Source organism: Streptomyces sp. NPDC031121, from assembly GCF_055570615.1.
The window spans coordinates 1-115,343 of record NZ_JBVIGV010000002.1 but is presented as its reverse complement, the minus strand read 5'-3'; the positions used below and the strand labels follow the sequence as shown (position 1 = coordinate 115,343).

The window sequence follows — 115,343 nt, the reverse complement described above, 5'->3', positions numbered from 1 at the left end:
CCCGCCCGGGTAGCCGGTGCAGTCGATCCGCAGGAACGATCCGGGGATCGCCGGATCGGGGCTGGTGAACCGCGTCGTGCGGTTGACGCACAGCCGCGGGCGCGCGGCGGACGCCGGATAGCCGATCAGCGTCACCTGCGGGTGGGCGAACGGGCCGCCGGTGACCAGGCGGTTGCCGCCGACGACGTCCTCCACCGAGAAGCCGTCCGCGTCCGGCCCGACCTGCGCGAACGCCACGTCCAGGGTGGCCGCCAGGTCGGCGCCCCTGCTCCGGTAGCGCGGGTCGATCCACACCTTCGACCGGCCCTGCGTGTCACGGAGCACCGGGAACATGCCGTACGGCTGCGGGTTCGCGGCCGTGTACCGGGGGACGAAGGCCACCTGGCGGGCGTCGGTGCCGAGCAGGCAGTGGGCGGCGCTGAGCACCAGGTTCCGGCCGGGGGAGGAGACGACGCTCGCCGTGCAGAAGTAGGCGCCGCCGCCCTTCATGACGAACATCCGGCCGACGGAGGGGATCCCGTCGAAGTCCTTGCCCGTGCCCGGTTCGGCCGCCGCGGCGGCCGCGGCCGGCCCGGCGGGGTTGACGGGGGCCGCCGACGCCATCCGGTCGGCCGTCCAGAACCGTTCCGCCTCCTCGGCGGACCAGCGGCCGGTCGCGGCCGGCCGGCCGCCGCCGGCCTCCGCCACGGTCGTCGGGCCGCCGGGCAGCAGCAGGGCGGCCACCAGTGCCACCACCGTCAGGGTTCGTCGCATGCAGGACTCCTCGGTGCTCCTCGTTCAGACGGCCTGGGGGAAGCGGAACAGCCGGCCGGGGTCGCGGGCGCGCCGCACCGCCTCCAGCCGGGCGAGGTTCGGCCCGTAGTAGGCCGCGCGCCAGTCGCGCAGCCCCGGGTCGGGGTAGTTCTGGTACGCGCGCCCGCTCGCCCACGGGCGCAGGTCCTGCCAGAGGCGGTCGAGCCACGCCAGGTGGCGGGCCGTCTCGGCCGGGGCGGCGGTGGCGGGCCAGTAGGCGAGGTACTGGGTGAGGAAGGCGCTGCCGCGGTGCACGAACGCGGTGTCGGCGGGCGCCGGCCGGTTCAGGGCGCCGCCGCACTCGCCGGTGAACTGCACGACGCCGGTGCCGCCGGCCGGGACCCGGTCCCCGTACGACCGCACGGCGGCGAGCACGGTGTCGACGCCGGCGGCGGGCAGCCCCGCCGCGGTCCAGAAGTCGGAGCGGGCCCCGTACGACTCGCGGGCGACCCGGCCCGCGGGCGAGCGCCCCGGCAGCCTGCCCGGCAGCCGGCACTGCTCGGCGGTGTCCTGCCCGCAGCCGGACATCTCCCGCAGGGTGTCCCCGTAGCCGCGTACGGACGTCCGGACGTCCTGCGGGGGGCGGCCGACCAGGGCGGCGAGCCGGTCCAGTTGGCGGTCCAGCTCGGCGGGCCCGTCGAGGCACAGGACGCGGACGGCCGGGGGCGCGGGCGGGCCGCCGTCGAGGAGGAACTCGATGCGGCTCCAGAACGGTTCGGGCAGGGCCGGCAGCCAGCGCTGCCAGCCGTGCAGCAGTGCCGCGCTGTCGCCGCCCGCCCAGCGGAGGTCGGCGAGGGCGCAGTCGGGGGCCGGGTGGGGTGCGAAGCGGAATTCGGTGACGACGGCGAAGTTGCCGCCCCCGCCGCCGCGCAGGGCCCAGAACAGGTCGGGGTCGGCGGTGTCGTCGACGTCGCGGACGCGGCCGTCCGCGGTGACGGCGGTGGCGCCGGTGAGGCGGTCGCAGGTGGCCCCGTACGCGCGGGAGGAGGGCCCGAGGCCGCCGCCGAGGGTGAGCCCGGCGATGCCGACGGTCGGGCACAGCCCGGTGGGGATGCCGAGGCCGCGCGCGGCCAGGGTGCGGTGGACGTCGCCGATGCGGGCGCCGGCCCCGACGCGGACGGCCGTCCCCTCGACGGCGGTCCGGTCGAGGGCGCCGAGGTCGACGACGAGCCCGCCGGCCGCGGTCGACCAGCCGGCGTAGCTGTGGCCGCCGCCGCGGGGGACGACGGGGACGCGGGAGCGGCGGGCGAAGTCCAGGCAGGCGGCGACGTCGCCCGCGTGCGCCGGGTACGCGACCGCGGCCGGGGCGATGCCGTCGTAGCGCGGCTGGAAGAGCTGCCGGGCCTCGGTGTAGGCCGGGTCGTCCGGGAGGACCACGCGCCCGTCGAGCCCGCGGGCGAGGGCCGCGCAGTCCGGGCCGCGGGAGGAGGCGGGCGCCGCCGGCCGGCCCGCGCCGACGGCCGCGAGGACCGCGGCGGGCGCGCTGCCGAGGAGCCGGCGTCGGCGGAGGGTCATTCCTCCTTCCTGCCATCGCCCGCGCCGATCCCGGCGCAGGCGGCCCCGGGCCCGCCGCACAGCCCCCCGAACGGCCCACGCGCCGCCGGGCGGGGCCCAGGCGTCCGTCGGGCGGATCAGGGCCGGACGCCGCGGGCCCGGCTTTGATCCGCCGGCCGGGCGCTACGCCGCGGGGGAGGCCTTGCGGGCCAGGAGGAAGCCCTGCGGGCAGTCCTCGCCGGCCCCGGGCTGCCGGACGAGCCGGGCCGACTCCGCGAGCCCGGCACCGGTCAGCAGCTCGGCGACCCGGTCCGGCTGCATCCGGTGGACGGTCAGGTCGACGGGGTGCCCGTAGGCGCGGTCGAGGCGCACCCGGCCCTCGCCGGCATCGAAGGCGATCAGCAGGTGCCCGCCGGGCGCCAAGACGCGGGCGAACTCCGCGAAGAGCGGGGGGAGTTCCTCCGGCGGGGTGTGCACGGTGGAGTTCCAGGCCACGGCCCCGCCGAGGGAGCCGTCCGCCGTGTCCAGGGCGCCCATGGCGCCCACCTCGAAGCGCAGCCCCGGATGGCTGCGCCGGGCCACCGCCACCATGGCGGGCGAGAGGTCCACGCCGAACGCCCGTACGCCGAGCCGGTTCAGGTGCGCCGTGATGCGGCCCGGCCCGCAGCCGAGGTCCGCGACCGCCGGGCCCGCCGCGCCCCGCGGAGCGCCGGCCCGTACCGACTCGGCGAACGCCGCGAGCAGGGCCCGGTCGAGCGGTCTGCCGTCCAGGGCCGTCCCGAGCAGCCGGGCGCAGTCGACGGCGACGGCGTCGTAGGACGCCCGTACGGAGCTCAGGTACGCGGTCTCGCTCATGCCCCCGGAGACTAGCCCGCCCGGCCTGCCCGCTCACCCCTCCCGAGGGGGTTGTCCAGGGTGGTCCACCGGTCGCCGGGGACTTCCGGGCTCAGCCGCATCAGGGTGAGGGCCTTCGCGGGCAGGGGTTCGGCCAGCAGCGCCGCCGTGTCGTCCGTGGCGGGCAGGTCCGGTGCCGCCGCTGCCAGGGCCCGGCCGAGGGCCTCGGCCGAGCCTGCGGTCGCGGCCAGGGCGCCCGCGACGAGGGAGCCGAACAGCTTCCGGCGCAGCACCGCCGTGTCGTCGGTGACCAGCCGGCCCGCGACCGGCGGCGCCGCGAGCCCGTGCCGGGCGAGCCGGGCCGGGCTGATCCGCACGTCGGCGAGGTCCCGGTAGACCAGCCGCAGCGGCTCCCCGCCCGGGGAGAGGACGACGAGCAGGTTCTGGCCGTGGGCCTCCAGGGCCACGCCCAGCTCCAGCACCCGCAGGCAGACCGGCAGCGCGAGGCGGGCGAAGCGGGCCTGCCAGTCCGCCGATCGGGCGAACGGGGCGAGCGCCAGCGCCGCGACCGGCACGACCTGCTCGCCGGCCCCGGCGTCCGCGTACGCCTCCGGGGGCTCGCGCAGCACCGCGGCCAGGTCCGGGCCGTGGGCGGTGGCCGCGGCGAGCGTACGGGTGAAGTGCAGCCGGCCGTCCAGCCGGGCGGCGAGTTCCTGGGCGAACGCGGACACCGCGGCGGCCGTCTCCACCGAGTAGCGCGAGATGTCCCGGACGGACGAGGTGAGCCGGGTGCTCAGCGCGGTCTTGACGTGCGGCCCGCCGCCGACGGGACTCAGGGTGCGCAGGGACATCAGCGGGTGCGCCGCCCCGCCGGGGAGCGGGCCGTGGTCCGCCTGCTTCAGGACGTGTTCGGCCTGCCACGGGTGCACGGGCAGCAGGATCCGGCCGCCCTGGCGCAACTCCGCCGGCCAGTCGCCCGTGACCAGGCATTCCGCGGCAGGCACGGACACCGCGGCGAGTTCGACCACCGGCCGGTGCTCGGGCGCGTACGCCAGCTGCTCGGCCACCGTGAAACCGGGACGCGAGCGGCAGTTGGGGTGGTAGGGGTGGCCGTCGACGATCCGCTGCTCCCATTCCCAGGCGGCCGCCGGAGCCTCCTCGGCCCCTGCGGGCTGCCCGGCCAGGGACAGCGCCAGCGAGGCGGTGCTGTCGTCCAGCTCCGCGGCGAACGCCTCGCCGTGCGGCACGCCCAGCGCCCTCACGAGCCGTCCCGCCTGCCAGAACACCGACCCGTCGAGGCGGAGCCCGGTGACGTGCGGCGCGGTGGCGTACGGGTCGGCCGGCGGCCCCTCCAGGCGCCGGCCGTCGGCCAGCAGCAGGGCCGTGCCCCCGGGGCCCCGCTCGCGGCGCACCACCCACGGCAGCGGCTCGAACGCCAGTGCCCGCCAGAGCCGGGTCAGCACGGCGGCGCGGGCGCCGCGGAGCGCCGCCCCGTACGCGCCGAGCAGCGCAGGGCGCACCTCGGCCAGTTCGGCGGAGACGGCCTCCTCGGCCGGGGAGGCGGGGGGGTTCATGCTGGGGTACGGCACCCTGTTCCTCTCACGGGGACGTTGTGGTGATCACGTCATCATCGCGGATACTGAAGATCACGGCCGGGGACCCGCGCAGCGGACCCCCGGCACACAGGATGGACCCGAATGGAATCCGTGGACCTCAACGCCGCAGCCGACGAACTCTCCGCCGCACCCCTGCTGAACTGCCTGCTCAGGGAGGCGGCCGACCCCGAGGGCGGAGGCGTCCACCGGCTGCGCGCCACCGGGCGGCGGCTGCGGGTCTCCGGCGGCCGCCGCCCCGCGCGGCCCGAGCTGCGCACCCGGGACGGATGGCGGGCCCTCACCCACAGCGAGCTGGTGAAGCTCACCGCCGACGAGCTGTACCGGTACACGGGCGTCCCCAACGACGAGCTGCCCGTCGAGATCGCCGACAGCCGCGCCGCCGTGGCCGCGCTGCTCGCCGCCCGCCGGGCCGCCGATCCGCCGCAGGACGCGTACGTCCGCTCGGAGCAGGCCCTCGTCATGGGCCACCCCCACCACCCGGCCCCGAAGGCCCGCGGCGGGGCGCCCGCGGCGCGCTGGCTCCCGTACGCGCCGGAGGCGCACGGCCGCTTCCCGCTGGTCTTCCTCGGGCTGCGAGAGGACCAGGCCGCCGAGGAGGGCGGGGCGGCCGCGGCCGGCGCGGTCGACGCGCTGGCCGGCCTGCTGGACGGGCCGCGCCCGCCCGCCGGCTACCGGCTGCTGCCCGCGCATCCGTGGCAGCTGGAGCTGGTGTCGGGGTCGCCGGCGGTGCGCGCCGCATTCGCCGACGGGCGGCTGCTGCGGCTGGGCGAGAGCCGCCTGCCGGCCTGGCCGACCGCATCGATCCGCACCCTGTACGTGCCCGGCGGCGGGCCCGGCGGCGACCTGTTCGTGAAGTTCAGCCTCGACGTGCGGATCACCAACGACGTCCGCCGGCTGTGGCGGCACGACCTGCTGAAACTGCGCCGTACGGACACGGCCGCCCGGGCCGGCTTCGAGGCGCTGCGCCGGGCGGGCTCCCCGGCGGCCTGGCTGTCCGACCGCGGCTACCGCACGGCCTCGTTCGCCTTCGAGGAGCTGGCGGTACTGGTCCGCGACGGGCTGCGGGAGCACCTGGTGCCGGGCGGCGCGCCGGTGCTGGCGGCGGCACTCGCCGAGGGCTTCGAGGGCAGCCCGCTGGCCTCCGCGGCGGATCCCGAGGCCTGGTGGCGGGCGTATCTGCGCCATGTCGTGCCGCCGGCGCTGGAGCTGTTCGACCGGCACGGCGTCGTCCTGGAGGCGCACGCGCAGAACACGGTGGTCGCTTTCGACGCGCGGGGCATGCCCGTCCAGGCGCTGTTCCGCGACGCGGAGGGCGTGAAGCTGCCGGGGGAGGGGGAGCGCGCGGCCGCCTGGCAGCGGCTGGTGTACTGCCTGGTCGTCAACCACCTGGGCGGGGTGGGCGCCGCGCTCGCCGAGGCGCACCCCCGGGCCGCCGGGGCGGTCTGGCCGGCGGTGCGCGAGGAGTTCCGGCGGTATGCGGCCGAGCGGGGCCTGCCGGAGGCGGCGGAGCTGCCCGAGGCGCCGTCCCTGCCGGCGAAGACGAACCTGCTGCTGCGGTGGACGCGCGCCGACGGCGCGGACGCCCGCTACATCCCGCTGTCGAACCCGCTGCTGGCGGATGAGTCGGAGTAGGGCGGCGGGATCCGGCCAAGGTGGTGGGCGGGCCCCCTCCTGTCTCACGGAGAGGTATAGACCAATGCTACGTTGGTGGGGACCGCGCAATCCTTGACCCACCGTCAGAGGAGAAGCCATGTCCTCGTCCCCGCGGGACGGCGGCCCGGCCGCCGTGCCCAAGTACCAGCGCATCGCCGCAGCGCTGCGGCAGGAACTCCAGGACGCCGTCCACGGCCCCGGAGGCAGACTCCCCTCCGAGCGCACCCTCGCCGCCCGGTACCGCGTCAACCGGCAGACCGTCCGCGCCGCGCTCCAGCAGCTGCGCGAGGACGGCCTGATCGTCACCGAGCGCCGCGGCACCCGCCCGGCCGCCCCGGCCGCAGCCCCCGCCCCGCCCGCCGAGGCCCCGGCCCCCGCCGGGACAGGGGCCGCCCCCGGCGCGGCGCCGGGCGCCGCACCCGGCGCCGTACTGGTGCAGAGCTGGCTCGCCCGCGTCACCGTCCCGCCCTCCCCCGCCGCGCTGCTCGGCATGCGCGGCGGCGACCGCACCCTGGTCCACCACCGCCGCGAGCGCGGCCCCGCCGGGCAGACCCTCCAGCACGCCGTCACCTACGTCTGCCCCCGCGCTGTCGCCGAGGCGCCCGAGCTGGCCGCCTACCGCCGTGCCGAGGCCGTACGGGACGAGGACCCCGGCCCCCTCGACCGCTGGCTCGACCGCGCCGCCCGGGAGGGGCGCGTCGCCGAGACCATCACCATGACCCTCGGCAGCCGGCCCGCAGCCGCGGCCGCCGGAGGCCTGTCCGTGCGCCGCACCCTCCACGACGACACCGGCCGGCTCCTCGCCGTGACCGACCTGTCGTTTCCCACCTGGGACCGGCTGACCTTCCACCGCGACCGCGCGGTCGGCGGATTCCGGGTCAGCTGACCCACCGGCCCGCCGGCCGCCGCCACCAAAGGGCCGCCGCAGCGCACGGGAGTGCCCCGCCATCCGCCGGATCCCCCGCTCCCGCCCCCCCCACGCCCGCCCCGCAACCCCGCATGCCGGCGCGCCCCGTCCGCCGGCACGCCGCATCCGCTCCCGGCCCCGCGCCCGAACGCGCGCGTGTACAACCCGGCCACGCAAACCGGCAAATCTTGACGTACCCCAGGTGAAGCGACAAGCATCGGGTCGAAAGTCAAGGTCACGCGCCGCAAGCCGACAAGCCCAAGGAGCGAAACCCCCATGCGAGCCCCTGCCCACACGCCCGCCGCCGAAACCGCCGCAGTGCCCCGCCCCCGCCCCGCCTCCGCGGCGCCGGGAATCGCGGACCTGCCGCGGATCGAGGAGCCCAGGGAGGTGGCACCGGCCGACGCACGCGAGCTGTCCCGGGTCTTCTTCAGGCGGCTCCAAGAGCTCGAAGAGGGCACGCCGGAGCGCCGGTACGTCCGCAACACGCTCATCGAGATGAACGCCTCCCTCGTCCAGTACGCCGTACGCCGCTTCCGCGGCCGGGCCGACGGGGACGACATCGAGGACCTCGTCCAGGTCGGCACCATCGGACTCATCAAGGCGATCGACCGCTACGACCCCTCCCGCGAGACCGAGTTCGCCACCCTCGCGATGCCGTACATCACCGGCGAGATCAAGCGGCACTTCCGCGACACCACCTGGGCCGTCCGCGTCCCGCGCCGCCTCCAGGAGCTGCGCATCGACATCGCCAGGGCGAAGGAGGAGCTGACCGGCTCCCTCGACCGCTCGCCCACCGTCGCCGACATCGCCGCGCACCTCGACCTCGCGGAGGAGGAGGTCGTCGAGGGCCTCTTCGCCGCCAACGGCCACACCAGCGGCTCCCTCGACGCCCCGCAGCCCGCCTTCGGCGAATCCGGCGGCGACCCCGCCGAGGGCCAGACCCTCGCGGACGTCATCGGCGCCGAGGAGCCCGCCCTGGAGCGCGTCGAGGACCTCCAATCCCTCGCGCCCCTGCTGGAACGGCTCACCGCGCGCGAGCGCCGCATGCTCCAGCTCCGCTTCGGCGACGAGCTGACCCAGGCGCAGATCGGCGCCGCCCTCGGCATCTCCCAGATGCAGGTGTCCCGGCTGCTGACGCGCGTCCTCGCACACCTGCGGGCCTCCATGCTGGCCGACCCCGCCGAGGACGGCGCCGCCCGCGGGTGACACCGCCCCGGGGCGCCGTCCGGGATGTGGCCGGGATCACAGGCCGCCGAGAGTGTTGGTGATCTTCACCACTTCTCGGGCCGCGCGTCCGCGTGAGGTGGGTCACCAGGCCGTTTGCCCCGGTTCGAACCGGGAAGCGGGGATCCCGGAGCGCACCCCTCCGCCGGCCGCGGCACGGCCGGCGGCAGGGGGCGGGCGGATCCCGCACCGCTCCACGGCCCGCCCCCGCACCACCCCCGCGCCGGCACGGGCCGTACCCGTACGACCCGCGAGGTGCATGTGTCCACGCTCCAGGCCGAACACGTCTACAAGGTGTTCGGAAGACGACCCGGCGCGGCGGTCCGCGCGCTCCGAGGCGGCGCGAGCCGCGAGGAGCTGCGCGCCGACGGAGTGACGGCCGCCGTGATCGACGCCTCGTTCCGCGTCGAACCCGGCGAGATCTTCGTCATCATGGGTCTGTCGGGATCGGGCAAGTCCACCCTGCTGCGCATGCTCAACGGGCTGCTCGAACCCACCGAGGGGCGCATCCTCTTCGACGGCCGCGACCTCACCGCGCTCTCCCGCCGGGAGCTGCGCCACGTCCGCTCCGCGAAGATCAGCATGGTCTTCCAGCACTTCGCGCTGTTCCCGCACCGCAGCGTCCTGGAGAACGCCGCCTACGGCCTGGAGGTCCAGGGCGCCGACCGCGCCGACCGCGAGCGCCGTGCCGCCGAAGCCCTGGAACTGTGCGGGCTCTCCGGCTGGCAGGACTCCTGGCCCGACGAGCTGTCCGGCGGCATGCAGCAGCGCGTCGGCCTCGCCCGCGCCCTCGCCACCGACGCGGACCTGCTCCTGATGGACGAGTCCTTCAGCGCCCTCGACCCGCTGATCCGCCGCGACATGCAGGACCAGCTGCTCGAACTCCAGAAGACCCTCGGCAAGACCATCGTGTTCATCACCCACGACCTCAACGAGGCCATGCGCCTCGGCGACGGCATCGCCGTCATGCGCGACGGCCGCATCGTCCAGCAGGGCACCGCGGAGGACATCCTCACCCGCCCCGCCGACGACTACGTCGCCTCGTTCGTCCAGGACGTCGACCGCTCCCGCGTGCTGACCGCCGACGCCGTCATGACCGGCCCCGACGCCGGCACCGGCTGCTCCTGCGGCTGCCCGACCGTCACCGCCGACACCCCGCTCGCCGACCTGTGCGCCGTCAGCGCCCGCGTACCGCACCCGGTCGCCGTGACCGGTTCCGACGGCGCCGTCATCGGCACCGTCGCCCAGGACCGGCTCGTCGCCTTCATCGGCGACGAGCACAGGGACCCCGTCCGCTGCGCAGAGGCGGCCGCCTGATGCCCCGACTGAACCCCGGCGCCTGGGCCGACTCCGCCGTCGACTTCCTCCAGCAGCACCTGTCCTGGCTCTTCGACGCCGTCAGCGCACTCGTCACGGGCCTCTACGACGGCCTCCACACCGTGCTGTCCGCCCCGGCCCCCCTGCTGCTCGCCGGCCTCCTCGCCGTCGCCGCCTGGTGGCTGCGCGGCCTGCTCGCCGCCGTGCTCTCCTTCGCCGGCCTCGCCCTCGTCGACTCCGTCGGCCTGTGGGGCGACGCCATGGCCACCCTGTCCCTGGTCCTCGTCGCCACGCTGGCCACCCTCGTGATCGCCGTCCCGATCGGCATCCAGGCGGCCCGCTCGCCGCGGCTCGGCGCCGCCCTGCGGCCCGTCCTGGACTTCATGCAGACCATGCCCGCGATGGTGTACCTGATCCCCGGCGTCGTCTTCTTCGGCGTCGGCGTGGTCCCCGGCATCATCGCCACCATCGTGTTCGCGCTGCCGCCCGGCGTCCGCATGACCGAGCTCGGCATCCGCCAGGTCGACCCCGAACTCGTCGAAGCCGCCGACGCCTTCGGCACGACCCCCCGCAACACGCTCCTGCGGGTCCAGCTGCCGCTCGCCCTGCCCACCGTCATGGCGGGCGTCAACCAGGTCATCATGCTCGGCCTGTCCATGGTGGTCATCGCCGGCATGGTCGGCGGCGGCGGCCTCGGCGGCGCCGTCTACAAGGCCATCGGCAACGTCGACATCGGCCTCGGCTTCGAAGCCGGGCTGGCCATCGTCATCCTCGCCATGTACCTGGACCGGATGACCGCCGCCCTCGGCCGCCAGGTCTCCCCGACCGGCCGCCGCAGCCTCGCCCGCGCCCGCTCCGCGGCGACCGGTGCCGCCCGCCTGTGGCAGCACCGACCCCAGCCCGCGTACGCGGTCACCGCCGCGGCCGTACTGGCCCTCCTCGCCGGCACACTGCACACCTTCGGCGGAGCCTCGACCGGCCCCGCGGCCGCCGACGGCCCCGGCAAGGGCCGCACCCTCACCATCGGCTACATCCCGTGGGACGAGGGAATCGCCTCCACCTACCTGTGGAAGGAGCTGCTGGAGCGCCGCGGCTACCGCGTCGAGGCCCGACAGCTGGAGCTCGGCGCGCTGTTCACCGGCCTCGCCGGCGGCCGCGTCGACTTCCAGACGGACGCCTGGCTGCCCGTGACGCAGGCCTCGTACTGGGAGAAGTACGGGAACCGGATCGACGACCTCGGCGCCTGGTACGGGCCGACCTCCATCGAGCTGACCGTCCCCTCCTACGTGAAGGACGTCCGCTCCCTCGCCGACCTCAAGGGCAAGGGCGACCGGTTCAAGGGCCGCATCATCGGCATCGAGCCCAGCGCCGGCGCGATGGGCCTCCTCAAGGACCGGGTCCTGAAGGAGTACGGCCTGGAGGGCGAGTACGAGGTCGTCGACGGCTCCACGCCCGGCATGCTCGCCGAACTCCAGCGCGCCCAGGCCAAACGGGAGCCCGTCGTCGTCACCCTGTGGTCCCCGCACTGGGCGTACGCCTCCTACGACCTGCACAAGCTGGACGACCCCCGCAACGCCTGGGGGCAGGGCGACGGCATCCACACCCTCGCCCGGAAGGGCCTCGCGGATGACGAGCCCGAAGTGGCGGCCTGGCTGCGCTCGTTCAAGCTGGACGAGGAGCAGCTGACCGGCCTGGAGGCGAAGATCCAGGCGGGCGGCAAGGGCAAGGAGCAGGAGGCGGTCCGCGCCTGGCTCGCCGAGCACCCGGAGGTCGCCGAGGCGGCGACCGGGACCGCCTGACGCCGCCCCGCCCGCCGACCCCGCGCCGACCCCGCGCCGCCCCGCGACGCCCCGCGCCGCCCGCGCCCCCGCCGCCCGCCGACGGGGGCGCGGGCGCGTCCCGGGGCGCCGCCGACGCGGCCCGCACGAAAGCCCCGGGTGCGGCGACCGCCACGCGGGCCGCGGCGTCGCGGGCCGCGGTCGCGGCGCATGCGTCGGGGCTGGCGGGCGCGGGCGCGGCGCGGGGACCCGCCCGTGCACGGCGGGCCGGTCCGTGGCACAGTGCCAGCACGACGTCCGCCGGGACCAGGAGCCGCCATGCCCGATCCGCACCCCGTGCCGCCGCTCGCGGCGGTCCCGGAGCGCGCCCCGGAGCGCGCCCCGGAGGGCGGGACCGAGCCGGGCCCGCTGCCGGGCTGCCCCGTGTGCGCACACCTGCCGGAACGCATCTCCTGGCGGCAGCAGCCCGGCCGCCCCGTGGTGCTCGCCTTCGAACCGTGCGGCCACCGGCACACTTCACCGGCCGCGCCCGTCCTGGCCGTCACGCCGCCCCGGCCGCCGGCACCGCGCCGCCCCTGACGCCGCCCGGCGGCGGCCGGCGTGCCGCAGACCGGTGCGGTGATCACCGCCAGCCCGTCCTGGAACTCCACCGCCTCGACGCCTTCTCCCTCTGGCCCGCCGCCTTCCCCGAGGAGCCGTACGTCCTCCTGCCGCTCGGCGCGGACCTGGCGCCCGCGGAGGTCGGCGCCGTGGTGGCCTGCCTGGCCGAGGCCCGTGCGGAGGCCTCCGAAGCCGGTGAGGAACCCCCCGCCGGAACGGGAGCGGCCCCGGCCCCGGACCGGGACCCGGCCGGAGCGTTCCTCCGGCGCCTGCTCGCCTCCGGCGAGGACCTCCACCTCGCCGGAGGGGTCCGGATCACCGACACCGCGACCGGCGCAGTGGTCGACCCGAGCTGCTGCCACGGCCTCCAGGAATGGGGAGCCTGGCGGGAGTTCGCCGCCGGTTCCGACTCCTGCTCCGGCTGGTTCGGCCACTCCCCGACCCCGGAAGCCCGCCTCGTCGGCCACACCGTCCGCCTCACCGCCGACACCGATTCCGCGGCGAGCGCCGTCATCGAGCTGCTCCTGCCCGATCTGCACCGCCTGCTCGACGGCGTCGAGCACCGGCTGCGCGCCTTCCTCGCAGTCGTGCGGGACTGGGCGGCCCGCGAAGTCCCCGCCCACGCGGCCCCGCTGTACGCCGCCCCGGCCGCGGCCCTCGCGCCGCCGCGTCCGGAAAACGCTTGGTCAGCGGGGGTGCGGCGGCGGTAGCGTCCGGGATCCCGGCAGGCCGCCACGGGGCGGCCGCCCCGTACGGAAAGAGCGGCTCCATGACCGAGCGGCAGGCCACCACGACCCTCTGGCGCCCCACCGGCCCCGAGGAGCTGGAGCTGGTCCGCGCGCTCGACTGGCGCGGCTGGCCGCCCCGGCTGCCGGACCAGCCGATCTTCTACCCCGTGCTCAACGAGGAGTACGCGGTGCGGATCGCCCGCGACTGGAACGTGCCGCACTCCGGCGCCGGCTTCGTGACCCGCTTCGAGGTCGACTCCGCCTTCCTGAGCCGGTACCCCGTCCGCCAGGCCGGCGGCCGCACCATTCTGGAGCTGTGGGTCCCGGCCGAGGAGCTGGAGGAGTTCAACGCGCACATCGTGGGGCGCATCGAGGTGGTTCACGCGTTCGCGTGACCGGCGGGATTCGGCAGCGTGCATGCACAAAGCTGCGTGGATGCTGGCAACTTCGAGCATCTTCCTTCAAGTGATCTCACTCGGCCGCTATGTTGCCAGGTGCATGCCACATCGGTGTGTCCGTCGTACGGACCGCACGAGGAGCTGCCCGATGACAGTGATCAGCGTCCGCACCACTCCGCGCAGGCGACGGCGCAGCCCCCGGGCCGCGCTGCTCGCCGGACTCCTCGCCGCGGCGGGCCTCGCCGGCGCCGGACCGGTCGCCGGCCAGGCCGCCGCCGCAGCCGCCGCCCCGGCCCCCGCCCCGGCCCCCGCCACGGCCGGCCACGCCACCGGCATCACCCGCTCCGGCAACACCTTCACCGTGACCTCCTCCAGCGGCGCGAAGGCCCGGGTGGTCGTGGCCCGCGCCGACATCTTCCGCCTCTGGCTCTCGCCCGACGGCCGCTTCACCGACGACCCGGCCGGCTCGGACCTGGCCCGGACCACCGACTTCGGCCCCGTCCAGGCCGCCGTCACCGACGCGGGCGGCCACTACCGCATCACCACGCCCGCCCTGAACATCCGCGTCAACAAGTCGCCGCTGAAGTTCTCCGTCTACCGGGCCGACAACCGCACCCTCGTCTGGGAGGAGAGCCGCCCCACCTCCTGGACGGGGACCCGCACCACCCAGTACCTCTCCCGCGGCGCCGACGAGCAGTTCTACGGCACGGGGCTGCGCCTCGGCGAGTGGGCGCTGCGCGGCAAGACCGTCCCGGTGGCCGTCGACAACCGGTGGCGGGAGAACGACAACGCGAGCCCGGCCCCGTTCTACATGTCGACCAACGGCTACGGCGCCATGCGCAACACCTGGGCCCCCGGCTCGTACGGCTTCCACGCGCCCTCGGCCCTCGCGCACGACGAGAAGCGCTTCGACGCCTGGTACTTCACCGGGGACTCGCTCAAGGCGGTCCTCGACGGCTACACGGACGTCAGCGGGAAACCGTTCCTCGCCCCGATCTGGGGCCTGGAGCTCGGCAACGCCGACTGCTTCAACGCCTCCAACCCCGACTACCAGGGCGACCACGGCCGCCCGCGCCACCAGACGACTCCCGACGTGGCCGGCTACGCGGCCGACGCCCGCGCCGCCGACATGCCCTCCGGCTGGTTCCTCCCCAACGACGGCTACGGATGCGCCTACACCGAGCCCCTGAAGGCGACGGTCGACGCGCTGGCCGCGAAGGGCTTCCGCACCGGCCTGTGGACGTCGACGGGGCTGTCCCGGATCGCGGAGGAGGTCGCCGCCGGCTCCCGCGCGGTCAAGACGGACGTGGCGTGGATCGGCGGCGGCTACAAGAACGCGTTCGCGGGCGTCCAGCAGGCCGTCGACGGCATCGAGAACAACTCCGACGCCCGCCGCTTCGTGTGGACGGTCGACGGCTGGGCCGGCACCCAGCGCAACGCCGTCGTCTGGACCGGCGACACCCACGGCACCTGGGACGACATGCGCTGGCACGTCCCCGCGATCGCCGGAGCCGGCCTGTCCGCCCTCAACTACGCCGCGGGCGATATCGACGGCATCTTCGGCGGGAGCCCGCAGACATACGTGCGCGACCTCCAGTGGAAGTCCTTCACCCCCGCCTTCATGACCATGTCGGGCTGGGGCGCCACCCACCCGGAGCCCGGCTACCGGGACAAGCAGCCCTGGCGGTTCGAGGAGCCGTACCGGTCGATCAACCGCCGCTACCTGCAACTGAAGATGCGGCTGATGCCGTACCACTACACGATGAGCCGCACCGCCCACGAGACCGGCGTCCCCGCCACCCGCGCGATGGTCCTCGAATACCCCGGCGACCCCGTCGCCCGCGGCAACCTCACCAGCGGCCAGTTCATGGCCGGCGACTCCTTCCTCGTCGCGCCCGTCGTCTCCGACACCGCCGTCCGCGACGGGATCTATCTGCCCGCCGGGACCTGGACGGACTACTGGACGGGGAAGACGTATGCCGGCCCCGGCTGGCTGAACGGCCGGCCGGCACCGCTCGACACCCTCCCGCTGTTCGTCAAGGGCGGCGCGATCGTGCCGATGTGGCCGCAGATGAACCACACGGGCGAGAAGCCCGTCTCCGTGCTCACCTACGACATCCACCCCCGCGGAGCGTCGTCGTTCAGCCTGTACGAGGACGACGGCCTGACCCGCGCCCATCAGTCCGGCGCCTACGCCCGCCAGCGCGTCGACGTCTCCGCCCCCGCCTCCGGCGCGGGCAACGTCACCGTCTCCGTCGGCGCCCCGACCGGCAGCTACACGGGCAAACCGGCCGCCCGGGGCTACGAGTTCGCCCTCCACGTGCCGTCCGCGCCCGCCCGGGTTGACCTCGACGGCACCCCGCTGGCCCGCCACACCTCCAAGGCCGCCTACGACGCCGCCGCGACGGGCTGGTTCCACGACCCCGCCGACCGCGGCGGCATCCTTTGGATGAAGGCCGGCCGGAAGGCGGGCGCGTTCACCGTCACCGCGACCGGCACGTCCGTCCCGGACGCCGAACCGGTCCCCGCGGCCTCCGCGCCGCTCCCGCAGGCCGACTGGCGCCTGCTGTCCGCGGACAGCCAGGAGACCGCCGCCGAGAACGGCGCCGCCGCCAACGCGTTCGACGGCGACCCGGCCACCATGTGGCACACCGCCTGGTCCGGCTCCGCCCCCGCCGCGCTCCCGCACGAGATCGCCGTCGACCTCGGCGCCCGCCACACCGTGGACGGCCTGGGCTGCCTGCCCCGCCAGGACGGCGGCGCCAACGGCCGCATCGGCCGCTACGAGCTGTACGTCTCCGACGACCCCGCGAACTGGGGCCCGCCGGTCGCTACCGGCACCTTCCCCGACACCCCCGCAGCCCACACCGCGCCCCTCCCGGCCCCGACGGGACGCTACGTACGGCTGAAGGCCCTGACCGAAGCCGGCGGCCGCGGCCCGTGGACGAGCGCCGCGGAGATCACCCTCACCGGCCGCCCCGCCCCGCCCGCCGCCCGCTGACGCGGCTCAACCGCCGAGCACGGCCCGGCACTCCCGCCGGGCCGGCTCGCTCAACAGCCCCTCCCACCGCCGGAACAGCACCGCCGGCTCCCCGCCCCACGCCTCCCGGAACACCGGGTCGGTCCGCGCCGGGTCCAGCTCGCTCGCGGCGGTCAGCTCGGCGAAATCCCGCACCTCCCGCCCTCCCGGCCGGCGAATCTCCCCGGTGAACCGGTCCCGGAAGACGCCCTCCGTCCCGAGCCCCGGATACGACACCGCCCGGTCGCAGCTCGCGTACACGTATGCAAGGTGCTCCGCCTCCGCGCCCACGGCTTCGGCCACCTCGGCCCGCCGCCCGAGCGGCAGCAGCGCCGCCGGGAAGCCGTCCGTCCCGTACACCGCATGGCACAGGCCCGCGAGCCGCAGCTCCGGCCGCGCCCCCCACGCACCGAGCAGATCGCGGACCCGCCCCAGGTGCGCCGGCAGCGTCCCGCCGGGATGCGCGACCCGCTCCGCGCCGAGCCCGCGCAACAGGGCCGGCGCCCGCTCCTCCCGCAGATCACCCATCCCCGACTCCCGTCCCCCCGCTCCCGTCCCCCACGGGTCGGCACCCGCCCCTGCATCGCGGACGCAGAGGCAGGGTTGCCGCCCTTGAACCCCCCACGAGGATCTTGCTCGCCCGCCCAGACCCAAGTCAATCCTCCGCATTCCTTCCCACCCCCAAGCCCGAACTAAGAGGAGCCGCTACTCTCCCCGCATGACCCTCGACGACCTCCGCGTCTTCGTCGCCGTGTGCCGCGCCGGAAGCCTCAGCGCCGTCGCCCGCGACCTCGACCGCACCCAGTCCGCCGTCAGCCAGCACGTGCGCCGCCTGGAGCGGGAGACCGGCACCAGCCTCCTGGAGCGCCACGCCCGCGGCGTCGCCCCCACCGACGCCGGCCGCATCCTCCTGGCGGCCGCCGCCGACGGCATCGCCGGCCTCGACGGCGCCCTGCGCCGCCTGGACGACCTCGTCCGCGGGGACGCCGGCTCGGTCCGCATCACCACCGGCGCCACGACCGTCCGCCACTTCATGTCGGAAGCGGTCGTCGGGTTCCGGAGCCGCCACCCGCACATCAGCCTGGAGTTCCAGACCGCGAACTCCAGCCGCAGCTGCTTCGACGCCCTCGCCGCCGACGACCTCGACCTCGCCTGGATCACGATCGGCGAGCCGGTCCGCGGCGCCGAGCAGCGCCCGGTGATGGAGCTGCCGTGGGTGCTCGCCGTATGCGCCGACGACCCCCTCGCCGCCCGCCCCGCCCTCACCCCCGCCGACCTCGCGGGCATCCGCCACATCCGGCTGCCGGAGAACTCCACCTCCCGCGCCCACCTCGACACCGCCCTGGCCCGGGCCGGCATCACGATCCGCTCGGACACCAGCGTCGCCGACTGGGACACGGCCCTGCTCCTCGCCGAGCTGGGCCTGGGCCACGCCGTCGTACCCGCCCTGCCCGGCTGGCGGGTCCCCGGCACGGACGGACCGCTGCGCCTCGTACCCGTCCCCGGCCTGCCGCCCCTGCCGGTCGGCTGGGCGGTCCGCCGCTGGTCCGCCCTCTCCCCGCCGGCCCGCCTCTTCGCCGACGAGGTCGCCCGCACCTGCCGGGCGAGAGCCGCACGCGGGCAGTAGCGCTCCCATCCAGCCGGATGCGGCACCACGGGCGATGATGGAAGAACCGGCCGATTCAGGAGGTGGTACGGCCATGGCGGCACACGACGGCGGCCCGTCGGCGCGAGACCTGGAGGAGGGCAGGCTCCTGAAGGAACTGGAGGCGATCCACCGCACCCGCCACGAAACCCTGCTGCACGGGTCGGACGACGCCCTGGTCACCCACACGCAGCGCATGAACGAACTGGAACACGAATACGTGCGCCGCCACCCGCAACGCGCCCAAACGGCGTCCCGCACACGGTCGGGCGCCCGCGCCCGCAAGGCCAGCGACGAGGAAACGCCGGGGGATGCGTAGGGGTGTTTCGGCGGGGCCGGCGGCTCGGCGTCGAAGAGGCGACGGAGGAGCGGGGCGCGGCACGCCCGCTCGCCCGCGCCTGCCGCCGTCACGACGGTGGTCCGCCCACCTCCGACCGCGGGCTTCCGCCGCCCGCCACCCCCGGCACCCCCGCCGGAGCCGGCCCCAGCGTGGTCGTGCCCGGGGCCGCCCGGTGGCCGAGGCCCGTGCGGTAGGCGTCCAGGGCGGCTTCCGTGCGGCCCGTGCGGCGGAAGAGGTCGCCCAGGAGGCGGCACAGGTCGGCGAGGTCGCCGCCGGCGCCGCTGCGCTCCAGCAGGGCGAGGGCCTGCACATAGTGCCGCTCGGCGGCTTCGGTGTCGCCGCGCTCCTCGGCCATCAGGCCGAGCAGCCGGTGTGCCCCTGCCGCGTGCACCGCCCCGTGGCTGTCGCCCAGATCGAGCAGCCCCGACAGCAGTTCGGCCGCCTCCCGGCCGCGGCCGAGCCGGCGCAGGACGTCCGCCAACTCCACCTCCACCTGCGCCGTGTACAGCGCGGCCCGCCGGGCCGCCAGCATGTCCCGCGCGGTGCGCAGCTCCGCTTCCGCGGAGGCCAGGTCCCCGTTCTGGGAGTGCACGTACCCGCGCATCCAGTGGCAGTGCGCGAGGTCCGTCCGCAGCTGCAACTGGCGGTAGACGGACTGGGCCTTGGCCAGTGAGGCGTCCGCTTCGCCGACCCGGCCGGACGCCAGGAAGGTGCGCGCCACCTGCCGGTGCATCCCCGCGACCAGCGCCGGGTCGTGGACCTGCGGGGCGAGCGCCAGGGCTGTCTCGGCGGCGTGCACGGCGCGCGCGTGCGCGCCCATGTCGACGTACGGGCTGATGACCGCGGTGTAGAGCAGCACCAGCGCCTCCGGGTCGGCGAGCCCGCCCGCGTTGAGTTCGTCGATCGCCGTCTCCAGCAGGTAGCACGCGTAGCGCAGCTCCCCGGCGAGCAGGTGGGCGACGGCCCGCCCGCGCACCGCGCGCGCCTTCCGCGGCGGCGGCTCGTCGGCGAGGAGCTGCTCCGCCGCCTCGAAGCGGGCCGTCGCCGCCGCGAGGTCCCCCGCCTGCAGGGCGCATTCGCCGAGGCCGAGGAGCGCCTCCGCACGCTCCGGGTCCAGGCCCAGCCGTTCGGCGTCGTCGAGCACCTGCCGGTAGAGGCCGGCCGCCTCGGAGGCGTCGCCGGTGGCGAGCGTCCGCTGCGCGTCGGTGAGGCGGAGCCGCAGCTCGGTCGCCAGGTGCGGGGGGCGCCCCGTGGACAGCTCCTCGTACGTGGTGCCGAGCCGCCCGGCGAGGAAGCGCAGCGCCGCCTCGGAGGGCCGCACCTTCCCCGCCTCCAGCGTCGAGATGTACGCCGGCGTGTACGAGGGTTCGGCCAGCGCCCGCTGGGTGAAGCCGCGTTCGGCGCGCAGCCGGGCAACCCGTCGGCCGATCGCGGCCGGTTCGTCCATGCCAACTCCCTCGTAGTTCCAACTCCCCAAGTATTCAAGGGAGACGAGCCATTGCGCACGCCCTGCGCACCCCCTAATTTAAGCAGCCGGTTCAACTCGTTTACGCCTTCACTTAACAGCCTCGCCTTCCGACCCGGGGGATGACGTCATGAACAGAGCCGCCCGCAGGGCGCTGCGCGCCGCGGCCGCCGCAGCCGGTGCCACCGCACTGCTGCTGGCCGCCGGCCCCGTAGGCGCGACAGCCGCGCCGCATCCCGCCGACGGCGCCCCCCACGTGGAGGTCCCCGGCCCGGAGGACGGGACGGTCGCCGGCTCTGGCCACATCCGGGTGGTCTCGCCGGGCCGGGCCGCGAGCGGGGCCCGCCTCTCGGACGCCGCCCGGGCCGCCGACGGCAAGGTCACGAAGGCCGTCGACAACGGCTCCACCGCCGACCGCCTCGACGTCGTCGTCATCGGCGACGGCTACACCGCCGCCGAACTCGACCGCTTCCACAGCGACACACAGGCCAAGTGGGCGGAGATCACGGCGGTCGAGCCGTACGCCACCTACCGCAACCTCTTCAACGTGTGGACCGTCGACGCCGTCTCCCACGACTCCGGCGTCACCGGCGACCCGGACCGGGACACCGTCCGCGACACCGCGCTCGGCTCCTACTTCTGGTGCGAGGGCATCGAGCGCCTGCTCTGCATCGACGAGGAGAAGGTGGACTCGTACGTCGAGAAGGCCCCCGACGCCGACCTCGTCATCGTCCTCGCCAACAGCGCCAAGTACGGCGGCGCCGGCTACAACGAGCGCAGCGCCACCCTCGGCTACGAGGGCATCTCCACGGCCTCGGCGGGCAACGCCAAGTCCGGCCAGGTCGCCATCCACGAGACCGGCCACTCCCTCGGCAAGCTCGCCGACGAGTACTTCTACCCGGACACGCCCGGCTACGAGAAGTACGAGGGCCCCGAGCCCGCCGACTCCAACACCTCCACCCTCACCGCCGACCGGATGGCCGAAGCCGGCGCCAAGTGGCACCGCTGGCTGGGCGAGCCCTCCCCGGACGGCGGCACCGTCGGCGCGTACGAGGGCGGCGGCTACTACGCGACCGGCCTGTTCCGGCCCACCGACAACTCGCTGATGCGGGTCCTCGGCAAGCCGTTCAACCTGCCCGGCACGGAGGCGATGATCGGCGGCTTCTACCAGCATGCGAGGCCCGTCAGCGCCCTCACCCCGACCGACCGGCTGCTGCGCCTTCCGCAGCGGGCCAAGGTGTCCGTCCCCCGCCTGACCGGAGCGGACGGGCGGCAGCTCGACGTCCGCTGGTACCTCGACGGCCGCGAGCTGAAGCGGTTCGCCGGGCGCACCGACGTGGCGGTCGCCGAGCTGTGGCTTCTCGACCTGCGCACGCACCGGCTGTCGGTCACCGTCGAGGACCGCACCCCGGCGGTCCGGGACCCGAAGACGGCGGCGTCGCTGCGCGCGACGCTCACGTGGAAGGTCCGCCTGTAGCCGACAGCGGCCGGCCCCCTGCCGCCCTCAGGCCCGATCCGCCCCCGCCGCGTACCCCCAGAACGCCCGCAGCACCTCCGGCGCGGCGGGGCCGGTGAGGCGGACCTGGGTGAGGAGGATCGCCGCGGAGCCCCGGGACGGCGTCACATGGGCCGTCGTCCCGGTGCCGCCGACCCAGCCGTAGCGGCCGGGGACGTTCCACGGGTTGCGGGGCCGGACGTCCACCGAGCCCCCGAACCCCCACCCCTGCCCCTCCAGGAAGGGCTCGGCGTCCGCCCTCTGGCTCGGCGTCAGCCAGTCCGTCGTCATCCGCTGCACCGACTCCGGTTGCAGCAGCCGGCCCCGACCGCCGTCGAGGGCGCCGCCGGCGAGCAGCATGCGGGCGAACGCGTGCCAGTCGTCCGCGGTCGACACGAGCCCCCCTGCCCCCGACGGGAACGCGGGGTCGCTGCTCCACTGCCCGTGCGGGGCGTCGACGAGTTCGAGCCCGTCGGCGCCCTGCCGGTACAGCGACGTGAAGCGGCCCAGGTCGGAGGCGGGCACCGAGAACCCGGTGTCGGCCATGCCGAGGGGCTCGAAGACGCGTTCCTCCAGGAACCGGGGCAGCGGAGTGCCCGAGACCCGCGCGACGAGGACGCCCAGGATGTCGTACGAGGTGTTGTACAGCCAGGCCTCGCCCGGCTGGTGCAGCAGCGGGATCCGGGACAGCGCCGCCATCCAGGCGTCGGGGGCGGGCACCTGCTGCGGCTGCGGCGGGCCCTGCCCCAGCTCGGTGACGAGCGGCCGCACCGCGGGCAGGTCGGTCCCGGCGGGGGAGAAGCCGATGCCGGCGCGGGAGGTCATCAGGTCGAAGACGGTGATCTGCCGGTCGGCGGGGGCGACCTCCCGGACCGGGCCCGACGGTGTGCGCACCACGACCGGCGAGGCCAGCTCCGGCAGCCACGGCGCGACGAGGTCGTCCAGGGCCAGCCGGCCGTCCTCGACGAGCATCAGCACGGCCGCCGCGGTGACGGGCTTGGTCAGCGACGCGATCCGGAAGAGGGAGTCGCGGACCACCGGCGCGCTGCCTTCCGCGTCGGAGGAGCCGACCGCCTCCACCTCCAGCCGCCCGTCCCGCGACACCAGGCCCACCGCCCCCGGCAGCTCCCCCCGGTCGACGTACGGCTCCAGCAGCTCACGCAGACCGCCCATCACTACCGCCTCTCGCAGGTACGCCCCCGGGGTGACCCGCATCCTAGGGTTCCGGCCGCGGCGATCGCGGCTCCGGCGGCGGTTGCGGACCACCGGTCCGCCGTGTGGGGGAAGGCTCAGCCGCCACCCGGCCCCGGCAGCGCCCACCCCGATTTCCGCGCCCAGCCCCGCTTCGGCAGGATGGGGGCATGACCGAGATCCGCACCCCCCGCCTCCTCCTGCGCCGCTGGAGCGACGACGACGTCGTCCCCCTGTCGGAGATCAACGCCGATCCGGCGGTGATGCGCTGGACCGGCGACGGCTCGCCCCTCGACCCGGACACCACCGCCGGGGAGATCGAGCACTGGGAGGAGGAGTGGGACGACGAGGGCTTCGGGCAGTTCGCGGTGGAGCTGCTCGGCTCCGGGGAGCTGATCGGCGCGGTCGGGCTGTCCGTGGTGTCCGACGACCTGCCGGGCCTGCCGTCCGACGTGGAGATCCGCTGGCGGCTGGGCCGCCAGTTCTGGGGCCAGGGCTACGCCTCCGAGGCGGCGCAGGCCGCCCTCGAGTTCGCCCTCCAGGACCGGGGCGTCGACCGGGTCGTCGCCGTCGTACGGGTCGGCGACCACGCCTCGGCGAACGTGGCCGAGAAGCTGGGCATGGCCGCGGAGCGGGAGATCACGCACCCGGAGCAGGGCCACGCCCTCCAGGTGTACGCCATCGACCTGACCGAGTACGCGGCCTGACGGCTCAGGAGCAGGTGTCCAGCATCGTCCCCAGCATCCGCTTCTCGTCCTCGGTGGCCGTCAGCCCGTAGGCGGCCTTCACCGTCGTCCAGGCCCGCCCGTACTGGCACCAGCTCGACCGGTCCGGCGGCTGCCAGCGGTCCGGCGCCTGGTCGCCCTTCGACCGGTTGGAGGCCGCCGACACGGCGAGCAGCTGGGGGTGCCGCAGGTCGTTGGCGAACGCCTTCCGCTTGGCGGCGTCCCAGGTGGAGGCGCCCGACCGCCATCCCTCGGCCAGCGGCACGACGTGGTCGATGTCCATCCCCGACGCCTTCGTGACGACGGCCCCGTCGTACAGGCTGCGCCATCTGCCGGTGACGGCCCGGCATTCGGCGTCGCGCACCACGTCCTCCCCGTCGCGCTGGAGGACGGTCTCGCGGGTGTCGCACCTGTCGCCCTGCTCGGCCCAGTGCGTGAACTTGGACCGGCTGTATCCGGCCATCGTCCCCGGGGCGGCCACGGCCAGCGCGGCGAGCTGCGCCCGGGCCGTCGCGGCGTCCACCAGCCCCGGGAGGACGTCCCCGCGGGCCGGCTCGGCGCCGCCGGCGGGCGGTGCGGGCGGCGCCGCGGACGACGGCGGCGGGGAGGGCAGCGCACCGCCCCCGCCCGGAACCGGCACTCCGCTTCCGTCGCCGACCCCGCCGCCGACCGGGCTCCCGGCGCATCCCGCCGACACCGCCATCACCAGCGCCGAGACCGCCACCCGCGCACGGCGCAGCCGTATCTGACGTCCCATGAATCCCTCCACGGACCCCCCTCGAAACGGTTCCGCACCGCATGCCGTCCGGTCAAGGCTACCCAGAACCGGACAATCAACCGACGCCGCCTGCCGTCGAGACGGACCGCGGCCGTCCCTTTGGCCGACCCTGGCCCGGGCGTTGTCAGTGGGCCTCGCTAATGTCCCCGGCATACCGCAGTTCAGGGGTGATTTCCCGCCTCTGGTCAATGCTGCGCGAAACCGGATCGGGCAGGCGGAGAGGCACACACTGATGGCATGGCTGGCGGCGGGCGAGGGGTATGAAATCGCCCTGGTTGACGGAAAGGTGGCGGCTCGGTCCACCACCGGGCGGGCTGCGGGACGGCAGTTGAAGTCCCTGCCCAAGGCCCTGCGCGAGCACCCCGAGGTGGACCGGCTGCGCCGGCTCGCCGAATGGCTCGACCGGCACGAGGCGGCCTGCACCGCGCAGGTCGACGCGTGGATGGTGTCCTCGCTCCCCGTCCCGACGGCGCTGCTCGCGAGCGTCTGGCAGGACGAGGCCTGGCAGGGCGCGCTGCGCGACATGGCCGTCGTCGGAGACGACCCGGACGAGGTGGGCTTCCTCCGCGACGCCACCGCCTCCGGCGAGCTGAAGGTCGTCAACCTGGACGGCGAGACCATACGGCTCTCGCCGCGCACGGTGACCCTGCCGCACCCGGTGCTGCTGCCCGACCTGGACGACGTACGCGACTTCGCGGCCGAACTCGGAATCGTGCAGCGCGTCGAGCAGATCCACCGGGCCACCTGGCACAAGCCGGAGGGGCTCGAGGAGAAGGCCACCGAGGTCCGCGACTACGCGGGCGGCGTCTTCCCCCACCGCTTCGGCCTCGCGGCCCGCGCCACCTCGCTGGGCTACCGGGTCTCCGGCGGCTACGCCACCTGTGCGGTCCGCGACTCGGGGCGCGGCGTGGAGGCGGCCGTCTGGATCGGCGAGCCCTACTACGACGCCGAGACCACGACAGGCGCACTGACCTGGCACGACGCGGACGGGCGAACGGTCCGCCTGGCCGAGGTCGGCCCGGTCGCCTGGTCCGAGGGGATGCGCATGGCCGCGGCGCTGTACGCCGGCCGCAAGATCGAAGAGGGCAAGGACGCGTGATGACGACCACGACCACCACCGCGACGGCCGCCGCCCGGGCAGAGCAGCTCCTCAAGGCGGGCGCCGTCCTCCCGATCGGCACGCCCGGCGCCGGCCCGTCGGCCGTCGACCTGACCGCCCGCGCCTACCGCCACCCGGCCCTGCCCGAGGGCCGCGTCGTCGTCCGCCTCGCCGCCGCCGAACTGGGCCCGGCGGAGGACCTGGCCGCCGGCTTCCTCGGGCTCGTCCCCGACGCGGCCGAGCCGCCCGTCGTCGGCCTCGGCCAGCGCCAGGCCCTCGGCTTCCCCGAATGGGTCCTCGTCCACCACCCCGAGGACGGCCACCACGCCCTCGCCGTCGTCCCCGAACTCGACCGGGTCGCCCGCCAGGCCAAGAACAAGCCCAAGGCCGCCCTCGACGCCTGCCACGAACTGGCCGGCCGGCTCGCCGCCGCCGTCCCGCACTTCCTGCCCGTCTTCTACGAGCAGGCCGCACGCCTCTTCCTCGCCGTCGAGAACACCACCTACGCCGCCCAGCTGTTCGGCCGCGCCCGCGACGCCGAGGCGCAGCACGGCCTCACCGTCGACGAGGACCGCCTGGACGCGGTCTTCCTGGAGTTCGCCCTCGTCGGCGCCCTCCCCGTGAAGGTCCTCACCGGCTACGCCAAGGCGCTCTCCGCCCGCGTCGGCCCCGAGGAGGCGCACGCCCGCTTCGTGCGCCTGTGCGTGCGCCGCACCGCCGGCGGGCTGCCGCCGTCCGCGCAGGCCGCGACCGAACTCCGCCGCCTCGCCCGCGCCGCCGGCCTCACCGGGAACCGCGCCGAGCAGGACTACCTGGCCGAGCTGCTCCCGCTGCCCGCCACCCTGCGCGCCGCGTACGGCTGGTGGAAGGCCCACCGCACCGCGCTCATCGCACTCGCCCGGCGCGAGCCCGCCGTCCGCGGCACCCTGCTCGAACTGATGCCGCCCGGCGGCGACGGCGACCTGACCGACCTGTGGCTCGAGATCCTGGAGGAGTCCGGGGCGACCGCCGGCCTCATCGACGCGGGCCTGCCCGCCGAACAGCGCTGCGCCGACGGCGCGTCCGGCTGGCTGGAGCGCTTCCACGCCGCCCGCCACAGCGGCTGGGGCCGCCGCCCCGCCCTGCCCGCCCTCCTCGACCTGGTGGAGCGGGCCGCCGACCGGCTGCGCGCCGAGACCTCCGCGCCGGACCGCGAGACCGGCCTGAGGATCGGCGTCCAGGACATCGACCTCCTCGACCTCCTGCTGTCGCTCGGCATCCCCGTCGCCGACCCCGAGGAGGACGGCAAGAAGCAGCGCCCCCACCGCGACGGGAACATGAACCTCGCGGACTGGGCCGCCGGCGACACCCGCCGCGACCTGGCCGCGCTCGCCGCCGACCCGCGCTTCCGGCCCGCCTTCCAGCGCGCCGCGAACGCCTTCGGCGACGCGCGCACCGGCGCCGACGCCATGCGCCGGCTCGCCGCCGCACCCGGCGGCCGCACCATGCTGACCGAGTGGATGCAGGAGGTCGCCGCCCGCTCCACCGCCCCCGGCCTGCCCCGCCTGCCCGACGCCATCCAGCGCCTGTCCTGGCTGCCCGCCGAGGCCCTCGAACTGGCCCGCGACGGCGTGGCCGCCGCGGCCGCCGCCGACATCGGCGAGATCACCGCCCGCACCCTGCGCAGCGGCCTCTTCGAGGAGTTCTGCTGGCCGGCGTGGGAGACCGCCCTCGCCGAGCTGCAGCCCGCCCGTGCCTCCCGGCACGGCGACTCGCTGACCGTCGTCGAGGCCTGGCCGTACCTGATCGTCGCCAACGAGCGGCAGGTCCGCGTCCTCGACGCCGACTCCACCGTCCTCACGCACGACCTGCGCGTCCCCACCGGCAACGCCTACCGCCACGGCTTCCACTACGTCGAAGGCGCCCTGCTCGTCTTCTGGTCCTCCTGGAACACCAGCGAGGTCAAGGGGTACTGGCACACCGACCCCGCCCACGTCTTCACCGTCGGCGGCGACCGCAACCACTGGTCGCTGCGCTCCACCGAGGTGAGCCTGCCCCTGCCCGGCGGCGGCCGCACCACCGGCGGCGGCGTCCTGCACGCCGGCGACACCGCCCTCCCGCCCGAGCGGGCCGTGCTGTGCGACGGCACCTCGTACTGGGTGTGGCAGCGCCGCGAGCAGGACAACGGGGGCGGCTGGTGCGAGTACGACCCCGCCGACGGGGCCCGCGGCCGCTTCTCGCAGCCCGCGTTCCTCGCCGACGCCCTGCGCGGCCACCCCGCCGACAGCACCCTGAACGCCGGCGCCTCCTGGCTGCGCCCGGCGCCCGCCGTCGAAGGCTCCGCCCTCGGCCCCGCCGCGGACGGGCTCCTCGGCTGGCACGCCGTGCGCGTCCCCGGGCAGGGCTGGTACGGCCGCGACACCGCCGGCCGCACCGTCCACCTTGCCAAGGGCCAGGGCATGCCCGTCGCCGCGCTCGCCGTCCCCGGCGACGACCGGCCGCGCGGGCTCACGCAGAACTGGCGCGCACTGACCGTCACCGACCCCGAAGGCGTCGTCACCACCGTCACCGGCGGCGACCACCGCAGCGACGGCTTCTCCACCGGAGTCGTCCAGCTGCCGCCGCTGCCCTTCTGGTACGCGCTGCGACCCCGCGACCCCGAGGGCTCGGCCGCCCTGCGCACCGCCGGCGCCGACACCGCCGCCGCGCTGTTGAAGGCCGTCGCCGCCGCCGAGAGGACCGAGGACCTGCCCGACCTGGTGCGGGCGGTGCTCCCGCAGGTCACCGACGCCAAGCTGATCGCCGGCATCATCGAGGTGGCGCGGTTCGCCCTCAAGCAGCAGCGGGCGCTCGACGCGATCGCGGCCCGCCTGAACCCCGGCGAGACCGCAGCCGCCCGGCCCGCGGAGACGGCGGGCCCCACGGACCAGCTCCTCGCGGGCGCCCTCCGCGGCGTCATCGGCAGCGGCTACTACCACTGGAGCGCCGACCAGGACGTCTCCTACCGCTTCCTGCACCGCCTCGCCGCCGCGGCCGCCGACACCGAGGCCGCCCCCGTACCGGGCCGGCTGCACTTCGACGCACCCGCCCTGGACCACTCGGGCCTGCCGTTCACGGCGATGCTCGACCACCCCGCGGCGATCGCCTACCGGGCCGTCGGGCCCGCCGCGAACGACGCGCAGCGGGCGGCCCTGTGCACCGTCCTCGCGCAGATCGACGCCCTCGGGCTGGCCTCCGCCCAGGAGTCCGCCGACCGCTGGCGCCGCGTCCGCGTCCACCTCGACGACCGCCACCTCACCACCCCCGACGGCCGGGACCGCAACGTCACGCGACGCAGCGTGCTCCCGCTCGGCGGCGGAGCCGCCCTCGGCATCACCGAGGACACCGAACCCGTCCCCGGCGGGCGCGAGTTCGGTGCCCTGCTGTACGACCCGTCCGGCCGGTTCGCCGTTCCCGGCCCGTACACGCTCCGCGGGGAAACCCCGCTCGGCGACCGCCACCGCGGCCCCGGCTGGCTGGCCGCCTTCCTCACCGAGTCCGCCGCCCGCGGACCGGCCCCGCTGCGCCCCGAAGCCGCCGACGAGTTCGCCCGCCTCACCGGCGTCACCGCGACCGCCGCACGGCTGCTGATCGCCGGCCTGCCCAACATCGACAGCTACGAGCACCACTTCCTGCCCGCCGACCTCCGCACCGCCCTCGGTGTCAAGGCCGCCGACGCCAAGATCGCCCGCAACCAGCTCAAGGCGGTCCCCCTCGAGGTGCGGCGCGAGGTCGTCGCGGCGCTGCTGCCCGCCGACCCGGCCCGGCTGTGGACCGACGGCCCGGACGCGGCCGCCGCCGCGGAGGTGTGGAACCGCCGGGTCGGCCGCCGCACCCCCGTCCCGGAGCGGCTGCTCGCCGAGGCGAACCGCGCCGTGCGGACCGCCGGCGCCGTGCACGACACGCTGGGCGACATCCTCAACCCCGGCGAGTCCGCCGTACTCGGCACCGACACCGCGTGGAAGGTCAGCCGCGACCGCGTCGAGCCCTGCGACCCGAACGGCCCCGCCTTCACCGCGGCCGTGCTGACCACCACCCTCGGACTGACCGCGTGGCTGGCCCACCGGCTGCCCGCCGGCGACCCCATGCGGGCCGCACTGCCGCCCGCCCTGACCGCCGTCCGCAACCGCCTCGCCGCCCCCGGACTCCTGCTCGACCTGGGCTACTACGCCAGCCTGCCCGACTTCCGTAAGGCGGCCGGCACCCCCACCGAGACGGGCGAGGACCACGAGCGGTACGGCGCCGTCGTCATGGCCACCCACGACGACCGCCCGCGCCCCGCACTCCGCACCAGCCTCCTCGACTCCACCGGCTCCGACCCGTACCTGCCCGCCCTGCGCGGCGACGACCAGGCCGAGACCTCGATCGAGGTGGCGCTGCGGTGCGCCCACGATCCGCGGTTCGCGGCGCTGCTGGCCGATCCGGGGGCGCCGGCGGCCGGTGGTGCGGGGGCCGAGGGGGCGTGGTGGCCGCAGGATCCGGGGCGTTCGGTCCCGGAGCTGGTCACCGCTGTGCAGGAGGCGTACGGGCTGGGCGCGGATGCGGCGGTGCTGTACCTGATGCTGCTGGCGATGCCGGACCCGACGGACCGGAACACGGCGCGCTGGACGGGCTGGAAGCCGGCCCGGCTGAAGGCCGCCCGTGCGGAACTGGGTGCGACGGAGCTGGTGGTGACGGCGAGCCGGACCCGGGCCGGGCGGACGCTGTTCCTGCCCGGCGGCTGGGCCGACATGCACACCCCGGTCCTGCCGCTGGAGCAGTGGAAGCTCCCGCTGTACGGCCTGGCCGCCGGCGGCCGCCCCGCACTGGGCGTCCTCGTCCCGACCGAGCCGGTCGCCGACCTGTACCGGCGGGCCTGGCAGCGGGTCGCCGACGGCGACGCCCCGCGCTTCGAGCAGCTCAAGGTCAAGCGCACCCGCGGACGCCGCCGCTGACCGAAGGCCCCGCGGGCCGCAACCGCCGCCGGCCGGCTGCCGTCCCCCTCGCAGGGACGGCAGCCGGCCCGGCTCCCTATTTCCGCTTCCCTTCCCGACGTTCCTTCATCCGACGCTTCCCACGCACCGAGGACCCGCCATGACCACCACCGCCACCCAGGAACCGCCCGCCCCGGCACGGCAGATGCTGCCCGCCGAGGAGCGGTACGCCGACGAACTCGCCTTCCTCGCCGCGCAGGACACCGGCCCGCGCCCGCCCGGCTGGGCGCTCACCCCGCGCGCCGTCGTCACCTTCGTATGCGGCAGCGACGGCGAGGAACTCGCCCTGCGCGGGCGCCGGGCGGGCCTGCCCGCCAAGATGAGGATCGCCCCGAAGTTCGTCGGCGAGCGCGCCCTCGTCGAACGCTGCGTCGTCACCCTCGCCGGCGAGCGCGGCCTGCTCCTGACCGGCGAGCCCGGTACCGCCAAGTCGATGCTGTCGGAACTCCTCGCCGCCGCCGTCAGCGGCACCAGCTCCCTCACCGTGCAGGGCACCGCCGGCACCACCGAGGACGCCTTCCGCTACGGCTGGAACTACGCCCTCCTCCTCGCCCAGGGCCCCACCCCCCAGGCCCTCGTCGACTCCCCGGTGCTGTCCGCGATGCGCACCGGGCGCGTCGTCCGCGTCGAGGAGATCACCCGCTGCCTGCCCGAGGTCCAGGACGCCCTCGTGTCGATCCTGTCCGACCGGCGCGTCACCGTCCCCGAACTGACCGCCACCGAGGACGCCGTGGTCAGCGCCGCCCCCGGCTTCACGGTCATCGCCACCGCCAACCTCCGCGACCGCGGCGTCTCCGAGATGTCCGCCGCGCTCAAGCGCCGCTTCAACTTCGAGACCGTAGACCCCATCGCCGACGCCGACGCCGAGGCCACCCTGATCCGCCGCCAGGCCGTCGCGGCCGTGCAGCGCGCCGGCGCCTCCTTCGGCGTCGACGACGCCGTCCTCGACGCCCTCGTCACCGTCTTCCGCGACCTGCGCTCCGGCCGCTCCGCCGAGGGCTGGGACGTGGAGCGCCCCGGCACCGTCATGTCCACCGCCGAGGCCGTCCAGGTGGCCGCCTCCCTGGGCGTCGCGGCCGCGTACCTGCCGGGCGGCGACATCCTCGACCTGCTGCCCGGCCACCTCCTCGGCGTCGTCCGCAAGGACGACCCCGCCGACCACGGCCGCCTGCTCGGCTACTGGGACGGCCCGGTCCGGCGCCGCGCCGAGGACGGCTCGGCCATGTGGCGCCGCCTGTGGGACCTGCGCGGGAGCCTTCGATGACCGTCCTGACCGAGGGCGCGCCGACGCCCCCGGCCGGCCCCGCCCCGGGCGCCGCCGACCCGCGGGCCGCCGTGGACGCCCTCGCCGCGTCCCGGCAGCCCTACCTGCTGGGCGTACGCCACCACAGCCCGGCCCTCGCCGCGGTGGTCCCGGCGCTGCTGGACGCCGCCGGGGCCGAAGTGGTCTGCGTGGAGCTGCCCGCCGACTTCCGGCCCTGGCTGGAGCACCTGGCCGACCCCGAGACCATCGCGCCCGTCGCCCTCGCCGGCACCGGGCGGGACGGCGGCCTCGCCTTCTACCCGTTCGCCGACTTCTCACCTGAGCTGGCGGCGATCCGGTGGGCCCGCGAACACGGCGCCGACGTGCTGTGCTGCGACCTGCCGCTGGCCGACCCCGGCTGGACCCCGGAGCAGCGCCCCGAAGCCGCCTCGGACGCAGTGCCGGCTGCCGGCGGCGACGGCCCGGCGGCGCGCGGGCGTTCGTACGCGGACGCCCTCAGCGCCTCCGGCACCGGCCGCGACGGCGACGACATGTGGGACCGCGCCGTCGAGGTGCTCGCCCCCGGCTGCACGCCGGACGCCGTCCGCCGGGCGGCCCTCGGCGTCGGCTGGGCGCTGCGCCAGGACGCCGACGTCCCCGCCACGGACCTGGCCCGTGAGGCGCGGATGGGCAGCGTCATCGCCGCCGCGGCCGCCGGCGGCAGGCGCGTCGCCGCCGTCATCGGCGCGTTCCACGCGCCCGCCCTCCTCGGCGCCGCCGACGCCGCCCCCGCGGACGGCTCCCCGGCCGGCAGCGCGGGCACCGGCGTGGGGACCGCCGCCGCGGACGCGCCGGTTCCCGCAGCGCGCAAGGGCGGCCGGGACGCCGCCGAGGACGCGGAGGCCGCCGTCACCTCGCTGGTTCCGTACTCCTTCGACCTGCTCGACTCCCGCTCCGGCTACCCCGCCGGCATCCGCGACCCCCGCTGGCAGCAGGCCGTCCTGGAGGCGGGCGGCGACCCCGAGCGGCTCCGCACCGCGGCATCCGACGCCGTCACCGGCCTGTGCCGGGAGCTGCGCCGCGCCGGCCACACCGCCGGCACCGGCGAAGCCGCCGAAACCCTGCGCCTGGCCTGCGACCTGGCCGCCCTGCGCGGCCTGCCCGCGCCCGGACGCGGCGAACTCCTCGAAGCCGTCACCACCGTCCTCGGGCAGGGCGAGCCCCTCGGCCGCGGCCGGGCCCTCGCCCGCGCCCTCGAAGCCGTGTTCGTCGGCACCGGCCGCGGCCGCATCACCCCGCACGCCCCGCGCTCCGGCCTCGGGCCCGGAGTCGAGACCGAACTCGCCGAGCTGAGGCTCCCCGGCCCGCAGGACCCCGCCCCCCGCGAGATCCGCCTCGACCCGCTGCGCTCCCCGCTCGACCGCCGGCGCGAGGTGCTCCTGCAGCGCCTCGCCGTCCTCGGCGCCGGATACGGGGAAGCCCTCGACGTGGCCGGCACCGGCGACGGCACCGCCCTCGGCACCAAGTGGCGGCTGAAGTGGACCCCCTCAGTCCCGGCCCGCCTGGACCTCGCCGGGGTCCGCGGCGTCACCGCCGCCCAGGCCGCCGCCGGAACACTCCGCGAGACCGCCCGCCGGGCCGCCGCCGACGGCGGGCCGACCCCGCAGCAGATCCTCGCCGGCCTGGCCGCCGCCGCCCGCTGCGACCTGCCCGAACTGGTCGTCGTACGCCTGGAGGAGGCCGCCGCCGTCCTGCCGCAGACTGCGGCCCTGCCCGAACTCCTCGAAGCGCTCGACCTGCTCGAAGGGCTCGCCCGCGGGCACTTCCCGCTGGAGGCGGCCGGCCTGTACGAGGCCGCCGGCGCCCTCACCGGCGAGCTGCTGGAGGCCGCCGTACGCGCCCTGCCCGGCCTGGCCGGCAGCGAGGACCCCGCCGACGCGCGGGCCCTCGTCGCCCTCGCCGACCGGGCCGCGGGCCGCCACCTCGGCCTCCGCATGGAAGACGCCCTCGCCGCGCTCGCGGCCGACGGCTCCCCGCTGATGCAGGGCGCGGCGCTCGCCGTACGGGTCCTGCTCGACCTCGACCCCGCCGCCGGGCTCGGAGCCCGCGCCGCCGGCTGGATCGACGGCGCCTCCACCCTCGAGGCGCGCCGGGCGCTCACACGCCGTCTGGGCGGGCTGCTCACCGCGGCCGGGCCGCTGCTGCAGTCCTCCGCGGCCGCGCTCCTCCCCGTCCTGGACCGCGTCGACTCCCTCACCGACGCGGACTTCCTGGACCGGCTCCCCGCCCTCCGCGGCGGCTTCGACACGCTGGCCCCCGCCGCGCGCGAGCGGCTCCTCGCCACCGTCACCGAACGCCTCGGCGACCGCATCGACCTCACCCTCGACGCACCGCCCGCGCTCCTCGCCCTGTGGGCGGCGGCGGACGCCGCAGGAGCCGCGGCCCTCAAGGCCCTGCCGCGCCCGGACCGGCCGGGCGCCGGGGACGAGGCGCAGGCCGCGGCTGCCGCGTCCCCCGGAGGGGACGGAGGGCAGGCAGGGCGCACCGCCCCGTCCGCCGCGCCCACGCCGTCCGCGGAGCCGGCGCCCACCGGTCCCGACGCCGCGCCCGTGCCGCCCCCGGAGCCCGGGGACGCCGGGCCCGGCGCCGCAGGGGACGGCGTACGGCTCGGGCCCGCAGACCGCTGGCGGCTGCTCCTCGGCCGGCAGCGCGACCGGCTCCCCGCCGGCGCCCGCCGCTACGCCCGCGCCCTCGACGAGCTGTACGGCACCGGCCGCGGCGAGGGCTCCGCCGACCTCGACGGCGGCACCGGCTCCGGCACCGGCGGTGGTCAGGACGCCTCCTTCCCCACGGCCCGCGAATGGGCCGAGGAACTTCAGGCGCTGTTCGGCGCGGACGTCCGGGAGGAAGTCCTCGCCGCCGCCGCCGACACCGGCCGCAGCGACGTGCTCACGCAGCTCGACCCCGCGTCCGTACGGCCCTCCGTGGAACTGCTCAGCTCGGTGCTGTCCCTCGCGGGCGGCCTGCCCGAGGCGCAGCTCGCCCGCCTGCGCCCCCTCGTCCGGCGCCTGGTCGACGAACTCGCCAAGGAGCTGGCCACACGGCTGCGCCCCGCCCTGGCCGGCCTCAACACGCCGCGGCCCAGCCGACGCCCCGGCGGCAGGCTCGACCTGGACCGCACCCTGCGGGCCAACCTGGCGCACACCCGGCGGCTCGACGACGGCCGCGTCGCCGTCGTCCCCGAGAGGCCCGTCTTCAACACGAGGGCCCGCCGCGAGGCGGACTGGCGGCTGGTCCTCGTCGTCGACGTCTCCGGATCCATGGAGGCGTCCGTGATCTGGTCGGCGCTCACCGCCGCGGTCCTGGGCGGCGTACCGACCCTGTCGACGCACTTCCTCGCCTTCTCCACCCAGGTCGTGGACCTCACCGACCGCGTCGAGGACCCGCTGTCGCTGCTCCTGGAGGTCCGCGTCGGCGGGGGCACCCACATCGCGGCGGGCCTCGCCCACGCGCGCTCCCTGATCACCGTGCCGAGCCGCACCCTCGTCGTCGTGGTCAGCGACTTCGAGGAGGGCGCCCCCATCGGCGGGCTCCTCGGCGAGGTGCGGGCGCTCGCCGCGTCCGGCGCCCACCTGATGGGCTGCGCCGCCCTGGACGACACCGGCACCCCCCGCTACTCGGTGTCCGTCGCGCGGCAGCTCGTCGCGGCCGGCATGCCGGTGGCCGCCCTCAGCCCGCTCGCCCTCGCCCGCTGGGTGGGCGACCGCCTCCGTGGAGAAACCCGTTGAGTACCGACCTGCTGCCGCCCGTCGCCCCCGAGGTCCTCGCCGAAGCCGTCGAGCACCTCACCGCGCGGCTGCGCAAGAAGCTCGACGCCGCCGTCGAGGGCTGCGCCACGGGCGCGACACCGGCCGAGCGCGCCTCGGACGGCACCGTCACCGTCCGGTTCGGCGAGGACGCCGTCGTCACCCTGCGGCCCGGCCCCGGCGGGGCCGTCGACACCGCCGAACGGGCCGGCTGCACCTGCCTGCTCGCGCCCCGCTGCCTGCACCGGGCCGCCGCGCTCGGCGCGGCCCCGCTCGCGGACGCGCCGGCCGCACCCGAGCCGGAGCCGGAGGAGGCGCCGTCGGCGGCCCCCGGCCGGGCGGCCGCGGCCGCCGCCTCCGGCCGGCCTGCCGCGACGGGCGGCTCCACGGCAGCCGCCGGCCCCGACGGCACGGGCAGCGGGGACGACACACCGCCCCCGGCCCTCACCGCGGCCCAGAGCGCCGCGGCCGACGCCCTGTGGCGGGCCGGCGCCGAGGCCCTCGCCGCCGGCGCCACCGCCGCCGGGGCCGTCGTCCAGGCAGAACTCCTGCGCGCCGCCCACAGCGCCCGCGTCGCCGGCCTGCCGCGTGCCGAGGCCGCCACCCTGCGCCTCGTACGAGGCCTGCGCTCGGCCCGCGAGCGCACCGGCAACCACCGACTCGCCGACCTCGCCGCGTCCTTCCTGGAACTCCTCCAGACCGCCGCCCTGCTGGCCTCCGGCACCGCCGACCCCGCCTGGACGGGCACCTCCCGGCGCACCTACCGGCCGGGCGGCCACCTGCGGGTGTACGGGCTGTGCCGCGAACCGGTGCTGACCGCCACCGGATACGGGGGAGTGGCCACCCACCTGCTGTCGCAGGACGGCGGACGCCACTCCCTGTCCGACGTCCGCCCCGGCGGCCTGGCCCGCGCCAAGGGCGCCGGCTCCGCCTCGGTCGTCCTCGGCGGCGCCGCCCTCGACCACGCGGGCCTCGCCCGCGGCGGCCTGCGCATCGCCGGCGCAACCGTCTCGCCCGACGGCCGGCTCGGCGCCGGACGCGGCGTCCAGGCCCACCCGATGCCCGGCATCCCGTGGACCGAGCAGCCCGCCGCCGCGCTGTTCGCCCGCCCGGCGGCCGAGGCGGTCGCCGCGCAGCTCGCCGACCCCGACCCGGACGGCGCCGGCCCCGCCCTGCTGGGCTGCGACGTCACGGTCCTCGGCCCCGCCGGCGAGGACCTCCTCGTTCGGGAGGACCGCCCCGACGGGCCGGTACTGCGGCTGCGCGCCGCCCACCCGCACCCCGAGCTGCCGCACCTGGAGAACCTGCGCCGGATCGCCTCCCACCCGGGCCTCGCGCTGCGCGTCCTGGGCCGCCCCGACCTCGACCGGGCCGCCACCCTGCGGCCTCTCGCCGTCGCGCCCGTCCCGGGCGCCGCGTACACACTGCGGCTCCCCGACGGGCTGCTGGGCCGCGCCGACCTCGGCTACGACCGCCTCCAGGGCGACAACTTCCCGCCCCGCAGCGCCGCCCCGCAGACCCCGCCCGCCGAACCCGGCCCCGACCCGCTGGCCGAATCGCCGCTGTGGCGGGCCGACCGGCTGCTGGAGTCCGGGGTCGCCGGCGGCCGCCGGGCCGTCGCCGAAGCCGGGCGCGGGCCCGAGCCGCTCGCCGCGTACGGGCCGCTGCGCCGGGCGGGCTTCACCACCGCGGCCGAACTGGCGGCGGACCTCGCCGCCGAGGCGGACCGCCGGCCGCGCGACGCGTTCGGCCGCCTGACCGACCCTTCGGCCGACGCCTACGCCTGGGCGTGGCTGGCCGCGGCGACCCACCTGGCCGCGGCCCGACGGGCCCTGGTGTCCGCCTCCTGGGGCTGAGCCCACACCTCAGCCGCGCAACCAGGCGCCGACGGCGGCGAAGTCCGCGTCCTGCAGTCCGAACCGCGCGTCGACGCGGTGCAACAGGGCCGGGCCCGGGTGGCACTCGCCCACCCAGGCCCGGTCGGCCTCCCGGATCTCGTCATCGACCCAGACGAACGGCCGCCCCGCCGCCCAGGCCAGCAGGGACGGCACCTTCCAGTGCCCGCCGCGCCCGGCGGCGTGCTCCCACCGCACCACGGGCAGCACCGGCAGTCCGAGACGCGGCCCCACCACGGTGTTGGCCTCGTCCAGCCAGGTGGTGGCCCACACCAGCCGCCCGGGCAGCGCCAACAGCCGCGCCCCCAGACCGGGATCAAGCCGCGCAAGCAGCGGATTCCCCTCATCGGGCGGCCCGTACGCGGGATACCCCCCGGGCAGCTCCCGCTCCGAAGCCCCGAACGGAATCAGCGGCCCGTCGACATCAAGAAACACGATCGGCTCAGTGGCATCCATCCCCACCATGATCGCCCACCCGGAGTCGCCGGGTGACGGGAGCCGTGGTGCGGGCACGTCAGGAGGCGCTCGGGCGGGCCCGGACGTGGACGCGTTCGCTTTGGGGGCCGAAGAGGCTCAGGAGTTCGACCGAGGCGTCGCCCGTGCTGCCGAACCAGTGCGGCAGGCGGGTGTCGAATTCCGCGGCTTCGCCCGCGCGGAGGACCAGGTCGCGTTCGGCGAGCACCAGGCGGAGCCTGCCGCTGAGGACGTACAGCCATTCGTAGCCCTCGTGCGTGCGCAGGTCGGGGTCCTTGCGGGTGGGCGGGATGACCATCTTGAAGGCCTGGAGGCCGCCAGGGCTCTGGGTCAGCGGGACGATCGTCGCGCCGTGCCGGCGGATCGGCTTCAGGCGGACCCGAGGGTCGCCGACCGGCGGTGCGCCCACCAGTTCGTCCAGCGGGACCCGGTAGGCGCGGGCCAGCGGCAGGAGCAGCTCCAGGTTGGGGCGGCGGGCCCCGGATTCCAGGCGCGACAGGGTGCTGACCGAGATGCCGGTGGTGTCCGCCAGCGCGGTCAGGGTGATGCCGCGGCTCTTGCGCAGGGCACGCAGCCGCGGGCCGACGGAGGCCAGGACCGCCGCGTCGTCGTTCACCATGCCCGCCAGCCTACGGCCTGTCCGGCGGGTCAGGGACGGATGGGCCGCGGCGTCCGGTGCGGTGCATCACCAGGCGCCGGAGGGTCGCGACAGCGGAGCTGCCGGGGCACTTCGGCAACGCGGCGAGGTGCCGTGCCGGACGCCGCGGGCCCGGCCGTGATCCGCCGGACAGGCCCTGGTGCCATGGCCGCCGCAGGCGGCGGCCCGGGTGTCCTACCGCCCCAGCAGGCCCCGTACGAAGGCCGCCTGCCCGGCGTGCTGGAGGTCGTCGGCCAGGATGCTGACCAGCCGCACGCCGAGCGTGACCGGCGGGTCCCACCGCTTGTCGACGATCCGCTCCAGGTCGGCGGCGGCGAGCCCGCGGAGGAAGGCCGCGCTCTGCTCGTGGACGGCGTCGTGGTAGCCCAGCAGCAGGCCGCCCGAGCCGACCCGGACCGTGCCCGCCTCCCGGGTGGTGTGGCCGTACCCGGTGGAGTCGGCGGGCAGCGGCAGCGCGAAGCGGCCCGCCCAGTCCTGCGCCGTCCAGACCTGCTCCTTGCCGGAGGCGTCGGCGATGTGGTCGTCCTGCACCCGGGTCAGGTGCCATACCAGCCAGGCGATCGAGTTGGCGTCCGGGCCGGTCCGCATGTTCAGCTCCTCGGCCGACAGCCCGTCGACCACCTCGTGCACCACCTCCCGGATCCGCCCGTACCCGTCGGCCAGTACCTGCGTCGCCTTCATCCACCGTCCCCAGACGTGCTCTCGAACGTGTCCGCGCCCGTGCCGCCGTACGGTGCACCGGCCGGGAGCCCCGCGGGGCCGCCGGCCGGTGACCCGTGCGGCGCTGCGCTACATGGGGTCCATGCCCCGGTCGTCGATCCGGCTCTCCTGCTCGCTCTGCTCGCGCAGGCGCCGCGCCTTGTCCTGGAGCCGGCGGCGCTCGTCCGGGTCGCCGGAGCGTTCGGCCGCCTGCTGGAGCTCCTGCGCCTTGTCGCGCAACTGCCGGACCCGGCCGCCGGATTCGCCTGTAACGCCCATGATCACTCCTTGGGTGTGTGGGGGTAAGGAGGGCGGACCCAGCGAAGCAGCCGCGCCGCGGGGCCGCATCTCGAACGGCCACGGGAGGTGACCGGCCGCCGGGGCCGGTTCGCCCGTTTGCCCGCCGCGGATGGCGCCGTCCGGCCGCGTCCTCGTGAATGGGAACGAGCGTGCGCAGCCCCTTGCCCGGACCCGCTGCGGGGTGCGGTGTGTGCGCCGCAGCCCTGGGCGGGGGCCGCGGCGGTGCTGTGCGCGGCGGTCGCCGCGCTGACGGCGGGGCTCGCCCCGGCCGCCGGGGCGCCGAGGGTTCGGGCAGGGGCGGGGGAGTGAGCCCGCGGGGGCGGAGCCGCGCACGCGCCGGCTCCGCCCCCGCGACCGTGCCCGGGGCCGCGAGCGGCCGCGTCGCGCACCAGCACCCCCGCGCGCCCGGCGCACGCGGTGGGGACGGGCCGGATTCGAACCGGCGTCATTCCTCTTCGCAAGAGGATGCGACGACCTCTGCGCTACCGGCCCCCACCGCGGCGGCGGACAGGCTACGCCGCCCGCCCCCGCCGCGGGGGCCGGCGGGTGCGGGTCCAGGCCAGGAGGTCCTTCTCGGGCCAGGTGTTGACCACGCGGTCGGCCGGGACGCCGCACTCCGCGGCCCGTTCGCAGCCGGTGAGCTGCCAGTCCAGTTGGCCGGGGGCGTGCGCGTCCGTGTCGACGGCGAAGAGGGTTCCGGCCTCCACGGCGATCCGCAGCAGCCTGCGGGGCGGGTCGAGCCGCTCGGGCCGGCTGTTGATCTCGACGGCGGTCCCGGCCTCGGCGCAGGCGGCGAAGACGGCCTCGGCGTCGAACCGGGACTCCGGCCGGGTCCGCCCGGTCACCAGCCGTCCCGTGCAGTGCCCGAGGACGTCCATCAGCGGGTTGGCCACGGCGGTCAGCAGCCGGCGCGTCATGGCGGGCTCCTCCATCCGCAGCTTGGAGTGGACGGATCCGACGACGACGTCCAGCCGGTCCAGCAGCTCCGGCTCCTGGTCGAGGGAGCCGTCGGGCAGGATGTCGCACTCGATGCCGGTCAGCAGCCGGAACGGCGCCCACCCGGCGTTCAGTTCGGCCACGACGTCGAGCTGCTCGCGCAGCCGCTCCGCGGTGAGGCCGCGGGCGACCTTCAGGCTCGGCGAGTGGTCGGTGAGGACGGCCCACTCGTGGCCCAGCGCGGCCGCCGCCCGGCCCATCGCCTCGATGGGGCTGCCGCCGTCCGACCACTCGGAGTGCAGGTGGCAGTCGCCGCGCAGGGCCTCGCGCAGCGCGAGGCCGGCAGGGGAGGCGGGCGGCCCGGCGGGATGGGCCGCGACCTCGTCCTCCAGCTTCTGCAGGTATCCGGGCACGGCCCCGCCGAGGGCCTCGAGGACGACCCCGGCGGTCTTCGGACCGATGCCCTTGACGTGCTCCAGCGTTCCGGCCGCCGCCCGGCGCGCCACATCGTCGGGGCCCATGCGGACCAGCGCTGCGGAGGCGTTGCGGAAGGCGCGGACCCGGTACGTCGGTGCCTGTCCCCGCTCCAGCAGAAACGCGATCCGATCCAGCGCCGCGACCGGGTCCATCGGAAACCTCCCTGTTTCCTCCAGTCTGACCTGATTCGCGGCCCTGCGCCCCGTACCCGACCCGCCAGTAGGATCTCCAAGGAAACCTTGGAAAGGTCATAAGTTCTGGTTATGGGGTCATAAACAGGGGGCGGGTGTCGGGTTAGGGTGTCCTTAGCTTAGGGTTCCCAGTGATCCAAACTTTTTCGGTCGAAGGGAACCTGTCATGCCTCGCCCCCTGCGGGTAGCAATCGTCGGAGCCGGCCCCGCCGGCATCTACGCCGCCGATGCGCTGCTGAAGTCCGAGGCCGCCGCCGAGCCGGGTGTGTCCATCGACATCTTCGAGCGGATGCCCGCCCCCTTCGGCCTGATCCGGTACGGCGTCGCCCCCGACCACCCGCGGATCAAGGGCATCATCACCGCCCTCCACCAGGTCCTCGACAAGCCGCAGGTCCGCCTCTTCGGCAACGTCGACTACCCGGGCGACATCACCCTCGACGAACTGCGCGCGTTCTACGACGCCGTCGTGTTCTCCACCGGCGCCACCGCCGACCGCGCGCTGCCCATCCCGGGCGTCGACCTGGACGGCTCCTACGGCGCGGCCGACTTCGTCTCCTGGTACGACGGCCACCCGGACGTCCCGCGCACCTGGCCGCTGCACGCCGAGAAGGTCGCCGTCCTCGGCGTCGGCAACGTCGCCCTCGACGTGGCCCGCATCCTCGCCAAGACCGCCGACGAGCTGCTCCCCACGGAGATCCCGGCGAACGTCTACGACGGCCTCAAGGCCAACAAGGCCGTCGAGATCCACGTGTTCGGCCGCCGCGGCCCCGCCCAGGCCAAGTTCAGCCCCATGGAGCTGCGCGAACTCGACCACTCGCCGAACATCGAGGTCATCGTCAACCCCGAGGACATCGACTACGACGAGGGGTCCATCGCCACCCGCCGCGCCAACAAGCAGGCCGACATGGTCGCCAAGACCCTGGAGAACTGGGCGATCCGCGACACCGGCGAGCGCCCGCACAAGCTGTTCCTGCACTTCTTCGAGTCGCCCGTCGAGATCCTCGGCGAGGACGGCAAGGTCGTCGGCCTGCGCACCGAGCGCACCGAGCTCGACGGCACCGGCAACGTCAAGGGCACCGGCCAGTTCACCGACTGGGACGTCCAGGGCGTCTACCGGGCCGTCGGCTACCTCTCCGACGAGCTGCCGAAGCTGCCGTGGGACGTCGAGTCCGGCACCGTCCCCGACGAGGGCGGCCGCGTCATCGAGAACGGCGCGCACCTGCAGTCGACGTACGTCACCGGCTGGATCCGCCGCGGCCCCATCGGCCTCATCGGCCACACCAAGGGCGACGCGAACGAGACCGTGGCCAACCTCCTGGAGGACCACGCCGCGGGCCGCCTGCACGAGCCCGCCGAGCCCGCCCCCGAGGCCGTCGAGGCCTTCCTCGCCGAGCGCGAGGTGCGCTACACGACGTGGGAGGGCTGGTACCGGCTCGACGCCGCCGAGAAGGCGCTCGGCGAGCCCGAGGGCCGCGAGCGCATCAAGATCGTCGAGCGTGAGGACATGCTCCGCGCGAGCGGCGCGTAACCCCCGCCCCGGGCCCGGGACCCGCCGCCGGCGGTCCCGGGCCCGCGTGCGCCCGTACGCCGTGGCGACCCGCGCCCGGACGCCGGGACGCCGCGGCCGGGCGCGGTCCGCGGGAAGGCCGGCCGGTCCGCCGGAACGCCTGCACCGGCCGCCCCGCCGCGACTACCGTGGCCGCCATGAGTGCCGATGACCTCAGCCCCGAGGACGTGTGGCCGCTGCCCCCGGCCTGGATGTTCGGCTGCACCAAGTGCGCCCGCCTCTACCGCTCGATGAAGGAGATACAGGAGGCCGCGGCGGAGCTCTGGCTCACGGGCGGGCCGGGCGCCGACTGGGATCCCGCCGACAGGGGACCCGGCCCCCGCATACGCCTCGCCCGCCACATGGCCCTCACCCACCGGGACATGCTCCCCGACTGGGCGCCGGCGTGCGCACGGTGCGTCGAGCACCGGCGGAGGGTCGAAACCACCGCGGCGTCGGACCTGGCGGCCGGCGCGCTCCTCGTCGGCGCCGAGCACCGGGCGGCGCACCTCTTCGTCCCGCCGCGCGGCCTGGACCTCGTCTGAACGGGCTCCCGCCCCGCCGGTCCCCGCCGCGGGGCGGGCGTCCCGTACGAAAGGACCACCGGACATGCAGGCCCCCCACCCCGGACCGCGCGTGCTGCGCGCCGCCGACCGCGCGGCCGTCGCCTGGAAGAACGGCGGCGGCGTCACCCGCGAGATCGCGGCATGGCCGCCCGGCGCCGGCATGGACGGCTTCGCCTGGCGCGTGAGCCTCGCCGAGGTGGCCGCCGACGGCCCGTTCTCCGCGTTCCCCGGCGTGGACCGCACCCTCACCCTCGCCGAAGGCGCCGGCATGGACCTCGCCGTCGCCGGCGCGCACCGGCTCGTGGACGAGCGGCACGCCCCGCAGCGCTTCCCCGGCGACGCCCCGACCGACTGCCGGCTCCTCGACGGCCCCGTGGTCAACTTCAACGTCATGTACCGGCGCGGTACCGCCCCCGCCGACACCGCGGTGGTCCGCGGGTCGCTCGCCGTCTCCTGCGCCCCCGGCGAGACCCTGCTCGTCGTGCCCCTGGAGGGCCCGGCCGAACTGGCCGCGGAGGGCGCTGCCACCGCCCTCGGCCGGTACGACGCGGCCCTTGCCCGCGGCCCCTTCACCGCGGTCCTGGACAGCCCCGGCCGCACCGCCGTCGTCCGCCTCGGCGACGGGAGCCGGTAGTGCTGTGACCCGGTGGGCCTTCCCGGTCACAGCACTCCGGCCTCCGGGGCGGCGGCAAATCCGGTGGCGGGGGTGCGGCGGCTGTGACAGCCTGCCCGCGGGCCGGAGCCGCCGGCCTCTGACGGACCGCCCCCCGGAGCACTTGGTGACAGAGACCTCCGCCACGCCGCCCCGACTCGCGCCGCTGCTCGCGCAGTTCGACTTCGCGCGCGAACGCCTCAGCGCCCGCCTGTCCGGCCCCTTCATGGACAGCGGCGACGGCGCGGCCACCGCCGTGGACGGACCGCTCACCGACGAGGAGTGGCTCTGGGAGCCCGTCACCGGCTGCTGGTCGGTCCGGCGGCGCACCGACGGGCCGGGGCCGCGGGCCACCGCGCTGGCCGGCTGCGGGACGTGGGGCCGCGACGCCGCCGCCTACCCGCATCCCTGGCCGCCGCCGTTCACCACCCTGGCCTGGAGGCTGAGCCACCTCGCGGAGATGCTGGCCCTGCGCGCCGACCACACCGCCGGCAGCCGCACCCTCACCCGCGACCGCCACCCCGTGGCCGGCGGCGCCGCGGAGGCCGTCGCCGCGTTCGAGGCCGGCGCGGCCGCCTGGCGTGAGGCCCTGCTCAGCGTGGACGAGGCCGCCCTCGACACCGTCGGGTACTGCACCTACCCGCACGGCGGCGACGCGGAGGAGCCGTTCATCGACATCGCCTGGTGGGTCAACCAGGAACTGCTCCACCACGGCGCCGAGATCGCCCTCCTGCGCGACCTCCACCGCGACACCGCAACCCGCGCCTGACGCCGCCCCGGAGGGGGCGCCCGTACACGAGACGGCCCCCGTCCGGCCGCGGGGGCCGGACGGGGGCCGTGGTGCCTGCGCGGCCGGTCAGAGCCGGCGGGCGCGGGCGCGGCGCAGCAGGAGGCCGACGGCGGCTCCCGCGAGGGCGATCACGGCGACGCCCGCCGTGGTCCACCACCACACGCTGCTGCCGTCCCCGGCGGCCCCGCCGTCGCCGCTGCCGGCGGGCGGGGTCGCGGAGGGCGCGGACGGGCGGGACACGCCCTCCGCCTCCGCGGACCCGCCGGGCGCGGCGACGGACGGGACGGGCGCCGAGGGCGCCGCCGAGCCGCCGGGGCCACCCGTACCGCCGGAGGCGTCGGGGGAGCTCGGACCGCCCGTGCCGCCCGGGCCTCCGGAGGGGGCCGGGTCCACGACCGGTACGGACACCTCGGCGTCGGCCTGCCCGAGCGCCGGGTACCCGACCCGGACGGTCACCTTCCAGGTGCCCGGCGGCAGAGCCTCGGCCGTGTTCCAGACCTTGCGGTCCGGGCCCGGGTCCCGGACCAGCTTCCAGGGGCCCAGCGTCCGGGTGCCGTCGGCGCTGGTCGCGTCGACCGTGCCGGCGACCGCCCCGTCGACGGCGTCCCCGTCGTTCTCCCAGGTGATCTCCGTGGCGACGCGGCCCTGCCGCTCCCCGGTGACCACCACCTTCAGCGTGGAGCCGTGGGCGCGGGCCGGGACCGGCGCGGCCAGGGCCTGCGCCAGGAACAGGGACAGGATCAGGGCCCCGAGTCCGCTGCGGACGGGGAAGGAGCGTGGTGTGCGCATCGTGTGTGGTGCTCCCTGGTGCGGTGGGATGAAGGAGCCGGCGGACGGCCGCAGGGGTGCGGCCGTCCGCCGGCGGAAGGCCGGCCGGGGGAGGATCAGCCGACCTTCTGGACCGTCCAGACCTGGGTGGCGCGGCCGTCGGCCCGCTGGAGGTCGAGCAGCCACGCGCCGTAGTAGGCGCGGTTGCTGACCGTCAGGGCGTAGGCGCCGCTCGGGTCGGTGACCGTGGTCGAGCCGCTCTGGGCGTTCAGCTTCCACTTCTGCGTGGCGCCGTTGCCGCACGGCTGCTGCGCGATCCACATGCCCTGGGCGGGGGCGCCGCCCGTCTGGAGGCACTTGCCGGAGACGGAGGACTTGATGCGGAACAGGCCGCCGCCCGCGTCCTCGAACAGCCACTGCTGCTGGGCATAGCCGTTGGCGCGGCCGCCGACGAGGACGGTGCCGTCGGCGCTGCGGCCGCCCCACAGCTCGGCGTTCATGCCGGTGCTGCCGTTGCCGAGGGTGTAGCGGGTGTTGGGGGCGGTCCCGCCGCCGCCGGCGCCCGTCGTCTTGAAGACGGTGGTCTTGCCGGCGCCGCTGTCACGGCCGGCGCTGTCGCGGACGGAGACGGCCACCTTGTACTCGGTGCCCGGCTGCAGGTTGTAGATGCGGACGGCCTGCGACTGCACCCACGTCAGGTGCTTGCCGCCCAGCAGGACCTGGTACCAGGAGGCGCCGTCCACCTTCGGCCAGCTGACCACGGCGGAGTTCGACTGGATCTGGCCGACCGTCACGGTCGGTCCGCCGCCCGGCTTCTTCGTCGGGGTCGGCGTGGGCGTCGGCTTGGGGTTCGGGTTGGGGTCGGTGGTCCCGCCGCCGTTGCCCTTGGCCTTCATCAGGAACTGGTTGTCGGCGATGTTCCAGTGCGTCGCCAGGTAGCTGCCCGGTTTCGGGTTCGTGTGGAAGTAGTCGTCGTGGTTGCAGTCCAGGATGTTCTCGGACGCCTTGTTGGTGCAGACGTTGCGCATCTTCGGGTAGTACGGCGTGTCCGAGTAGCACATCACGTCCCACTCGTCGGTGCAGTGGGCGCCGCGGCTGGTGTTCGGCGCGCTGTTGTTGACCGCGCCGAGGTTGTGGCCCAGCTCGTGGGCCGCGGTGTGGCCGCCCCAGCAGCCGGTGTCCGTACGGCCGTAGGAGGGGCCGAAGTTGCTCAGGTTGTTCTGGCCGGGGCGCTCGTCGCCCGCGAAGGTGCCGATGCCGCAGTAGACCTGGCTGTCGGCGAAGATCATGTACTTGCGGTCGCGGCGGTCCAGGCCCTTGGCGGCCAGCGCGCGGTTGGTGGCGCTGAAGTCGGCCAGGGCGTTGGCCGGGAGCTCGATGTTGAGCACGGTGGGCGTGCAGTCGGCCGCCGTCACGTAGCGGATGTGGCGGACACCGCCCGTCTCCTGCGCGCTCATCGAGTAGATGAGGTCGGCGTCGGCCGCCCACTTGCGGAAGGACGCGAAGTACTCGGAGTACCGGTCGCGGTCGGGGCCGTGCACGTACACGACCTGGACGCGGTTGCCGGAGCTGCCGTCGCCGTCGCACTGCACCGTCTGGCCGGCGGGGCCGGCGGCGACGGTCTGGCCGCCGCCCGAGGCCGCGGGGGCGGGGGCGTCCTTGGGGGCCGCCTTGGCGGCCTTGGCGTCGGCGGCGGCGGGCGCGTCCTGAGGACGCCCGCTGCCCTGCGCCGCGGCGTCCGGCTTGGCCGGGTCGGACGCCACGGCCTCGGTCTTGACCGCCGGCGGGACGTCCTTCTTGATGTCGACGTCCTTCGGCGGGGCGTCGGGACCGTGGCTGCACAAGCCCGCGTCCGTGCGGTACACGCCCACGCACTTGTCGCCCTTGGGGGCCGCCTTCAGGCCGTCGTAGACCATGCCGCGCGCCGGCTCGTTGGCGGGCTCGCTCGGCAGGGCCTCCGGCTCCGCGTCGCGGGCGGGTGCCGCGGCCGGGGTGATCGCTTCCGCGATCCCGTCGGCCTGGACGATGGTTTCGGCCTGGGCGTCGTCGCCGAGGCCGGAGTACGCGATGCCCCCCGCCATCACCGCCGCCGATGCCAGGGCGGCGGTGAAGAGTATGAACCGGCGCGGCTTGCGCCGGTGTTCGGGCTTGCTTCGACGATGTCTCGTCATGCGCACCTCAAATCCTTGGTCGGAGGAGTGGGTGCGCGGAAGCCTGCCAGACGGGCGCGGTGGAGAATTCGGACAAACAGGAATGCGGCCCGAGATATCTGACTGTTACCTTCGGCTTTGATTTGATGAACAGTCAAGTTGCTTACGTAGAAGGGAAGTTACGCGCGTAGGGGCGCAATGGTCCAGTCCTTTGGCTCCGCGTCGTTATAAAATCGAAATAAGCGCCCGAGGCTTGTTGACGGCAATTCAGTCAGGGATTCATCTAATTACTACGAACTGAATTCCCCCTGTCACGAGCGGTGAGGAATCCTGCGCTCCGCCTCAGGATCCGCACACCGCCGCGCCATCGCGCCGCGGGGCGTGCGCCACCGGGCCGCTCACCGGTGCCCGAGCTTGACCCACTTCGCGGTGCTCGGAACGCCCTTCGCGTCGAGGAGGAAGAGCATGTGGTAGCCGGGCGGGGCGTCCGCCGCGCCCGGCGGCGTCCGCAACTCCACCGCCCCGGCCCGTACCGCCGTCACCGCCAGTTCCAGGTGGCGCTGGCTCGTGTTCACCGCGTGCGTGACCGTGGTCGGAGCGAGCAGCACCGCCCGCCGGACGGCCGCCGCCGTGGACGTCGCCGCCTCGAACCGCTCCCCGTAGCCCAGTTCGCGTCCCGGCACGCCGTCGAGGGCGGGCCGCCGGCCGCCCTGGTGCAGGTACGCGGGCTCGTACAGCTCGATGCTGCCGTCCATGCCGTCCGTGATGTCGGGGTCGTTGGCGATCTGCTGGAGCTCGTCGCCGGTGACCAGCACCCGCCCGTCCGGCAGGACGAGGGCGTTGGAGTGGTACCCGCGCGGCAGCCGCTGCGCCGGACCGAGCCGCCACCGGCCGCGGGCGTCCCGCAGCTCGATCTGCCGGTACTTCAGGTCCGCCTCCGGGTTGAACGGGCCGTGGCCATAGTCCCGGGTGCTCAGGGCGCCGTTGACGGTGAGGAGCGTCCCGTCCGGCAGGATCAGGGTGTCGTCCTGGGTGCGGCCGAAGGCCCGGGGCTCCTCGGTGGTCCACCGGCGGCCGGTGAGCCGGTAGGTGTTCGGATCCCGCGGATCGCCGCCGAGCACGAGGACGGATTCGGGGCCGCGCAGTCCCGCGGGCAGCGGCACCGCGGAGCCGTAGCCGCGGAAGTCGGCCGGCCGCCGCGGCAGGTCGGCCCGGGTCTCCTTCACCGGGTCGAACACCCACTGCTGGTCGGCGTCCCGGCCGAGGCCGTAGACCATGCCGTCGCGCAGCGAGAAGAGGTGCGGGTAGTCGTTGCGGAACGGCGCGTCCACCCGGAGCCGTTCCGCGGCCAGGCCGACCGGGATCTCGTACGGCGTCCAGGGCACCCGGTGGCGCAGCGCGGGAAAGCGCTCCACGACCGGCGTCGGGGTGCCCGTACCCCGCTCGGACTGGCCCGACATGATGATCTGCCGGCCGTCCGGCACGGTCACCACCGACGGGTACCAGCGGCCGACCGCCATGTCCGCGTTGCGGAACCAGGTCTCGGTCCACGGATCGAAGACGAACGACAGGCGCGCGCCGCTGCCGCCCCTGCCGCCGGTGTTGCCGCCGAAGACGCCGACCATCCCGTTCGGCAGGAACGCGTGCCCCGCGCAGAAGAACGGCGCCGGGCGCGGGGTGAAGGTGCCGTCGGGCATCAGGACGGTCGGCGGCTCCACCTTCCGGAACGCCGCCGCCCCCGTCCCGCGGGCCGGGTCCCACAGGTAGGCGCGGCCGGCGTTCGTCCTGCCGATCCGGTCGGTGGGGCCGGTCTCCTTCGTGGGGTCCACCTCCACCCGCTCGAAGGAGAACAGCAGCACCTTGCCCGTGGGCAGCAGGGCGGCGTGCACGCCGAAGTCGGGGGAGGGGAAGAACTCGGCGAAGCGGCCGAAGCGGGCCGCGTCGAACGCGGTGTTCGTCCTGCGCTGCGAGGCGGCGTGGGAGCCCAGGCTCGCGGTCCGCCTGACCTGGGGGTAGCCGTTGGTGCCCGCCGCCGCCGAACGGCGCCGGGCGTGCGCCCGGGCGTGCTCCTCGCCGAGTACGGCGGCCTCGGCGGGGTCCGCAACCGCCCCGGCTCCGGAGGCGGGGGCCCCGGCGGCGCCGTCCGCGTGCGCCGCGGCGGCCCGCGGGGGCGGCGCGGCGGCGGAGGCCGGCACCGCGGAGGCCGCCGGAGCGAGGGCCGCGGCCAGGGTGGCGGCGAGGCGGAGCGCGGCGGACAGGCGTGCGGAGCGACCGCGACCCGGCATGGGCCCTCCTCCCGAGAACGAAAGCGCCCAGGATAGGAGGAATCACCCGCAAGGCTCGGCTGGGGCGCGTCGTTCCGGCCGAACGGGCAGCCGGTTGGGGCCGTTCGGCGGCGCAAGCCGCTGTGGGGAAACGTTTCAGCAGTGAACCGGACCGCCCGGGAGGGTGAGCCCCCGCACCCGGCGGTGACCGCCCGCACCCGGCGGCTATCCATGGCGACGTGATCAAGCCACTTCGCACCGCACTGACCATCGCCGCCGTGACCGCAAGCCTGGCCGCCGTCTCGCCCTCGGCCGGGGCGACCGCCACGGCGCCGCCCTCCGGCAAGGTGACCGTCGACGTCGCCACCGTCAACGGCTCGGGCTGCCGCCCCGGCACCGCGACCGTCGCCGTCGCCCCCGACAACTCCGCGTTCACCGTCACCTACAGCGACTACCTGGCCCAGGCCGGGGCGGACATCCCCGTCACCGAGGGCCGCAAGAACTGCCTCCTCTCCCTCGTCGTCAACGTCCCCCAGGGCTTCACCTACGCCGTGTCGAAGGTCGACTACCGCGGCTTCGGCAGCCTCGCGGACGGCGCCATCGGCACCCAGAAGGCCAGCTACTACTTCCAGGGCATGAGCCAGACCATGTCCCGCAGCCACCAGTTCCACGGCGCCCTCGACGACAACTGGCAGGTCACCGACACCACCGGTATCGAGGCGCTCGTCTTCGCCCCCTGCGGCGAGAAGCGCAACTTCAACATCAACACCGAGCTGCGCGCCGAAGTCGGCACCTCGGACAGGACCCGCGTCAGCTACATGACCGTGGACTCCACCGACGGCAGCCTCAACACCGTCTACCACTTCTCCTGGAAGGAGTGCCCGGCCCGCTGAGCCGGGCCACCGCCCGCCCCGGGGCGGCGGGCCGCCCGGCCCGCCGCCCTTCCCCCACCCGCCGCGGCCGGTTCACTGAGCGGCAGGCCCCGCGGCCCGCCAGCGGCCCGGCGTCGTCCCGAACTCCCTGCTGAACGCGTGCGAGAACGCGTACGCGCTCCCGTACCCGACCCGGCGCGCCACCGCGGACAGCGGCTCGGAGCCCTCCCGCAGCAGCGCCGCCGCCCGCGTGAGCCGCCACCAGGCCAGGTACGCCATCGGCGGCCGGCCGACGAGCGCCGTGAAGCGGCGCGCCAGCGTCGCCCGAGACACCCCCGCCTCCGCCGCCAGCCGCTCCACCGACCACGGCGCCGCCGGATCCGCGTGCACCGCCCGCAGCGCCGCGGCCGCCACCGGATCCCCCAGCACCGCCGGCCAGGCGCCCCCCGCCCCCTCGGCCGTCCACGACCGGACCATGTACACCAGCAGAAGGTCGAGCAGGTGCGGCACGGCCATCGCCGAACCGGGCCGCGGCGCCCCCAGCTCACCGCCCAACAGGTCGATCGCCGAACGCAGTTCCGGATGGCGGCCCACCCGGTTCGGCAGGTGGACGACCGGCGGCAGCTCCCGCAGCAGCGGGTGCAGGCGGCTGCGGTCCAGCCGGTACTTGCCGCACAGCATCTCCACCCCGCCCGGCCCGCCCGCGTCCCACCCGGCCGGCGCCCCGGCGGGCAGCGTCTCGAACGGCACCGCGCGCGCCACCGCGGCGGCATCGGCGGGGGAGTCCGCCATCACGTGCCCCGTGCCGTGCGGCAGCAGCACCGCGTCGCCCGCGGCCAGCGACACCGCAGGGCCCCCGTCCGGCAGCAGCCAGCAACTCCCCTCCAGCACCACGTGGAAGCCGGCCCCGCCGTACGGCGCGAAGCGCGTGCACCACCTCCCGTGCACCCGCATCCGCTGCGACTCGGCCCGACCCACCCGGACGGCCGCGATTGCGTCACTCACCACATCCACCGCACCACCCTAACCGCGGCCTCACCCGTGAGACGCTCGCGCATCCGGCCGAGCCACCAGCGCATTGAGGGGCTCGAACAGGCCTCCTACGGTGGCGTCATGAGCACCGAAACCAGCATCCCGCAGCGCATCACCGTCGGCGACGTCGAGATCATCCGCGTCGTCGAGTGGCAGGGCCCGTTCGCCCCCGTCGCCGACCTCGTTCCCGAGTCCGCACCGCAGATGTGGGAGGACGGCGGCGCCCTCCTGGCCCCCGATCACTACGAACCCGCCCGCAAACTGGCCGTCATGGCCCTCCAGACCTGGGTCGTGCGCAGCGCGGGCCTGACCGTCCTCGTCGACACGGGCATCGGCAGCGGCCGCGACCGGCCCGAGTCCCCGGACTACCACCAGCGGCAGAGCGACCTCCTCGGGGACCTCGCCCGCGCCGGGGTCCGCCCGCAGGACGTCGACGTCGTCGTCAACACCCACTTCCACGCCGACCACGTCGGCGGGAACACCACCGGCCCCGCCGGGGAGTGGGTCCCCGCCTTCCCGAACGCCCGCTACCTCCTCCCCGCCGCCGACGACCACCACTTCGGCCCCGGCGGCGCCTACGGCGGCGGCCGCAGTGCCGACGACCGGCTGATGTACGAGGACAGCATCGCGCCCGTCCACCGCTCCGGGCAGGCCCGGCTGTGGGACGGCGCGCTCCGCATCGACGCCCACCTCACCCTCGAGTCGGCCCCCGGGCACACCCCCGGCTCCGGCGTGCTGCGGCTCGCCTCCCGCGGCGAGCGCGCCGTCTTCACCGGCGACCTCCTGCACAACCCGGTGCAGATCCTCCACCCGTCCTGCAACAGCTGCTTCTGCATGCACCCGGTGCAGGCCGCGGCCAGCCGCCGCAGGATCCTCGAACGCGCCGCGGACGAACGGGAGCTGCTCATCCCGGCCCACTTCGCCGGCCCCGGAGCGGTACGGGTGCGCCGCCGGGGCGGCGCGTTCGGCTTCGCCCCCGCCGCCTGACCGGGCCCGGGCACCCGCGTGCAGGCCGGCGGCGCGGCGCAGGGGAGCGCGCCTACCGGCCCCGCGTGCCCGCCCCCGCTCGCCGGGCGTGCACCGGGCCCCCGGGACAGAACACCTAGGGCAGGGCCTTGCGGAGTTTCGCATGGAGGTCGGCGGCCAGGTCGGACTTCGACGGCGGCTTCGCGGACTGCAGGCGGCCCAGTTCCGCCGCGAACGTCTGAGTGAACGCGCCGTAGAGAGGGGTGCGGGGCCGCTGCACGGCCTTCTGGAGCGCAGGCAGCAGCGTGCCCTGCGCGTACTCGGGCCGGCCCTGCGCGTCCCGCGGCATCCGGTCGGTGCGCTCCCCCGAAGGGGACGCGGACGGCGTCCTGGCGTCCTCGGAGAGCTTGCAGCGGACCCCGTTGTCGTCGTACGCGGAGCGACGGGTCGCGGCGAAGCCGGCGTTCAGCAGGCAGCGTTCGCTCCTCGCGTCGGTGAGATACCGGACGAGGTCCTCCGCGGCGCGGGCCCGCGCGGAGCTGGTCGTCACCGCCAGGTTCTGCCCGCCGAGCACGGCCCGCCCGGGCAGGGGGGCGACACCGAGCTGATCCGGCGTCAGCGACTGGTGGAGCGCACCGTAGGCGTACGGCCAGTGGCGCAGGAACGCGGTGCGGCCGCGCGCGAAGTCGGCGAGGGAGTCCGCCTCGTCGGACCGGGCGGCGTCCGGGAGCGTGTAGGCGGCCTGGGTGCGGCTGCGCAGCTCGTCCAGCCCGGCCTCCAGCACCTCGGGCGTGCCGGTGTAGCGGCCGGCGCCGTCGGTGAGGCGCAGGCCGTCCACCGCCGAGGCGAACGCCTCGATGCCGTTGACGGTGAGGCCCTCGTACGAGGCGTCGAGCTGCGCCGTCCACCCCTTCTCGTACGCCTCCGCGGGCTTGCGCCCCGCCGCGCCGAGGGCCTCGGTCAGCTGCTGCACCACGGACCAGCGGGTGTCCTTGCCGAGTTCGGGGTCCGTCACGCCGGCGCTCTTGAGGTAGTCGCGGCGGTAGTACAGCAGCCCGACGTCGCTGTTGAAGGGGACGGCGTACACCTTGCCGCCCCATTTGGCGGTCGAGGCCACGGACGGGATGACGTCCTGGTCGTCGACCAATGTGCCGGGCAGCTCCCGGACGAGGCCGGCGGCCGCGAACTCCGGCACCCACGTCACGTCCAGGTTGACGACGTCGTACTCGGCGCTGCCGGACTGGAGCGCGCCGAGGAGCTGGCTGCGCTGCTGGTCGGCGGAGCCGGGCAGATCGACGAGGCGGGCCCGCCAGCGGGTGCCGGCGGCCGCCTGCGTCTTGTTCCACTCCTCCACGAGCTGCCGGCGGATGCCGCCCCTGCCGGTGACGTCGACCCCGCTGGCGAGGACGATGTCCCCCGGCGGGTCCACGGCGTGGGACGCCCCGGACCCGCCGCCCGCAGTCGCGCCGCCGGACCCGCTGTCCGGGGCGGCGTCGCACGCGGGGGCCAGGAGCAGTGCGAGCAGCGCGGCGAGCACGCCGCCGGGCCGGCGCCGCCCGCCGCGGAGCGTGCGGCGTGCGGCCGCCGGGCGGGCGGCCGTCACCGGGTCGTGCCTCATGCCTCGTCCCCCGTTCCGGTCCTGGCGACCTCTTCCCGCAGCCGGGTGATGAGGTCCCCCCTGGTGTCCAGGCAGCGTCCGCCGCTCCCCTCGGCGACGGCCGCGGCCGGCTTCTCCGGGTCGCAGGCGCCGTCCAGGAGGGCCATGACCACGGGGACCCCCTTCGTCCGGGCAGACTGGAGCAGGGTGTCCAGGCGCCCGGGCTCGGCGAGCCGGCCGTTGTCCTCGCCGTCGGTGAGGAACACCACCAGCTGCGGGCGGTGGTCGTCGGTGCCGCGCCGGGCCATCTCGTCCAGGGCGGCCGTCAGCGCCCGGTACGGGTCCGCCTCCAGGTCCATGACGGGCGCGGCGGCCACGGCGCGCTGGGCGTCCGCGCGCTGCGGGTGCCTGCCGAACGGGAGCACCTCGGTGTGGTGGCGGCCGGTGCGGGGGTCGCTGGCGACTCCCCACACGCCGTAGTCGTCATGTCCGCCGAGCCCTGCCAGGGACTGGGAGATGATGCCGGGCGCGCCGCCCGCCCCGGTCCACAGGTCGCCCATGGAACCGGAGGAGTCCAGCAGGAACAGCACCCGGCCGGGCCCGTTGGCCTCCCGGTAGCCCTTGAGCGCGGCGGCCATGGCCGCCGCGGACGCGGGGCCGGCGAGTGTGCCCGGATCCTCCAGGGCCCCGAACGTGCTGAACGCGGCCTTGCCGTCCGTGTCCCCGCCCTTCCCGGCGCCGTCCGCGCCGAGCGGGAGGTGGCCGGCTGAGGCGCTGCGGAACCCGTCCTCCCCGAACACGGCGAGCCCGCCCTTCCCTGTGCCCGGCGCGTTGCCGGTGAGCCAGTCGTGGAACCGCCGCACCGCGTCGTCGCGCTGGTCGGTTTTCCGGACTGCGCCCACCCAGCGGACCCGGACGAACGTCGGGGCGAGCCCCGGCACGTCCGCCGGGTAGGCGGCCATCCGCCGGGTCCGCGTCGTGCTGTCGCAGCCCACGCCGGTCCTGAGCAGGAACTCCGGGACGAGGGCGGCGGTCCGCTCGTCCACCGCGTCGTCGTCGGGCAGCGTGCACAGCAGGTCCACGCCGGTCCGTGCGGGCAGCCCGGCCTGCGACACCGCCCGCTCGGCCCTGGCCGGGTCGTCCTGCCCGGGGCCGTGGAGGGCGACCGTGGCGAAGAGGCCCGCGTCGGTGTGCTCGGGGTCCGTGCGGCGCACCTCGGCCCCGGGGTCCCGCTGCCGCAGGGCCGCCGTCAGGGCGGCGAGGGGCCCCGTACGGTCGCGCAGCGCCTCGCCGGAGAGGTTCTGCGGGACGGCGAGGACGACGGGCGAGTACGCGAACGGTGCCGGGTCGGCCGTCAGCTCGGCGTACGCGGACTCGTCCGCCGGGGGACGGGCCCGCTCGACGCTCGCGGGCGAGGCGGGGATCCAGATGTCGGGCTGCGGGCCGATGTCGCGCTGCGGGTTGTTCTCCTCGCCGGCGGGCCGCAGCCAGTGGCCGGACTGGCGGCCGAACGCGGTGACCACGGCGGCGGATCCGGCGCTGTAGACGGTGATGCCGGAGCGGCGGCAGCCGTCGGCGGTCCGGTTCCCGGCGGAGGAGAGGTAGGCCTCGGCGGCCTTGCGGACGGTCGGCTCCAGGTCGGGGTCGGTGAGCAGCCGCAGTTCCAGCGGGGGCCGGCACGGCGGCCGGTCGGCGCCGCCGAACCAGGCGAGGCCGGCGAGGACGAGGGAGACCGCGGCCGCGGGCACGCCGACGAGCTTCGCGAGCCGCCGCGGATCGAGCGCCCGCCCCGCCGCCCGCCCGCCGGAGCCCTTCCCGCCCCCGCTCCCCCCGGAGCCGCCTCCGCCGTTTGTGCCGGAGCCGTTCCCGTCACCGGCGGCGCCCTCGCGGGTTCCGCCGTTCGCCGAGCCCGAGCTGCCCCCGCCGCCTGTGCCGGAGCCGACTCCTCCGCCGGCTGTGCCGGAGCCGCTTCCACCGCTCCCTGCGCCCGAGACGCTGGTTCCGCCGGGCAGGCCGGAGCCGACCCCTTCGCCGACCGCGCCGTTGTCGCGTCCACCGCCAGGGGTGCCTGGGCCGCTGCCTCCACCCTGTGCGCCGGAGTTGCTCCCTCCGTCGGCTGCACCGGAGGTCTTCTGGTCGTCGGACCCGGCGCGGCCTCCGGCGCCGTTCGTCCCACTGCCGCCGAGGCCGGCTGTGCGGCCGTGAGAGGTGCCGGCGTCGCCGGTACCGCCCGAGCCTCCGGTACCGCCCGAGCCTCCGGTACCGCCCGAGCCTCCGGTACCGCCCGAGCCTCCGGTACCGCCCGAGCCTCCGGTACCGCCCGAGCCTCCGGCACCGCCCGAGCCTCCGGCGCCGCCCGAACCGCGGGCGCCGCCCGCGCCGTTGCGACCGGCCGCCACCTCGGGATCATCTGAGCCGTTCGGGCTGCCCGGGCTGCCCGCGTCGGCTGTTCCACCGCGACCGGCCGTGCCCTCGGGCTTGCCCGTGTCGCCGTCAGCGGTGGAGTCGTCGCGCGGACCCGGCCCAGGGTGTGCGGTGTCGGCGTTCGGGCCGGTTCCGGGGTGCGTCGGCTTGCCGTCCTCGTGCGGCTCCGTGCCCGTGGGCGTGGTCACCGGTAAGCGCGGCGGACGGGCGGCGACCGCGAGCAGGACGTCGGCGCCCGATGTCGCCGGGCGGCTCTGCGGCTCCCACGGCTCGGGCGGTTCCCGGAGGGTGGTGTGGTGGGCCGACATGCAGGCCCGGATCCGGTCGGCGAGCCCGGTGAAGGTGACCTCTCCGCCGCCGCCCCCCAGCCCGCCCTCCAGCAGCTCCACCAGCCGGGCGGTGAACGGCGTGGGCGTGTCGTCGTCTCCGGCGTCGATGCGGTTGTTGGCCTGGACGCTCATCAGCAGCGAGGTCCGCCGGCGCTGCGTCGTGCCGAGCGCGTCCCACGCCGCCGCCGCGTTGCCCGCGTAGCAGCAGTCGAGCACGACCACCACCTGCTCCGCCCGCGCCCCGGACAGCACGGCCAGAACCCCCTTCCAGGGCGCGGCGCCGAGGAAGACGGACTCGGCTCCGGGGACGACGGTCGCCCGGCGCATCTGGAGCCACAGCCCGTCGCCGGTGCTGGGGACGGCCCCGTGCCCCGAGAAGTAGAGGAACAGCAGCCCTTCGGCCTGCGCGGCCGCCTTGTACAGCTCGCGGTCGAACTCGTCGACGTTGCGGGGCCGGGAGGCGACGACGCTGCCCGGGCCGAACACCCCTCCCGCGCGGAGCGCCCGCTCCAGTTCGGTGAGGTTGTGCGCGACCGCAGGGAGGTCCCCGGACACCCCCGCCGGATGCCTCGGCTGCTTGAAGGCGTACTCGGGCACGCCGACGAGCAGCGCCCGGTTCACCTTCCCGCGCGGGTCGAAGCGCGCCACCCGGCTATCTCCCGTCATTCTCCGGAGCGACCTCGACCTCCGGGGGCTCGCCGCGCTCGACGGCGCGGCGGTTCTCCCGCCATGCGCGGACCCCGCTCTTCACCTGCTCGTACACTTCCTCGAACAGCTTCGGCGCGGCCGCGCCCACGAGTACGAGCAGGATGTCCATCGCGGCGCCCATGGGGCTGCTGTCCGGGTCCTGCGCCGACGGCTGCTCCCGGATCTCCAACCGGCCGCCGTTGCGGAGCAGTTCGAGCCGGTGCTCCCGCTCCAGCCACGCCTTCAAGGCGGCGACGTCCGCGTCGTTCGCGCCCCGGACCATGCGTACGCGGATGGTGTTGTTCGCCAAAGCTCCCCCCTCAGCCACAACTCCTCATGATGTCACGCGGGTCGGGGCCGGGGGAGGGTTGTGCACGATCGGGTGGCCGAGGACCAGGACGAGGAACGACGGCGTCCGCGACAGCTTGCCGTACCTGTCGCCGTACTCCTCCCGCCGGGCCGGGTCGGCCCGCGGCTCGTACAGCTCGCGCAGGCCCAGTCCGGCGCGGTGCACGTCGGCGGTCATCGCGCCGAGGGGGCGGCGGAAGAACCGGACGACGGGCGCGGGCGACCCGAAGCCCTGCCACTCGTCCGCCAGTTCCTCCACGCGGAAGTAGTCGCCGCTGGGGGACATGGAGAAGTCGTTCAACGGGTGGTGCGTGGAGACCACCACGGTGCCGCCCGGGGCGAGGACCCGACGGAACTCGGACAGGACCGGCACCCAGTCCTCCAGGTAGTGCAGGGTGAGCGAGGACACCACCACGTCGACGGACGCGTCCGGAAGGAAGTGCAGCGGCTCCCGCAGGTCGTGGACGCGGACCTCCGCCCGGTCCCCGAGCCTTGCGCGGGCCAGCCCCGCCAGGGTCGGGCTCGCGTCCAGGGCGATGACCCGTGCCGCGCCCCGGTCGGCGAGCCAGGCGGTCAGCCGTCCGCCCGCGCAGCCGGCCTCCAACACCGTGCGTCCCGCGAGCGGCGGGCACGCGGCCTGTACGGCGGGCCGGTCCAGCAGCGTGTTGTGGACGTTGTCCGCGCTGCCCCGGTCGTACCGGACCGCGAAGTCCTCGTAACCCGCGTCGTGCGCCATGGCGTTCCCCCTCGTCTCGCGCGCCAACGTACCGCGGGGCGGCGGCCCCGCGGCCCCCTCGGCGCGGGGCCGGGTCAGCCCGGGAGGGGGTCGCGGTCCAGGAGGTCCGCCATGGCGGCGGGCAGCGGCGGGCCGTCCAGTGCGGGCCGGCCCGGCCCCCGTGCGGCCGCCCACAGGACGCGCGGCCCGAACAGGGTGCCGACCCCGGACCGCAGCGTCATCACCTGCGTCAGGGCGCGGGTGACGGTGTGGTCCCCGGTCGCGGTGTGCACGAGGCGGCCTACGTAGCGGTTGGCGAGCCGGTCGACGGCGCCCGGCGCCCGGCCCCGGCAGCCCGGCAGGCCGACGTCCCCGCCTGTCGCGAGCAGCCAGGCGGCGGTGCCCGGCGCTGCGAGGGCGCGCTGTGCCCGCCGGGTGAACCCGGGCCCGCAGACGGCGCCGGCCCGGGCGGCGGCCTCCCGAAGGGCGAGCGCCCCGAGGGCGGCCACGGACATGCCGTGCCCGTACACGGGGTTGAGGGCGCAGGCGGCGTCGCCCAGCACCAGGAGCCCCTCGGGCATCGGGCGGTTCTCGTAGCGGTGGCGCCGGTTGGCGGTGGCCCGGGTGACGATGACGTCGGAGAGCGGTTCGGCGCGCGCGAGGAGGTCCGCGGCGAGCGGGCTGCGCAGCCGCCGGGCGAACGGCTCGAAGTCCTCGTTCGCGCCCGTCGGGTTGGCGCCGCGGCTGCCGGCGAGGCTGACGAGCCATTCGTCGTTCTCGACGGGCAGGATCGCCGCGTACCGGGCCGGCCCGCCCGCGCCGGACTCCGGCTGGATGGTGACGACGGGCCACCCCCGCGTCGGGAGGGGCGCCCGGTACCGGCGGGTGGCGTACGCGACGCCGGGGTCGACGACCTCGGGCGCGGGGGACGGCAGGCCCAGCCCGGCCAGCCAGCGCGGCGTACGGGAGCCCCGGCCGGTGGCGTCGACCGTCAGGGCCGCGGCGATGTCGGTGTGCGTCCCGTCGGCGTGCCGGACCCGGGCCCCGCGCACCCGCGTGGCGCCGCCGAGCAGCGCCACCGCTTCCGCCCCGTGCAGCAGGCGCACCCGGGGGATTTCCAGGAGCCGGGAGCGCACGGCCGCGTCGATGAGGGGGCGGCTCGCGGCGATCAGGAAGTGGGACTCGGGCCAGAGCCGGTACCAGCCCGCGGGGGACAGGGCGACCATCGCCGCCGGGACGGGCACCCGGTTCGCGCCGGCCGCCAGCCACCGCGCGCAGGTCCCGGGCAGCAGCGCCTCGACGGCCTCGGCGCCGCCCGACCACAGCATGTGGGCGTGCCGTGCCTGCGGCAGGCCCCGGCGCGGCGCGCCCGCGGGCCCCGCGGTGGGCGGGCCGTCGCGTTCGACGACGACGACCTCGTCCGCGTACGGGGCCAGCGCGGCCGCGGCGAGCAGGCCGGCGAGCCCGCCGCCGAGGACGAGTGCGGTCTGCGGTCCGGGGGCGCCCGGGCGGCGCGGGCGGCCGGGGGCGGGGGAGGCGGGCATCCTGGTCAGCCGCTCTCCGGGATGCGGGCCCGCAGCGGCCGCCGCAGGCGCGCCGCGGAACCGAGCCGGGCGAATTCCACGCCGAGCAGGCCCAGCTCCTCGTACCCGGCCGCGACGGGATACGGGCGGGCCGGGCCGGCCGGGGCGGGGGCGCCGTCCTCCGGGCGGCCGGCGGCGCGGGCCCGGAGCGCGGCGCGGACCAGGGCGGCCTCGGCGGCGGTGCGTGCCCGCGCCGGCGAGTGCCCGGCCGCCTCGGCCTGCCGCTCCAGCAGGGGGCGGCTCGCCTCGTCCATGTACGGGGCGAGGTCGTGGATTGCGTCCGCGACCTGGGTGGCCCGCTGCGTCGCCCGCATCGTGACCGGTGACCACACGGGCAGCCGCATCGTGGTGAACCGGGCGTCCGGATGGTCCTGCAGGGCCCGCCACACCGGGTACATGCGGCGGTGGGCGCGCCAGGCGCGCCAGGACTCCTCCAGGCGGGGCCCGGCGAGCGGCATGAGGAACCCGCAGGCGCCCAGGCCGGCGCCGACGCCGGCGACGGGCGGGGCGGCCGTGGTGCTCAGGGCGTCCAGGTCCGCGCCGAGCCAGCGGGCGGCGAGCGCGGTCCCTTTGAGGAGGCCGAAGGCGAGGTTGAAGCTGAACGCGGTGACGAGGGTCAGCAGTCCGGTCCTGACCCAGCCGCGGTCGAGTTCGCGCGCCCAGCGCAGGCAGGTGCGGGTGACGACCAGCGCGGCCCCGGTGTGGGCCGCCAGGTACACGACGATCAGCTCGCGGATGAACGGCGTGCGCGCGTAGTGGGTGTCGAAGTCCTGCCGGCGTTCCACCGGCGCGTCACCGAGGGCGAACAGGACGGCGAGGGCGGTGATGACGGCGGCGGTGCCGCCGATCCAGCCGAGCGCCTGCCTGCGCTGCGTCCGCGGCGGGCCGCCGCGCCAGTGGAGGATCAGCACCAGGGAGGCGCAGGAGAACGAGACGACGATGGAGTAGACGAGCGGCGCGCTGAAGTTCGGCACGCCCGTCCAGCGGTTGACGCGTTCGACGACGGGCGGTGCGGCGAAGAACCAGCCGCCGGCGCCCGTGGCGATCAGTGCGCAGACGGAGCGCACCATGGGCGAGCGCCAGCCGCGCAGCAGGGCGGGGAGTTTCACCGCGAGGGCCAGGGCCATGGCGGTCGCCGGTATGAAGTAGTCGCTGCCTCGCATCATCGGACGTCACGGCGTCCGGGGGAGGCCGGGGCAGGCGCCGGGGTCCGGTTCCGGACAGGTGGCTGCGGCGGTGTCCACGGTCTCGGCGAGTCTTCCGTACCCGTCTCTCAACGACCCTCCAGGCGATGGGTGCAGGGGGCGTTCGGGCTGCCGGCGCGCTCCTGCGACCTGCGATACCAATAGATCACGGATGGGAACGCTCACGCAATCGAGTGTCGGCAGGTGGACCGGGAGCCGCCGCGCCGTGCCGCGCGGAAACACCTGACTTCCGGCGGCCGTCGGTGGTTCCTGGTGAAATGCCGTCTTTTGTCGTGCCGTTGAGGTGGCCGAAACCGGTCGATGTGCCGAACGGGGCTTGTGGCGGACCCCGTTCGGCGGTGGCGATGGCGGTGGCGGAGGCCGGTCAGGCTCCGGCGGTCGCCGGGGCGGCCGTGTCCCGGTCGGCGGGGGCGGCGGCCCGGGGGCTGTCCTCCGCGGGCTGCGGGATGCGGTGCAGGCCGCGGCGGTCGTACAGGCGGGTGGCGCCGAAGCCGAAGAGGAGGGCTCCGGCCAGGGCGAGGCCCATGGAGGTCCAGGCGCGGGCCAGGCCGGCGCCGGCCTGAGCGTCGAAGTACAGCAGGGAGCGCAGGCCGCCGGTCAGCTGCCGCAGCGGCTCGAACTCGGAGAGCGTGCGGAAGAACCCGGGCAGCGCCTCCAGGGGCACGGTGGCGCCGGAGGAGGGGACGGCCATCGCGATGAAGACGATCGTCGAGACCAGCATGCCGGGCGTGCCGAACGCGGCGAGGAGGGCCAGTCCGCTGACGCCGACCACGGCGATGGTGCCCACGGAGTACAGCCACAGCAGGCCGAGGTGGGAGGCGTCCATGTCGAGCAGGCCGACCGTCGTCGCCTCGACGAGCGAGCCCATGATCACGGAAAGGCCGAGCATGAGGGTGATGGAGATGCCGAGGGTGCGGACGCGGCTGGTGTGGCGGACGGGGGTCCGGCGGCGGAAGGGGCCGAAGTCGGTGTGGAGGTAGCCGAGGGCGTTGTCGACCTGGGAGTGGATGACGTTGGCCCCGAGCATGCCGCACACGAGCAGGACGAGCGCGTAGTAGAAGGCGCTCAGGCCCATCGCGCTGCGCGCGCCGAGCGGGTGCCCGTCGGCGACCTCCACGGCCACCGGGTCGGCCAGCATCAGCTTGGCGGCCGGCGGCAGCGGGGTCTGGGAGGCGGGCCGCCCGCCGCCCGCCTTCGCGAGGAGGTCCTTGCCGAGCTGGGCGGAGGCCGCATGGGCGGCCTTCTGGGTGGCCTGCGTGGCCATGGAGGAGCCGAAGCTGCCGGCCGCCTGGTTCGTCAGCACCGTCAGCTTCGGGCGGGCCGGCTGCGGCTCCGCCTGGCCGTGCCCCTGCGTCGGGGACTGCGCCTGGCCCTGGGCCTGCGCCGGCCCCTTGCCCTGGGCGGCGGCCTGGCCCTGCCCGGTCTGCGCGGGCGCCGGCTGCCCCGGGGCGGCCAGGCCGGACACGGCCGCGGTGAAGTCCGGCGGCACGACGAGCGCGCCGTACACCTTGCCCTGGCCGAGCCGCTTGTCGGCCTCCTGCCGGGTCAGGACCTGCCAGTCGATGCTGCGGTCGTCCGCCGCCGACGTGCGGATCCCGGAGACGACCTGCTCGCCGAGGTTGGTACGCCTGCCGTCGCCCGCGTCCGCGCCGCGGTCTTCGTTGACCAGGGCGACCGGCAGGTCGCGGAGGTTGCCCTTGGGGTCGACGTTGCCGCCGACGTACAGCAGGGCGAACAGGGTGGAGACGACGGCGAGGATGAGTCCCGAGCCGATCCACAGCCGCGGGCTGCGGAGCACGGAGGGCGGAGAGGAGGTCATGGGGGCTCCCGGGGGCTTGCCGGCAGAAAGCTGGATACTTGAGGTATCCAGCACTAGATAGTTGCACTATCTTGAGAGTGTGTCCAATCGGCCCGGCGGAGTCCGGCCGCACCAGAGCGAGGAAGCATGAAGATCTCGGAGCTCAGCCGCAGAACCGGCGTGCCGGTCGCCAGCATCAAGTACTTCCGCCGTGAGGGCCTCCTCCCCGCCGGCCGCGCGACCGCCGCCACCCTGGCCGAGTACGGCGACGAACACGTCCAGCGGCTGCGGCTGATCAAGGCACTGACCGCGCTCGGCGGACTCTCCATCGCCGCCACCCGCGACGTCCTCGCCGCCCTCGACCGGGCCGACACCATCGACGGCACCCTCGGCGCGATCAGCTACGCGCTCCCCGTCCCCGTCGCCGAATCACCCGCCGCCGACTCCGACGAGGACGCCCGCGCCGCAGCGGCCGCCGAGGCCGACGTCGCGGAACTCGTCGCCGCCATGGACTGGCAGGTCCCCGCCGCCTCCCCGCACGTCCGCGGACTCGCCACCGCCCTCAAGGAGCTGCGGCGGCTCGACCCCCACTACCGGCCGGACCGGCTCGTCGCCTACGCCGGCCTGGCCCGCTCCATCGCCGGCCTCGACCTGGAGCGCGCCGCCGCCATCGACGACCCCGCGGCCCTCGCCGAGCAGGCCGTCATCGTCTTCGCCCTCTCCGCGCCCGTCCTGGAACTGCTGCGCCGGCTCGCCCAGGAAGACCTGGTGCGCCGCCGCATCGCCCGCGACGCCGACGCCGAGGCGACCGCCGGCACCCCGGAGCCGACCGGCACCGGGGCGCCCTGACCGCCCCCGCCCGCGGGGCGGGCCGTCAGGCGGCGAAGACGCGCGCGAAGTGGGCCGTCAGCCCGGCCGCCGTCTCCGGCGCCGCGACCGGCGCCAGCCGCACCCCCAGGTAGCCGTCCGGTCGCACCACGAACGCCGTCGCGCCGCCCGGCCCGTACGCCCGGGCGAACTCGCCCCGGCCGTCCACGAACACCGGCAGCGGCGCGGCGTCCGAGGCCGACCCCTCGTACGTGGCGTCCACCGCCGCCCCGTGCCACTCCCGCCCCCCGCCGCCCCCGGACGTGTCCGGCGGCGCGAGGACCACGCACGCCTGCGGCCCGGACCCGTCCGCGCCGCCGCCCGCGGCCGACCGGCGGGCCAGCGCGGCGAGTTCGCCGCACGCGGCCAGGTCCGCCGCCGATTCCGCGTACAGCACCAGCACGTGCCCGCGGTCCCGCAGCAGGTCGAACAGCCGCAGCGGCACCGCCGCGACCCCGCTCGTCAGGCCGCCGCAGTCCGGGGCGCGCTCCCCGGGCCCCGGCCCCCCGCCGTCCCCGGCGCGCGGGCCGACCACAGGACTGCCGGGGTACGCCACCAGCAGCTGCGCCTCGCGGAGCAGGGCCGTGTCCGCGTCCTCCGCATCCGAGGCGGCGCCCTGCCGGGCGTGCCGGACCGTCCGGCCCACCACCTCCTCGCCGACGGGGTGCCGCTCGGCGTGGTAGCTCTCCAGCAGCCGCGGGTGCGCCCGGCCCGCCACGGCGAGCGCCAGCTTCCAGGCCAGGTTGTGGGCGTCCTGGATGCCGGTGTTCATGCCCTGGGCGCCGGTCGGCGGGTGGATGTGCGCCGCGTCGCCCGCGACGAACACCCGGCCGTCCCCGTAGCGGTCCACCAGGCGGTGGCTGATCCGGAACACCGACGACCAGCGCAGCGCCGACGCGGTGACCGGCTCGGGCGCCAGCCGGTCCAGCACGGCCTGGATGTGCTCCAGCCGCGGCCCCCGGTCGGTCTCCAGCCCGTGCGCGACCCCGTCCGCCCCGCCGCGGCCGTGCCCGGCCGCGGACAGCTCGGGCGGTACGAGCATCGACATCCGGTACCGGTGGCGGCCCGGCAGCGGAATGCACACCAGCACGTCGTCCACCGCGCCGTCCGCACCGTGGTGCAGCGACCGGACGCCGTACCCCGCGGGCAGGCTCCAGTCCACCTCCACGTCGCCGAGCATGTACTCCTCGGGGAACGCGCCGCCCTCGAAGGAGAGGCCGAGCCCCTTGCGGACCGTGCTGTGCGCCCCGTCGCAGCCCACCAGGAACAGCGAGCGGACCTCCTCGTCGCCGCCGTCGGCGGTGGTGATCCGGCTGAGCACGCCGTCCGCGTCCTGGACGAACGACACCAGCTCGGCGCCGCGCTCGACGCGGGCCCCGAAGCGGGCCAGGTGCTCCTCCAGGATCCGCTCCGTCTCGTACTGGGGGAGCGCCGCGAACCCGTACGGCACCTCCGGCGGCAGCCGCAGGTCGATGCGCCCCTGCTCGGCCCCGTCCACGTACAGCAGCTGCCCCCGCATCGGGACGGCGGCCTCCAACGCCGCGCGGATCAGGCCCATCCGGTCCCACACCTCCAGGGTGCGGGGCTGGATCCCGACCGCCTTCGCGTACGGCAGCCGGCCCGGCAGCCGGTCGATGATGCGGCAGTCCACGCGCTGCCTGCGCAGTTCCGCCGCCGCGGTCAGTCCGACCGGTCCGGCGCCCACGATCAGCACATCGGTGTCCGTCACTGGCCCTCCCGGGGCAGTCCCCGACCGCATGTCCTCCCATCGTCGGCCCGGGCCCCGGCACCGGCCACTCGGCGCCGGAGCCCGCGCCCGCCCGCCCCGGACCGGATCCGGGCGGGCGCGGCGGCGCCGCGTCAGACGGCGCGGGGCCGGTCGTCCACCACCGAGCGGAGCTTGCCGCTCGTCGGGACCCGGTCGAGGGCGGCCCCGTCCACCGCCTCGACCACCAGCTCCAGCAGCCCCTCGGCGACGGCCGAGCGGAGCTCCGGGTAGCCGGACAGGAAGGCCTCGCGCAGCCGCCGCGGGTCCGTCCCCGCCGTCCGCTCCACCCGCACCGCCAGCCGCTCCCGCTCCGGGCCGGCGCCGATGCGGAGCTGCAGCTCGCCGCGGTGCCCGCCCTCGCCGGCCAGCTCCGTGAAGCGGCGGTGGTTCAGCAGGTAGGTCGCCACCCGAACGGTGTCGCCCGTCCGCCCCAGCAGCTCGAAGCGGGGGGCGAGGCTGCCGCACGGGCAGCGGCCGGGGAGCTCCCGGCCCAGGTCGCCGATGACGTACCGGCCCAGCTGCTGGCCGCGCCGCGCGTGCGTCGCGAACACCAGCCGGCCCGTCTCCCCGGGCGCCGCCGGCCGGTCCTCCACCTCGTCGAGGACCTCCAGCGTGTGCAGGTCGGCGTGCAGGTGGTGGACGCCGCCCGAGCTCTCCGTGCACTGGTAGCCGAGCGGGCCGAGGTCCGTGCTGCCGTAGGTGAGGGAGCGCACCACCTCGATGCCGAAGTCCTCCTTCAGCACCCGCTGCTGCTCCGGCGTGAAGTGCTCGCCGCCGTAGAAGACCTTGCGCAGGCCCCCGTAGGCGCGCAGCGCGTCCGCTTCCGCGTGCAGCAGCTGCCACAGGTAGGACGGCATCCCGAAGAGGGTGTCCGCCCGGTGCTCGACGATCGCCCGCGCCGTCGCACCGTGGTCGGGGCCCGCCGCCAGCGGCAACTGCACCCCGCCGAGCCGCTCCAGCACGGAGAAGAAGCTGATGAAGCTGCCGTACATGCCGCCGCAGTAGAACAGGTTGGCGGTGCGGTCCCCGACCGGGTCGTACCCGGCGGCGATCAGGCCGCGGGCCGCCGCCCGCATCTGCGTGTCGTAGTCGTCGTAGCTGAACAGGGACAGCGCTGGGGCGCCGGTGCTGCCGCCGCTGTGGAAGTACAGCTCCGCGTCCTCCCGCGCCACCCGCGCGTTGCGGGCCTGGACCTCCTCCTTGCCGACCAGCGGCCCCTCCGGCCGCGGCAGGACGACCGGGCGCGCGAGGTCGTCCAGGCAGGCGGTCGTCGCGAACAGCTCGGGGTCCGCCTGCACGGCGACGCGCCGGCTGTAGCGCTGGAGCGCGTACACGCCGTCGTGCGGCTCGCCCGCGTAGCTGTGCGGCATCGCCCCGACCGGGGTGACCCGCGTCGCGCCGGCGGCCAGGACGGTGCGGGACAGCTCGGCGATGTCGGTGCGGCTGCCCGCGATGCCCGCGGTCTGCAGGTAGCGGCGCATCGGGCGCAGCGTCGCGATCAGCTCCTTGCGGGGCAGCGGCTTGACCCACACGCTGCGGTGCAGCGGGGACGCCGTCAGCGGCGGGCGGGTGTCGGCCATGACCCGCCACGAGCCGTCGGGGGCGGCGAACACGCGGGTCAGGCCCAGGTGCTCCTCCAGCCGGGCCACGAGCTCGGTCGTGGTCAGCTCGGCCTCCTCGGCCGGGTCGGGCACACCGGCCGGGCCCGCCGGGACGGCCGGCGGGCGGGCGCCGAGGACGGCGGCGAAGCGCTCCGCGAACGCGAACACCTCCGCCTCGTCCCGGGTGTCGAGGTAGACCACCTGCGGGCTCGAGCAGGCCTGCTGCTCGTACAGGCACACGTCGTCCGCGAGGGCCTCCAGCACGGCCCGGTCCGACCAGGCGGCAGCCGTCAGGTAGGCGAAGGAGATCCGGTGCCCCCACTCCACCAGCCGGCAGCCAGCCGGCACGTGGGCGGCCACCCCCTCGACGGCGGCCTCCCCGCCCCACACGGCGACGGCGTCCGCGGCCGCGCACATCAGGCGCAGCCACTCCTGCCGCGAGGAGGGGAAGCGCAGGACGACGATCCGGGCGGCCAGCGCGCCGCTGGGGTCGAGGGCCGCCAGCTCGGCCATCAGGGCCTGCGCCAGCAGCGTGTCCGCGCTGCTGGTCTTCAGGACGTTGACGTTCCCGGCGAGGAGGCCCTCGACGAGGCTGAGCGGTGCGACGGTCGCGGCGTTGCCCGGCGCGATGTGGGCGACCATGCCGACGGGCGCCCACGCCTCGTAGACGGTCTCGCGGGGGTCGGCCCGGTCCAGGCGGCCCGGGCGGGCCCCGCCCAGCTCCCGGCGCAGCTTGCGGGTGAGTTCCCGGCGGCAGAGGGCCCGGCCGAGGTCGGCGAGGAGCGCCGGGTCCTCGCCCTCGGGGAGGTGCGAGGCGAGCCGGGCGTGGACCGCGTGCGCCGGGTCGAGGAGGGCGGCGGACAGGGCGTCGCAGGCGGCGAGGACGGTCTCGGTCTCCAGGACGCCGGCCAGTGCGGCCTCGACCCCGGCGGGCAGGCCGGCCAGGCGGCGGCCGGCCTCCTCGTCGCCGATGAAGGCGCCCTGCCAGAAGTGCGGCGCGGCGGCGGTCGGGGCGGCCCCGGGGGCGGTGGTGGTGTCGATCATGGTCACGCCATGCCCTTCATCAGTTCGGCGGCGGCCACCGCGCAGCTCCGGTTGCGGCTCACCCCGGCACGCCCGTGGACGGTGAACCAGGGGGTCGGGACGTCGCACCCGCAGGCCTCGCCCGGCTGCAGCGAGGCCAGGTCTCCCATGACGACGCTCTGCGCCGGGACGGAGGTGATGTACGGCGACACCAGGTGCAGGTAGCCCGGCTCCCCGTACGGCAGCGGCTCCAGAGTGCGCGTGGAGCGGATCACCACCCGCGACCACACGGGGGCGTGCAGCCGGTGGTGGTCGCACTCCACGTACGGGATGCAGTGCTCGACGGAGCCGAAGGTGTCCCGGATCCGCTCGCCGGGGACGCCGAGCTGCTCGGTGACCCGGTCGTACAGCTCCTCCTTGGCGATGCGCCGGTCGGCGTGGCCCTTCCAGCCGCCGCCGAGGACGACGAGGGAGCCCTCCGGGAGTCGGAGCGGCGGCATGCCCATGGCCCGCATCCGCTCCAGGGTGAAGAAGAGGAAGGCCGGGAAGCCGAGGATGCGGACCGGCGCGCCGTCCTCCGCGAAGCGCCGCAGGGCGGCGATGCAGCCGAAGGGGTCGAACTCGTGGCCGCCGCCGGTGTTCCGCAGGGCGTACGCGACGCTGCGGGCCGGAGCGAAGTCGCACAGGTAGTTGTCGGTGAAGGCGGTGCCGAGGTTCAGGGACGGCGCCGGCTCGTAGCTGTAGAGCAGGTAGTTCACCTCCTGCCCGGGGGTGATCCAGCCGTTGCGCTCGAAGATCCGGGCGACCATGCGCTGCGCGGAGCGGATCGTCCAGGTGTCGAAGAACATCTGCGACTTCTGCCCGGTCGTGCCGGAGGAGGTCAGGTGCAGCTCGACGTCCTCGCGGGGGATCGACAGTACCTCGTGGCGCTTGAAGAAGTTCGCGTGGACCAGCGGTGTCCGGTACGGCTCGGCCGGCGGCGTCGCCTCGTACAGGGAGCGGAAGAACGGGGACCGCTCGCGGTGCCAGGCGTGCGACTCGGCCATGGCGGCGGCGAACAGCTCGTCCTCGGCGGGCCCGCAGGCGTACGGGTCGGTCAGGTCGCACAGTCGCTGGACGTGCGGCAGGAGGGCCGGGTCGGGTACGGACACCGGCGCGAGATGGGGGTTCATCGGGCAACCTCGGATGGGGTGGGCAGGTGGGTCGACGCCCAGGCCGACACGTAGCAGTCCAGGTAGGGCCGCAGGGGCGGTTCGACGGCGACGCCGCGGAAGTCGATGCGCTCCGAGGAGCGCGACAGCACGGCGTAGTCGCGGAACCCGTCGCCGTCGGCGCGCATCGCCGGGTACAGGGCCCCGGCGACGAACCCCTGGGCGTGGAAGGCCTGGAGGGCTTCCGGGCGGTCGAGCGGGACCAGGGCCTCGACGTAGCCGGCGCCGGCGCGCGCCAGGGCCCGGGTGACGGGCTCCAGGTACGCGGCCGCCGCGGCCGGCTCGGGGTGGGCGGTGAGCAGGGAGCAGTAGCCGCCGGTGCGGTTGAGGTAGGCGTACACCTCGAACCGGCCGTCCTCCGGGGTGAGCAGCACGTTCGGCGTGTGCAGCGGGTAGAACCAGTCGCCCCGCCCGGGGAACCGCTCGCGGAAGCGGCGGCGTACGAACGCCGGGGCCTCGATGACCTCCAGGCGCTCGGCGGCCCCCGGGGCGGCCGGCGCGGCCGCCGGCCCGGACACGGGCCGGACGCCGGGGTAGGAGATGCCGAGGGCCTCCTCGGCGGTGCGCAGCAGCGGCACGAGGGCCGCGGGGACCTCGGTGACGGGCTTGCGGCGCTCCAGGACGCCGGCGGAGTGCCGGGCGTACAGGGCGAGGCTCTCGCGGCTGCGGAGGTCGACCGCGTTGGGCAGGATGCCGAGCGGGCGGAAGCCGTTGCGCAGGACGACCCGCTGGGGGCCGGCGCTGACGGTCCGTACGGTCGCGTACACGGAGTCCAGGCGCCCGGTGTCCAGCATGCCGGCGCACAGCTCGGCGGTGAGGGCGCCGGCCAGGCCCCCGGAGCGGTGCTCGGGGTGCACGGCGATGCCTTCGAGGCGGCCGATGCGGCTGCCCGCCTCGCCGTGGATGGCGGCCGACCCGGTCAGGGCGCCGCTGCCGGGGCAGCGGCCGACGAGCCACAGGGAGTGCGGGTCCTCGATCAGCCGGGTCATCTCGGCGGGGTCGGTGCCGAGGGCCACGGGGTAGTGGGGCCCGTAGACGGCGTAGTACAGCTGGCGCAGTTCGGCGATGTCGGCGGGCGAGGCCGGTGCGATGACGGTCTTCACCGGGCGCCTCCCCCGGCGCCGGCGGCCGCGTCCGGCGCGGGCTCGGGCTCGGGCGTGCCCGCCCCGAGGAGGGCCAGGGCGGCGGCGGCGGGAAGCAGGCCGGCGCCCTGGACAAGGCACAGCGTCTGCGGGGACAGCACGTCGCCCGCGAAGCCGAAGACGAGCGAGGCCACGGGCAGGGAGGCCCCCAGAACGGCCTGCATGACGGCGAAGAAGCCGGGCTTGTCGGCGGGCGGCACGAGCCGCTGGAAAAGGGCGACGAACCGGACGCTGACCGCGCCGGCGCACCAGCCGGCCACGGCGAGGCCGCACACGGCCGCGGCGCGGTGCGCGGCCAGGCCGGGCAGGGCCAGCGCGACGGCCATCAGGCCGAGGCAGTACGCGCCTGCGACGGTTGGCCGGCCGGGGATCCGCGTCCCGGTGAACGCGCCGGCGAGCGCGCCCGTGCCCAGTGCGGCCTCCAGCAGGGCCACCGTGCCGCCCCCGCCGTCGAGGACGGAGCGGGTGTACAGCGGGACGACGACGAACACGGCGGCGGTGAACAGGTTCGCCGCGGTGAAGCACACCAGGATCCGGCGCACGTAGGGCAGTTCGCCGAGGATGCGGCGCAGCGGCCGCCCGCCCGGCGCGGCCCCCTCCGCCGCCGGCCCGCCGTCCGCCGCCGCGGGCGCGGCGGTGCGGAAGCGGGCGGTGGCGACGAGGGCCGCGGCGCCGAGGTAGGCGGCGGCGCAGCCGGCCGCGAGCCCCGCGACACCGGCCCGGTCGACGGCGAGCGCGCCGAGCAGCGCCCCGCCGAGCCCGGCCAGCGACTGCGTGGACAGCTCGAAGCCGGTGGCGGCCTCGATGTCCTCGTCGTCGACGAGTTCGGGGACGGACGTGGTCAGGCACGGGTCGAAGAACGCCTGGCAGGTGGCCAGGGCGAGGGCCGCCGCGTACACGCCGGCGAGCGGCGGTCCGCCGGCCTGCGCCCCGGCGGCGAGGACCGCCGCCCCGGCCGCGGCCAGGCCGGCGGCGGTCCGCAGCACCGACCGGTGCGCGTACCGGGCGACGGCCTTCGCCACGACGGGCGCGAGGACGACCGCGGGGAGCGTGCAGACGGCCATGAACAGCCCGGACGCGACACCCGCGGCATCCCGGACGGCGTAGGCGACGAGCCACCAGGAGACGCCGACCTGGAACATGCGCACGGCGGCCTGGGTCAGGACCTGGCCCAGCCACACGGCGCCGAAGGCGCGGTTGCGCAGGACGAGCGGGGCGCGCCGCGCGGGCCGCCCGGCCGCCGGCGGTGGTGCGGACGGGGGCGCGGACGGGGGCGCGGCGGTCATGCGGTGGGCCTCTCGTCGAGGACCCGGACGAGCTTGCCGGAGCGCGGGTTGACGGCGAGGTCCCGGTGGCGGGCCCACTCCACGGACACCGGGTGCACGAACCCGGCGGCCGCGCTCTCCGGGTACAGCGGCCGCGCCGCCTCCAGCTCCGCGACGACCGCCTTGGCGAGGGTGTCGAGGCCGTCGGCGGCGTCGCCGGGGGCGGTCGCGAGGCGGAGCAGGAGCCCGTCGCGGCCGTCCCAGCGGCGGACGACGAGCTGCATGCCGACGACCCGGCCGGCGGTGTCCGCCGCGGCGACGGCGTTCTGCGCGTCGTCGGTGTGGAGTGAGACCGGCCCGACGCGTACGCCCTCCTCGGCGCGGCCGAGGATGCGGAAGTGCCCGGGGCCGGTGCCGGTCCACTCGGCGCGGTCGCCCGCCGGGTAGCGGATGATCGGCATCAGGCGCCGGAACAGGCTGGTGACGACGACCCGGCCGGGCCGCCCGGCCTCGGTGACCGGCTCGCCGGTGGTGTCGTCGAGGATCTCGACGACGGAGTACGGGGTGAACGCGCGGTGCACGCGGGCGTCCGGACCGGGTACGGGCCGGCCGAGCAGGCCGGCGTCCACACTGGCGTAGCCGACGGAGCGGGCCTCGGCGCGCGGGAACGCGCTGGCCAGCAGGCGGCGCTGGTCGTCGAAGAGGGCCTCGCCGCCGAACAGCAGCAGCTCCACCGACTCCAGCCGGTCGCCGCCGGCCGCGAGGTGCTCGGCCAGCCGGCACAGGGTGGTGGGGGTGCCTGCGACGACCTGCGCGGACAGGTCCCGCAGCGTGGGAACCGTCGACTCGAGCGGGGCCCCGCCGCCGACGGGCAGGCGGACGTTGTCCACGGGGGCGTGGGCGAGGGAGTCGAGGATGAAGAGGAAGCTGGCGTACAGCTCGCCCGCGTAGAACAGGTCGGCGACGCGGTGGCCCGGCCGCAGGCCCGCGTCCACCAGCCCCTGGCCGAACGAGGTGACGAAGGTGCGCCACTCGTCGCGGGTGTAGACGGAGAGCTTGGGGGCGCCGGTCGTGCCGCCGGTCTTGAAGACGGTGGCCTCGCTGAGCGGGCCGGTCAGCACGCGGCTGCCGGGGAAGGAGTTGGCCTCCCAGAACCGCTTCTGGTCGATGACCGGGAGGTCGGTCAGGCGGTCGGCGCCGGGAGGGAGGGACGCGTAGAGCTCCTGGTAGAAGGGCGAGTTGTGACGCGCGAAACGTATGAGGTCCGAGAGCTGCTGGGCGGACATGGGCCTTTGCCTAGATGACGGGATACCGGGGCGGGAGCCACCGTGCGCGGCGGGGCCGTGACCCGCCTGCGGAACCATCCGGTGTGCCCGGGGGAACCCCCGTGCCCCCGCCTCCTCGGCGCACGCCGAAAGCTGACGTGCAGTCATGATGATGGAACATCAGTACGCCAGTCGCCAAATCTGCCAAAGATATCCGGCCAGTCAGACGATATTCAACAACTTTTCTGTTTCTTTCGGTGGCGGTGGGCACCGGTGGCCGAGGCGGAGGGGCGTTCTAAGCTCGTCCGATGACGGAGAACGAGATCAAACTGAAGGCCATCGCCGCGCTCACCGCCCTCCGCTCCGGGGCCGACGCCGGGTTCGTCTCCGACGTGCTGGCCGAGGTCATGCCCACCCAGTTCGTTGTCCCGGCGGACGCCAGTGCCCAGGAGGTCGGCATGGCCGTCCTGGAGCAGATGTCCGAGCCGCTGAGCGCGCTGGTGAACGGCTTCATCACCGCCTTCGACGCCCTCGCGGACGCCCACGACCAGGCCGACCCGCCGGTGTCGACGGAGCAGATCCTCCAGGACCTCGCCCTGGCCCTGGCCCGGGAGGACACCGACTGACGGAGCCGCTGTGCGGGCGCGCCCCCCGCCCGGTCGGCGGGTCGCGGGCGGCCGCGGCCGGGGCGGCGCCCCATGGTGGGGGCATGGACGTCGAAGCGGTGATGCGGGAGCTGTACGCACTCCACCCGGGCGGGTTCGTGGCGGCCAGGAACGCCTACGCGGCCCGGGCCAAGCGGGAGGGCGACCCGGAGGCCGCCCGCGCGCTGGCCGCGCTGCGCCGCCCGACGCTCGCGGCGTGGGCGGCGAACCTGCTGGCCGGCGCCGAGCCCGAACGGATGGCGGAGCTGCTGGAGTTGGGGGAGCGGCTGCGCAGTGCCCACCGCGAGCTGGACGGGCGCCGGATCCGGGAGCTGTCGGCCGAGCGGAACCGGCTGTCGGCGGTGCTGGCCCGCGCGGCGGCGGCGCTGGCGGAGGCGGCGGGGGAGCGGGGCGGCGAGGCGGTGGCCCGGGACGTCGAGGCCGTCCTGCACGGCCTGGCCGCCGACGAGGAGGCCGGCCGGGACTGGGCCGCGGGACGGCTGGCGCAGGCGCCGGCGCCCCGGCTCGGCTTCGAGGGGCTGGAGCCGGGTCCGGACGCACTGGCCGCCCTGACCCGCGCGGCGGCCGGCACGGCGGAGCGGGAGCCTGCCGGCGGGACCCCGGCGGCGGAGCCCGCACCCGCATCCCCCGCGCGTCACTGCGGGCGGAAGGAGGCGGAACCACCGCCGAAGCATGCCCCGGCCCCGGAGCCAGCCCCGGAGCCGGCGCGGGATGCCCTGGCCGAGCGGCGCACCGCCCGCCGGGAGGCCCGTGTCGAGGCGGCCCTGCGGGCGGTCGCCGCCGCCGAGGAGGAGCGGGAGCGGGCCCGGAGGGCGCTCACCGGGGCGGAGCAGGAGCGGGACCGGACCTCCGCGGCCGCGGAGGCGCTGCGCGGGGAACTGGCCCGGCTGCGGATCCGCCTGGAGGCCGCCGAGGAGGCCGCCGGAGCCGCCCGGTCCCGGCACCGGCGGGCCGAGCAGGCCCTGCACAAGGCGGAGCGCACGGCCGGCGCGGCCGCCCGCCGCCTGGACGCCGCCCGCACCGACGGCGCCGCGGGCGGCCCCTGAGCGTCCGCGCCCCCCGCTCACGGCTGGTGGAACCGCACCTCCGGATGGGCTGCGTCCGGCCCCTCCAGCAGGCGCTGCGGCTGCCCGCGCAGGTGCCGGTCGAAGAAGGCGGCGGTGTAGGCCCGGGTCACGGCGAGGGCGCGTTCGGCGGGGATGTCCCCGGCGGGCAGGCCGAAGTGCCGCTGGATGACGGGCCCGTCCGAGAAGCTGAAGTGGTCCGCCCCGGCCACCGTCAGCCACCGCTTCCAGCCGCCGAGCGCCTGCCAGGTGGTGTCCCAGGTCGTGTCGGCGCCTCCCGGGCGGTGCATGTCGTCGTCGGTGCCGAGCAGCATGAACGGCCGCCCTTGCAACCCGCCGGGCGGCAGGGTGTCCCAGAACGATCCGTCCATGTTGACGCCCGCGTCGATGCGCGGGTCGGCGAGCATGGCGGTGGCGGCGCTCGCGCCGCCGATGGAGTGGCCGGCCATGCCGATCCTCGAGGCGTCGATCGACGCGGCGTGCCGCCACGCCGGCGCGGGGCCGGTCAGCCGGTCCAGCAGGAACCGGGTGTCGGCGGCGCGGGCGGCGGTCACGGTGCCCCCCGGCACGCCGCCCTCGTCGAGGGCCTTGCACGCCGTGCAGGTCAGCAGCCGCCCGTCCGGGAGGGACGTGCCGGACGACTCGTAGGCGTGGTCGACGGACGCGACGACGTACCCGCGCGAGGCGAGGTCCTCGGCGAGGTTCGTGAGCGTGAACCGGGGCACCCCGAACCCGGGGGAGAGGACCACCAGCGGATGCCGCCCCGGTGCGGGACGCGCGTCCACCGCGCCGTGCGTGCGCAGCCGCGCCAACTCCCAGACCGCGGAAGGCCGGTCCGGCGCGCCGGCCGTCTTCAGCAGCTCCCGGGCCTCCGGCTCGGTGGCGTACGGCGCCGGCCGCCCCTGGGCGCGGCGGGCGGCCGGATAGTGCAGGGTCACCATCAGTTCGCGGCCGTCGGCGGCGGGCTCCCACGGGTCCTTGCGGGACCGGTCGACGAGGTGGAGCACCGTGCTCCCGACGCCGTGGGCGCCGGTGGGCGCGGGAAGCCGTATCCGGCCGTCGGAGGCGGCCGCGGGCCGGGCGGCGGCGTCGGGTGCGGCCGCCGCGGCGGCGGTCGCGGGTAAGGCGAGCGTGCAGGCGAGAGCGGCGGCCGCGGCCGCCCGGGTCAAGGTGCGCATGCCCGGACGCTACGGCCGCCGGGGGCGGGCCCGCGTCGCCCCCGGGGCTGAGGTGGCCGCCCGCGGCGTACTCCCCGGGGTGGACGGTCCGCGCCGGCCGCATCCGGGAGGCACCCGATCCGCGAAGTCCCCACGGGTCCCCTGCTCCAGTCGGCGGAGCAGGGGACCCGCCCGGTCCGCTGCGACCCGGCGGCGTGTCCCGGGCTCCGGCTCACGCCCTCCGGGCCAGGTGGACCGCGTCCGGGACCCCGCGTGCCACCGGGACCTCCTGCGTCCGCACGTCGTCGAACCCCGCTGCCCGCAGGGCTCCTTCGAACGCGGCGGACGGCTGCGCCGACCACACCGCCAGCACCCCGCCGGGCCGCAGCCTGTCCCGGCACGCCGCCAGGCCCGCGGGCGCGTACAGGCCGCGGTTGTCCTCGTCGACCGTCCAGTCCGGGCCGTTGTCGATGTCGAGGCACAGGGCGTCGTAGCGGTCGGCGGAGCCGGTCAGGTGGGCGACCAGGTCGGTGTGCAGGATCTCGGTGCGCGGGTCGGCCAGCGCCTCGGCCGACACCTCGGCGAGCGGCCCGCTGCGGTGCCAGTCGACGACCGCCGCCTCGCGCTCCACGACGGCGATCCGGCCCCAGTGCGGCCGGCGGGCCGCGTGGGCCAGCGAGAACCCGACGCCCAGGCCCCCGATCAGCAGGTCCGGGCGGGAGCCGGGCGGCGGGTCGAGCGCCAGGTACGCGGCGTCGACGAGCAGCCGCTCGGAGCGCCCGTCCGAGGTGTCCATCAGGAAGCAGCCGTTCGCGATGATCTCGTACGTGGTGCCGCGCCGGCGCAGCACCACCTCCCCGTAGGGGCCCTCGCGCCGGTCCAGCGTCTCGGGGATCTCCGGTGTCGCAGGTGCGGTCATACGAGTCCCAACGACGCACCCCCGGGGCCCGTTCCCGCCTCCGGCGGCGCGGCCGACCACGGCCTGGACGCCCCCCCGGACCGTCGCGGCCGCGCCGCCCCTGCCCGGCGGCGCGCGCTCCGCTCCCGGCGCGTAGCGCCGCCCCCGCCCTCGCCGACCACTACTGTCTGCCATGTCCGAGAAGAACCGTTACGGGGGTTTAGGTTGCGTAAATTCACAGTTGCCCTGACCCTGCTGGCGACGCTCGCCACGGGCTCCTCCCTCACCGCCGAGGCGCGCCCCGCCGCCGGCGGCCCGGCCGGAGCCCCCGGCCGGGGCACCAACATCCTCGTCGTCGGCATCGACAGCCGCACCGGCATCTCGGCCGCCGACAAGCGGCGGTTGAACGTCGGCGGCACGGGATGCAACTGCACCGACGTGATGATGCTCGTCCACCTCTCCGCCGACGAGCGCCGCGCCAGCGTCGTCTCCATCCCCCGCGACTCCTACGTCGCCTACGCGCAGGACACCGAACCGGCCCGGCTCGGCAAGATCAACGGCGCGTACGCGCTCGGCGGCGCCGACATGGCCGTCCGCACCGTGGAGAAGGCCACCGGCCTGCACATCGACCACTACCTCGAAACCGGCTTCCTCGGCTTCGAACAGGCCGTCGACGGCATCGGCGGCGGCGTCGTCTGCACCGACCGGCCCCTCAAGGACGACAACTCCGGGCTCGACATCCCCGCCGGCCTCCACCGCACCGACGGGCGCGGCACCCTCCAGTACGTCCGGGCCCGCCACATCAACCGCCCCGGCGACCTCGGCCGGGTCCGCCGCCAGCAGCGCACCGTCTCCGACCTGCTGAGCCGGCTCACCGCCGAGGGCGCCCTCACCGACCCGATCGGCGCCGCGCGCACCGTCCGCACCCTCCTGAAGTCCGTCCGCACCGACGCGGACACCGGCTTCGACGACCTCGTCCACCTCGCCTGGGCCCTGGGCCGGCTGAAGGCGCGGCAGACGGAGTTCGCGACCGTCCCCATCCGCGAGTTCGACCACCGGGTGCCCGGCGTGGGATCCACCCTGCTGTGGCACGAGGCCCGGTCCCGGGCGCTGTGGGCAGCGCTGGCTGCGGACCGGCCGATCACCGGCGACACCCGCATCCAGCCGGCCTACGAGGCGCCCGCCCGCAACAACCCGGCCGGGATCCGGCTGCGCGTCGACGACGCCGCGGTCGCGGCCGCCCTGCGCGCCGACGCGTTCGTCGTGACCGACACCTCCGCGGCGGCGCCCGCCGTCCGTCCGGCCGGGCCGCCGGTCATCCGGTACGCGCCGGGCCGGGAGGACGACGCGGCCACGGTCGCGGCAGCCCTGCCCGGCGCCCGCCTCCAGGCCGTCCCGGGCCACGGCACCGCCCTCGACGTGGCCGTCGGCAAGGACCCCGTCACCGTCCGGCACGTCACCTACGACCGGAACACCGTCGAGGGCGCCCCGGTCACCGGCGACACCCTCGGCTGCGCGGGCACCGTCGGCCTGCCGGCCAAACCCGCCGCCGGCTGAAAACGGCTTGGCGGCGGCGCGCACCGGGCCTACCGTCGGACCCGATATGGAGATGTCCTTCCGGAAGCTGCCGGACCGCCGCCACGAGATCCTCGTCCGCGCCCGCAAGGGCCCGGACGTCAGGCTGCCCGCCCGGCCCGTCGGCCCGACCATGCCGCACGACCTGGTCCACGCCGTCGTCGAGACCGCCCTCGGCATCGACGACGGCTTCTGGGGCGCCATGGCGCGCGGGGCCACGTTCCAGGGCTTCGAGCCGGTCGTCCCGGGCCGGCACCGCCGGTCCGGGACGAAGGTCCTGCGCCGCGGCGGCGACGCCGTGCTGGCCGCCGAACTCTCCGTGAACTGGGCGTACCGGGTGTGGCGCGGCCTGCCCGCCGAGGGCCGCGGCACCGGCCGCCCGCCGATCGGCCCGGACGCCCTGGCCCGCACCGGCCCGCGCCTCGACGCGGCGGCTGCCCGCTGGTCGGCGGTCCCCGAGGGCGGCGAACTCCTCTGGCGCTGGGGAACCGACCGGTAGGGCGACCGGAGGGAGAACCGCACCGCCCCCAAGTACCCTGTGGCGCACTGCACTTGTACCGACCACCGGGCAGCCGGAATCGCGGGGGAGCACACATGTGGGGACGGGGCACGGTCCTCGGGGACCGTTACGCGCTGACCGAGCGGATCGGCGGCGGCGGAATGGGCGAGGTGTGGCGCGCCGACGACCGCGTGCTCAGGCGGCAGGTCGCCGTGAAGGTCCTGCTCCCCGCCCTGCTCGACGCGCCCGGCTTCGCCGCCCGCTTCCGGCGCGAGGCCACCGTCCTCGCCTCGCTCAGCCACCCCGGCATCGTCGACGTCCACGACTACGGCGAGAGCCCCCTGGAGACGGGCGAGCGGGTTGCGTTCATCGTCATGGAGCTCATCGAGGGCCGCACCCTCGGCGAGGTCCGCACCCGGTCCGGTCCGCTCCCGCCCGAGCAGGCGCTCGACATCGCCGCCCAGGCCCTGGACGCGCTGCACGCCGCCCATTTGGGCGGGGTGACCCACCGCGACATCAAGCCGTCGAACCTGATGGTCGCCGAGGACGGTCGGGTGACCGTCACCGACTTCGGCATCGCCCGCTCCAGCGCGGCCACCACCAGCATCACCGACTCCCACGCCGTCCTCGGCACCGCCCTGTACATGGCGCCCGAGCAGGCCGAGGGCCTCGGCGCCATCGCCGCGTCCGACCTGTACTCCATGGGTGTCGTCTGCTTCGAACTGCTCACCGGTGAGCCGCCGTTCACCGGCGACTCGGTGATCGAGATCGCGCTCAAGCACGTCCGGGAGCCCGCGCCCGACCTCCCCGGCGAGTTCCCCGAGCCGGTACGCGCCTTCGTCGCCCGGGCGCTGGCGAAGGCGCCCGAGGAGCGGTACGCCGACGCCTCCGTGATGGCCGCGGCGGCCCGCCGGGCGGCGGCGGGCCGGCCGCTGGGCGAACTCGACGCACCGGCCGGGCCGGTCGTCGCCGCGGCCGCGCCGGACCGGGAGCCCGCTGGCGGTGAGCGGAAGAAGCGGTGGCGGAGGCTCCGGGTTCCGGCGGCCGTCGTCGTCCCGGTGTTCGTATCGGTCACGGTGACCGCCACGGTGGCGATCACGGTCCTGCAGGTGGCGCCGTGGGCGCGGGACTCCGAGGCGCGGGGCGCGGGCGCACAGCCCGCCGCGTCGGCCTCGGCCTCCGCCCCGGGCGGCGCGGCCCCCGGCACCACCGCCCCCGGCGGTACGCCGTCCCCTCCGTCCGCGTCGGCGGCCCCGCCGCCGGGCCAGGACCCCGCAGCCGGGCAGGGCGGCGGCAGCACCGGAGCGGCCCCCGGCGGCCCCGGAGGAGGAGGCCCGGCGCAGCCGCCCGCCCCGGGCGGGGCCGCCGCGGGCGGCTCCCCGAGCGGCGGCAGCCCCTCGGGCGGCGGAACCCCGTCCGGCGGCGGCAGCCCGTCGGGCGGAACCCCGTCCGGCGGCGGCTCGGGCTCGACCCCGCCCCAGGGCTGCGGCGGCGGCGTCTGGGGCGCCATCACCAACGTCGGCGACGGCCTCAAGGTCGGCCTGGCCTCCACCAGCCAGGCGTCGGGGACGAAGGTGGTCATGGGCGGCACCACGGCCTTCGGCTGGGTGTACGAGCGCGGCAGCTACGAAAGCTTCCGCGTGTGCTCCTCCGGCGGCCAGCCCCTCGCCCGCGCCCTCACCCACTTCGGCGAGACGGTACGCGTCGAACTGGGCGGCGCGGGCGGCGGGCTCTGGTGGAATCTGGAGCGCGTCCCCTCCTCGAGCGCCTACACCATCAAGGACATCGCCTTCCAGGGCGGCTGCCTGACGGCCAACGGCCCCGGCCAGCAGCTCACGGTCACCCCCTGCACCCCGAACAACAAGTCCCAGCAGTGGCGGGTCCCCTGAGCCCGTCCGCGACGGTCAGGTCGCGGCGGGTGTGTGGGGCGCTGCCGCGACCCGGGCCATGGCCCGGAGCCTCGTGAAGTAGGAGGCGCAGTACTCCTCGTTGAGGAGCGGAACGATCCTGTCGAGGGCGGCGATGCAGCGCCAGAGGGCGGCGATGCCGTTGTCGTCGAGGCCGCCCGACAGCTCGCTCCGCACGAGGCCCGCGACGTCGGCGTCCAGGAGGACCAGGTCCACACCGTCGAAGCCCACGCCGCGGAAGCCGTCGGGGAACGGTGCGTGCAGGTGGTCGTCCCACAGCCGGTCGAGGCCTGCCGTGCCTCCGTCGGCGGTTGCCGCCTCCGGCGAGGGCGCAGGGCGGAGGAGCAGCGGGACGGCGTCGAAGACGGCACGCACCATGTCGACCGCCCGCAGCGGGTGGAGGGCCGCACTTGACGCGGCGCCCTGCGCGAGTTCGTCCCACAGGAGCCGGCCGCGGTCGAGTTCGGCGGCGAGCCCGGCCGTGATGAGCCCGGCGTCCGCGGCCCGCGTGAGGAGGACGCGGAGCGGTTCCTTCACGCCGAGACGCTCCGCGAGGACGTGCTCCAGGGCGAACAGCGCATGCGTGACGGCCACGGTGGCGAACTCGTACCGGTAGAAGGAGTGCCGGATGAGCTCGCGGGACGTCTCCATCGCGCTCATGGCGTACATCGACGCGCCGCCGGGCAGCACCAGGCCGGCCACCAGGTCGTCCATGTCCGCATAGTCGAGGACGAAGTCGAGGCCTCGCGGGTCCCGTACCGGCAGGCGGTGCGGGTCGCGCGGCGGGCGAAGGGTGTTCACCGGGGCAGTCTCGCCGCCGGAAGGCTGCCGGTGCCACCGGATTCGCCGGGCCGGAGCCTGCGCCGGACGCCGGCTGCCCGCCGGAGCCCGCCCGTGGGCACCCGGCGAGCCGCGACGCCGCGCCTCACGCCGAGGCGGTGAGGGCCGTGCGGAGGCGGCGGGCCTCGCGGGTGGAGGGGGCCGAGCCCGGGCGGGCCGCGAGGGCGTCGACGGCGGGTACGGTGCCGCGGGCGCCGCAGCCCGCCGCGCAGTCCGCGGCGAGGGCCAGCAGCGGCACGTGCGGCCGTACGGGCCCTCCCGCGGCGGGCGCCGCCAGCAGCTCCGGGAGGGCCGCGGCCACCACCGGCCACACGGCGGCCGCGCCGCCCGGGGCTTCCGCCGCCTGCCGGAGGGACGCCGTGACCACCGGGAGCTTCAGCGTGCCGAGGAGCACCAGCCGGGCCAGGTGGCCGCCCAGCAGCGCCCCGTCGAGGCGGCCCCGCGCGGCCAGTTCGGCCAGGGCCTCCACCGCCGCGGCGCGGCCGGAGTCGGGCCGTGCCCCGAGTCCGTACGCCACGGCCAGGTGCACGGCGGGCCCGGCCGGGCCCGCGCTGCGGGCGAGTGCCGGCAGGAAGTCGGGGCTGCCGTCGCTGCTGCTGTTCTGGTCGGCGGTCGCCGCGACCTGCGTCAGCAGGCGCGAGGCCACGATCTCCGGATGCCAGGGCAGCGCGGCGGCGGCATGCCGCTCCCGGGACCGCAGCAGCAGGTGGGTGCAGCCGATCAGCGGCTCGAAGCGGCGGAACACCGCCCAGAACGGCCGCGGGAAGTCCCCCCGCCCGGCGAGCTCCCCGGTCCCGACGAGGATCCGGCGCCCCACGCGGGCCCGCCGCCTCCGGCTCGGCGGTTCCGGCTCCCCCGCCTCCCGCTCCACGGAGAGCTCGGGCTGGGGCAGCCCCCCGGCGCGCAGCCATGCGGCGACCCGCGGCCCCTCCGGCAGCTCCAACTCCTCGGCGGCCGCCACCACATCGGCGTCGGCGGGCCCCCCGCCGCACCGCAGCAGCGCCTGCCCGAGGTCGGCGGGCCCGGGCCGGGCGCCCGCCTGCTCGTACTCCGTCAGCCGCATCACCAGCTCGCGCGGATCCACCGTGCCGTCCGCGCGGTCGGACGTGGCCAGCAGCATCGGCACCGCCACCCCGCGGCGCAGCAGGGAGCACACCTCCCCGGCCCGGGCCGCGAGCACCAGGTCGACCGCCTCGTGCTGGCAGGTCTCCAGCCAGCGCGGCGCCTCCGCGGGGCCCGCCTCGACCGGGCCCGCCGCGCTGCGGACCACCGCGAGGAGCCGCCTCGCGGCAGCCGCGGGCGGCTGGTAGGGGCCGGGCCACTGCTCCACGACCGGCCGCAGGGCCGCAGCGAGCGCGCCCCGGTCCCGTCCGGCCAGGCGGACGACCGCATCGAGCAGCGCCTCGTACTCGACCACGGTGCCGCCGCCCCCGCCGATCAGCTCGCCGGCCGCCCGCGCCACCGCCTCCGCCGAACGGCGGCCGACCGGCGCGCCACCCCAGATGTCCACCCGCACCCTCCCCCGATCCTGTGCCGTGCCCATGGTGCGGCGACGCTAACAGGCCCCGCTGACATCATGATCGGATGCATTCGATACCGCCCGTTCTCCCCGCAGGCGCCATGGGATCGGCCGACCAGCCGGAGTTCCCCCTCCGCGACGGTTTCCTGCTGCGCCCCTGGCAGGGGACCGACGCAGACGCGCAGGCCCTGGCGGACTCCTGCCGCGACCCCGGCATCCGGCACTGGAACCGGCCCGAGGAGCTGTCTCCCGCGACGGCCCGCGAGAAGATCGCGCAGTGGGGCCGGCGCTGGCGCGCCGAGGAGGCGGCGGTCTGGGCGCTCGCCCCGTCCTCAGGCGGCCGCCCCGTGGGCCTCGTCGGGCTGGGCGACGTCGACCTGGCGGGCGGCAGCGCCGAGTTCGTGTACTGGCTGCTGCCCGAGGGCCGCGGGCACGGCGTCACGGCTGCCGCCGTCGCCCGCGTCAGCCGGTGGGCCCTGGACGAACTGGGCCTGCACCGGCTGAGGATCACCCACTCCGTCAGGAACGAGGCGTCCTGCCGGGTCGCCCTCCGGGCGGGCTTTCCGCTGGAGGGCACGATGCGCAGCGCCCTCCTCCACGCCGACGGCTGGCACGACGAGCACCTGCACGCCCGTATCCACGGCGACGCCTGACCCGGAGGCGCTCCCGGACTACGAGCGCGGGCTCGGGCGGCGGGACGGGGGGACGGCGCGCAGGACTTCCCACAGGGGGAGCGAGCCGGAGGCCCAGACGGCCAGGGTGTGGCGGTCCACGACGTGCAGGCGCTGCTGCGCGGCGAAGGCCACCGCCGGTCCGGTGACCCGGCCGTTGGTCACGATCACCGCGACGTCGGCGCCGTGTACCTGGCGGGCGGTGCCGTTGAGGACCTGGAGGTCCGGCGTGCCCACCGCCGAGCCGTCCAGGCCTTTGGCGCGGTGCTTGCACTGGATCACCCAGCGCCGGCCGAAGGGGTCGGTGGCCTTCACGTCGGCGCCCAGGTCGCCGCCGCCCCCGACCCGGACGGCGTCCCGGCAGCCGTCCCGGCGCATCAGGTCGCGTACGGCGTCCTCGAAGCGGGAGTGGTGCAGGGCGTCGAGCTGGGGCAGCCCGTAGCGCAGCCCGTGCGCGCGGACCGCCTCCCACCGTGCCCGCTGCCGCACCTGGTGGAGCCGGGCGGCGGCGGCCGCCACCGCGAGGACGCCGAGAGCGGTCAGCACCCATGGGCGGGCCAGCAGCCAGTCGACCACGGCCGCCACGACGGCCAGGATCCCGGCCGCGGCGGGGAGGAGGCCGGTCGTGCGGTCCCGGGCGCGCTGCCGCCGGGCGGGCCCGCGGGGGCGCCGCCGTGCCGGCGGGCGCCTGCCCCCCGCCGTTCGCGGCCTGCGCGGGCGGGAGCTCATCGGCTGGCCTGCGTGACGCTGCCGGCCACCTGTCCCAGGACGTCCAGGATGCCCCGGCCGATCGGTGTGGGGGCCAGCAGGACGCCCAGCGCCAGGATGATGACGGCCGTGGTCCGCTCCTCGACCCGGCTGCGGGCCTGCGTACGCCGGCGCAGGCGGAAGAAGACGACGACCGCCAGCAGCACGGCCACGTTGATCGTCAGCAACCGTCCACACCTCCCCGAGACCACCGGCCGTGATGGCCGCGAGCCGCACCGGACCCTTCTCCAGCTTCTAGCCGGGCGGGACGGCGGCCCGTCGCCCTTTGGCGGCGTATGGCACGAAGCTGTCGGGTTTGGCCGGATCGCGTGGGGTCGGGCCGTCGCCGTGTACGGACGGCCGTCCGGCTGTCGTACGCGCGTCCCCCTGGGCGGGGCGCCGGGTCAGAGGTTCGGGAGGATGCCGGAGAGGCGGTCCCAGCGGGAGCGGGTCGCGCCGAAGCCCGTCTCGTGCACCCACACGCGGGTGCACCCCGGGCACTGGAGGTGGAGCAGGCTGCCGGTGTTCGTCAGCAGGTAGCGCCAGTGGTCCGGGCACGTACGCCGCTCGGCGCACGGCGCGCACCCGCGTGCGTCGTCGCAGCCCGGGCAGGGAACCCAGGCGCGGCGGCCCGGGTCGGCCTGCGGATCAAGCGGCAGCACGGCCGCCGCCCGGACGGCGGGGGAGCACCCCGGCGGCGACCAGCTCGTCGTACATCCGCCGCTGGTCGGCGTCCAGGCCCGAGTACAGCAGGTCGTACGCCTGCTCCTCGCCGCGCAGCACCTCCACCGGGTCCCAGTCGGGCCCGAGGGCGGCGAGGACCTGGGCGCGCCGCTGCATCTCCTGCGCGGTCAGGTCGACGTCGAAGCCGGTGAGGGCGCCGGGGCCGGGTTCCGGGGCTGGGTTCTGGTCGTGGGGGGCCATGCCCAGGAACTTAGGTATGCCTTCCTTCCTTCGTCAAGGGAGGGTGGGCGGAGTCACAGCGCGGCTCGCGGCGGGCGCCGCACCGCACGGGGCTCCCCGCCTCGGGCCGGGCGGCAGGCGCACGGACGGGCGGGGAGCCCAGGGGCAGGGAGGGGGCGGGGGAGGCGGGGCCGCGGGGGCCGGGCGGCCTGCGGTCACCGTTCCGCGGCGGCCACGGGGACCGGCGGGCGGGACAGGCGCGTGAGGGCCGTCTCCGCGCGGTTCGCCTTCAGGGCCTCGTAGGCGAGGCGGAGCGCCTCGGCGCGGACGGGGCGCCGGGCCGCGCAGGCCGAGAGGTCGCCGGTGCACTGGAGCTCCCACCGGGGGAAGCGGCGCCGCGACGTGGCGACGGGGGCGCTGGGCGCGAAGTACAGCATGGTGGTGTTCTCGTGCGGGTTGTGCGCCGAGCCCTCGTAGACCATGAGCCCGGCGGTCTCCAGCCGGTCCGCGAGCCGGACGAGGACGGGCTCCTCGGCGCGGGCCATGAACAGCCCGACGTGGTTCTCGAACCCGTGGACGCGCTCCTCGGCGCTCACGTCGTCCTTGTAGCCGGGGCTGCACCGGGGGAAGAGGAAGACCTCGACCTCGGGTGCCGGGCCGGACGTGACGCGCAGCCGCGTCACCCGTATGTCGGTGTCCTCCGGAAGCCAGTGACGCTCCACCAGACGGCGCTTGACCAGCACGCTAGGTATGGTGGCCGAGGCAGCCCACCCGTTCTCCGCAAAGTACGCGAGAGCGGAATCCACTGTTTCGGGGAACAGTAGGGTCGCACAATGCGAAACGGAACAACCGCTCTTGATTTCCCGTCGGAGTTCGCCGGGCATCCAGGGCGGCAGGAGGGTGTCCAGCGATTTGTGGGAGGCATGGAGGGCGTAGTCAACAGCATGCTGGAGCCGCTGGACGTCGCACGGTTCGAACGTAACGTCATGCATGTCGCAGCCTTTCTGTTGCCGACACCTCGATTAAAGCCATGTCACCCGTCAGGAGGCACTCGGCCGTACTCTGAACGGGTGAGGGCGAGTTATTGACCTGCACGCCTTCACTTCGCCCGAACGCGGCGGCCGAGCCTTTCGGACATCCGCCGAAGTCTGCGGGCAGGGGTCTTTCTCGGGAGGTATGGGAATGTCTCTGGTCGGCACGCGGAATCCTCCGCGCATCCTCATAGCCGGCGCCGGAATCGGCGGATTGACGACCGCACTGAGTCTTCATGCGGCGGGACTGGACAACGTGCGGATCGTGGAGGCGTGCCCGAATCTCAGGGCCGTCGGGGCGGGAATCAACCTGCAGCCCGCAGCCGTCCGCGAACTCACCGAACTCGGCCTGGGACAAGCCCTCGACGACTGCGCCGTGGCCACCGGCCGCCTGCAGTTCCACCACCGCTACGGCGGCCTGATCTGGTCCGAGCCCCGCGGCCGCGACGCCGGCTACCACTGGCCGCAGTACTCGGTGCACCGCGCGGCCCTCCAGGAGCTGCTCCTCGCCGCCGTGCGCGAACGCCTGGGCCCCCAGGCCCTCTCCACGGGCCGCAGGCTCCTCCGCTACGAGCACCACGGCCGCCCGGACCGAGGCCGGGAAGCCGCCCCGGCCGGCGTCCTCGCCTTCCTGGAGGGGGAGCCCGAGCCCCTCGCCTGCGACCTCCTCATCGGCGCCGACGGCATCAACTCGGCCGTACGGGCCACGATGTACCCCGACGAGGGACCGCCCCTGCGCAACGGCATATCCATGTGGCGCGGAGTCACCGAGGCGCCGCCCTTCCTCGACGCCCGCACCATGGTCATCATCGGCTGCAACGCGCGCGTCAAGGCCGTCGTCTACCCCGTCACCAGGCCCGGCCCGGGCGGCCGCTGCCTCCTCAACTGGGTCGTCGAGGCCCGCACGGCCGACGACCCGGCCGCGGACGACCCGCGCGGCGGCGCCGACTGGGACCGCTCCGTCCCGCCCGACGAGGTCCTCGCCCACCTCGACGGCTGGCGCAGCGACTTCCTCGACCTGCACGCCGTCGTCTCCGCGGCGCCCCTCATCGGGCGCTACCCGATGATCGACCGCGACCCGCTGCCCACCTGGCGGGACGGCCGCGCCGTCCTGCTCGGCGACGCCGCCCACCCCGTCTACCCGACCGGCTCCAACGGCGCCTCGCAGGCCATCGTCGACGCCCGCGTCCTCGCCTGGGCGCTTGCCCGCCACGACGTGGACCAGGCCCTCGCCCGGTACGAGGCCACCCGCCTGCCGCAGACCACCCTCGTCCTGGGGGCGCACCGCCGCCTCGAACCCGACCCGGTGCTCCGGCAGGTGGAGGCCCTCGCCCCCGACGGCTTCCGCGACATCCGCCACGTGCTGCCCGACGACCGGCTCGACGACATCCGCTCGTGCACACGGCAGGTCACCGGCGTCGACGCCGCCGCGCTCAACGAGCGGTCCTCCTGGAGCGTGACCGCATGACCGCCCGCCGCACGGGCGGCGCCCGACCCGCCGGGCCGGCGGCCGCCGGGCTGGCCGGCGCCGCCGTCCTGCTCGCGGCCCTGCTGCCCGCCCTCGCCCAGCCCCCGGCCGCCGCGACGACCGAGGCCCGCCCCGCGGCCGCGGCGGGCACCGCCGACTGCACCGGGGAGGGGGTGGTCGCCTCCGACGGCGGGCGCACCTGCACCCGGTACGGGCCCGCCGCCCGGCTCGGCCGCGGCACCGTCCGCACGTACACCGAATACGCCGGCGGGGTCCCCAAGGCGCTCGGCGTGTCCCTCGGCGCGGCGGCGCTCACCGCCCTCCCCTCCGCCCCCACCGACGGCCGGCACTGCCACGACGCCGACGGCGACGGCAGCACCGACACCCGCCACGAGTGCGTCGGCGGCCACAGCCTCGAACTGGGCCTGCCCGCCGCACCGCCCGACGCTCCCGCACTGCCGTACCGGTGGGCCCTGTTCAACTGGAACCCGCACGGCCACAGCCCGCACGGCCGCTACGACGTCCCCCACTTCGACGTGCACTTCTACCTCGTCCCCCGCGAGGTCCGCGCCGCGATCCGGACCGGCAGCTGCGCCCTCCTCATCGACTGCGGGCAGCTCGCCGAGGCGGCCGAGCCGGTCCCGGCCGCCTACCTGCCCGCCGGGTACCCGGCGAGCAGCCCGCAGACCGCCGAGGGCGCCATGGGCGCCCACCTCGACAGCCGCCCGCCGACCTCGGGCACGCTCAGCGGCCAGACGTTCATCTACGGCGCGTACGGCGGCGAGATCGTCTTCATGGAGCCCATGCTCACCAAGGACTTCCTGCTGCGGCACCGCACACCGGCCGGGCGCAGCACCTGCGAGCCCGTGCCCCAGCCGGCGGCCTGGCGGATCCCGGGCTGGTACCCCACCCGGTACTGCACCGCCTACCGGCCCGCCGAACGCGACTACACCGTCTCCCTGACGGACTTCGCTCCCTCGGCCGGCCTGCGCGGCCTCGCCGCCGCCCCCTGACACCCGCGGCACCCCGGGGGCCGCCGCCCGACCCGGAGGCGGCCCCCGGGCGGACCGCGTGGCGCAGCGGCGGCCCACGGCGGACAGCAGCCACAATCGGACTGTCGCCTATGCCGTCTTGTCACCCTTTGGGGGGCTTGTCCATGTACGCAGCCGTCGTCCACGCCCTGGGAGAACCACCCCGGTACGCAACGGTGCCCGAACCGGCCCCCGCCGCCGGCGAGGTCGTCGTGGAGGTACTGGCCGCGGCGCTGTACCCGCTCGTGCGCTCCTTCGCCTCGGGCGGCCACTACACCGGCGCCACGGCGCTGCCGCTCGTCCCCGGCTTCGACGCGGTCGCCCGCACCGCCGGGGGCGAACTCGTCTACGTCCCCGGGCTGGAGCCCCCGCACGGCACCATGGCCGAACGCATCGCCGTGCCCGCCACCGCCCTGATGCCCCTGCCCGACGGGCTCGACCCCGTCGCCGTCGCAGCCGCAGTCAACCCGGCCTCGTCCGCCTGGATCGCGCTGCGCGAGCGCGGCCGGCTCCGCACGGGGGAGTCCGTCCTCGTGCTCGGCGCCACCGGCAACGCCGGCCGCGCCGCGGTCCGCATCGCGCGCGACCAGGGGGCGGGCACCGTCGTCGCGGCCGGTCGCGACCCCCGGTCGCTGCGGCGCACCGAGGAACTCGGAGCCGACCGCACCGTGTCGCTGACCGGGGCGGACGAGGACGTCGCCGCCGCGTTCGGCGCCGCGGCGGCCGATGCCGACCTCGTCCTGGACTACCTGTGGGACCGGCCCGCCGAGCTGGCCCTCGACGGCATCCTCCGTCACCGGGCCGACCTCGCGCGGCCCCTGCGCTGGGTGCAGGTCGGCTCGGCCGCAGGCGCCGACATGACGCTTCCGTCCGCCTGGCTGCGCAAGGCGGACGTCCAGGTCTGCGGCAGCGGGCTCGGCTCCCTCTCCGGCGCGCGCCGCAACGCCAGCCTGCGCGAACTGCTCGACCGGCTGCCCTCCCTGGAACCCACCACGGAACCCGTCGCCGTACCGCTGGCCGACGTGGAGACGGCCTGGCAGGCCCCGCTGCGCCCCGGCACCCGTATCGTGTTCACCACCCCCGCGGCCGAAGCGGACCCCGCCGCCGACACCCGCCGCCGGGCCGCTGCCGAGGACGCCGGCGCGCGCGAAGCCGTCTGAGGACGCGGCGGCCGTACACGCCGCAGGGCCGCCCGGCGCTCCGTTGCGCCGGACGGCCCCGGTCCGGGGGATCCCCTGACGGCTGCCGGCCCCCTCAGGGCCTGATGTCGTCGCAGGAGATCATCAGGTGGCGCGGCCCGCGCAGCACCGCGTTCTGCCGGTAGGGCGGCGGGTCGTCCAGCAGCCGCGGGTTGTGGAGCCGGCGTGCCAGCTCGCTCAGGGCGAGCTGTGCCTCCAGCCGCGCCAGCGGCGCGCCGAAGCAGCTGTGGATGCCGCTGCCGAGCCCGAGGTGCTGCACGTCCCTGCGGTCGGGGTCGAAGCGGTCGGGGTTCTCGAAGCGCTTCGGGTCCCGGTTCCCGGCCGCCAGCACCAGCCACATCGGCGCCCCCTTGGGGATGGTCACCCCGCACACCTCGATGTCGGAGAGGGGCGTGCGCTGCGGCAGCAGCTGGACCGGCGGTTCGTACCGCAGCAGCTCCTCCACCAGCGGCACCGCCAGCCGCGGCTCCCGCCGCAGCCGCTCCAGCACGTCGGGGTGGCGCAGCAGCGTCAGCATGCCGTTCGTGATCAGGTTGACGGTCGTCTCGTGCCCGGCGATCAGCAGCAGCGCGGCCGTGCTGAGCAGCTCCATCGTCGACATCGTCTCGCCCTGCCCGTGCCCGGCGGCCAGTTGGGACAGCATGTCGTCGCCGGGGTTCTTGCGGCGCTCCTCGATCAGGCCGGCCAGGTACATGCCGAGTTCCATCCGGGCACCGCTCGTGACCTTCTCCCGTTCCTCCGCGTCGGCGTCCGGATCGGGGTCCAGGCTCGCGGCGAGCGTGTCGGCCCACACGTGGAAGCGGGCCTCGTCCTCCCGCGGCACACCGAGCAGCCGGCAGATCATCGTCACCGGGAACGGGTACGAGAACTGCTCGACCAGGTCGATGCCGTCCCCGTCCCCGGAGCTGCCCTTCCCGTCCGCCAGCCCGTCGATCAGGCCCTTCACGATCGACCGCAGCTCCTCCCGCATCCCGTCGATGCGGCGCGGCGCATGGGGCGGACCGAACGGCCGGTTCGCCATCCGGCGCAGCCGGTCGTGCTCGGGCGGGTCCAGCTTCAGGAAGCTCGGCGGCAGCTGCCCCTCGCCCTCGTCCTGGCCGGCCAGCGGGTCGCCGGCCGCCGCACCGCGGTTGCGGGTGTCGGAGCTCAGCCGCGGGTCGTGCAGCAGGCCGTGGATCTCGTGGTACGTGCTCACCACGTACGGCCCCTCCCCATCGTGGAAGACGGGCGTCCTGCGCAGCTCCTCGTACAGCGGGTACGGGTTCGCGCGGTTCGAGTAGTCCAGGATCTGACTCAGGATCCCTTGCTTCATGACAGGTCCTCCGGGAGCGTGCGGTCGGTCAGTTCCTGGCGGGGGTGAAGGTCATCCGCCGGTCGGCCGGCGAGTACCCGCTGAGGGTCACCGTCGGGCCGTGCGTGGGCACCGACGGGTCCGGGAAGTCCGCCGGCACCGGCCGGCCGCCCTCGGGGCGCCGGTCGACGTTGGAGAACTCCGGCGGGAACGGCGCCGTCTCCTCGATCTGCCGCTGGTAGAAGTCCAGCCAGCGCGCGTTGTCGAAGGTGACCGCGCCGATGATCCGGCCCTGGTAGCCGTACACGGCCGCGAACCGGCGCTCCGCCGGAGAACCCTGCGTGACCATGATCTCGGTGCCCATGGTCGGGACGCCGACGGACTTGATGCTCACCCCGAACTGGGAGGACCAGAAGGCCGGGACCCAGATGTGCGGGCGCCGGCCGGCGCTGTCGCTGAGCATGTTGTGCGCCGCCGTCTCGGCCTGCGACACCGCGTTCCCCCAGTGCTCCAGCGACAGGAACTGGTAGCCGAACAGCGGGTGCGGGGAGCGGGCCACGTCGCCCGCCACGTAGACGTCGTCCGTGACGATGCCCGTGATGCCGAATGCACGGCAGCCCGCGTCGCAGGCGATGCCGCGCGGTCCCGCGCCGAGCCCGGAGCCGGCCAGCCACTCGGTGTTGCGCTGCGCACCCAGGCACACGACGACCACGTCGCACTCGACGACCGCCCCGTCGGACAGGTGCGCGGCGCGGACCCGGCCGCCCGAGTCGCCTTCCAGGCGGGTGACCATCACCCCGGTGCGCAGGTCGACGCCGTGCTCGCGGTGCATCTCGGCCGCCACCGCCCCGATGACCCCGCCGAGTGCCCCGACCAGCGGCGCGTCGGCCCGCTCGGCGACGGTGACCTCCAGGCCGCGCTCCCGGCAGGCGGAGGCGATCTCGGAGCCGGTGAACCCGGCGCCGATGACCAGGACGCGGCGCGGCCCGGCCTCCAGCCGGCGCGCCAGGCCGGCGCCGTCGGCGCGGGTGCGGAGCACGAACACGCCGTCGAGTTCCCCCTCGGCCTCGTTCGGCCAAGGCCGGGCCCGCACGCCGGTGGCGATCAGCAGCCGGTCGTAGGGCACCTCGTCGCCGTCGGCGAGCTTCACCCGCCGCCCGGCCATGTCGAGGCCGCTCGCGGGAACGCCGAGACGCCACTCCGCCTCGATCGCACGGCGGCGCGGCAGCGCGGTGTTCTCGGCGCGCGCCATGCCCAGCAGGACCTGTTTCGACAGGGGCGGCCGGTCGTACGGCTCGTACGGCTCGTCGCCGACCATCGTCAGGGTGCCCTTGAAACCCTTCTCCCGCAGGGTCTCCGCGGCGCGCAGACCGGCCAGGGAGGCACCCACGACGACGATCCGGCCGCTGCTCTTGAGGGCCTCCAGCGCCGCCTCATACATCGGCGGCCTCCGTGTCCTCGACGAGGATCGCCTGCACCGGGCACGCCGCGGCCGCCTGGGCGACCCGCTCGCGCTGCGCGGCCTCGGCCTGCGGGTCGTACAGCAGCCCCTCGTCGCCGTGCATCGCGAAGACGTCGGGGGCCAGGAAGGCGCACTGCGCGTACCCCTGGCATCGGTTCAGATCGACGACAAGCCTGAGCAAGGTGCGGTCCTTTCACTGGCCCCCGCGCTTCCTGGGCCAGCGTGCTGCCTGGCGCCCGGAACTGCCCGTCGGGGGGCGCCGTTGGAGTGAGGGCTACGCGGCCGCGCGGCGGCGGGCCGCCCGCAGCACGTACACGCTGACGGCCAGGGCCCACGCCGGGAAGACCAGCTCGGTCCACGGCACGGTGGAGCCGACGAACAGCAGGACCAGCCCCGCGGCGTACCCGGCCGCGGTCAGCCCGCGCGGCATGACGCCCATGCGCCGTCCGATCCCCGAGGTCGCGAAGATGAACACGGCGGCCATCCGCAGGGAGTAGGTGCTCATCAGGGTGTAGGCGAAGTGCCGGCCGAACGACTCGGGCTCACCGGCGGAGATGACGGTTCCGGCCGCGGCGGTGGCCCCGAAGAGGGTCGCGACGAACACGAGCCCGCTGCCGAGGAAGACCGTCGCGAAGAACCGGTCCTCCGCCGCGCCGGTGTGCTCGCGCAGCGCCCCCATGAACCACAGGAAGGCGATCCCGGCGAACGGGACGAGCTCCACCGCCGCCCGCAGCGCGCCCTCCCGGCCGGGGGCGACGGCGACGGCGGCCCCGCCGCCGCCCGACGGCAGGGCGATCCGCACGAGGACGATGGCGGCGGCGAGCAGCACGGCGAAGGCCACTCCGGCCAGGCCTGCGGCCCGCGGGGAGCTCAGCGGTGTCTCCGGGGGAGGACCCGGCAGGGTTTCTCTCATCCCCCCAGGAAGCCGCCGCCGGCGCCGCGCTGCCAGCGGACCCGCGCACTCGGGTGAGGGCCTCGGGACGGCCTCCCGGGCGCCGGCCGAGCCGGAACCCGGCGGCCGGCGCCCGCTACCACGGCAGGTCGCGCAGCTGCTGCACGCACAGCACGACGAACAGCAGGCCCGCGGCGCCCAGTACGCCGTTGCTGACCGCGCCGTTGCGCCATTCGGCGGGCGTGCGCTCCGAGTTGAGCAGCCACACCAGCGTCAGCGCCAGGAACGGCATGAACAGCGCGCCGATCACCCCGTACACGACGACCAGCCCGAACGGCTGGTCCAGGAACAGCAGGCTGATCGGCGGGAACGTCAGCCACAGCAGGTACGCCCGGAACGGCAGCGACTTCTCGGGGCTCCGCCCCTGCGGGAGCAGCGACGGCCGCAGCTTCCCCACGAAGTCGGCGAACATCAGGCTCACCCCGTTCCACACGCCGATCAGGGAGGTGAACGAGGCCGCGAAGAAGCCGACCAGGAACAGCTTGGCGGTGGTGTCGCCGTAGGTCTGGGCGAGGACGTTCCCGAGGTCGAGGAGGCCCCGGTCGCCCTTGGCGAGCGCGATGCCCGACGCGTGCAGCAGCTCGGCGCCGACGAACAGCATCGCCACCACGAACACGCCGGTGGTCAGGTACGCCACCCGGTTGTCGAGCCGCATCACCTTCATCCAGCCGGTGTCCCGCCACCCCTTGGCGTTGACCCAGTAGCCGTACGCGGCGAGCGTGATGGTGCCGCCGACGCCGCCGATCAGGCCGAGCGTGTACACCAGCGACCCCTGCGGCAGCACGGGCACCAGGCCGGCGACCGCGGCCCCCAGGTGCGGGGTGACCCGGACCGCGAGGTACACGGTCACCGCGAACATGACGCCGACCAGGACCGTCATGGCCTTCTCGAACGCGGCGTACCGGTTGAACCAGACGAACACCAGCCCGACCAGCCCGCACAGCACCGCCCACACCTTCAGGTCCAGCGCGCCGGGGAAGAGCGCCGCGAGCGGCAGCGCGCTCGACGACATCGCGGCCGCGCCGTAGACGAACCCCCAGACGACGACGTACCCGGCGAAGTACACGGTCGTCCAGGAGCCGAGGCTGCGCCAGCCGTCGAACAGGGTGCGGCCCGTCGCCAGGTGCCAGCGGCCGACGGCCTCCGCCAGCGAGATCTTCACCAAACAGCCGACGACCGCCGCCCACAGCAGCGTGTAGCCGAACCTGCCGCCCGCGATGAGCGTCGCCACGAGGTCGCCGGCGCCCACACCGGTCGCCGCGACGACGATCCCAGGTCCGATCGACCGCCAGCCCGCCCTGCGGGGAGGCACCCCGCCGCGCGCCCCCGTCCCGGTCGTGGTCGTGTCCGCCATCCGCGCCGCCTTCCCGTCCGTCCTGCACCGGCTCCGACGGGTCACGAAATCCGCTGCGCGCCCCGCGCGCAAGAGGGCCTCTCAGCCCGGCCCGCCCGGCAGGCCCGCCCGGCCCGCGGCCCGCCCGCCACCGCCGCCGCGGGTGCCGTCCGCGCGCGCCGCCGCCCGCCGCCCGCCGGGCCCCGTACGGCCCCCTCCCGGCGGCCGCAGGTGCCGCAGCAGGGCGGCGGCCGCGAGCGCGGCGACCAGCACGCAGACCGCCCCCCACCCGTACGCCGCGTACAGGCGCACGCCGAGCCACGACCCGGCGGTACCGCCCAGGTAGGCGCACATCATGTACGCCGTGGTGAGCCTGCTCAGCGAGTCCTCCCGCAGCGCGTACACCCGCGCCTTGTTGGCGACCATCCCGCCCTGCATCGCGACGTCCAGCAGCAGCGTCCCCGCCGTCAGCGCGGCCAGGCCCGGCAGACCGCCCAGCCCGCCCGCCGCGAGCACCGCGGCCGACACGGCGACCCCCGCCAGGGCCGCCAGGTTCACCGGCCCCGGCCCGTGCCGGTCCACGAGCCGGCCGGCGTACGGCGTGCACAGCATCGTCACGCCGCCGACCAGGGCGAGGACGCCGACCGCCTGCGCCCCGTAGCCGTACACCGGGCCCGTGAGGAGCAGCGCCACGCTCGTCCAGACCGCCGAGAACGCCCCGAACGCGGCCGCCTGGTAGAAGCAGGAGCGGCGCAGTTCCGGCTCCGCGCGCAGCAGCCGCAGCGGCTCGGCGAGGAACTCCCGGTACGGCCTGCGGGCGTCGGCGGCCGCCGGGGCGGTGACCGGGACCGCGTACGCCATGACCGCGGCCAGGACCAGCGCGACGGCCGAGGCCACCAGATACGGGGCGCGCCAGCCGAGCCATTCCCCGAGCACGCCGCTGAAGGCGCGGGCCAGCAGCATGCCGCCGGTGGAGCCGCTCAGCAGGGCGCCGAGGACCGCGCCGCGCCGGTCGGGCGCGACGAGTCCGGCCGCGAGCGGGCTGATGACCTGCGCGGCCACCGTGGTCAGGCCGATCAGGGCGCTCGCCGCGACCAGCGGCGGCAGCGCCGGGGCGCAGCCGGCGGCCAGCAGGGCCAGGCCGGTGGCGGCGAGCAGGACCACCAGCAGCGAGCGGTGCGGGAAGCGGTCCCCGAGCGGCACCAGCAGCACCATGCCCGCGGTGTAGCCGATCTGGGTGGCGGTCACCACGAGGGACGCGGCGTCGGGGGAGACCCCCAGGCCGTCCGCGATCAGCGGGGCGACCGCCTGCGGGAAGTACAGGTTGCCGACGGCCACGGCGCCGGTGACGGCAAGGAGCAGCAGCAGCCTGCGGCTCATCCGGCCGCCCCCCGGAGGAGGCGGGAGGGGAAGGAGGTCATGGGAAGAGTCCACGGCACCTGACCGGACCTGCCAATTGATGTAGCGTGCCGCTTAATGATCAGCTTCGAGCTCGGGGTCGAGGACCTGGCCCGCACCCGGTTCGCGCTCTCACCGCTCGCCGAGACGGTGCTGAGCCTGCGCGTGCTGCGGGACCCGGGCGTCTCCGCCCTCCACCTGCCCTGGCGCCGGTCCGTCCTCGCCCGGATCGGCGGCCTCGACACCGGCCTGCTGCTGTCACTCGTCGCGGACCTCCTCACCCTCCCCGACTTCCTCACCCCGCGCCCCACCGTGTTCGAGCCCGAGTTCGAGGACGAGCTGGCCGTCGTACGCGGCACCCCGCCCGGCCGGGTACGCCGCGACCTGCTCGCCGCGCACGCCCCGCACCCGCTGCCCGCACCCCTGCTCGCGGCGACCGCTCCGGGCGACGGGCCCGCGACCGCGCTGCGCGACACCATCTGCGAACTCCTGCACCGCTACTGGGAGATCGCCGTCCGGCCGGTCTGGCCGCAGATCCGCCTCGTCGCCGAGGCCGACATGACGTACCGGGCGCGGCAGCTCGCCCGCGGCGGCGCCAGGCTGCTCTTCGCCGACATGCACCCCCAACTGCGGTGGGAGGACGCCGGATCCCGGGGCGTCCTGCGCGTCCACCGCACCATCGGCGGGTACGAGGCCAGGGCCCGCGGCCGCGGACTGCTGCTCGTGCCGTCCGTGTTCGCCCACAAGTGCGCGCCGCCCGTGGGGCCCGACGAGCCGCCCTCCCTGCTCTACCCGAGCCGCGGGGCGGCCACCCTGTGGGAGGCCGAACCCGAACCGGCCCCCAGGCAGGGTGCGGACGCGGCCCGGCGGGCCGCCGGGGACGCCCTCGTCCCGCTGCTCGGCGCACCCCGGGCCCGGCTGCTGCGCCTGCTCGCGGAGCCCGCCGCGACGGTCGAACTCGCCCGCCGCCTGCGGGTCACTCCCAGCGCGGTCTCCCAGCACCTGCGCGTCCTGCACGCCGCCGGGCTGGTCACCCGCGCCCGCCACGGCCGGCAGGTCCTGTACCGGCGCAGCCCCCTCGGCGACCGGCTCACCGCCGGCGGCTGACACCCGGTCCGCGGCCCCCGGCCGTGGGGCCTCAGGGGGTGCCGAAGTCCGGGAGGGTGAGCGTGCCGTCTTCGGCGAGGGCGAAGCCCGGATTGTGCGCGACCTCCCACACATGGCCGTCGGGGTCGGCGAACACGCCCGCGTAGCCGCCGTAGAACGTCGGCGCGGGCGGCCGCGTCACCGCTGCCCCGGCGCGCCGGGCCGTCTCGACGAGCTCGTCCACCTCCTGCCGGGAGCGCACGTTGTGCGCCAGGGCGATCCCGCCCCACCCGGGCGCGTCCGCGACGCCGCTGTCCTGCGCGAGCTTCTCCCGCCCCCACAGGACCAGCGCGAGGCCGCCCGCCTGGAAGAAGACGGTCTCCTCGGCCTGCTGCCCGCGCCAGCCCAGCGCCTCGTAGAAGGCACGGGCCCGGCCGAGATCCGCGACGCCCAGGGTGATCAGACTGATTCGCTGCTCCATGGCGGGAAGCTACCACCGGGCCGGCCGCCGGCCGTCACGGCCCGGGAGCCGTCCGCCGGTCGAACCACGCCGCGCTCTCCGGCCGGCGGGCCCACAGCACCGCCAGCACCGCGGGCACCGGCCAGACCGCACCGAGGAGCGGCTCCACCCGGTACAGGACCAGCGCGAACGGAACGGCCGCCCACCCGTAAGCGCACGCCGCCACCCGCAACCGGCGCAGCCGCAGCGGGAACTTCAACGCGGTGACCACACCCCACGCTGCCACTGCCAGCACCACCAGCCCGCCGCACACCACCAGCCCCGCACGCTCCTCGACCGCCGGCCCGCAGCAGGGCGCCGAGGCGTCCCCCTCGCCCCACACCGCCGCGGCGACGGCCATACTGTCCGTCACCAGCCGAACCCCGACGACGGCCTGTACGCCGCCGAGCAGCATCAGCAGCACCCGCAGCCGTCGCACCGCCCGGGGCATCCGCGCGCCCTCCCACGGCTGCCCGGCCGCGGAGCCGTGCCCGTATCCGTCGTGCGGCTCCACTGCGACGACCTCCCCCGGCAGGGCGACCCGGCGCCCGGCATCCGGTGCACGCGCCGCGTCCAGCATCCGGCGGCGCGCCCCGGGTGTACAGAGGACGGTCGCACCCGGGCCGCCCGCGGAGGCGTCAGCGCTGGCAGCGGCCGAAGGTGACGACGTACGTCCCGCCGTTCGGCGAGGACGCCCCGGCCCGGTCGGCGGTGCCGGGCTGGCTGCCCGCCGCCGCCGCCGCGGCCGTCGCCTTGGCCGCCGCTGCCCGGGAACCCCGCCCGGGCCGCGGCGATGACCTCGCCCGCGGAACGCCGCGGGGACGTGGCGTACCGCGCGGCCGGCGCCGCCAGTCCGGCGACGGGGCGTCCGGTCGGGTCGTCGTCGTACTCGACGGCCGAGCTGCGGCGCCGTGCCGCGGGCTCACCCGGGTCCTGGGCGTCCGGGGAGTCGGCGGCCGTAGGCGCGGGGTCGTCTGGCGGACCTGGAGGGGCTTCCGCTCGTCAGCCTGCCGCGGGGGACGGGCATCCGCGCCGCCCTGGAGCATGCCTGCGCCACTGCCGGATTCCGGCCGCGCGTCGCCTTCGAGGCCTCCGCACCCGCGCAGGTCGCCCGGCTCGCCGCCGGCGGCCTGGGCGTGGCCGTCGTCCCGGAGCCGGCACCCGGAGCCGGCACCGGGGGCGGGCGGGGGCGAGGGCGGGGGAGCGGGCGCGGTGCAGGGGCTGCGCATGCTGCGCCTGGCCCGGCCCGCCCTCCGCGGCCGGGTCGCCATCGCCTGGCCCGCGAACGGCCCCGCCACCCCGGCGGCCCGGGCACTCCTCGCCCGGCTCTGCGCGGCGTTCCCGGAAGCGGGCGCGCAGGGCCCGCGCGTATCGGCCGTACCACCCGCATCACCCGTACGGCCGAAGGGGACCCGGCCGGGACGCGGGCCGCGGTGCCGGGCCCCGGCTGCGGCCTTAGCGTGGATACGGGGGATGGGCCGCCGGCACCGGCGAAGGGAACTCGCATGCGTCGATACCCGCCGATCGGCGACCACGGGCTCATCGGGGACCTCCGGACTGCCGCGCTGGTCTCCTCCGAAGGCGTCCTCGACTGGTACTGCGCCCCGCGCTTCGACTCGCCGAGCCTGTTCGCGTCCCTCCTGGACCACGACCGCGGCGGCCACTTCGCCGTCACCGCCGACGCGCCCGGAGCCGTCGTCCGCCAGCTGTACCTCGCGGACACCGCCGTACTCGTCACCCGCTTCATGACCGAGGAGGGCGTCGGCGAGGTCGTCGACTTCATGCCCCTCGGCGAGGCCGAGGCGCCGCCCGACCGGCACCGCATCATCCGCATCATGCGCGTCACCCGCGGAAGGGTCCGGTTCCGGATCGCCTGCCGGCCCGCCTTCGACTACGGGCGCGCCCCGCACACCACGGCGTTCCCCGCCCCCGGCACGGTCCGCTTCGCCGGCCCGCAGCAGGCCGTCTTCCTCCAGACCTCCGGGCCCGTGCGGCTCACCGGCGACGGGCCGGGCGTACAGGGCGAAGCGGAGCTGGGGCAGGACGACCTCGCCGCGGCCGTCCTCACCGTCTGCCACGACCCGGCGGCCGAGACGCCCGGACCGCCGACCGAGGCGGACATCCGCCGTGCCTTCCGCTCCACGTACGGCTACTGGCACCGCTGGGTGCGCCGCAGCCGCTACCGGGGGCGCTGGCAGCAGATGGTCAACCGGTCGGCGATCACCCTGAAGCTGATGACGTACGCCCCGACCGGCGCCCCCGTCGCCGCGGTGACGGCCGGCCTGCCCGAGCAGATCGGCGGCGAACGCAACTGGGACTACCGCTACACCTGGGTCCGCGACGCCTCCCTCTCGGTCAAGGCCCTGCTGGACCTCGGCCTCGACGAGGAGGCCGACGCCTTCCGCCGCTGGCTCGGGGCCCGCGTCGGGAACGGCCGGACCGTCACCGGCGAACCGCTGCAGATCATGTACCGGGTGGACGGCGACCCCCGCCTCGCCGAGGAGGTCCTCGACCACCTGGAGGGCTACCGCGGCTCCGCGCCCGTACGCATCGGCAACGGCGCGGCCGAACAGCTCCAGCTCGACATCTACGGCGAGGCCGTCTTCGCCCTCAGCCACGCCCGCGACCTCACCCAACTCGCCGGGTACGACGGCTGGACGCGCCTGCGGCAGCTCCTGGACTGGCTGACCCGCCACTGGGACCGGCCCGACGAGGGCATCTGGGAGACCCGCGGCGGCCGCCGCGACTTCACCTACAGCCGGCTGATGTGCTGGACGGCCTTCGACCGCGGCATCCTGATCGCCACCGAGCTGGCCCGGCCCGCGGACGTCGCCGCCTGGACCGCCGCACGGGACGCCGTCTTCCAGCAGATCACCGACCGCGGCTACAGCCCGCGCCGCAAGGCGTTCGTCCAGCACTTCGACGGCGACGTGCTCGACGCCTCGCTGCTGCTCATGCCGACCGTCGGGTTCGTCTCCCCGAAGGAGCACCGCTGGCTGTCGACGCTGGACGCCATCGAGGCCGAACTGGTCTCCGACAGCCTGGTGCACCGCTACGACCCGCGCGAGTCACCCGACGGCCTCCGCGGCGGCGAGGGCACCTTCTCCCTGTGCACGTTCCTGTGGGTGAGCGCGCTGGCGCGGGCGGGGAGGCTCGACATGGCCCGCTACGCCTTCGACAAGATGCTGACGTACGCCAACCACGTCGGCCTGTTCGCGGAGGAGATCGGCCCGACCGGCGAGCAGCTCGGCAACTTCCCGCAGGCGTTCACACACCTGGCCCTCATCACGGCCGCCCTGGCCCTCGACGGGGAACTGGACCGCGAGGAGCGCGCCGACCGCTGACACCGCACGGCGCGGCTGCTCACACGGCCCCGGACCCGGAGGCATCCGCCTCGTAGTGCCGCAGATAGTCCCGCAGCCCGGGCGCGAGCCCCGCCCCGTCCCCGTCCCCGTTCCCGTTCCCGTCTCCGTCTCCGTCTCCGTTGGCGAGGTCCCACAGCGTGTTCTCGATCCAGTACCGGTGTGCGAACTCCTCGAAGGACTCCGCACACCGCACGAGGGCCGCCCGCTGCTCCTCCTGGTCCGCGAGGTCCGTGCACGTCGGCCGCCCGGCCCGGTGCGCCTCGTACACGGACTCGTACTCCAGGTGCGAGCACACCACGAACGCCTCGCCGCCCGGGCGCAGGTACAGGTACCAGATGACGCAGTCCTGCTGGTCGCGCAGGAACCGCACGAGGAACGCGCCCGGCTCGACGGGACTGGGCAGCGGCCCGGACAGATCCGTCCGGCAGGCCGTCACCGACACCTCGTCGAGCGCCCGGTGCAGCCGCGCGCTGGAATGGAACGCGGCGAAGTCCCGCGGCAGCACGAGCCCCTCCGCGGCCAGCAGCGCCCCGATCCCCGCCACGTGCGCGGCCCGCCCCGGCTCATCCGCCCCGACCCCGCCGAGCCAGCCGAAGTCCCCGGTGTGCAGGGCGGGATCCAGCGGGGGCAGACTCTCGTACGGGTAGCACTCGTACGTCCCCCCGCACTCCCGGTACGCCCCCAGATCGGTGCCACACCAGGCAACGGCGAACACGGGCGCATCCGCGGAAACGGACACAGGCTGCTCGGACATCGACTTCCTCACCCACACAACGCACGACGACCAGACCGGCGCAGCATCGCATCCCCCACCGACAACCCGCGGCGAACTCCGGGAGGGCGGCCGGGGCGACACCATGCAGTGCCGCCTCCGGTTCCACCTGGTCCGGGACTTCGTGCTGGAGGGCTGGCGGCCGCCGGTGACGGGTGACGGCGGACGTCACCCTGACCGCCCTACCCCTTGGCAGGAGTCGGCCGCGCTGCTGCACCGCGGCGCATGAGACACACCACCGAACAGCCTTGTGCGGAACCGGGTCTGTGTGTCACCGGTTCCGCAGGCTGGCTCGAGAGCTTTGCGCGCTCTCGGCCGGCTCAGCCGGGGGTGACGGTGTAGGTGAAGGACTGCGAGGAGTCGGTGCCGCCCGCGCTGGTGAGGGTGACGGTGACCGTGCCGGTGCCGCCCGGGGAGTAGGCGACGATGGTGGTGTCGTCGATGATGTTGTAGGCGGTCGAGTCGGGGCCGTACGAGATGTCCACGACGTCGCTGAGGTTGGTGCCGGTGATGGTGGAGGCCGTGCCGCCGTAGTCCGGTCCGGCGGTGGGGTCCATGCTGGTCACCGTCGGAGCGTCCACGTAGGTGAAGGTGAGCCCGTTGGTGGTGCCGCCCTTGGTCGTGACGCTGACCGGGACGGTCTGGGGGGTGGTCACGGAAGGAACCTGGACGTCCAGCGTGGTGTCGTTGACCACGGTGGGAACGGCGGTGTTGGAGCCGAAGGACATCGATGTGGCGGTCTGCAGGCTCGAACCGGTGAGGGTGACCGGGATGCCGGCGAGCGGTCCCGTGGTCTCGCTGAGGCTCGACTTGGTCGGGGGCGTGATGTAGTAGTACCAGACCGGCAGTGTCGTTCCCCCCGGCGTGGTGACGGTGACCTGGACCGCGGCCTGGTTCGAGGGCGCCACAGCGGTGATCTGGGTGGAGCTGTCGACCGTGAAGGTGGCCGACTTGGTGCCGAACTTCACGCTGGTGGCGCCCGTGAAGTTCGCGCCGGTGATGACGACCTGGTTACCACCCGAGGTGGGTCCCTGGTTCGGGTTCAGAGTGACCACGGGGTTTCTCCTTCGCGTGCTGGGTGTCTGCTTCTTGGGGATGGCGGCCCTGCCTGCGGGAGCACGAATGGCCTGTGATGCCGGCGCCATTTCAGTGTGGCCGGGTCCTCGCGAAGGGCGTCTTTCGTACACAACTGAAGCAAGAATTCCACGAATGGAGTAGGGCGCATATGATGCAGTAAGTGGTGAGTATTACAAGATGAATTACTTCCTGCTGGTGACATATGCGCCCGAGTGCTCCGTTTGACCACTTACGCAGGTCGCGGACGGGTGGGACGGTCAAGGGAACGCGCGGAATCGACTCCTGAACGTCACGGGCGCCAGTTATGGGACTGCATGACACGAAATCCTCGACTCGCTCTGGCACTCACCGAATTCTGGGGTCCGATCGAGAGGAGTCGACAATGTCAGTCGGTCAGGCACCGCCGGAAATCCAGAATTCCAGGAGTTCCCCGTCCGCCGTCCTGCCCCTGGTGGCCGACGCCGGCACGGTCCCCGTGGGACCGGCACCCCACTCCGTCGCCATGCGGCCCGACGGGCTGCGCGCCTATGTGACCAACTCGGGCAGCAACACCTTGAGCGTGCTCGACACCGCCTCGGACACCGTCGTCACCACCATCGGTGTCGGGGCCGCCCCGTGGGCCGCGGCGGTCACCCCGGACGGCCGGTACCTCTACGTGACCATGCCCGGCTCGGGATCCGTCGCCGTCGTCAGCACGGCCACCGACACCGTCGTCGCCACCGTCGGCGGCCTCAACGTTCCGCGCGGGCTGGCCGTCACCCCCGACGGGACCCGTGTGCACGTGGCGAACTCCGGAGCCAACACCGTGAGTGTCATCAGCACGGCCACCAACACCGTCACCGGCACCATCACCGTGGGCAACGGCCCCCAGGCCGTCACCGTCCGCCCCGACGGGCTGCGTGCGTACGTCAGCAACTCCACCGGCGGCACCGTGAGCGTGATCGACACGGTCGGCAACACCGTCGTGGCCACCCTGACCGGCTTCCAGGCGCCCCTGGGCGTGGCCGCCACGCCCGATGGGACCCGTGTGTACGTGGCGAACTCCGGTGCCCGCAAGGTGAGTGTCATCGGCACGGCCACCCACACCGTCATCGACACGGTCACCGTCGCGAGCAGCCCCTCCTATCTGACCGCCTCCCCGGACGGGACGCTCGTCTACGCGTCCATGACGGGCGCGGGCTCGCTGACGGTGATCAACCCCAGCAGCAACAGCATCAGCGAAACCATCCCGGGATTCGCCGGACCCCACGAGGTGGCGACCACACCGGACGGCGGATACCTGTACGTCGTCGGCCACGACGACAACACGGTCACCGTCCTGAGGAGGCCGGCCAGCATCTCCCCCAACACCGGCTCCCGGGGCGGCGGAAACACCGTGACCATCACAGGCCGGGGCTTCCTCGGGACGACCGCCATTCGCTTCGGGATCCGGCCGGCCACGGACTTCGCCGTGGTCAGCGACACCACGCTGACCGTCACCGTGCCTTCCGGCATCCGATCAGCCGTACCCGTCACCGTGACCGCAAGCGGCGGCACGGCGATCGTCGGGCACTACTACTACCGTCGGGTGCCCGTCGTGGACCAGATCTCGGCCTCCTCCGGGCCGATGAGCGGGGGAAACACCCTCACCGTCACCGGGAAACGGTTCGTCGGGGTCAAGACCGTACGGTTCGGCGCCATCGAGGCGCCCGCCACCGTCCTGTCGGACACCCAGCTCACCGTCACCGTCCCGCCGTCGGCCCTCGCCCGCACCGTCCCCCTCTACATCACCAGCCCGGGAGGTGTCTCGGGCAGCCTCTCCTACGCCTACATCGGCAGCCCCACCATCACCAGCATCAGCCCCACCTCCGGGCCGCGCACCGGAAGCCGCATCGTCAACCTCAACGGCACCTTCCTGTCCGACGTCACCAGCGTCACCTACGGCGGCGTCCCGGCCCTCTCGTTCAAGGTCATGTCCGCCATCAAGGTCCAGACGGTCACACCGCCGACATCCACCCCCGGCCCCGTGGCCGTGGTCGCGAAGACCTCCACCGGAGCCACGGCCACGTCCCCCACGCCGTACAACTACACCTGACAGCGGAGGCGCCGCACGGCATCGGCTCGCTCGGGCACCGAGGCCGGTCGATGTGTTCGGTCGGGTGCGGCGAGATGTGGGCCAGGTACTCCGGGTCCATCTCCCAGCCCTCGCCGGCAACTGACGGACGATCTCCGCGATGTCCAGGGCGTCGTGGAACGCCGCGGAGTTCGTGGGCAAGGCGTTGCATTCCATCGGGTCGATTCAGCGAGCCGTGATCGGATCGACCGGCTCGGCGGGCGGTAGGCCGAGGACGCCGCGTACGGCGCGCTCGGCCAGTTCGACATCGTGCGGCGGGCCGATTCCGTCGTGGCTCACGAGGCCCTCCATCGCGCCGAGGCAGGCCCGAGCGGTGTCCGCCGCAGGCGGACCGGGCGGGATCGCGCCCGTGCTCCGGCCCTCCGTGATGCGCCGCTCCACGTCTCCCGTGAGCTTGCCCAGGATCCGGCCGAGTTCCCGCGCCACCGGGTGGTCCCGCCCGGCGAACTCGATCGCGAGGACCCGGACGACCCCCGCCACGTCGCGCCGGCAGTAGACGGCGTGGCCGCGCGCCATCAGCATCAGCGCCGCCACCGGGTCGGCCTCGGCGGCCGCCGGGTCGCCGACCTCCGCCGCCCACGTCTCGTCCACCCACCGCACCACCTCCAGCGCGAGCTCCTCCTTGCCCGCGAACTGGTGGTACAGCGCGCCCCGCGTGTAGCCGGCCTCCGCGGCGACCTGCTCCAGCACCAGGTTCGCGTACCCGTGCCGGGACAGGCCGCGCGCGGCGGCCTCCAGCAGGGCGCTCCGCGTACGGGCGCGCCGGTCGGCCTGGGTCCGGCGGCCGGCGGCGGTGCTCACGGAACGGCCCCCTCCGTCTTACATACAGTCATGTACGTATGTTACGTTGCCGATCGGGATTCCGGAACGGAAACCGCCCGAAGGGAGAAGGCCATGACGGTCGATTCGGAAGCAGGCCGCGGAGCCGGCGGCACCGCACCGCCGGTGCGCCGACACCTCGTCCTGCCGGAAGCGGTACGCCGCCTCAGCACCCTCCCCGAACCCGACTACGCCGACCTGTTCACCCTCACGGCCGCCGGCGCCGCCACCCGGTCGCCGGAGCAGTGGGCGTGCGCCGTGCTCCAGGACGCCGCCGGCTGGAAGGGCCAGTTCGTGTGGCGCGGGATACTCGGCCTGCGCCTGCAAGGGCGGCCCACTCCCGGATGCGTCGCCGGATGGGAGATCGACGGCCGCGGCGACGACTGGATCCGCCTGGAAGCACACTCCCGCATGATCACGGGCCAGATCGTGCTCCGCGTGGAGGAGGCGCAGGCCTCGCTCTCCACGTTCATCCGCTACCGCAGGCCGTCCGGCGCCCGCGTATGGAGCCGGCTGACCCCGCTGCACCACACACTCGTCCCCCGCCTGCTGCGCGACGCGCACCGGACCCTGCACGACACCCCGGCCTGACCGGGCCGGACGCCACCGCGCCGACACCCTCGGGTGGGCGACTCCCCGTTTATCCCGAGCCGGGCCCCGGAAGGAATGCGGTCCCCCGCACTCCTCCCCGGACGGTGAGCGTTGAACCGAGCGAAGCACTCCGCAATCGGCTACAAGGGCAGCTCAGACGAGGCGATCCGGCACCACTACGACTTCCTCGGGGACTTCTACCGGCCGGCCCTCGGCCCCGACCTCGTCTACTCCCTCGCCCGATGGGAGGACGGCGACACCCTGGAGACCGCGCAGGTCCGCAAGCTGGACCTGCACGTCCGGGCCGCCCGCGCCGAAGGCGCCTCCCGCGTCCTCGACGTCGGCTGCGGCTGGGGCAGCATGATGCACCGCCTGGTCGAGGCGCACGGCGTCCAGCACGTCGTGGGCCTCAACGTCAGCCCCGCGCAGGTCGAGTTCGTCCGCAGCCGAGGATGGCCCGGCTGCGAAGTACGCCTGGAGAACTGGATCGACCACCTGCCCGAGGCCCTGTACGACGCCGTCTTCGCGATCGAGGCCATGGAGCACTTCGCCGGCAGCACGATCCGCCGCTCCCAGCGCGTAGCCCGCTACCGGCTCTTCTTCGAACGCTGCCACGCCTGGCTCCGCCCCGGCGGACGGCTCGCCGTCCAGTCGAACGCCTGGAACGCGCGCGGCTGGCTGGCCTCCATGGTCCTCCCGGCCCGCATGCTCGACCCCGACGGCGATCCCCGGCACGGCTTCCGCCCCCGCGACATCCGGGACGCCGTCGGCAACCTCCGCGAAGGCCTCCACTCCTCCCGCCGGGTCTTCCCCGAGTGCTTCGTGCCGACCCGCTCCGAACTGGTCGAGGCCGCCCGCGGCCTGTTCACCGTCGCCCAACTGCGCGACGACCCCGACGACGGCGCGCGCACCCTCCAGTGCTGGATGGAGCGCTGCATCGCCCACCGCGAGCAGGGCGCCCGGCTGATCGGCCGCCAAGCCGTGGACGACCTCATCCGGGAGCAGCGGGCGACACTGCGATTCATGCGCGAGCACCGGTGCACCGTGCTGCGGATGGCGCTCGAGCGCGTCGACTGAGCGGGTCGGCGTCGGCTCGGTCGGGGCGCCGCCCTGAGTGGGGCGCCGCCTTGAGTGGGGCGCCGCCTTGAGTGGGGCGCCGCCTTGAGTGGGGCGTGTCCCCCGTTGCCCAGGGGGCGCCGCCTCCCTGGCGTGAGACCGTCACAGGAAGGACCGGACATGGGCGCTCCACCGCTCGCCGCGCCCGTCGCCCCGGCCGTGAAGGGGCGCGCCGCACTGCCCTGGACGGCCGGGCCCGCCGCCGTGTTCGCCCTCCTCCAACTGGCCCTCGTCGTACCGGGCTCCTCCCTCGGCTGGGACGAGATCGTCTACGTGAGCCAGGTGCAGCCCGGGACGCCCGCCGCGTTCTTCTCGGCACCCCGGGCGCGCGGGATCTCCTACCTAGCCGCGCCCGTCGCCGCGCTCACCACCTCCACGACCGCCCTGCGCGTCTGGCTCGCACTGCTCTCGTCCGGCGTCCTGTTCCTCGTCCTGCGCGTCTGGCGGCGCCTGCTGCCGCCGCCGGTCCTCGGCTGCGCCGGCCTCCTCTTCGCCGGCCTGTGGGTCACCCTCTACTACGGCCCGCGCGCCATGCCCAACCTGTGGTGCGCGCTGGGCGCCCTCGCCGCGGCGGGCTGGCTGCTCCGGGCGGAGCGCCCCGGACGGGGCGGCCGGGCCGCCGCGGTGGGTGCGGGCGCGGCCGTCGCCTTCGTGACGGCCATGCGGCCCGTCGACGGGCTGTGGCTGGCGCTCCCGCTCACCGGGGCCGCCCTGCTGGCGGCCGGTCCGCGACGGCCCCTGCTGTGGGCCGCGCCGCCCGCCGGGGTGCTGGCGGGGGCCGTCCCGTGGGTGGTGGAGGCGCACACCTCGTACGGCGGACTCGCCGCCCGCCTGGCCCGCGCGAGCGAGATCCAGGGCGGCATCGGCGCGCACTTCGCCGTCGACGACCATGCGCGCAGCCTCGTGGGAGTGACCCTGTGCCGGCCCTGCGACGGCGCCTGGAGCCATCCCTGGACGGCCGCCTGGTGGCTCGCCCTGCCGCTGCTCGCGGCCGCGGGCACCATGGCGGCCCGCCGGGCCGGTCGCGGCCGCACGGCCGCCGTGGCCGCGGCCGTCGGGGTGTGCCTGGCGCTGCCCTACCTGTTCACGGTGGACTACGCCGCCCCGCGCTTCCTGCTGCCCGCCTACGCCCTGCTCGCCGTGCCCGTCGCCGAGTGCGCGGCGGCCGCCTTCGCCGCCGTACGGGCCCGGCCACGGACCGCCGGCCGGCGCAGGGCCGCGTACGCGGTGCTGGCCGGCGCCCTCGCCCTCCACACGGCAGTCCAGGGCGCGGTTCTCCTCCACGTCACCGAACGCAGCCGCGACCGGCACCGCGAACTCGCGGCGGTCACCGCGGCCCTCCACCGCCTCGACATCCGCCGGCCCTGCGTCCTCAGCGGCGACGAAGCCATCCCGCTCGCCTACTACGCCGGGTGCGCGTCCCGCCAGGTCGGCGGCCACGACGGCAGCACCACCGCCGACGGGCTCGCATCCCTCGGACGGCGCATGCCCGTCGCCGTCATCACGGCCGGCGGCGGCCGCCCGCCGCGGTACGCGGAGAGCTGGCCTGCTTCGGCCCTCCCGTGGGGGTATACGGCGCGGTTGGCACCTCGTGGGTGAGGCGGAGTGACGGGCGGGGGGTGAGGGCGGGAGCCGGCCTGTCCGGGGTGGGGTGTGCCGGGAAGCCCCCAGGGGAACGGCCTGGAGGGACGAACGGGTATACGGGACATCGGAGTCCCCGGTCTCCCGCTCCGGCTGCCGGGTCCGGACCCGCCGGCATCAGGACGCTGCCCGGTGTCGGGCCCGGCCACTTCCGGTTGCGGGGCCGGAGTAGCCCGTGGCTGCGGGAAACGTCGTGCAGAGCAGCGTCTCGGGCAGGGCCGGTTTTCGTACCCGGTGGCAGCGCTGTCGGTGGTGGCCGCTAGGGTCCCGCTGACACCGCAGGCCGGACGGCACCCGCCGGCACGCCGGGGAGGGCGGTGGCACACACGGAACAGGGCAAGGACGCGCAGATGACCGCCACGACGACCACGAACACCGCCGGCACCGCGCCCGATCCGGGTACCGCGGCCGGGCTCGCCGAGGCGGGCGGGCAGGCGGCGCGGGTGCTTGACGCCGGGGGTGTGGTGCCCCTCGGGGAGGCGGGGGCGGGCGCCGGGGCGGTGGAGATCGCCGCGCGGCGGTACCGGCATCCCGGGTTGCCCGACGGGCGGGTCGTCGTGCGGCTGGGGCCCGCAGGGCGGGGGGTCTTCGAGGATCAGGCCGCCGCGTTTCTCGGGCTCGTGCCCGACGGCGTGCCCGCCGTGGTCGGCACCGGACGGGACACGCCCCTGCGGTTCCCCGACTGGGTTCTCGCCCGCCACCCGGAGTGCGGGGCCGAGGCCCTGGCCCTCGTACCCGAGTTGGAGGTGCTGGCACGGCGTGCCAAGAGCCGGCCCAAGGCCGCCTTGCAGGCGAGCCGGCGGCTCGCCGACCGGCTTGCGTCCTCCGTGCCGCTCCTGGTGCCCGTCGTGCTGGAGGAGGCCGCGCGCGGGTTCCTCGCCGCGGACCGGCCCGACATGGCCGGGCAGCTGTTCGGGCTGGCCCGCAAGAGCGAGGCCGTGCACGGCCTCCGCGTCGACGAGGACCGGCTGGACGCCGCCTTCCTGGAGTTCGCCCTGGCCGGGGCGCTCCCCGTGCGCGCGCTCACCGGCTACGCCAAGGACCTGGAGCAGCGCCTGCCCGCGGACCGCGCCTACGAGCGGTTCCGCCGCCTGTGCGTGCGCCGCACCGCGGGCGGCACCGCGCCCGCCACGCAGGCCGCGACCGCCCTGCGCCGCCTCGCGCGCGCCGCCGGGCTCGACCCCGCCGCGGCCGAGCGGGAGCACCTCGCCGAACTCCTGCGGCTGCCCGCCACCCGGCACGCGACCGCCGCCTGGTGGCGGGCCCACCGCGGCGCCCTGAAAGCCCTCACCCGGCGCGACCCCGCCGTGCGCGGCATCCTGCTCTCGCTGACCCCGCCCGTCGACGCGGACGGCGACACGGCCGAGTTCTGGCTGGAACTCCTCCACGCGGCCGGCGCCACCGACGGCCTCGTCCTGGACACCGCGGCCGAGGAGGAGCGCAGCCCCGACGGCACCGCCGGCTGGCTGGAGCGCTTCTGCGCCGCCCGGCGCAGCGGCTGGGGCCCGCGCACCGGCCTGCCCCCGCTCCTCGACCTGGTCGAGCGCTGCGCCGGCCGGCTGCGTGCCGAACTCGCCGACCGCGCCGAAGGACTGCGGATCGGCGGTGCTGACGTCGACCTCCTCGACCTGCTCCTCGGGCTGGGCGTCCCCGTCGCCGCCCCCGCCGACGGCGACGCCCTCGCCCTGGAGGACTGGGCCGGCGGCGAGCAGCGCCGCGACCTCCTCGGCCTCGCCGCCGACGAGCGGTTCCGGCCCGCCTTCGCCCGCGCCGCCGACGCCCTCCCCGACACCGACGGCGCCAGGACCGTCCTGCGCCGGCTGTCCGCGGCCCCCGGCGGCCGCACCCTGCTCGCCGCCTGGGTACGCGGCCTGGCCCTCGCCTGCGCGGGCAGCGGCCTGCCGCACCTGCCGGCCGCCGCGAGCCGCCTCGCCCGGCTGCCTGCCGCCATCCTGGCCCTCGCCCCCGACGAGGTGGCGGCGGCCGCCGCCACCGACGTCGCCGCGCTCCTCGCCCGCACCCTGCGCGGCGGCCTGTTCGAAGAGCTCACCTGGCCGGCCTGGGAGGAGGCCCTTGCCGAACTCGCCCCGCGCGGCGACCGCCGCGACCTGACCGTCACCACTGCCTGGCCCCACCTCATAGTGGCCAACCAGCGGCAGGTACGGGTGATCTCCGCCGATGCCACCGTCCTCGTCCACGACCTGCGCATCCCCGACGGCCCCCGCCACCGCACGGTCGGCCTGCACTACACGGACGGCGAACTCCTCGTCTGCTGGCGGTACTGGCACCGGCCGGGAGCCGCCCAGGCCTACTGGCACAGCGCCCCCCAGGACGTCTTCACCCTCGACACCGGCGGCCGGTCGGCCTGGCAGCTCGGCCCGCAGCACGCCGGCCTGCCCCTGCCCGGCGGCGGCCGCGCCACCGGGGCGGGCGTCCTGCGCCGCGGCGACACCCGCCTCCCCGAGGAGCGCGCGGTCATCGGCGACGGGCAGGCGTACTGGGCCTGGGACGACGCCGCCGACGGCGGACAGCCCGCCGGGTGGGCCGCGTACGACCCGGCAGCGGACCGCCTCGGCGCGCGCTCCCAGCCCGCCTTCCTCGCCGGCACCGGGCCCGCCCGGACCCTGCCCGGACCGCCCCCGGGTGCCGTCATGCGGCCGGAGGGCTGCCGGCTGCGGCCCGCGCCCGCCGTCGAGGGCTCCGTGCTCTCCGCGCCCGTCGGCGGGCTGCTCGGCTGGCGGGTCGCCGAACTGCCCGGCGGAGGCTGGTGGGCCGGCGACACCGCCGGACGCACCGTCACGGCGCCGGCAGACGCCGAGGTGCCGTTCGGCGCCGCCGTCTTCCCCGGCGACGACCGGCCCCGCGCCCTGTCACAGTGGTGGAGCGAGTTCCGCATCACCGACCCCGACGGCACCGTCACCGCCGAGACCCACAGCGGAAACCGGCCCGGCGCCCCCGCCGGCGGGCCGCCGATGCCGCCCGCCGACCACTGGTACTGCCTGCGTCCCCGCGACACGGAAGGATCGCTCGCGCTGCGCGCCGTCGACACCATGGCCGCAGCCGCCCTGATCGCCGCGGCCGCCGACCGGACAGCCGCCGAGGACCTGCTGCCGGTGGTGCGGGACGCACTGCCGCAGGTCACCGACCCCGTCCTGGTCCGCGGAGTCGCGGACGCCCTCGCCTTCGCCCTCGCCCAGCAGCGCCTCCTCGACGAGGGTATCGCCGACCGGCGGGAGGAGGCCGGCCCGCAGGAACCGCAGGGCCCCGACGACCGGACCCTCGGGCTCGCCCTGCGCGGGATCAGCGGCAGCGTGCACCGCGACTGGGTGGGCCGCGGCGCCCACACGGTGTCCGCCACCCTGACCGCCTTCGCGGCGGCCGCCGCCGACACCGCCGCCACGGCCGTGCCCGGCCGCCTGCACACGGACGTACCCTCCCTGCCGTGGTGCACCGTCACCTGGATCCCGCTGCTCGGACAGCCCGCCGCCGTCGCCTACCGGGCTGCCTCCGCCGCCACTGACGACACGGAACGGGACGCCCTGCTCGCCCTGCTGCGGGACTGGGACCGGCTCGGCCTGGACTCCGCCGCCGTCGGCCGCTGGCGCAGCGCCGTCCTCCACCTCGACGCGGGCGCCCTGCGCCGATCCGACGCCACCGACCCGCAGCCCCGGCACCGCGGCCTGCTGCCCCTCGGCGGCGGCGCCTTCCTCGCCACCACCGGCCCCTGCACCGCCGTACCGGACGGCTTCCGCATCGAAGGCCTCCAGTACGACCCCGAAGGCCGCTTCGACCTGCCCGCCGCCTACACCGTGCGCACCACCGGCCCGCTCGGCGACCCCGACCGGGAACCCGGCTGGCTGACGCGGTTCCTCGACGGCGCCGCCGACCGCGGGCCGGCCCCCTGGCTGCCGGCGGCCGCCGACGCGTTCGCCCGGCTCACCGGCACCACCGACACCCTGGCCAGGCTCGTGGTCGCCGGACTCCCCGCCGTCGACAGCGACGAGCGCGGCTTCCCCACCCCCGCGCAGCGCACCCTGCTCGACGTGAAGGCGGCCGACGCAGAAGCCGCCCGCGACGACCTGCGCTGCCTGCCCGCGGACGTGCGCCGCGCCCTGGTCGCGGCGCTGCTGCCCGCCGACCCGGCCCGGCTGTGGACCGACGGGCCGGACGCGGCAGCCACCGCGGTGGTGTGGAACAGCCGGGTCGGCCGCCGCACCCGCATCCCCGACCGCCTGACCGCCGAGGCGGCGCACGAAGTCCGCACGCAGTGGCCCGCCGTACGCGCCCTGCCCGCCGCCCTCGCCCCCCAGAACGCGCCCGCCCTGACCACCGACGCCGAGTGGGAACTCGGCCCCGAGCGGGCCGTGCCGCACGGCCCGGCCACCGACGCGTTCTCCGCCCGCGTCCTGACCGGCGCCATCGCCATGACCGCGTGGCTGGCCCACCGGCTGCCCGCCGGCGACCCCGCCCGCAGCCGGCTGCCCGAAGCCCTCGCCGCCCTGCGGACGAGGCTGGCAGCCCCCGGCCTCCTCCTCGACCCGGGCCGGCGCGTCGACCTCCGCGAATTCCGCAAGGCAGCCGGCGCCCCCACCCGCACCGACGGGAACACAGAGGAGTACGGTGCCCTCGTGGCCGTCGCCGGCGACGGCAAGTACATGCCCGCACTGCGCCCCGCCCTGCTCGACTCCGCGGGCGGCGACCCGTACCTGGGGCTCCTGCGCGGCACCGCCCAGCACCCCCTCCCCCTGGAGGTGGCGCTGCGGTGCGCCCACGATCCGCGGTTCGCGGCGCTGCTGGCCGATCCGGGGGCGCCGGCGGCCGGTGGTGCGGGGGCCGAGGGGGCGTGGTGGCCGCAGGATCCGGGGCGTTCGGTCCCGGAGCTGGTGGCCGCGGTGGGGGAGGCGTACGGGCTGGGCGCGGATGCGGCGGTGCTGTACCTGATGCTGCTGGCGATGCCGGACCCGACGGACCGGAACACGGCGCGCTGGACGGGCTGGAAGCCGGCCCGGCTGAAGGCCGCCCGTGCGGAACTGGGTGCGACGGAGCTGGTGGTGACGGCGAGCCGGACCCGGGCCGGGCGGACGCTGTTCCTGCCCGGCGGCTGGGTGGAGCCCTCCGCACCGTGGATCCCGCTGGAGCAGTGGAAGACGCCGATGTACGAGCTGCTCGCCGACCGGGTCCCGCTCCTCGGCGTGCTCGTCCCGACCGAGCCGGCCGCCGACCTGTACCGGCGGGCCTGGCGGCGGATCACCGACGGCGACGTACCCCGCTTCGAGGAGCTGGAGCTGCGCCGCCGCACCCGCCGCCGCTGACGGACGGCGCGAACCCCGGGCGGGCGCAGCGCACACGCCCGGGGGCATAACGTCCGGGGCGGGGGGGGGGGGGGGGGGGGGAGGGGAGGGGGGGGGGGGGGGGGGGGGGGGGAGATGATGGGGGGGGGGGGGTGATA

90 protein-coding genes, 1 tRNA gene and 1 pseudogene (1 of these 92 running past the window's edge) are annotated in these 115,343 nt (G+C 75.9%); 41 read left to right on the top strand and 51 right to left on the bottom strand.

Annotated features, from left to right (window positions below):
* The 4 genes from ACZ462_RS03880 to ACZ462_RS03865 form a co-directional block, all read right to left on the bottom strand.
* Positions 1-753, bottom strand: the 5' portion of a protein-coding gene (locus tag ACZ462_RS03880; protein ID WP_467805066.1) for a serine protease family protein. Its footprint begins 180 nt before the window's first position; the window shows 753 of its 933 coding nt (coding positions 1-753); it begins with the start codon at positions 751-753; its stop codon lies off the left edge, out of view.
* Positions 754-777: 24 nt separating this feature from the next.
* Positions 778-2,307: an FAD-binding oxidoreductase gene (locus ACZ462_RS03875; RefSeq protein WP_467805068.1), complete on the bottom strand. Its 1,530-nt coding sequence runs from the start codon at positions 2,305-2,307 to the stop codon at positions 778-780.
* Positions 2,308-2,469: 162 nt separating this feature from the next.
* The gene (locus ACZ462_RS03870; RefSeq protein WP_467805069.1) at positions 2,470-3,141 is read right to left on the bottom strand and encodes a class I SAM-dependent DNA methyltransferase; all 672 of its coding nucleotides are present in this window, start codon (positions 3,139-3,141) and stop codon (positions 2,470-2,472) included.
* A gap of 11 nt (positions 3,142-3,152) precedes the next feature.
* Entirely contained in the window at positions 3,153-4,694 is a 1,542-nt protein-coding gene (locus ACZ462_RS03865) for an IucA/IucC family protein (RefSeq protein ID WP_467805070.1), read from the bottom strand.
* 123 nt (positions 4,695-4,817) lie between these two features.
* Here ACZ462_RS03865 and ACZ462_RS03860 point away from each other — a divergent pair, with 123 nt between their 5' ends.
* The 8 genes from ACZ462_RS03860 (at position 4,818) to ACZ462_RS03825 (ending at position 16,345) form a co-directional block, all read left to right on the top strand.
* On the top strand, positions 4,818-6,368 hold the full coding sequence (locus ACZ462_RS03860) for an IucA/IucC family protein (protein WP_467805072.1): 1,551 nt from the start codon (positions 4,818-4,820) through the stop codon (positions 6,366-6,368).
* Between the two features lie 118 nt (positions 6,369-6,486).
* Positions 6,487-7,275: a GntR family transcriptional regulator gene (locus ACZ462_RS03855; protein WP_467805074.1), complete on the top strand. Its 789-nt coding sequence runs from the start codon at positions 6,487-6,489 to the stop codon at positions 7,273-7,275.
* 297 nt (positions 7,276-7,572) lie between these two features.
* On the top strand, positions 7,573-8,505 hold the full coding sequence (locus ACZ462_RS03850) for a SigB/SigF/SigG family RNA polymerase sigma factor (protein WP_467805076.1): 933 nt from the start codon (positions 7,573-7,575) through the stop codon (positions 8,503-8,505).
* Positions 8,506-8,784: 279 nt separating this feature from the next.
* The gene (locus tag ACZ462_RS03845; protein WP_467805184.1) at positions 8,785-9,840 is read left to right on the top strand and encodes a quaternary amine ABC transporter ATP-binding protein; all 1,056 of its coding nucleotides are present in this window, start codon (positions 8,785-8,787) and stop codon (positions 9,838-9,840) included.
* Positions 9,840-11,639, top strand: a complete 1,800-nt coding sequence (locus tag ACZ462_RS03840) for an ABC transporter permease/substrate binding protein (RefSeq protein ID WP_467805077.1) — start codon at positions 9,840-9,842, stop codon at positions 11,637-11,639. Before ACZ462_RS03845 ends, ACZ462_RS03840 begins: the two co-directional genes overlap by 1 nt.
* Before the next feature lie 476 nt (positions 11,640-12,115).
* Positions 12,116-12,928, top strand: coding sequence for a hypothetical protein (locus ACZ462_RS03835; RefSeq protein WP_467805080.1), 813 nt, complete (start codon positions 12,116-12,118; stop codon positions 12,926-12,928).
* A gap of 59 nt (positions 12,929-12,987) precedes the next feature.
* Positions 12,988-13,341 (top strand): hypothetical protein, encoded by a 354-nt coding sequence (locus tag ACZ462_RS03830; protein WP_467805081.1) that lies wholly within the window; start codon positions 12,988-12,990, stop codon positions 13,339-13,341.
* Between the two features lie 151 nt (positions 13,342-13,492).
* Positions 13,493-16,345: a TIM-barrel domain-containing protein gene (locus ACZ462_RS03825; RefSeq protein WP_467805082.1), complete on the top strand. Its 2,853-nt coding sequence runs from the start codon at positions 13,493-13,495 to the stop codon at positions 16,343-16,345.
* 6 nt (positions 16,346-16,351) lie between these two features.
* Here the strand turns inward: ACZ462_RS03825 and ACZ462_RS03820 are convergent, their stop codons facing one another.
* Positions 16,352-16,891 carry a DUF6817 domain-containing protein gene (locus ACZ462_RS03820; RefSeq protein WP_467805083.1) on the bottom strand — a complete coding sequence of 180 codons (540 nt, stop codon included), beginning with the start codon at positions 16,889-16,891 and terminating at the stop codon, positions 16,352-16,354.
* Positions 16,892-17,081: 190 nt separating this feature from the next.
* Between ACZ462_RS03820 and ACZ462_RS03815 the strand changes: the two genes are divergently transcribed.
* A complete protein-coding gene (locus ACZ462_RS03815) occupies positions 17,082-17,990 on the top strand; it encodes a LysR family transcriptional regulator (RefSeq protein WP_467805084.1) in 909 nt (302 codons plus the stop codon).
* 73 nt (positions 17,991-18,063) lie between these two features.
* Positions 18,064-18,327 (top strand): DUF6158 family protein, encoded by a 264-nt coding sequence (locus ACZ462_RS03810; RefSeq protein ID WP_467805085.1) that lies wholly within the window; start codon positions 18,064-18,066, stop codon positions 18,325-18,327.
* An 88-nt stretch (positions 18,328-18,415) separates the two neighbouring features.
* Here the strand turns inward: ACZ462_RS03810 and ACZ462_RS03805 are convergent, their stop codons facing one another.
* Positions 18,416-19,795, bottom strand: coding sequence for a tetratricopeptide repeat protein (locus ACZ462_RS03805; RefSeq protein ID WP_467805086.1), 1,380 nt, complete (start codon positions 19,793-19,795; stop codon positions 18,416-18,418).
* A gap of 148 nt (positions 19,796-19,943) precedes the next feature.
* Between ACZ462_RS03805 and ACZ462_RS03800 the strand changes: the two genes are divergently transcribed.
* Positions 19,944-21,290, top strand: a complete 1,347-nt coding sequence (locus ACZ462_RS03800; RefSeq protein ID WP_467805087.1) for a M64 family metallopeptidase — start codon at positions 19,944-19,946, stop codon at positions 21,288-21,290.
* A 27-nt stretch (positions 21,291-21,317) separates the two neighbouring features.
* Here ACZ462_RS03800 and ACZ462_RS03795 read toward each other — a convergent pair whose 3' ends face one another.
* Complete coding sequence (locus tag ACZ462_RS03795; protein WP_467805088.1) at positions 21,318-22,481, bottom strand: serine hydrolase domain-containing protein; 1,164 nt, start codon at positions 22,479-22,481, stop codon at positions 21,318-21,320.
* A gap of 188 nt (positions 22,482-22,669) precedes the next feature.
* Between ACZ462_RS03795 and ACZ462_RS03790 the strand changes: the two genes are divergently transcribed.
* Positions 22,670-23,206, top strand: a complete 537-nt coding sequence (locus tag ACZ462_RS03790; protein WP_467805089.1) for a GNAT family N-acetyltransferase — start codon at positions 22,670-22,672, stop codon at positions 23,204-23,206.
* A 4-nt stretch (positions 23,207-23,210) separates the two neighbouring features.
* On the opposite strand, the gene ACZ462_RS03785 is transcribed toward ACZ462_RS03790, so the two are convergent.
* Positions 23,211-23,981 (bottom strand): GmrSD restriction endonuclease domain-containing protein, encoded by a 771-nt coding sequence (locus ACZ462_RS03785; protein ID WP_467805091.1) that lies wholly within the window; start codon positions 23,979-23,981, stop codon positions 23,211-23,213.
* A gap of 253 nt (positions 23,982-24,234) precedes the next feature.
* On the opposite strand from ACZ462_RS03785, the gene ACZ462_RS03780 reads away from it, so the two are divergent.
* The 5 genes from ACZ462_RS03780 to ACZ462_RS03760 all read left to right on the top strand — a co-directional run bounded on the left by ACZ462_RS03780 (position 24,235) and on the right by ACZ462_RS03760 (position 36,997).
* Positions 24,235-25,101 carry a DUF4132 domain-containing protein gene (locus ACZ462_RS03780; RefSeq protein ID WP_467805093.1) on the top strand — a complete coding sequence of 289 codons (867 nt, stop codon included), beginning with the start codon at positions 24,235-24,237 and terminating at the stop codon, positions 25,099-25,101.
* Complete coding sequence (locus ACZ462_RS03775; RefSeq protein WP_467805094.1) at positions 25,101-30,053, top strand: DNA-binding protein; 4,953 nt, start codon at positions 25,101-25,103, stop codon at positions 30,051-30,053. The genes ACZ462_RS03780 and ACZ462_RS03775 overlap by 1 nt, the downstream gene beginning before the upstream one ends.
* A gap of 139 nt (positions 30,054-30,192) precedes the next feature.
* Positions 30,193-31,356 (top strand): ATP-binding protein, encoded by a 1,164-nt coding sequence (locus ACZ462_RS03770; RefSeq protein ID WP_467805095.1) that lies wholly within the window; start codon positions 30,193-30,195, stop codon positions 31,354-31,356.
* Positions 31,353-35,123 (top strand): vWA domain-containing protein, encoded by a 3,771-nt coding sequence (locus tag ACZ462_RS03765; RefSeq protein WP_467805096.1) that lies wholly within the window; start codon positions 31,353-31,355, stop codon positions 35,121-35,123. Before ACZ462_RS03770 ends, ACZ462_RS03765 begins: the two co-directional genes overlap by 4 nt.
* On the top strand, positions 35,120-36,997 hold the full coding sequence (locus tag ACZ462_RS03760; protein ID WP_467805098.1) for a hypothetical protein: 1,878 nt from the start codon (positions 35,120-35,122) through the stop codon (positions 36,995-36,997). The genes ACZ462_RS03765 and ACZ462_RS03760 overlap by 4 nt, the downstream gene beginning before the upstream one ends.
* Positions 36,998-37,006: 9 nt before the next feature.
* Here the strand turns inward: ACZ462_RS03760 and ACZ462_RS03755 are convergent, their stop codons facing one another.
* The 6 genes from ACZ462_RS03755 to ACZ462_RS03730 all read right to left on the bottom strand — a co-directional run bounded on the left by ACZ462_RS03755 (position 37,007) and on the right by ACZ462_RS03730 (position 40,732).
* Positions 37,007-37,501, bottom strand: coding sequence for an HAD domain-containing protein (locus ACZ462_RS03755; RefSeq protein ID WP_468251303.1), 495 nt, complete (start codon positions 37,499-37,501; stop codon positions 37,007-37,009).
* 49 nt (positions 37,502-37,550) lie between these two features.
* Positions 37,551-38,129 carry a helix-turn-helix domain-containing protein gene (locus tag ACZ462_RS03750; protein WP_467805101.1) on the bottom strand — a complete coding sequence of 193 codons (579 nt, stop codon included), beginning with the start codon at positions 38,127-38,129 and terminating at the stop codon, positions 37,551-37,553.
* Between the two features lie 213 nt (positions 38,130-38,342).
* Positions 38,343-38,849, bottom strand: coding sequence for a mycothiol transferase (locus tag ACZ462_RS03745; protein WP_467805102.1), 507 nt, complete (start codon positions 38,847-38,849; stop codon positions 38,343-38,345).
* 108 nt (positions 38,850-38,957) lie between these two features.
* Entirely contained in the window at positions 38,958-39,146 is a 189-nt protein-coding gene (locus ACZ462_RS03740) for a DUF6381 family protein (protein WP_467805103.1), read from the bottom strand.
* A gap of 439 nt (positions 39,147-39,585) precedes the next feature.
* A tRNA-Arg gene (locus tag ACZ462_RS03735) sits at positions 39,586-39,660 on the bottom strand.
* A gap of 19 nt (positions 39,661-39,679) precedes the next feature.
* A complete protein-coding gene (locus tag ACZ462_RS03730; protein WP_467805104.1) occupies positions 39,680-40,732 on the bottom strand; it encodes a PHP domain-containing protein in 1,053 nt (350 codons plus the stop codon).
* Between the two features lie 205 nt (positions 40,733-40,937).
* Here ACZ462_RS03730 and ACZ462_RS03725 point away from each other — a divergent pair, with 205 nt between their 5' ends.
* From ACZ462_RS03725 to ACZ462_RS03710, 4 genes are all read left to right on the top strand, one after another.
* Positions 40,938-42,299: an FAD-dependent oxidoreductase gene (locus ACZ462_RS03725; RefSeq protein WP_467805105.1), complete on the top strand. Its 1,362-nt coding sequence runs from the start codon at positions 40,938-40,940 to the stop codon at positions 42,297-42,299.
* Between the two features lie 176 nt (positions 42,300-42,475).
* The gene (locus tag ACZ462_RS03720) at positions 42,476-42,862 is read left to right on the top strand and encodes a hypothetical protein (protein ID WP_467805106.1); all 387 of its coding nucleotides are present in this window, start codon (positions 42,476-42,478) and stop codon (positions 42,860-42,862) included.
* A gap of 64 nt (positions 42,863-42,926) precedes the next feature.
* Positions 42,927-43,517, top strand: a complete 591-nt coding sequence (locus ACZ462_RS03715; protein WP_467805108.1) for a HutD/Ves family protein — start codon at positions 42,927-42,929, stop codon at positions 43,515-43,517.
* Positions 43,518-43,662: 145 nt separating this feature from the next.
* Complete coding sequence (locus tag ACZ462_RS03710; RefSeq protein WP_467805110.1) at positions 43,663-44,304, top strand: DinB family protein; 642 nt, start codon at positions 43,663-43,665, stop codon at positions 44,302-44,304.
* Positions 44,305-44,391: 87 nt separating this feature from the next.
* Here ACZ462_RS03710 and ACZ462_RS03705 read toward each other — a convergent pair whose 3' ends face one another.
* The 3 genes from ACZ462_RS03705 to ACZ462_RS03695 form a co-directional block, all read right to left on the bottom strand.
* Complete coding sequence (locus ACZ462_RS03705; RefSeq protein WP_467805111.1) at positions 44,392-45,114, bottom strand: hypothetical protein; 723 nt, start codon at positions 45,112-45,114, stop codon at positions 44,392-44,394.
* A 95-nt stretch (positions 45,115-45,209) separates the two neighbouring features.
* Complete coding sequence (locus tag ACZ462_RS03700; RefSeq protein ID WP_467805112.1) at positions 45,210-47,264, bottom strand: RICIN domain-containing protein; 2,055 nt, start codon at positions 47,262-47,264, stop codon at positions 45,210-45,212.
* A gap of 377 nt (positions 47,265-47,641) precedes the next feature.
* A complete protein-coding gene (locus tag ACZ462_RS03695) occupies positions 47,642-49,528 on the bottom strand; it encodes a galactose oxidase-like domain-containing protein (protein WP_467805114.1) in 1,887 nt (628 codons plus the stop codon).
* A 218-nt stretch (positions 49,529-49,746) separates the two neighbouring features.
* On the opposite strand from ACZ462_RS03695, the gene ACZ462_RS03690 reads away from it, so the two are divergent.
* Positions 49,747-50,400: a DUF4360 domain-containing protein gene (locus ACZ462_RS03690; RefSeq protein ID WP_467805115.1), complete on the top strand. Its 654-nt coding sequence runs from the start codon at positions 49,747-49,749 to the stop codon at positions 50,398-50,400.
* Between the two features lie 72 nt (positions 50,401-50,472).
* Here ACZ462_RS03690 and ACZ462_RS03685 read toward each other — a convergent pair whose 3' ends face one another.
* Positions 50,473-51,393 carry an AraC family transcriptional regulator gene (locus tag ACZ462_RS03685; protein WP_467805116.1) on the bottom strand — a complete coding sequence of 307 codons (921 nt, stop codon included), beginning with the start codon at positions 51,391-51,393 and terminating at the stop codon, positions 50,473-50,475.
* Positions 51,394-51,492: 99 nt separating this feature from the next.
* On the opposite strand from ACZ462_RS03685, the gene ACZ462_RS03680 reads away from it, so the two are divergent.
* A complete protein-coding gene (locus ACZ462_RS03680) occupies positions 51,493-52,398 on the top strand; it encodes an MBL fold metallo-hydrolase (protein WP_467805117.1) in 906 nt (301 codons plus the stop codon).
* Between the two features lie 115 nt (positions 52,399-52,513).
* Here the strand turns inward: ACZ462_RS03680 and ACZ462_RS03675 are convergent, their stop codons facing one another.
* The 7 genes from ACZ462_RS03675 to ACZ462_RS03645 form a co-directional block, all read right to left on the bottom strand.
* Entirely contained in the window at positions 52,514-53,995 is a 1,482-nt protein-coding gene (locus ACZ462_RS03675; protein WP_467805119.1) for an extracellular solute-binding protein, read from the bottom strand.
* Positions 53,992-57,393: a VWA domain-containing protein gene (locus ACZ462_RS03670; protein WP_467882687.1), complete on the bottom strand. Its 3,402-nt coding sequence runs from the start codon at positions 57,391-57,393 to the stop codon at positions 53,992-53,994. The genes ACZ462_RS03675 and ACZ462_RS03670 overlap by 4 nt, the downstream gene beginning before the upstream one ends.
* Positions 57,380-57,724: a hypothetical protein gene (locus ACZ462_RS03665; RefSeq protein ID WP_467805121.1), complete on the bottom strand. Its 345-nt coding sequence runs from the start codon at positions 57,722-57,724 to the stop codon at positions 57,380-57,382. Before ACZ462_RS03665 ends, ACZ462_RS03670 begins: the two co-directional genes overlap by 14 nt.
* Positions 57,725-57,748: 24 nt before the next feature.
* Positions 57,749-58,498, bottom strand: a complete 750-nt coding sequence (locus ACZ462_RS03660; RefSeq protein WP_467805122.1) for a class I SAM-dependent methyltransferase — start codon at positions 58,496-58,498, stop codon at positions 57,749-57,751.
* A 74-nt stretch (positions 58,499-58,572) separates the two neighbouring features.
* Complete coding sequence (locus ACZ462_RS03655; RefSeq protein WP_467805124.1) at positions 58,573-60,021, bottom strand: pyridine nucleotide-disulfide oxidoreductase; 1,449 nt, start codon at positions 60,019-60,021, stop codon at positions 58,573-58,575.
* Positions 60,022-60,026: 5 nt separating this feature from the next.
* Complete coding sequence (locus ACZ462_RS03650; RefSeq protein ID WP_467805125.1) at positions 60,027-61,226, bottom strand: MAB_1171c family putative transporter; 1,200 nt, start codon at positions 61,224-61,226, stop codon at positions 60,027-60,029.
* A gap of 403 nt (positions 61,227-61,629) precedes the next feature.
* Positions 61,630-63,084: a DUF3533 domain-containing protein gene (locus ACZ462_RS03645; protein ID WP_467805126.1), complete on the bottom strand. Its 1,455-nt coding sequence runs from the start codon at positions 63,082-63,084 to the stop codon at positions 61,630-61,632.
* Positions 63,085-63,210: 126 nt separating this feature from the next.
* Between ACZ462_RS03645 and ACZ462_RS03640 the strand changes: the two genes are divergently transcribed.
* On the top strand, positions 63,211-63,912 hold the full coding sequence (locus tag ACZ462_RS03640; protein ID WP_467805127.1) for a MerR family transcriptional regulator: 702 nt from the start codon (positions 63,211-63,213) through the stop codon (positions 63,910-63,912).
* Positions 63,913-63,937: 25 nt separating this feature from the next.
* Here ACZ462_RS03640 and ACZ462_RS03635 read toward each other — a convergent pair whose 3' ends face one another.
* The 6 genes from ACZ462_RS03635 to ACZ462_RS03610 all read right to left on the bottom strand — a co-directional run bounded on the left by ACZ462_RS03635 (position 63,938) and on the right by ACZ462_RS03610 (position 73,226).
* Complete coding sequence (locus ACZ462_RS03635; RefSeq protein WP_467882762.1) at positions 63,938-65,689, bottom strand: FAD-dependent monooxygenase; 1,752 nt, start codon at positions 65,687-65,689, stop codon at positions 63,938-63,940.
* A 101-nt stretch (positions 65,690-65,790) separates the two neighbouring features.
* Entirely contained in the window at positions 65,791-68,343 is a 2,553-nt protein-coding gene (locus tag ACZ462_RS03630; RefSeq protein WP_467805185.1) for an acyl-CoA reductase, read from the bottom strand.
* Positions 68,344-68,345: 2 nt separating this feature from the next.
* On the bottom strand, positions 68,346-69,494 hold the full coding sequence (locus tag ACZ462_RS03625; RefSeq protein WP_467805130.1) for a LuxE/PaaK family acyltransferase: 1,149 nt from the start codon (positions 69,492-69,494) through the stop codon (positions 68,346-68,348).
* Entirely contained in the window at positions 69,491-70,636 is a 1,146-nt protein-coding gene (locus ACZ462_RS03620) for a GNAT family N-acetyltransferase (protein WP_467805131.1), read from the bottom strand. The genes ACZ462_RS03625 and ACZ462_RS03620 overlap by 4 nt, the downstream gene beginning before the upstream one ends.
* On the bottom strand, positions 70,633-71,961 hold the full coding sequence (locus ACZ462_RS03615; RefSeq protein ID WP_467805132.1) for an MFS transporter: 1,329 nt from the start codon (positions 71,959-71,961) through the stop codon (positions 70,633-70,635). The genes ACZ462_RS03620 and ACZ462_RS03615 overlap by 4 nt, the downstream gene beginning before the upstream one ends.
* Positions 71,958-73,226 carry a phenylacetate--CoA ligase family protein gene (locus ACZ462_RS03610; RefSeq protein WP_467805133.1) on the bottom strand — a complete coding sequence of 423 codons (1,269 nt, stop codon included), beginning with the start codon at positions 73,224-73,226 and terminating at the stop codon, positions 71,958-71,960. Before ACZ462_RS03610 ends, ACZ462_RS03615 begins: the two co-directional genes overlap by 4 nt.
* A 287-nt stretch (positions 73,227-73,513) precedes the next feature.
* Between ACZ462_RS03610 and ACZ462_RS03605 the strand changes: the two genes are divergently transcribed.
* Both ACZ462_RS03605 and ACZ462_RS03600 read left to right on the top strand, forming a co-directional pair.
* Entirely contained in the window at positions 73,514-73,831 is a 318-nt protein-coding gene (locus tag ACZ462_RS03605) for a hypothetical protein (protein ID WP_467805134.1), read from the top strand.
* A gap of 83 nt (positions 73,832-73,914) precedes the next feature.
* Positions 73,915-74,916: a hypothetical protein gene (locus tag ACZ462_RS03600; RefSeq protein ID WP_467805136.1), complete on the top strand. Its 1,002-nt coding sequence runs from the start codon at positions 73,915-73,917 to the stop codon at positions 74,914-74,916.
* A 17-nt stretch (positions 74,917-74,933) separates the two neighbouring features.
* Here the strand turns inward: ACZ462_RS03600 and ACZ462_RS03595 are convergent, their stop codons facing one another.
* Positions 74,934-76,112 carry an alpha/beta hydrolase family protein gene (locus ACZ462_RS03595; RefSeq protein ID WP_467805137.1) on the bottom strand — a complete coding sequence of 393 codons (1,179 nt, stop codon included), beginning with the start codon at positions 76,110-76,112 and terminating at the stop codon, positions 74,934-74,936.
* A gap of 211 nt (positions 76,113-76,323) precedes the next feature.
* Positions 76,324-77,010 (bottom strand): spermidine synthase family protein, encoded by a 687-nt coding sequence (locus tag ACZ462_RS03590; RefSeq protein ID WP_467805138.1) that lies wholly within the window; start codon positions 77,008-77,010, stop codon positions 76,324-76,326.
* 204 nt (positions 77,011-77,214) lie between these two features.
* Here ACZ462_RS03590 and ACZ462_RS03585 point away from each other — a divergent pair, with 204 nt between their 5' ends.
* The 3 genes from ACZ462_RS03585 to ACZ462_RS03575 all read left to right on the top strand — a co-directional run bounded on the left by ACZ462_RS03585 (position 77,215) and on the right by ACZ462_RS03575 (position 80,952).
* Positions 77,215-78,546, top strand: coding sequence for an LCP family protein (locus tag ACZ462_RS03585; RefSeq protein WP_467805139.1), 1,332 nt, complete (start codon positions 77,215-77,217; stop codon positions 78,544-78,546).
* Between the two features lie 46 nt (positions 78,547-78,592).
* The gene (locus ACZ462_RS03580; RefSeq protein WP_467882758.1) at positions 78,593-79,063 is read left to right on the top strand and encodes a hypothetical protein; all 471 of its coding nucleotides are present in this window, start codon (positions 78,593-78,595) and stop codon (positions 79,061-79,063) included.
* Positions 79,064-79,158: 95 nt separating this feature from the next.
* Entirely contained in the window at positions 79,159-80,952 is a 1,794-nt protein-coding gene (locus ACZ462_RS03575) for a protein kinase domain-containing protein (RefSeq protein ID WP_467805141.1), read from the top strand.
* Positions 80,953-80,967: 15 nt separating this feature from the next.
* Here ACZ462_RS03575 and ACZ462_RS03570 read toward each other — a convergent pair whose 3' ends face one another.
* Both ACZ462_RS03570 and ACZ462_RS03565 read right to left on the bottom strand, forming a co-directional pair.
* Positions 80,968-81,771 (bottom strand): hypothetical protein, encoded by an 804-nt coding sequence (locus ACZ462_RS03570; protein WP_467805142.1) that lies wholly within the window; start codon positions 81,769-81,771, stop codon positions 80,968-80,970.
* Between the two features lie 124 nt (positions 81,772-81,895).
* Positions 81,896-83,320 (bottom strand): hypothetical protein, encoded by a 1,425-nt coding sequence (locus ACZ462_RS03565; protein ID WP_467805143.1) that lies wholly within the window; start codon positions 83,318-83,320, stop codon positions 81,896-81,898.
* A gap of 74 nt (positions 83,321-83,394) precedes the next feature.
* On the opposite strand from ACZ462_RS03565, the gene ACZ462_RS03560 reads away from it, so the two are divergent.
* Positions 83,395-83,982, top strand: a complete 588-nt coding sequence (locus ACZ462_RS03560; protein WP_467805144.1) for a GNAT family N-acetyltransferase — start codon at positions 83,395-83,397, stop codon at positions 83,980-83,982.
* 18 nt (positions 83,983-84,000) lie between these two features.
* Here the strand turns inward: ACZ462_RS03560 and ACZ462_RS03555 are convergent, their stop codons facing one another.
* The 5 genes from ACZ462_RS03555 to ACZ462_RS03535 form a co-directional block, all read right to left on the bottom strand.
* Complete coding sequence (locus ACZ462_RS03555) at positions 84,001-84,729, bottom strand: restriction endonuclease (protein WP_467805145.1); 729 nt, start codon at positions 84,727-84,729, stop codon at positions 84,001-84,003.
* Positions 84,726-84,935, bottom strand: a complete 210-nt coding sequence (locus ACZ462_RS03550; protein ID WP_467805146.1) for a hypothetical protein — start codon at positions 84,933-84,935, stop codon at positions 84,726-84,728. Before ACZ462_RS03550 ends, ACZ462_RS03555 begins: the two co-directional genes overlap by 4 nt.
* 216 nt (positions 84,936-85,151) lie before the next feature.
* Positions 85,152-85,409 (bottom strand): hypothetical protein, encoded by a 258-nt coding sequence (locus ACZ462_RS03545; RefSeq protein WP_467805148.1) that lies wholly within the window; start codon positions 85,407-85,409, stop codon positions 85,152-85,154.
* On the bottom strand, positions 85,396-85,671 hold the full coding sequence (locus ACZ462_RS03540) for a DUF6400 family protein (protein WP_467805149.1): 276 nt from the start codon (positions 85,669-85,671) through the stop codon (positions 85,396-85,398). The genes ACZ462_RS03545 and ACZ462_RS03540 overlap by 14 nt, the downstream gene beginning before the upstream one ends.
* Before the next feature lie 194 nt (positions 85,672-85,865).
* Positions 85,866-86,393, bottom strand: coding sequence for a hypothetical protein (locus ACZ462_RS03535; protein WP_467805150.1), 528 nt, complete (start codon positions 86,391-86,393; stop codon positions 85,866-85,868).
* Positions 86,394-86,826: 433 nt separating this feature from the next.
* Here ACZ462_RS03535 and ACZ462_RS03530 point away from each other — a divergent pair, with 433 nt between their 5' ends.
* From ACZ462_RS03530 to ACZ462_RS03520, 3 genes are all read left to right on the top strand, one after another.
* Positions 86,827-88,149, top strand: a complete 1,323-nt coding sequence (locus ACZ462_RS03530; RefSeq protein WP_467882755.1) for an FAD-dependent monooxygenase — start codon at positions 86,827-86,829, stop codon at positions 88,147-88,149.
* Positions 88,146-89,162: a hypothetical protein gene (locus ACZ462_RS03525; protein ID WP_467805152.1), complete on the top strand. Its 1,017-nt coding sequence runs from the start codon at positions 88,146-88,148 to the stop codon at positions 89,160-89,162. Before ACZ462_RS03530 ends, ACZ462_RS03525 begins: the two co-directional genes overlap by 4 nt.
* Positions 89,163-89,305: 143 nt before the next feature.
* A complete protein-coding gene (locus ACZ462_RS03520) occupies positions 89,306-90,340 on the top strand; it encodes a quinone oxidoreductase family protein (protein WP_467805187.1) in 1,035 nt (344 codons plus the stop codon).
* Positions 90,341-90,434: 94 nt separating this feature from the next.
* Here the strand turns inward: ACZ462_RS03520 and ACZ462_RS03515 are convergent, their stop codons facing one another.
* The 6 genes from ACZ462_RS03515 to ACZ462_RS03490 form a co-directional block, all read right to left on the bottom strand.
* Positions 90,435-91,691 (bottom strand): cytochrome P450, encoded by a 1,257-nt coding sequence (locus ACZ462_RS03515; protein WP_467805153.1) that lies wholly within the window; start codon positions 91,689-91,691, stop codon positions 90,435-90,437.
* 28 nt (positions 91,692-91,719) lie between these two features.
* Positions 91,720-93,111, bottom strand: coding sequence for an NAD(P)/FAD-dependent oxidoreductase (locus tag ACZ462_RS03510; protein WP_467805154.1), 1,392 nt, complete (start codon positions 93,109-93,111; stop codon positions 91,720-91,722).
* Positions 93,104-93,313, bottom strand: a complete 210-nt coding sequence (locus tag ACZ462_RS03505; RefSeq protein WP_467805155.1) for a ferredoxin — start codon at positions 93,311-93,313, stop codon at positions 93,104-93,106. The genes ACZ462_RS03510 and ACZ462_RS03505 overlap by 8 nt, the downstream gene beginning before the upstream one ends.
* Positions 93,314-93,406: 93 nt before the next feature.
* Complete coding sequence (locus tag ACZ462_RS03500) at positions 93,407-94,045, bottom strand: hypothetical protein (protein WP_467805156.1); 639 nt, start codon at positions 94,043-94,045, stop codon at positions 93,407-93,409.
* A gap of 115 nt (positions 94,046-94,160) precedes the next feature.
* Complete coding sequence (locus tag ACZ462_RS03495) at positions 94,161-95,438, bottom strand: Nramp family divalent metal transporter (protein WP_467805157.1); 1,278 nt, start codon at positions 95,436-95,438, stop codon at positions 94,161-94,163.
* Between the two features lie 81 nt (positions 95,439-95,519).
* Positions 95,520-96,797, bottom strand: a complete 1,278-nt coding sequence (locus ACZ462_RS03490) for an MFS transporter (RefSeq protein WP_467805158.1) — start codon at positions 96,795-96,797, stop codon at positions 95,520-95,522.
* A gap of 96 nt (positions 96,798-96,893) precedes the next feature.
* On the opposite strand from ACZ462_RS03490, the gene ACZ462_RS03485 reads away from it, so the two are divergent.
* Positions 96,894-97,922 (top strand): ArsR/SmtB family transcription factor, encoded by a 1,029-nt coding sequence (locus ACZ462_RS03485; RefSeq protein WP_467805159.1) that lies wholly within the window; start codon positions 96,894-96,896, stop codon positions 97,920-97,922.
* 31 nt (positions 97,923-97,953) lie between these two features.
* Here ACZ462_RS03485 and ACZ462_RS03480 read toward each other — a convergent pair whose 3' ends face one another.
* Together ACZ462_RS03480 and ACZ462_RS03475 are read right to left on the bottom strand one after the other, a co-directional pair.
* Positions 97,954-98,382, bottom strand: coding sequence for a VOC family protein (locus tag ACZ462_RS03480; protein ID WP_467805160.1), 429 nt, complete (start codon positions 98,380-98,382; stop codon positions 97,954-97,956).
* 34 nt (positions 98,383-98,416) lie between these two features.
* Positions 98,417-98,914: a hypothetical protein gene (locus ACZ462_RS03475; protein WP_467805162.1), complete on the bottom strand. Its 498-nt coding sequence runs from the start codon at positions 98,912-98,914 to the stop codon at positions 98,417-98,419.
* A 460-nt stretch (positions 98,915-99,374) separates the two neighbouring features.
* Between ACZ462_RS03475 and ACZ462_RS03470 the strand changes: the two are divergent.
* A pseudogene (locus tag ACZ462_RS03470) lies at positions 99,375-99,545 on the top strand (LysR substrate-binding domain-containing protein); the annotation flags it as partial.
* Positions 99,546-99,905: 360 nt separating this feature from the next.
* The gene (locus ACZ462_RS03465) at positions 99,906-101,744 is read left to right on the top strand and encodes a glycoside hydrolase family 15 protein (protein ID WP_467805163.1); all 1,839 of its coding nucleotides are present in this window, start codon (positions 99,906-99,908) and stop codon (positions 101,742-101,744) included.
* 19 nt (positions 101,745-101,763) lie between these two features.
* Here the strand turns inward: ACZ462_RS03465 and ACZ462_RS03460 are convergent, their stop codons facing one another.
* Positions 101,764-102,519 (bottom strand): hypothetical protein, encoded by a 756-nt coding sequence (locus tag ACZ462_RS03460; protein ID WP_467805165.1) that lies wholly within the window; start codon positions 102,517-102,519, stop codon positions 101,764-101,766.
* A gap of 338 nt (positions 102,520-102,857) precedes the next feature.
* Positions 102,858-103,592: an IPT/TIG domain-containing protein gene (locus tag ACZ462_RS03455; RefSeq protein WP_467805166.1), complete on the bottom strand. Its 735-nt coding sequence runs from the start codon at positions 103,590-103,592 to the stop codon at positions 102,858-102,860.
* 404 nt (positions 103,593-103,996) lie between these two features.
* Between ACZ462_RS03455 and ACZ462_RS03450 the strand changes: the two genes are divergently transcribed.
* A complete protein-coding gene (locus tag ACZ462_RS03450; protein ID WP_467805168.1) occupies positions 103,997-105,688 on the top strand; it encodes an IPT/TIG domain-containing protein in 1,692 nt (563 codons plus the stop codon).
* Between the two features lie 204 nt (positions 105,689-105,892).
* Here ACZ462_RS03450 and ACZ462_RS03445 read toward each other — a convergent pair whose 3' ends face one another.
* The gene (locus ACZ462_RS03445; protein WP_467805169.1) at positions 105,893-106,528 is read right to left on the bottom strand and encodes a TetR/AcrR family transcriptional regulator; all 636 of its coding nucleotides are present in this window, start codon (positions 106,526-106,528) and stop codon (positions 105,893-105,895) included.
* A gap of 93 nt (positions 106,529-106,621) precedes the next feature.
* On the opposite strand from ACZ462_RS03445, the gene ACZ462_RS03440 reads away from it, so the two are divergent.
* The 4 genes from ACZ462_RS03440 to ACZ462_RS03425 all read left to right on the top strand — a co-directional run bounded on the left by ACZ462_RS03440 (position 106,622) and on the right by ACZ462_RS03425 (position 115,206).
* Positions 106,622-107,137 carry a hypothetical protein gene (locus ACZ462_RS03440; protein ID WP_467805170.1) on the top strand — a complete coding sequence of 172 codons (516 nt, stop codon included), beginning with the start codon at positions 106,622-106,624 and terminating at the stop codon, positions 107,135-107,137.
* A 111-nt stretch (positions 107,138-107,248) separates the two neighbouring features.
* Complete coding sequence (locus ACZ462_RS03435) at positions 107,249-108,214, top strand: SAM-dependent methyltransferase (protein ID WP_467805172.1); 966 nt, start codon at positions 107,249-107,251, stop codon at positions 108,212-108,214.
* Positions 108,215-108,373: 159 nt separating this feature from the next.
* A complete protein-coding gene (locus ACZ462_RS03430) occupies positions 108,374-109,852 on the top strand; it encodes a hypothetical protein (RefSeq protein WP_467805173.1) in 1,479 nt (492 codons plus the stop codon).
* Positions 109,853-110,211: 359 nt separating this feature from the next.
* Positions 110,212-115,206 (top strand): DNA-binding protein, encoded by a 4,995-nt coding sequence (locus tag ACZ462_RS03425; protein ID WP_467805174.1) that lies wholly within the window; start codon positions 110,212-110,214, stop codon positions 115,204-115,206.
* The last annotated feature ends 137 nt before the right edge of the window (positions 115,207-115,343 follow it).

Bases quoted from the DNA above. Each gene is read 5' to 3' on its own strand.
- ACZ462_RS03750 (WP_467805101.1), bottom strand. From the start codon at position 38,129: ATGGTGAACGACGACGCGGCGGTCCTGGCCTCCGTCGGCCCGCGGCTG.
- ACZ462_RS03875 (WP_467805068.1), bottom strand. From the start codon at position 2,307: ATGACCCTCCGCCGACGCCGGCTCCTCGGCAGCGCGCCCGCCGCGGTC.
- ACZ462_RS03430 (WP_467805173.1), top strand. From the start codon at position 108,374: ATGGGCGCTCCACCGCTCGCCGCGCCCGTCGCCCCGGCCGTGAAGGGG.
- ACZ462_RS03450 (WP_467805168.1), top strand. From the start codon at position 103,997: ATGTCAGTCGGTCAGGCACCGCCGGAAATCCAGAATTCCAGGAGTTCC.
- ACZ462_RS03630 (WP_467805185.1), bottom strand. From the start codon at position 68,343: ATGATCGACACCACCACCGCCCCCGGGGCCGCCCCGACCGCCGCCGCG.
- ACZ462_RS03770 (WP_467805095.1), top strand. From the start codon at position 30,193: ATGACCACCACCGCCACCCAGGAACCGCCCGCCCCGGCACGGCAGATG.
- ACZ462_RS03540 (WP_467805149.1), bottom strand. From the start codon at position 85,671: ATGGCCCCCCACGACCAGAACCCAGCCCCGGAACCCGGCCCCGGCGCC.
- ACZ462_RS03615 (WP_467805132.1), bottom strand. From the start codon at position 71,961: ATGACCGCCGCGCCCCCGTCCGCGCCCCCGTCCGCACCACCGCCGGCG.
- ACZ462_RS03595 (WP_467805137.1), bottom strand. From the start codon at position 76,112: ATGCGCACCTTGACCCGGGCGGCCGCGGCCGCCGCTCTCGCCTGCACG.
- ACZ462_RS03700 (WP_467805112.1), bottom strand. From the start codon at position 47,264: ATGACGAGACATCGTCGAAGCAAGCCCGAACACCGGCGCAAGCCGCGC.
- ACZ462_RS03515 (WP_467805153.1), bottom strand. From the start codon at position 91,691: ATGAAGCAAGGGATCCTGAGTCAGATCCTGGACTACTCGAACCGCGCG.
- ACZ462_RS03580 (WP_467882758.1), top strand. From the start codon at position 78,593: ATGGAGATGTCCTTCCGGAAGCTGCCGGACCGCCGCCACGAGATCCTC.
- ACZ462_RS03805 (WP_467805086.1), bottom strand. From the start codon at position 19,795: ATGGACGAACCGGCCGCGATCGGCCGACGGGTTGCCCGGCTGCGCGCC.
- ACZ462_RS03755 (WP_468251303.1), bottom strand. From the start codon at position 37,501: ATGGTGGGGATGGATGCCACTGAGCCGATCGTGTTTCTTGATGTCGAC.
- ACZ462_RS03560 (WP_467805144.1), top strand. From the start codon at position 83,395: ATGCATTCGATACCGCCCGTTCTCCCCGCAGGCGCCATGGGATCGGCC.
- ACZ462_RS03490 (WP_467805158.1), bottom strand. From the start codon at position 96,797: ATGAGCCGCAGGCTGCTGCTGCTCCTTGCCGTCACCGGCGCCGTGGCC.
- ACZ462_RS03525 (WP_467805152.1), top strand. From the start codon at position 88,146: ATGACCGCCCGCCGCACGGGCGGCGCCCGACCCGCCGGGCCGGCGGCC.
- ACZ462_RS03730 (WP_467805104.1), bottom strand. From the start codon at position 40,732: ATGGACCCGGTCGCGGCGCTGGATCGGATCGCGTTTCTGCTGGAGCGG.
- ACZ462_RS03645 (WP_467805126.1), bottom strand. From the start codon at position 63,084: ATGACCTCCTCTCCGCCCTCCGTGCTCCGCAGCCCGCGGCTGTGGATC.
- ACZ462_RS03740 (WP_467805103.1), bottom strand. From the start codon at position 39,146: ATGGGCGTTACAGGCGAATCCGGCGGCCGGGTCCGGCAGTTGCGCGAC.
- ACZ462_RS03460 (WP_467805165.1), bottom strand. From the start codon at position 102,519: ATGTCCGAGCAGCCTGTGTCCGTTTCCGCGGATGCGCCCGTGTTCGCC.
- ACZ462_RS03745 (WP_467805102.1), bottom strand. From the start codon at position 38,849: ATGAAGGCGACGCAGGTACTGGCCGACGGGTACGGGCGGATCCGGGAG.
- ACZ462_RS03725 (WP_467805105.1), top strand. From the start codon at position 40,938: ATGCCTCGCCCCCTGCGGGTAGCAATCGTCGGAGCCGGCCCCGCCGGC.
- ACZ462_RS03575 (WP_467805141.1), top strand. From the start codon at position 79,159: ATGTGGGGACGGGGCACGGTCCTCGGGGACCGTTACGCGCTGACCGAG.
- ACZ462_RS03860 (WP_467805072.1), top strand. From the start codon at position 4,818: ATGGAATCCGTGGACCTCAACGCCGCAGCCGACGAACTCTCCGCCGCA.
- ACZ462_RS03495 (WP_467805157.1), bottom strand. From the start codon at position 95,438: ATGGCGGACACGACCACGACCGGGACGGGGGCGCGCGGCGGGGTGCCT.
- ACZ462_RS03785 (WP_467805091.1), bottom strand. From the start codon at position 23,981: ATGGGACGTCAGATACGGCTGCGCCGTGCGCGGGTGGCGGTCTCGGCG.
- ACZ462_RS03680 (WP_467805117.1), top strand. From the start codon at position 51,493: ATGAGCACCGAAACCAGCATCCCGCAGCGCATCACCGTCGGCGACGTC.
- ACZ462_RS03865 (WP_467805070.1), bottom strand. From the start codon at position 4,694: ATGAACCCCCCCGCCTCCCCGGCCGAGGAGGCCGTCTCCGCCGAACTG.
- ACZ462_RS03855 (WP_467805074.1), top strand. From the start codon at position 6,487: ATGTCCTCGTCCCCGCGGGACGGCGGCCCGGCCGCCGTGCCCAAGTAC.
- ACZ462_RS03480 (WP_467805160.1), bottom strand. From the start codon at position 98,382: ATGGAGCAGCGAATCAGTCTGATCACCCTGGGCGTCGCGGATCTCGGC.
- ACZ462_RS03815 (WP_467805084.1), top strand. From the start codon at position 17,082: ATGACCCTCGACGACCTCCGCGTCTTCGTCGCCGTGTGCCGCGCCGGA.
- ACZ462_RS03660 (WP_467805122.1), bottom strand. From the start codon at position 58,498: ATGGCGCACGACGCGGGTTACGAGGACTTCGCGGTCCGGTACGACCGG.
- ACZ462_RS03830 (WP_467805081.1), top strand. From the start codon at position 12,988: ATGACCGAGCGGCAGGCCACCACGACCCTCTGGCGCCCCACCGGCCCC.
- ACZ462_RS03705 (WP_467805111.1), bottom strand. From the start codon at position 45,114: ATGCGCACACCACGCTCCTTCCCCGTCCGCAGCGGACTCGGGGCCCTG.
- ACZ462_RS03850 (WP_467805076.1), top strand. From the start codon at position 7,573: ATGCGAGCCCCTGCCCACACGCCCGCCGCCGAAACCGCCGCAGTGCCC.
- ACZ462_RS03820 (WP_467805083.1), bottom strand. From the start codon at position 16,891: ATGGGTGATCTGCGGGAGGAGCGGGCGCCGGCCCTGTTGCGCGGGCTC.
- ACZ462_RS03695 (WP_467805114.1), bottom strand. From the start codon at position 49,528: ATGCCGGGTCGCGGTCGCTCCGCACGCCTGTCCGCCGCGCTCCGCCTC.
- ACZ462_RS03440 (WP_467805170.1), top strand. From the start codon at position 106,622: ATGACGGTCGATTCGGAAGCAGGCCGCGGAGCCGGCGGCACCGCACCG.
- ACZ462_RS03715 (WP_467805108.1), top strand. From the start codon at position 42,927: ATGCAGGCCCCCCACCCCGGACCGCGCGTGCTGCGCGCCGCCGACCGC.
- ACZ462_RS03775 (WP_467805094.1), top strand. From the start codon at position 25,101: ATGACGACCACGACCACCACCGCGACGGCCGCCGCCCGGGCAGAGCAG.
- ACZ462_RS03840 (WP_467805077.1), top strand. From the start codon at position 9,840: ATGCCCCGACTGAACCCCGGCGCCTGGGCCGACTCCGCCGTCGACTTC.
- ACZ462_RS03605 (WP_467805134.1), top strand. From the start codon at position 73,514: ATGACGGAGAACGAGATCAAACTGAAGGCCATCGCCGCGCTCACCGCC.
- ACZ462_RS03625 (WP_467805130.1), bottom strand. From the start codon at position 69,494: ATGAACCCCCATCTCGCGCCGGTGTCCGTACCCGACCCGGCCCTCCTG.
- ACZ462_RS03810 (WP_467805085.1), top strand. From the start codon at position 18,064: ATGGCGGCACACGACGGCGGCCCGTCGGCGCGAGACCTGGAGGAGGGC.
- ACZ462_RS03530 (WP_467882755.1), top strand. From the start codon at position 86,827: ATGGGAATGTCTCTGGTCGGCACGCGGAATCCTCCGCGCATCCTCATA.
- ACZ462_RS03720 (WP_467805106.1), top strand. From the start codon at position 42,476: ATGAGTGCCGATGACCTCAGCCCCGAGGACGTGTGGCCGCTGCCCCCG.
- ACZ462_RS03795 (WP_467805088.1), bottom strand. From the start codon at position 22,481: ATGGGCGGTCTGCGTGAGCTGCTGGAGCCGTACGTCGACCGGGGGGAG.
- ACZ462_RS03655 (WP_467805124.1), bottom strand. From the start codon at position 60,021: ATGCCCGCCTCCCCCGCCCCCGGCCGCCCGCGCCGCCCGGGCGCCCCC.
- ACZ462_RS03765 (WP_467805096.1), top strand. From the start codon at position 31,353: ATGACCGTCCTGACCGAGGGCGCGCCGACGCCCCCGGCCGGCCCCGCC.
- ACZ462_RS03825 (WP_467805082.1), top strand. From the start codon at position 13,493: ATGACAGTGATCAGCGTCCGCACCACTCCGCGCAGGCGACGGCGCAGC.
- ACZ462_RS03510 (WP_467805154.1), bottom strand. From the start codon at position 93,111: ATGTATGAGGCGGCGCTGGAGGCCCTCAAGAGCAGCGGCCGGATCGTC.
- ACZ462_RS03640 (WP_467805127.1), top strand. From the start codon at position 63,211: ATGAAGATCTCGGAGCTCAGCCGCAGAACCGGCGTGCCGGTCGCCAGC.
- ACZ462_RS03670 (WP_467882687.1), bottom strand. From the start codon at position 57,393: ATGACGGGAGATAGCCGGGTGGCGCGCTTCGACCCGCGCGGGAAGGTG.
- ACZ462_RS03800 (WP_467805087.1), top strand. From the start codon at position 19,944: ATGAACAGAGCCGCCCGCAGGGCGCTGCGCGCCGCGGCCGCCGCAGCC.
- ACZ462_RS03520 (WP_467805187.1), top strand. From the start codon at position 89,306: ATGTACGCAGCCGTCGTCCACGCCCTGGGAGAACCACCCCGGTACGCA.
- ACZ462_RS03500 (WP_467805156.1), bottom strand. From the start codon at position 94,045: ATGAGAGAAACCCTGCCGGGTCCTCCCCCGGAGACACCGCTGAGCTCC.
- ACZ462_RS03790 (WP_467805089.1), top strand. From the start codon at position 22,670: ATGACCGAGATCCGCACCCCCCGCCTCCTCCTGCGCCGCTGGAGCGAC.
- ACZ462_RS03600 (WP_467805136.1), top strand. From the start codon at position 73,915: ATGGACGTCGAAGCGGTGATGCGGGAGCTGTACGCACTCCACCCGGGC.
- ACZ462_RS03675 (WP_467805119.1), bottom strand. From the start codon at position 53,995: ATGAGGCACGACCCGGTGACGGCCGCCCGCCCGGCGGCCGCACGCCGC.
- ACZ462_RS03485 (WP_467805159.1), top strand. From the start codon at position 96,894: ATGATCAGCTTCGAGCTCGGGGTCGAGGACCTGGCCCGCACCCGGTTC.
- ACZ462_RS03780 (WP_467805093.1), top strand. From the start codon at position 24,235: ATGGCATGGCTGGCGGCGGGCGAGGGGTATGAAATCGCCCTGGTTGAC.
- ACZ462_RS03590 (WP_467805138.1), bottom strand. From the start codon at position 77,010: ATGACCGCACCTGCGACACCGGAGATCCCCGAGACGCTGGACCGGCGC.
- ACZ462_RS03650 (WP_467805125.1), bottom strand. From the start codon at position 61,226: ATGATGCGAGGCAGCGACTACTTCATACCGGCGACCGCCATGGCCCTG.
- ACZ462_RS03610 (WP_467805133.1), bottom strand. From the start codon at position 73,226: ATGTCCGCCCAGCAGCTCTCGGACCTCATACGTTTCGCGCGTCACAAC.
- ACZ462_RS03635 (WP_467882762.1), bottom strand. From the start codon at position 65,689: ATGCGGTCGGGGACTGCCCCGGGAGGGCCAGTGACGGACACCGATGTG.
- ACZ462_RS03555 (WP_467805145.1), bottom strand. From the start codon at position 84,729: ATGAGCTCCCGCCCGCGCAGGCCGCGAACGGCGGGGGGCAGGCGCCCG.
- ACZ462_RS03465 (WP_467805163.1), top strand. From the start codon at position 99,906: ATGCGTCGATACCCGCCGATCGGCGACCACGGGCTCATCGGGGACCTC.
- ACZ462_RS03870 (WP_467805069.1), bottom strand. From the start codon at position 3,141: ATGAGCGAGACCGCGTACCTGAGCTCCGTACGGGCGTCCTACGACGCC.